Raw genomic sequence first — 115,343 nt, 5'->3', positions numbered from 1 at the left:
AATATGATTTTCGGTACAGTTATTAACCCAGAGCTCCAAGATGAAATTGTAGTTACTGTTATCGCAACTGGTTTTGAAGATAAACCTTCTTCACAAGGTCGTAAAGCTACAAGTACTGGTTTTGGTTCAAGTGTAAATAGTAGTTCTAATCATCAATCTGGTGCTAGTGCTAAAGAAGATTCATTCAATGCACACACTTCTCATTCACAATCAAGTGAAAGTGTAAGTGAAAGAAGCCACACTACTAAAGATGATGATATTCCTAGCTTTATTAGAAATAGAGAAGAAAGACGTTCTAGAAGAACTAGACGCTAATCGTCAGTATATATAATCACTGTATTTTAAATAGCCTGAGACATTTTATAGTCTCAGGCATTTTTTTCGTGTTGGAGTATCTAACTAACCTGAAAACCTAGTTAAATCAATGTTTAACTAAATTTTTCTATTTTGAAGGATAAGACAACACTTTATATAAATTTTTGCTGCTAATTCTCAAAACAATATTCATATATCGATAGAACTATTAATATAAATAATTAATGTATTTATTATCTCATGTGCATCATTTAGGTAACCATTGCAAGTTAGTAATTGATACAAGTTTAAATAAATTTAAGTATGATATATAATTGTTTTATAATTGGTTACTTAATACTTAGATTATTTGTAGAACATTTCGATTTGAAATTAAGTGTACAGTGGAATGTATATATATAGGGGTGGTGAAATATTTTGAAAGAGAGATTTATTAAGAAAACTCATTATTTAGACTATCAATTTGATGAGCATACTGATATTAAGTTAGGTTTCACTACTCGAGAAAATGGTTTAAGTCCTTATCCTAATCATAGTTTTAATATGGCGAGATATATCAGCGACAGTGCACATCATATTACACATCATCAAGATATCTTAGCGAATCTTATTGGTTATCCAAGAGATGAATGGGTTTTTCCTATACAAACACATGATAATCGCATCGTTGAAGTTACAAGTGAACATAAAGGAACAAATATTGATAAACTAACTGATGATTTACATGGCATAGATGGAATGTATACTTTCGATTCTCACATTCTCCTTACTATGTGTTATGCGGATTGTGTACCGGTATATTTTTATAGTGAATCACATGGCTATATTGGATTAGCACATGCAGGTTGGCGAGGAACATATGGTCAAATAGTAAAAGAAATGCTAAAAAAAGTGGATTTTGATTATGAAGACTTAAAGATTGTAATCGGTCCAGCAACTTCAAATTCTTATGAAATCAATGATGATATAAAAAATAAATTTGAGGAATTAACCATTGATTCAACTTTATATATTGAGAGCAGAGGCAAAAATAAACATGGTATTGATTTAAAAAAGGCTAACGCACTTCTTCTAGAAGAAGCTGGAGTTCCATCAAAAAACATATACATTACCGAATATTCAACTTCAGAAAACTTAGATTTATTCTTTTCATATCGTGTTGAAAAAGGACAGACGGGACGTATGTTAGCATTTATTGGACGGAAGTAAAGTGTATAAAGTAGGTGAATAATTTATGGATGTTAAAGAGAATCTTGCTAAGATTGAAACGGAAATTGATGCAAGCGTTAAAAAAAGTGCCCATTCAGCACAACCTCACGTGATTGCAGTAACAAAATATGTTACAATAGAGCGAGCTAGAGAAGCGTATAAAGCAGGAATAAGACATTTCGGTGAAAATCGATTAGATGGATTCAAAAAGAAGAAAGAATCTCTACCAAGCGATATTAAATTACATTTCATTGGTTCTTTACAATCAAGGAAAGTTAAAGATATTATAAATGAAGTCGATTATTTTCATGCTTTAGATCGTTTGAGTCTAGCTAAGGAGATTAACAAAAGAGCAAATCATGTTATAAAATGTTTCTTACAAGTAAATGTTTCTGGAGAAGAATCTAAACATGGCATAGCTCTTGAAGAAGTAAATCAATTTATAAATCAAATCAAAGAATACGAAAATATCCAAATTATTGGATTAATGACGATGGCACCATTGACTGATGATCTATCGTACATAAAAAATTTATTTAAAGAGTTAAGACATAAAAGAAATGAAATACAACAATTCAATTTAGCACATGCGCCTTGTACAGAATTATCTATGGGAATGAGTAATGATTATCAAATGGCAGTCGAAGAAGGTGCAACCTTTGTCAGAATTGGGACTAAACTTGTAGGAGAATAGGAGTGAGCCCCCCTTGGCTTTAAAGGATTTATTTAATAATTTTTTTGTAGTTGAAGAAGAAGAGGAAGTTGAAGGACCTGAAGAGCGAGAATCTTCTAGATCACGTGAACGTGTTCAAGAGCGCGAAGATTACAATCGTAATGAGAATCAAGCGACACCACAAACTTTTAACAATAAGCAACAAGCGATTAAATCTGTACCTCAAAAGAACACTTTGAGATCGAATACAACTTCTGAAGAAAGGAATTATCGTATGAATAATAATTCAAAAAATAATTCTAGAAACGTTGTAACAATGAATCAAGCATCACAATCATATACTGCTCAGGAAAGTTCAAAAATGTGTCTGTTTGAACCACGTGTCTTTTCAGATACTCAAGATATTGCCGACGAATTAAAAAATAGACGTGCAACTTTAGTAAATTTACAACGCATTGATCAAGTATCAGCAAAGCGTATTATTGATTTTTTAAGTGGTACGGTATACGCAATTGGTGGAGATATTCAGCGCGTGGGTACTGATATTTTCTTATGCACACCTGATAATGTTGAAGTAGCCGGCAGTATAACTGATCACATCGAGAATATGGAGCAACATTACGAATAAGGAGTTCAGCTATGGATATTGGTTTGCTAAGTACAATTTTCCGATTTATTATATTTTTAGTTCAAATATATTATTTTGGAATGATTATATATTTCTTTACTTCTTGGGTTCCGAGTATAAGAGAGTCTAAGTTTGGAGAATTTTTAGGAAAGTTATATGAACCTTTCTTAGAACCTTTCCGTAAAATTATTCCTCCTATTGGCTTTATAGACATTTCTTCTATCGCGGCAATCTTCGTTCTAGTTTTATTCCAAAGTGGTTTAGTAAAAATATTTAATTTAATTCTTGCATATTTATCTTAAAATATGACACGCACTAACTTTATATTATTCAACATAACGAGGCAAAGTAGCTAGACTTTGACCTCGTTTTATCATATAACTTATTGTTGACAGTGTTATAGTCGTAGTGTTTTTAAAAATTTTTCAACATAAAAGGAGTAGATAACCATCGATATATATCAGCATTTTAGAAAGGAAGAACAAGATGCTATCGATCAATTCATCGATAAATGTAAGCAGGCTGATGCTAATTATGCTCCGGTTCTAACCCATTTCTTGGACCCGCGAGGCCAATATATACTTGAGGTCATTACGCGTAGTTATCAAGATTTACATGTCACATTTTTTGGTGGACCACATGCAGAAAGGAAACGTGCAATCATCGCACCATTATATTTTAAGCCACAGCCTGAGGACTTTGAACTGACTTTATTTGAACTTCAATATCCTAAGAAATTTGTAACAATACAACATCAACACGTTCTTGGAACACTCATGTCACTGGGAATACAAAGAGATCAACTCGGTGATATTATAGTTGGAGAAGATATACAGTTTGTTTTGACAAAACAATTAGAATCATATATTATATCTGAACTAACGCGTATTAAGGGAGCCACAGTTAAACTTAATTCTATTCCTACTGAAGATATGATACAATCAGAAGAGAATTGGAAAGTTCATAGTACAACTGTGAGCGCTTTGAGATTAGATGTAGTTTTGAAAGAGATAATTCATAAATCTCGAAATATTGCACAACAATTAATTATAAAAAAAAGAGTCAAAGTTAACCATACTGTAATAGATTCTACAGATTTTCAATTAGAGCAGAATGATTTATTGTCAATTCAAGGTTATGGTAGAGCTCAAATTGTTGAAATAGGTGGAAAAACGAAAAAGAACAAGTTACACATTCATTATCAAACACTATTTAAATAGCTATTAATCAAGGAGGATTATCATGCCTTTTACACCAAGTGAGATTAAGAATAAAGAATTTACACGAGTAAAAAATGGTTTAGAACCTACAGAAGTTGCAAATTACTTAGAGCAACTAAGTAATGAAATCGAACGTTTAAAAGAAGATAAAAAGCAACTTGAAAAAGTCATTGAAGATAGAGATTCCAATATTAAATCATATAAAGATGTTCACCAATCAGTAAGTGATGCACTTATTCAAGCACAAAAAGTAGGAGAAGAGACAAAACAAGCAGCAACTAAAGAAGCTGAAGCCGTTTTATCAAAAGCACAAGTACAAGCTGACAGTATTGTGAATGATGCAATTGAAAAAGCACGTCGTCTAGCTTTCCAAACTGAAGACATGAAACGACAATCTAAAGTTTTCCGCTCTCGTTTCCGTATGCTTGTTGAAGCACAACTTGACTTACTCAAAAGTGAAGATTGGGATTACTTACTCAATTATGATTTAGACGCCGAGCAAGTGACATTAGAAGATATTCATCATCTTAATGATAATGATTTGACACCTGAAGAACGTGCAATGAAACAAAAGCAAAATCAAGAATTATCGGCTAATCAACCTTCTACATCAAGTTCAGAATCTGTGAGTCAATCAAATACAAATAGCGAATCATCACAATCAACATCAAATAATTAAAAACGAATCACAAATTAACCATTTGATGTAAAAATAACTAAGAAATTTCATTGTTTATCAAAAATGCATTTTCTAAATAACAATTTATTGATATGATATAAAGACAGACGCGTAAGAAACAGTGAACATAGTACAGCGAGCTAGGAATGGTGTGAGCCTAGCATATTGTTTGTTTCTTATATCACTGGCTTTTCAATTTTATAAATATTCTTAAGAGAACTCTAAGTTGAGTTAAGTAGGGTGGTACCGCGGATTAACCGTCCCTTTTAATTGAACTTAGAGTTCTTTTTTATCATTACAAGGAGTGAATATAATGAATTACAAAGATACCCTATTAATGCCGAAAACTGATTTTCCTATGAGAGGTGGCTTACCAAATAAAGAACCTCAAATTCAAGAAATGTGGGATAATGATGACCAATATCGCAAAGCGTTAGAAAAAAATAAAAATAATCCATCATTCATTTTGCATGACGGACCACCATATGCTAATGGTAATTTACATATGGGACATGCATTAAATAAAATCATAAAGGATTTTATTGTTCGTTATAAAACAATGCAAGGTTTTTATGCACCGTATGTGCCGGGTTGGGATACTCATGGTTTACCAATTGAACAGGCTTTAACTAAAAAAGGCGTTGATCGCAAAAAAATGTCAGTTGCAGAATTTAGAGAGAAATGTAAAGAATTTGCATTAAAACAAATCGACATTCAAAAGAAAGATTTTAAGCGCCTTGGTGTACGTGGTGATTTTAATAATCCTTACATTACATTAACACCTGAATATGAAGCCGCACAAATAAGATTATTTGGAGAAATGGCAGATAAAGGTTTGATTTATAAAGGAAAAAAACCTGTGTATTGGTCACCTTCAAGTGAATCATCACTTGCAGAAGCTGAGATAGAATATCATGACAAACGTTCTGCATCAATTTACGTTGCTTTTGACGTAAAAGACAGTAAAGGTAAAGTTGATTCTGATGCACAATTTATTATTTGGACAACTACACCATGGACAATTCCATCAAATGTCGCAATTACAGTTCATCCAGAGCTAAAATATGGTCAGTATAATGTTGATGGACATAAATACATTGTTGCCCAAGCATTATCAGAAGAAGTCGCAGAAGCATTAGGTTGGGATAAAGATTCTATACAATTAGAGAAAGAATTCACAGGTAAAGAATTGGAATTTGTAGAGGCACAACATCCATTCCTAGATCGTGTATCGTTAGTAATTAACGGTGAACATGTTACGACAGACGCTGGTACGGGATGTGTCCATACAGCTCCCGGTCACGGGGAAGATGACTATATTGTAGGTCAAAAATATGATTTACCAGTAATTAGTCCTTTAAATGATAAAGGTGTATTCACTGAAGAAGGTGGACCATTTGAAGGAATGTTCTACGACAAAGCAAACAAAGCCGTGACTGATCTTTTAAAAGAAAAAGACGCACTACTTAAACTTGACTTTATTACACATAGTTATCCTCATGATTGGCGTACGAAAAAACCTGTTATCTTTAGAGCTACACCACAATGGTTTGCTTCCATTAATAAAGTAAGACAGGATATTCTTGATGCAATTGAAGACACGAACTTTAAAGTAGACTGGGGTAAAACACGAATTTACAATATGATTCGTGATCGTGGCGAATGGGTAATTTCTCGTCAACGTGTATGGGGTGTTCCTTTACCGGTATTTTATGCTGAAAATGGCGATATCATTATGACTAAAGAAACAGTAAATCACGTTGCAGATTTATTTGAAAAACACGGCTCAAATATTTGGTTTGAAAAAGAAGCTAAAGAATTACTTCCTGAAGGATTTAGTCATCCTGGAAGCCCTAACGGCGAATTTACTAAAGAAACTGATATTATGGATGTTTGGTTTGATTCTGGTTCATCACATCGTGGTGTATTAGAAACGAGACCTGAACTTTCATTCCCAGCAGACCTTTATTTTGAGGGTAGTGATCAGTACCGCGGTTGGTTTAACTCTTCAACTACAACTGCTGTAGCTACACGTGGTCAAGCACCATATAAATTCTTGTTATCACATGGCTTCGTCATGGACGGTGAAGGTAAGAAGATGAGTAAGTCATTAGGTAACGTTATAGTTCCTGATCAAGTTGTTAAACAAAAAGGCGCTGATATTGCACGTTTATGGGTAAGCAGTACTGATTACCTCTCTGATGTGCGTATTTCCGATGAAATTCTTAAACAAACGTCTGATGTATATCGTAAAATTCGAAACACTTTAAGATTTATGTTAGGTAATATTAACGATTTCAATCCTGAAACGGATAGTATTGCTGAAACAAATCTACTTGAAGTAGATCGCTATTTGCTAAATCGTTTACGTGAATTCACAGCGAGTACGATTAATAACTATGAGAATTTTGATTATTTGAATATTTATCAAGAAGTTCAAAACTTTATCAATGTTGAACTAAGTAACTTCTATTTAGATTACGGTAAAGATATACTTTATATTGAGAAAAAAGATTCTCATAAACGCCGTAGCATGCAAACCGTTTTATATCAAATACTTGTTGACATGACTAAATTACTAGCACCCATTTTAGTGCACACAGCTGAAGAAGTTTGGTCTCATACACCTCATGTAAAAGAAGAAAGTGTACACCTTTCAGATATGCCTAAAGTTGTTGATGTAGACGAAGAATTGTTAGAAAAATGGAATACATTTATGAATTTACGTGATGATGTTAATCGTGCATTAGAACAAGCACGTAATGAAAAAGTAATTGGTAAGTCATTAGAAGCTAAAGTGGTTATTGGAAGCAATGAATCATTTAATACGGCGGAATTTTTACAACAATTTAATGACTTACAACAATTATTCATCGTTTCACAAGTTGAAGTTAAAGATAAAGTGAATGATGGTGTATCATATCAATATGGAGATATCCATATTAAACATGCTGAAGGTGAAAAATGTGAAAGATGCTGGAACTATACAGAAGAATTAGGTTCAGTAGGTGAACTTGAACATTTATGCCCACGATGTCAAGAAGTAGTAAAAACTTTGGTATAATAAAAAGTTTTTACAAGTGAGCGTATATTTCAAGAAAATAAATTTTAAATGATTGTTTAAATACTATAAGAAAGCCCAAAATGAAATTCATTTTGGGCTTATTTTATAGTTATTATTGTGAAGTTATAAGATTTCAAATAAAGAAATTTCACTAGCTTTTTAAAGGTAAGTTGATAAAGCAGACTTCTCTATTTAATGTTTAATTTTTAATGAACTTGAACAAGTTTCGTAAATACATATTCATTACATTTTTTGTCATAGAATATTTTTCTCATTATAAGCACAGTGATTGTATTGAATCTTCAGGCATAAAATGATAACAATATTAATAAGGTATAAATCAATCATTTGAGTTCAATTTAATTTTTAGTCATAATATATAAAATACAAAGTGTTGGATAGTGTAGTAATTGTTCACATTACTGATTGAACTCATTAGGCTTTAATAATAAAAGCATCAATATAATAATTTTATCTAAATGTATTAAATTTTTGTATAGATACAATTCATAATCAAACGTCTTGGACAAAAATATTTAATTATTAATAAAACACAGGCATATGTTTTTTAATAAACATTGTTGCTAAATTTAGATAGCATTTAGATTGTCAATTCTCTTTATTATGTGAGTGATAAACAAAGAGAAAGATTAAGAGAAGAAACAGGTACATATTTTTTATTACTGCGCTTAAAAGATAAACATACACTTTCAACAAAGTAATCATTTAATTATTTAAAAGAAAAGTAATCATTGAAAGGAAAATAAGATGTTTCATAACAAAAATGCAAATTTTGTAAATGGTGTAACTATCAATATTAAAGATAAAGAAACTATTAAAACATTTTATGAGAATGTTTTAGGATTTAATCTTATCAATGAATCTAAAACTGCTGTACAATTTGAAGTTGGCGATTCAAATCAATTTATTACTTTTATTGAAATACAGAATGGACGAGAACCGTTAATGTCTGAAGCAGGTCTTTTCCATATTGGTATATTGTTGCCTACATTGACTACATTAGCTGATTTACTCGTACATTTAAGTGATTTTGAAGTACCAGTGAACGGTGGACAACAAAGTGTTGCAACATGTTTATTTATTGAGGATCCAGAGGGCAATGCCATAAAGTTTTATGTCGATCGTGAGACAGAATCATGGATTGATGAGAAAGAAGGCAGAATTAGAATGGATATTGCGCCAATTAATGTACCTCGATTATTGCAAAATGTCTCTCATACTCAATGGCAAGGCATACCAGATGAAACTAAATTAGGTTCATTGCATATTAAGTCCATTCGAATTTCTGATGTTAAATCATATTATTTACATTATTTTGGATTAGAAGAATCAGCATATATGGACGATTATTCTCTATTTTTATCTTCAAACGATTATTATAATCATTTGGCTGTTAATCAGTGGTTATCTGCGACAAAACGAGTAGATAATGAACATACCTATGGTTTAGCTATGATAGATTTTCACTATCCAAAAACGACACATAAAAATCTTAAAGGACCTGATGGTATTTATTTTAGATTTAATAGAATAAAAGAAGTGTGATGATATGAAAAAAGCAATCATAGTAATGGTTGTTGTTAGTGTTATCTTGACAATAGCAGCAGTTATTGACGAGTTTATTATTCAAGATATGAAGCGTGTGCAAAGTCGTTTTACGTCACATCATCCTATGAAAATCAATACATATAAAAAGGGTCAGTGTACATATTATGTCTTTGAACGTGTTAAAAATGATGGAAATAAGATAAACAATACTTGGAGCGACGCCAAGAATTGGGATAAAAAAGCAATTGATGATGGATACATTGTTGACCGTAACCCTAAAAAAGGATCAATATTACAATCTTCTAAAGGGAAATACGGTCATGTTGCATATATAGAAACAATAAATGAAGATGGTTCTATACAAGTTTCAGAAATGAACTATACACAACCTTATGAAATCACAAAACGAACAATTCATACCTACGACATTAAAAATTATTATTATATTCATCCTCAAAAGATAAAAACATAATAGACAAGATAGCTTTTTCAAAATTACGTTCTAGGATATAATGTTAAGTGTTGCTTTAGATGACATTAAAAAGAATGGAGGCACTTCTTTGAAAAAGAAATACTATATTAGCATCTCTTTACTTATGACATTCATTGTACTAGTTTTCGATCAAGTTTCTAAATGGCTTATTACAATCTCAATGAAGGTTGGAGATTCATATGAAATTATCCCTAACTTTTTAAATATTACATCCCATAGAAACAACGGTGCAGCATGGGGGATTTTGAGTGGTAAAATGCTATTTTTCTATATTATTACTATCATTATTTTAATCGTTTTAGTTATTTTTTATATTAAAGAAGCACAATTTAATTTATTTATGCAGGTTGCAATAAGCCTATTATTCGCTGGAGCCTTAGGAAATTTTATTGACCGCGTATTACATGGTGAAGTTGTGGATTTTATTGATACGAATATATTCGGTTACGATTTTCCTATCTTTAATATTGCGGATTCAAGCTTAACAATTGGAGTTATATTCGTAATCATCACACTGATTAAAGATGCAATCATAAATAAGAAGGAGGTCTAGTTATGGGAAATTATAATTTTAATATTATTGAACAATCACAAGTTGGACAACGTATAGATAAACTTGTTTCAGATTTAAATAAAGATTGGTCACGTAGTCAACTTCAAGATTGGATTAAAGAAGGTTTAGTCAAGGTAAATGGTAAAGTAATTAAATCGAACTATAAGGTCAAGTTAAATGACAAAATTGTTGTAACCGAGAAAGAAGTCGTAGAGGCAGATATCAAACCTGAAAACTTAAATTTAGATATTTATTATGAAGACGAAGATGTTGCTATTGTATATAAGCCAAAAGGTATGGTTGTACATCCATCTCCAGGCCATTATAGTGGGACATTAGTAAATGGATTAATGTATCAAATTAAAGATTTATCAGGAATTAATGGCGAAATACGTCCTGGCATAGTTCATAGAATAGATAAAGATACGTCTGGTTTATTAATGGTTGCTAAAAATGATGTTGCCCATCGTCATTTAGTTGAACAACTTATGTCTAAAACTGTTAAACGAAAATACACGGCGTTAGTTCATGGTAATATACCTCATGATTATGGCACAATTGACGCGCCAATTGGTCGAAATAAAAACGATAGACAAGCTATGGCTGTGGTTGATGACGGTAAAGAAGCTGTGACACACTTTAATGTATTAGAGCATTTTAAAGATTATACATTGATAGAATGTCAATTAGAAACAGGGCGTACACATCAAATTCGTGTACATATGAAATATATTGGTTATCCTCTTGTAGGGGATCCGAAGTATGGACCAAAAAAAACGTTAGATATCGGTGGACAAGCTTTACATGCTGGTATCATTGGTTTCGAACATCCTGTAACACATAAATACATTGAGAAGCATGCAACATTACCTAACGATTTTGAAAAATTACTAGATGATATAAGACGTAGAGATGCTTAAACGAATGTGACATCGTTTTTTATTATAAATACTAACTTTGCCATTGACTTATACTATTAAAAGATTTAAAATTATAACAGTTTAAATATAAAAACGTCATCTTTAATTGAGGGTCCAGAGAGGCTCCGAAGATATGAATAATTAGGATAATAATATTTTGATGATTAAGTTACTAATACTTTTGCTGTGTTTATAACTTAAGAATGTGAATATGATAGGGAATATTGCTTATTCTCTTTAACTTTTTGTCTCATATCTTTATTAAAGATATGAGTTTTTTTATATTAAAAGAGGTGAAACAATGTCTGAACGAATTATTTTAGATGATGCAGCGATACAACGTACAATTACACGAATTGCTCATGAAATTCTAGAATATAACAAGGGAACCAAAGATTTAGTTCTATTAGGCATTAAAACTAGGGGTGCTTTTTTAGCACATCGTATACAAGATAAAATAAATTCAATTGAACAACAATTAGTACCCACAGGTACTATCGATATTACACATTTTCGAGATGACGTTGATAAGGTAGTGCAACAAGCTGATCAACGCGCTTTTGATATTAATGTAGATATTAATAACAAAGTGGTTGTTATCATTGATGATGTTTTGTATACCGGACGTACAGTAAGAGCCTCATTAGATGCGATTTTATTACATACAAGACCTATTAAAATAGGGCTTGCAGCACTTGTGGATCGTGGTCATCGTGAACTCCCTATACGCGCAGATTTTGTAGGAAAAAATATACCTACTGCACGAGATGAATCTGTTTCAGTTTATTTAGAAGAAATTGACGACAGAAATGCAGTCGTCATTGAATAATTATCCTTTTAAAACAGTACGAGAGACTGAAAAAGGTGAAGTAATTCATATGGATAGATGAACATATGACTATAAAAAGATTATGTAAACTATAAATATCCAATGGAAGCTTCATTGATAAATGTGATGATAAAAGCTTAACTTAACATTACACTTAGATATATTTCATTTTAGTCTCTTTACACTCTACTGATTGTGAAGAGACTTTTTTTATGAAAGGAAATGAATCAACATGGAAAATGAGCAAATGTTTGAGCGTACCGTTCAGCCAGTTCTTGATGTAAAAGATAAACCAAAACCAGCACAATGGGCATTTCTAAGCCTTCAACATTTATTTGCAATGTTTGGATCAACTGTACTTGTACCATTTTTAACACATCTGCCTATATCAGCAGCTTTGTTGGCATCAGGTATTGGTACACTTTTATACATATTAATCACAAAAGCAAAAATTCCTGCCTACCTAGGATCAAGTTTTGCCTTTATTACACCTATCATCACAGGGTTAAGTACACATAGTCTTGGAGATATGCTGGTTGCATTATTTATGAGTGGATTAATGTACGTGATTATAGGTATTTTCATTAAATTGAGTGGAACACATTGGTTAATGCACTTGTTACCACCAGTAGTTGTCGGACCAGTAATAATGGTTATTGGGTTAAGTTTAGCTCCTACAGCAGTAAACATGGCTATGTTTGAAAATTCTGCTGAGATGAAAGGGTATAACTTAAGTTACTTAATTGTTGCTTTGATTACATTAGCAGTAACCATCATCGTCCAAGGATTCTTCAAAGGGTTTTTATCACTTATACCTGTACTTATAGGTATTATAGTGGGATATATTGTATCTATTTTCATGGGCATAGTTAAATTTGCTCCAATAGCACAAGCGAAATGGATAGATTTTCCTCATATTTATCTACCATTTAAAGATTACACACCATCTTTTCATTTAGGACTCATTCTCGTGATGATACCCGTGGTGTTTGTGACGGTAAGTGAACATATTGGTCATCAAATGGTAATTAACAAAATAGTAGGACGAAATTTCTTTGAAAATCCAGGTTTAGATAAATCAATCATTGGTGATGGTGTTTCAACTATGTTTGCAAGTATGATAGGAGGGCCTCCTAGTACAACTTATGGTGAAAATATAGGTGTACTAGCGATTACCAAAATATACAGTATTTACGTAATTGGTGGTGCGGCAGTTATAGCTATTATTCTTGCATTTATTGGTAAGTTCACTGCTTTAATATCTTCAATACCTACGCCAGTGATGGGTGGTGTCTCAATTTTATTATTCGGTATTATAGCAGCTAGTGGTTTAAGAATGCTTGTTGAAAGTCAAGTAGATTTCTCAAGCAATCGCAACTTAGTTATAGCATCAGTTGTGCTTGTTGTCGGGATTGGTAATCTTCTTATCAATTTAAAAGGCATAGGTATCAATTTACAAATTGAAGGAATGGCATTATCAGCACTTTCAGGAATAATATTAAATTTAATTTTGCCAAAAGAGAAAAACCAAATAAATTAAGCTTTATTTCTATAGGAGGCGCTTTATGGAACACTTATTATCAATGGAGCATTTATCTAATTCAGAAATTTATGATTTAATTACTATTGCTTGCCAATTCAAATCTGGTGAGCGACCATTACCTCAATTTAACGGTCAATACGTATCAAACTTATTCTTCGAAAATTCAACGCGAACAAAGTGTAGCTTTGAGATGGCAGAACAAAAATTAGGATTAAAACTTATTAATTTTGAAACAAGTACATCATCTGTAAAAAAGGGTGAGTCACTTTATGACACATGTAAAACACTTGAAAGCATAGGTGTTGATTTACTTGTCATACGTCACTCCCAAAATTCTTATTACGAAGAACTGAATCAATTAAATATTCCAATTGCTAATGCAGGTGATGGAAGTGGACAACATCCTACTCAGAGTTTATTAGACATAATGACAATATATGAAGAATATGGTTCGTTTGAAGGATTGAATATTCTAATATGTGGTGACATTAAAAATTCTCGTGTCGCAAGAAGTAATTATCATAGTTTAACATCATTAGGTGCCAACGTAATGTTCTCAAGTCCAAAAGAATGGGTAGATAATACATTAGAGGCGCCTTATGTTGAAATTGATGAAGTCATTGATAAAGTAGATATTGTTATGTTGCTTAGAGTTCAACATGAAAGACATGGAATTTCAGGTGAAGCTAACTTTGCTGCTGAGGAATATCATCAACAATTTGGTTTAACACAGGCTAGATATGATAAATTAAAAGAGGAAGCCATTGTAATGCATCCAGCTCCTGTAAATAGAGGTGTTGAAATTAAAAGTGAGCTAGTTGAAGCACCTAAGTCTCGAATATTTAAGCAGATGGAAAATGGAATGTATTTAAGAATGGCAGTAATAAGTGCGCTTTTACAATAGAAAGGGGTTAATTCTACATGAAATTAATTAAAAACGGAAAAATCTTAAAAAACGGTATCCTAAAAGACACAGAAATATTAATCGATGGTAAACGTATTAAACAAATTAGTAGTAAGATAAATGCTTCATCTTCAAATATTGAAGTTATTGATGCAAAAGGAAATTTAATTGCTCCAGGTTTTGTAGATGTTCATGTGCACCTACGTGAACCAGGTGGTGAACATAAAGAAACAATTGAAAGTGGTACAAAAGCCGCTGCAAGAGGTGGTTTTACTACAGTATGTCCTATGCCTAATACAAGACCTGTACCAGATACAGTTGAACATGTTAGAGAATTAAGACAACGAATTTCTGAAACAGCACAAGTTAGGGTGTTGCCTTATGCTGCTATTACTAAGAGACAAGCAGGTACTGAACTTGTTGATTTTGAAAAATTAGCACTAGAAGGTGTGTTTGCATTTACAGATGATGGTGTGGGTGTTCAAACAGCAAGTATGATGTATGCTGCTATGAAGCAAGCTGCAAAAGTTAAAAAACCGATTGTCGCACACTGCGAAGATAATAGCTTAATCTATGGTGGTGCAATGCATAAAGGTAAACGTAGTGAAGAATTAGGCATACCTGGTATTCCAAATATTGCTGAATCTGTACAAATTGCTAGAGATGTACTATTAGCTGAAGCAACTGGTTGTCACTATCATGTGTGCCATGTTTCAACTAAGGAAAGTGTTCGAGTAATCAGAGACGCTAAAAAAGCTGGTATCCATGTAACAGCAGAAGTTACACCACATCATTTATTATTAACTGAAAATGATGTTCCTGGTGATGATTCAAACTACAAAATGAATCCACCATTAAGAAGTAATGAAGATAGAGAAGCACTTTTAGAAGGCTTATTAGATGGAACAATTGATTGTATTGCAACGGATCATGCACCTCACGCTAAAGAAGAAAAAGAACAACCTATGACAAAAGCACCTTTCGGTATCGTAGGTAGTGAAACAGCATTCCCATTACTTTATACACACTTTGTAAGACGAGGTAATTGGTCACTGCAACAATTAGTTGATTATTTCACTATTAAACCAGCTACTATTTTCAACTTAAATTATGGAAAATTACACAAAGATAGTTACGCTGATTTAACAATTATTGATCTAAATACTGAAAAAGAAATCAAAAGTGAAGATTTCTTATCTAAAGCTGATAACACTCCATTTATTGGTGAAAAAGTTTATGGAAATCCAACACTAACAATGCTTAAAGGTGAAGTAGTATTCGAGGAGGAAAAGTAGATGCTTGAAAAACGTTATCTTGTACTGGAAGATGGCTCTTATTACGAAGGATATCGCTTAGGATCAGATGACTTATCTATAGGCGAAATTGTATTCAACACTGCTATGACGGGGTACCAAGAAACAATCTCTGACCCGTCTTACACAGGTCAAATCATAACTTTTACGTACCCACTAATTGGAAACTATGGTATCAATCGCGATGATTTTGAATCATTAACACCTAAATTAAATGGGGTAGTAGTAAAGGAAGCAAGTACACACCCTAGTAACTTTAGACACCAAAAAACATTACACGAAACACTTGCTCAATATCATATTCCTGGTATATCGGGTGTAGATACTAGAAGTATTACTCGTAAAATTAGAAATCATGGTGTTTTGAGAGCTGGATTTACAGATAATAAAGATAACATTCAGGAACTTGTTGAACAGTTGAAAACTGCTGAGTTACCTAGAGATGAAGTTCAAACGGTTTCTACAAAAACACCATATGTATCAACAGGTTCCGATTTAAGTGTCGTTTTACTCGACTTTGGTAAAAAGCAAAATATCGTTCGTGAATTAAATTTACGTGGTTGCAACGTCACAGTTGTACCATATGATACGTCAGCTGAAGAGATTTTAAGCATGTCTCCAGATGGTGTCATGCTATCAAACGGCCCTGGTGATCCAGACGAAGTTGACGTTGCTTTAGATATGATCAGAGGCATATTAGGAAAGATACCATTCTTTGGTATCTGCCTTGGTCATCAACTTTTTGCATTATCGCAAGGCGCAACTTCATTCAAAATGAAATTTGGACATCGTGGTGCGAACCATCCCGTTAAAGATTTAAGAACAGGTAAAATAGATATCACGAGCCAAAATCACGGCTATTCTATTGACCGTGACTCGCTTAAAAATACTGACCTTGAAGTTACACACATTGCTTTAAACGATGGTACTGTTGAAGGACTAAGACATAAAGAACTTCCAGCGTTTTCAGTCCAATATCATCCTGAAGCAAGACCAGGTCCAAGTGATTCTAATTACTTATTTGATGAGTTCATAACAATGATGAAGGATTTCAAAGAAAAGGAGCGTCAAATCAATGCCTAAAAGAGATGATATTCAGACAATTTTAGTAGTCGGTTCAGGACCAATTATTATTGGACAAGCTGCAGAATTTGACTATGCAGGAACACAAGCTTGTCTAGCATTAAAAGAAGAAGGCTACAGAGTTATTTTAGTTAATTCTAATCCTGCAACAATAATGACAGATAAAGAAATTGCCGATAAGGTGTACATAGAACCATTAACGCACGATTTTATTGCTCGTATTATTAGAAAAGAACAACCAGATGCATTATTACCTACTTTAGGTGGTCAAACTGGGTTGAACATGGCGATTCAACTTCATGATAGTGGCGTGTTAGAAGCTAATAATGTAAAGTTGTTGGGGACAGAGCTAGAGTCTATTCAACAAGCAGAAGATCGTGAAATGTTTAGAACATTAATGAATGATTTAAATGTACCTGTACCAGAAAGCGATATCGTTAATACAGTAGAACAAGCATTTGAATTTAAAGAACAAGTTGGATATCCGTTAATTGTACGTCCTGCATTTACGATGGGGGGTACTGGCGGTGGTATTTGCCATAATGATGCTGAATTAAAAGAAGTTGTTAGTAATGGTTTGCATTATAGCCCTGCTACACAATGTTTAATAGAAAAATCAATTGCAGGTTATAAAGAAATTGAATATGAAGTTATGCGTGATAAAAATGATAACGCCATCGTAGTATGTAATATGGAGAACATAGATCCTGTAGGCATTCATACTGGAGATTCAATCGTTGTTGCACCGAGTCAAACACTATCAGATGTAGAATATCAAATGCTACGAGACGTATCCTTAAAGGTAATTCGTGCTTTAGGTATTGAAGGTGGATGTAATGTGCAACTCGCACTTGACCCGCATTCATTGAATTATTACATCATTGAGGTCAACCCACGTGTGTCTCGTTCATCAGCTTTAGCTTCCAAAGCAACGGGTTATCCTATTGCAAAATTAGCCGCTAAGATTGCCGTAGGTTTAACACTAGATGAAATGCTTAACCCTATTACAGGAACCTCATATGCTGCATTTGAACCCACTTTAGACTATGTTATTTCTAAAATTCCACGTTTCCCATTCGATAAATTCGAAAAAGGTGAACGTGAACTTGGAACTCAAATGAAAGCGACAGGCGAAGTCATGGCAATCGGTCGTACATATGAAGAATCTTTACTGAAAGCCATTCGCTCACTTGAATATGGTGTTCATCATTTAGGTTTACCAAATGGAGAAAGTTATGAATTAGATTACATTAAAGAGCGTATCGGACATCAAGATGATGAAAGATTGTTCTTTATCGGAGAAGCTATTCGTAGAGGAACATCTCTTGAAGAACTTCATAATATGACAAAAATTGACTATTTCTTCCTAAATAAGTTCCAAAACATTATTGACATTGAGCATGAACTTAAAAATCATCAAGGCGATTTAGAGTATTTAAAATACGCTAAAGATTATGGCTTTAGTGACAAAGTGATTGCTCATCGATGGGATATGGAAGAAAAAGATATATATGAACTACGTATGAGTCAAAATATTAAACCAGTTTATAAAATGGTTGATACATGTGCAGCTGAATTTGAATCCACAACGCCGTACTATTATGGTACGTATGAAGATGAAAATGAATCTATAGTAACTGATAAAGAGAAAATTCTAGTACTAGGTTCAGGACCAATTAGAATTGGCCAAGGTGTTGAATTCGATTATGCAACTGTACATGCAGTATGGGCGATTCAAAATGCTGGTTACGAAGCTATTATTGTGAATAATAATCCGGAGACTGTATCTACTGACTTTTCAATTTCTGACAAATTATATTTTGAACCACTTACAGAAGAAGATGTCATGAATATCATTAACTTAGAACAACCTAAAGGTGTTGTAGTACAATTTGGTGGTCAAACAGCAATAAACTTAGCCGATAAATTAGCACAGCATGGTGTTAAAATTCTTGGAACATCATTAGAAGATTTAAATCGAGCTGAGGATAGAAAAGAATTTGAAGCGCTATTACGTGAAATATCTGTACCTCAGCCACAAGGGAAAACTGCTACATCACCTAAAGAAGCTCTTAAAAATGCAAGAGAAATAGGTTATCCGGTTGTAGTTCGTCCTTCATACGTGCTTGGTGGCCGTGCAATGGAGATTGTTGATAATGATCAAGAGCTTGAAAATTATATGACTCAAGCTGTTAAAGCAAGTCCAGAACATCCTGTATTGGTAGACCGCTATTTAACAGGAAAAGAGATAGAAGTGGATGCTATTTCAGATGGGGAGACTGTCGTAATTCCAGGAATTATGGAACATATAGAGCGTGCAGGTGTTCACAGTGGAGATTCTATTGCAGTTTATCCGCCACAAACACTGACTCAAGACGAAATTAATACACTTGAAGACTACACAATTAAATTGGCAAAAGGTTTAAATATTAAAGGTCTTATTAACATTCAATTTGTCATAGCTCACGACGGTGTCTATGTGTTAGAAGTTAATCCGCGCTCAAGCCGTACGGTACCATTCTTAAGTAAAATTACTGATATTCAAATGGCTCAATTAGCGATGCGTGCAATTATGAGTGAAACGCTTGCTGAAATGGGGTACAAGCAAGGTATCCAACCTTATTCTGAAGGCGTATATGTTAAAGCACCCGTATTTAGTTTTAATAAATTAAAAAATGTAGATATTACGCTTGGACCAGAGATGAAGTCTACAGGTGAAGTTATGGGTAAAGACCTTACACTTGAAAAAGCGCTATACAAAGGTCTCACTGGTAGCGGATTTGAAGTGAAAGATCATGGTACAGTATTGATGACTGTAAGTGATAAAGATAAAGATGAAATAGTCAAGATTGCACATCGATTAAATGAAATAGGCTACAAAATATTGGCGACTCGTGGAACAGCACAAAAGTTAAAAGATCATAATATTCCAGTTGAGGTCGTAGGTAAAATCGGTGGCGAGGATGATCTACTGACACGAATTCAAAATGGAGAAGTGCAAATTGTCATTAATACTATGACAAAAGGAAAAGAAATCGAACGAGATGGTTTCCAAATTCGACGTACAACAGTTGAAAATGGTGTGCCTTGTTTAACATCATTAGATACTGCCAGTGCTTTAACAAATGTCATTGAAAGCATGACGTTTACTATGAGAAATGTATAATCTTAATGATAGAAGTTAAAAGGAGAAGATGAGTGTGAGAAATCTACCCATTATAGCATTAGATTTTAAATCAGCAGACGAGGTTCATACATTTTTAAATAAGTTTAATGAACCGTTATGCGTCAAAATTGGGATGGAGTTATTTTATCAAACAGGGCCAGCTTTAATTAAATCCATTAAAAAAAGAGGTCATGATATCTTTTTAGATTTAAAATTACATGACATACCTAATACTGTGAGCAAAGCAATGGAAGGCTTAGCACGTTTAGACATTGATTTAGTCAATGTTCATGCTGCCGGTGGTATTAAAATGATGGAAGAAGCTAAAAAAGGGTTAAGAAAACATAATGCTGATATTAAAATCATTGCAGTTACTCAATTAACTTCAACTACTGAAAGACAATTACATGAAGAACAAAATATTCAAACCTCTATAGAGGAGGCAGTTCTAAATTATGCGCGTCTTACTAAAAAAGCTGGATTAGACGGTGTCGTATGTTCTCCTCTTGAGGCTAAGATGATTTCTAAAGAACTAGGTTCTGACTTTTTAAAAGTGACACCAGGTATTCGCCCGAAAGGCGCAGCTCGTAATGATCAACAACGAATTACAACACCTGAGGAAGCTAAAACTTTGGGGTCAACACATATCGTAGTAGGTCGACCTATCACTCAAAGTGAGCATCCAATTGACAGTTATCATAAAATAAAAGAAAGTTGGTTAAGTTAAATGGCTAAAAATATTGCTAAAGCATTATTAGACATAGAGGCAGTTTCATTATCTCCAAATGATTTATTTACTTGGAGCTCAGGAATTAAATCGCCTATTTATTGTGATAATCGAATAACTTTAGGGTACCCTGAAGTGCGTAATGCGATTAGAGATGGGTTAATTCAATTAATTAAAGAACATTTTTCTAACGTTGAAATTATCTCGGGTACGGCCACTGCTGGTATCCCTCATGCAGCTTACATTTCAGAAAAAATGGAATTACCTATGAATTACGTTAGATCAAAAAGTAAAAGCCATGGTAAACAAAACCAAATAGAAGGTGCAAAAAGCGAGAATAAAAATGTCGTTGTAGTCGAGGATTTAATTTCTACTGGAGGTTCTTCGATTACAGCTGTCGAAGCATTGGAAGAAGCGGGAGCTAATGTGCTTGGAGTCGTTGCTATATTCACATATGGTCTTGCAAAAGCAGACGAGACATTTAATAAGGCTCATATTCCGTTTTATACTTTAAGTGATTATAATGAGCTTATAGAAGTTGCGAAAGATGAAGGGAAAATCTCTTTAAATGACATCCAAACATTAGTTGATTGGCGAGATAACTTATCGTAATATATGAATGGTGAGAGGGCGTCTAATGGAACAAAACAATGATAATAATCATCTTTATACTTTAATAAAACATTGTAATGAGTTTCTTTATAGACGAGATGATTATAGAATTCCATCTTATTCTCAATCAGACCATTCTAGTAAAGAAAATATTTCAAAAACAATGAATGATGAAGTATTTAAACATTCAATTGAAATTTTTAAACGTGCCAAGAAAAATTTAAATCATTAACTATAAATCGATATTGTAAAAACACTCCAAAAGTGATGAATCAATTAACTTTTGGAGTGTTTTTTATGAATTAACTGCGAAATCATAGTAAATTTTTTATTAAAAAGTCAGAATGAATTGAATTGTGGAAATAAGCTGAGAAGAAAAATCACTAGAGTATTCTAATTCATCGTACAATTGTACTTTACCTTCAATGCATATTTGAAATAATGATATTCAAATCAAGAAATTCTACACGCATCATTTACGATAAAACAAAGGTTATAATAATTTCCCAAAATTAACGTATAAACATCTTAGTCATTAGCCATCCTATTAATAGAACTAATGCAAATATTAATAATGGCACACCATAATGTATGAGCATAACAACGCCTCCAATCTTAATCGAACTATCAATCAAATTAAGAATCAAACTATATTAAAGTTCTAATTTTTTAGATCCTATATAACTACATTCTACAATGAAAGGATATACATGTTAAAATAATAAGTAAGATTGATTTTTAAATAACAAGAATACGATATAAAAGAGGGAGTAGCATATGGACATACCAAAAATTACGACGTTTTTAATGTTTAATGATGAAGCTGAAGAAGCAATTCAATTATACACAAGTTTATTTGAAGATAGTGAAATTATTACAATGGTGAAGTATGGCGAAGAAGGACCGGGCACGCCTGGCTCAGTGCAACACTCCATCTTTACGTTAAATGGCCAAGTATTTATGGCGATAGATGCAAATAGTGGGGAAGAGTTGCCTATGAATCCAGCAATGTCACTATATGTCACTGTTAAGGATACTATGGAGATGGAACGTTTATTTAATGGTTTGAAAAGTGAGGGTGCCATTTTAATGCCTAAAACAGAGATGCCACCATTTAGAGAGTTTGCATGGGTTCAAGATAAATTTGGCGTGAGTTTTCAACTTGCTTTACCAGAAAACAAATAGATTAAAAAGGACAGCAGAATGTTGAATGATATGTGCATTCAATTCTACTGTCTTTTTTTATGTTATGATTCTTTCATTTGTTGAATATGATCATAATCAGGTGTTGCAAATAGGGTCTTTTGGTTGTCATATGTCACGAATCCAGGTTTTGCCCCAGAAGGTTTATGAACGTGTCTAATTTCTGTATAATCTACAGGAATTTGAGCTGAACTACCAGCTTTAGAGAAATACCCAGCTAGCATTGCCGCTTCTTTAATCGTTGTTTCGCTTGGACTCTCATTGAGTATGACAACATGAGATCCTGGAATATCTTTTGTATGGAACCATAAATGATTTTTATGTGCCTTTTTATTGGTAAGATAATCATTTTGTTTATTATTTTTACCTACTAAAATCGTATCCCCATCAGTAGAATGATACGTTTGAAGTTGAATTTTAGACTGCTTTTTCTTTTTACTTTGTTTTCTTTGCTTCATGAATCCCTGTTCAGCAAGTTCATCGCGAATATCATCGATATCATCTACGGTAATGTGCTTTAACTGTTGCTCAATATTATCAAAGTAATCAATATTCTCTTTAGTCAGTTTAATCTGATGAGTCAATTCGTGCTCTCGTGTTTTCATACGGTTATATTGTTTATAATAGTATTGAGCGTTAGTTGATGGCGATTTTGTAGGGTTAAGTGGAATCTTTACTTCTTCACCAGTATAGTAATTCAACGCTATAACAGAATCGTCACCTTGTTGAATACGATATATATTAGCTGTGATCAACTCTCCATATAATTGCTGAGTTTCTTTGTTTTTAGCACTTTCATACTCATCGATAAGTTTACTCAATTTATTTTGTTGTTTTTGCAGTTGCTGTTGTACAAATCTGACTAAATCATTTGCACGTTGTTTTACTCTTTCTCTCTCACCACGTGCATCATAAAAGCGATCCAATAGTTCATGAAGTGAATGATACTCAACTATATCATCATAGAATTGATTAAGTTTCATGAAATAGAAATCCTCTTTACCTGTTTCATGATTTTTATGAAAGACAGGAGTAGATGCCGATTTGGTTTCGGCCATGACTTCATCAAAAGCATCAGGTAATGTTTCTTGAGTCATAAATTGACGACGATTCACAATTTCATTAGCGATTAGTGGACTAAAGCCCTCACATATATTAAGTAATTGCTTGGCAATCTTTCCAGCATTAAAGTCAATATATTTTAATACCTCTTGCCCTGTTAATTCATAAGGATTGATTTTATTTTGATTTGGTGGTGCTTCATATTTGAAGCCAGGCATAACGGTTCTGTACTGATTTGTGTTAGGAGTTAGATGTTTAAACCCTTCGATGATTTTACGTTGATCATCGACAAGGATAAGGTTACTATGTTTACCCATTATTTCCAATATAATAGTTCTATATATTGTATCACCAATTTCATCTTTACTTTCGATATCAATCTCTATACGTCTATCGTTACCAACCTGTCGAATTGCTTTTATGAAGCCTCCCTCAAGGTGTTTACGGAAAACTCTTGCAAACATTGGTGGTGTAAATGGATTGTCGTATTTCTTAGTAGTTAATTGTAAACGAGAGAAACTAGGATGAATCGATAGAAGTAGTTGATGATTTTTACGATTTTGTCTAATTACAATAATTATTGTGTCATTTTCTGGTTGATTTATTTTATGAATTCGGCCTGAGACTAAACCCTGTAATGATTCAATCATTTTTTTAGTAAATAAGCCATCATATGCCATAATTATCTGCCACCTTATACTTTTTCATTCATCATATTGTAACATGCGTAAAGTGAGAGGTCATGATTAAAGACTGTAAATTATTTTAAAGTTGAATATTCTTAATTTTTAAAGCAATTTATAAAGGTGAAATGAAGTGCATAAAAATTTTAAAAATATGACGAAATAAGATGAATTTGACTCTATAACAAAGTACGGCTATACATATATCGTAGCAATATGATATTATATTTAAATAATAGAAGAATAGCTTAGAGAGGTCGTAAGGCATGGATAAGGAAAAAGGACTGTTAATTGTTCTTTCAGGCCCTTCAGGTGTTGGAAAGGGAACTGTTAGAAAAAAGATATTTGAAGACCCAACTACTTCATATAAGTATTCTATATCAATGACAACACGTCATATGCGTGAAGGTGAAATTGATGGTGTAGATTACTTCTTCAAAACAAAGGAAGAATTTGAGGCGTTAATTAAAGACGACCAGTTTATTGAGTATGCACAATATGTAGGTAATTACTATGGTACACCTGTACAATATGTAAAGGATACTATGGAAGAAGGTCATGACGTCTTTTTAGAAATCGAAGTTGAAGGTGCTAAGCAAGTAAGAAAGAAATTTCCAGATGCTTTGTTCATATTTTTAGCGCCTCCAAGTTTAGATGACTTGAGAGAACGTCTTGTTGGTAGAGGAACTGAATCAGATGAAAAGATTCAAAGCCGTGTGAACGAGGCGCGAAAAGAAGTAGAAATGATGAATTTATACGACTACGTTGTAGTTAACGACGAGGTTGAACTCGCTAAGAATCGAATTCAGTCAATTGTTGAAGCTGAGCATTTAAAAAGAGAGCGAATCGAAGCTAAATATAGAAAAATGTTACTGGAGGTCAAAAAATAATGTTAAATCCACCGTTAAACCAACTTACTGCAAAGGTGAATTCAAAATATCTTATTGCCACTACGGCGGCTAAAAGAGCACGTGAATTAGATGAAAGACGCGAAACAGCGCTTTTAGATCAGTACCAATCAGCTAAACCTGTTGGAAAAGCTTTAGAAGAAATTGCTGATGGTAAAATAGAACCTGTTGTACCGAAAGAATATTTAGGATAAAGTTTTATTTATATTGGTAGAGCCTGGGACATAAAAATTGTCCTAGGTTTTTTAATTACTAGTAACATACAAAATAGTTGAATAGCGCTTAAAACAAGCTTGAAATCTGACTAAAATTCTTTGTCCAACTTGAAAGTTACATTTAGTAATAGTCACTTTTTTAATTTAATGATTAATTTGTGTATAATAATTATAAATATGTCGTCAATGAATCTGAAACATAAATGACTAGTTTTAGCCATTAAATCTCTTCGCAGTAGATTGACTACCCTGAAAATATACTTAAAATAAAACGTGTCAGGGTCTGAGTTTCTGTTATGAAAATTTTGTTAGATTCTCTATTTAAGGTCATATTGCGACAGGGTGGGATAATGAATTTATTATGAATTCTATTCCGCTCTCTTTTTACGAAGGATGCGCTTTTGCATAGCCAAAGTTGCCTTTAAATTTGATAATTAATAGATAACACATAACTAAATTATTCCGTTCCATTTCTAATTTAGGCGTATCGATAAAGTATTAAAGGAGAATATAAATAATGAAACATATTTTATTAGCTGTTACAGGCGGTATCGCAGCATATAAAGCAATTGATTTAACAAGTAAATTAATACAATCCGGCTATGATGTAAGAGTTATGCTATCTGATCATGCTCAAGAGTTTGTTACTCCACTAGCTTTTCAAGCAATCAGTAGAAATCCTGTTTACACAAATACATTTAAAGAAGAAAATCCTGAAGAGATTCAACATGTATCATTAGGAGACTGGGCAGATGCGATTATAGTCGCGCCAGCAACTGCTAATACTATCGCAAAATTAAGTGTTGGAATTGCTGATGATTTAATTACTTCTACATTACTTGCTACAACAACACCAAAATTCGTTGCACCCGCAATGAATGTAAATATGTATAACAATCCGCGTACTAAGCATAATATGAAAGTGCTAAGTCAAGACGGATATTATTTTATTGAACCTGGTAGTGGCTATTTAGCATGCGGTTATGTAGCAAAAGGACGAATGGAAGAACCCATGCAAATCCTATCTGTTATTAATAAATTTTTTACTCAACAGGAGAATGTTGTAAAAAGCTCTTTTTCCGGAAAGCACGCATTAGTTACCGCTGGGCCTACAGTTGAAGTTATTGATCCAGTTCGATACGTATCAAATCGTTCATCAGGAAAAATGGGATATGCTATAGCTGAAGCATTACGAGATAAGGGGGCAATCGTAACTTTAATTAGTGGTCCTACCCACTTATCTCTACCGGAAGGGATTAATGTTGTTAAAGTTGAGAGTGCAGAGGATATGTTTCAAGCTGTAACCGAACGCTTTGCGAAACAAGATATAGTGATTAAAGCAGCGGCGGTGTCTGACTATACACCAATGGACATACTTGAACATAAATTAAAAAAACAAGAAGGAGGATTATCTGTTCAATTTAAGCGTACTAAGGATATTTTAAAATACTTAGGAGAAAATAAAACGCACCAATATCTTGTTGGTTTTGCTGCTGAAACACAAAATATTGAACAGTATGCTCTAGACAAACTCAAAAGAAAAAATGCAGATGTTATCATTTCGAACAATGTAGGTGATACATCAATAGGCTTTAGTTCAGATGACAATGAATTAACTATGCATTTTAAAAATAATGAAAAAGTAAATATTAAGAAAGGGAAAAAATCAGCTTTAGCACATCAAATTATAGAAATTTTAGAAACTAGGTGGCAGTAATGATTGCAAAAGTAATTGTTGATATTCCGTCGAAAAGTGTCGATTTTAAATTTGATTATATTGTTCCTGAAAATTTAGAACGTGTGATTCAAATTGGCGTTCGCGTTGTGGTACCTTTTGGTCCTAGAACTATACAAGGATACGTCATGAATATTCAACAAGAACCAGATAGAAATATGGATATATCGAAACTAAAAGAAATAAAAGAAGTGCGTGATATTAAACCTGAATTAACATCCGAACTGATTCAATTAAGCGAATGGATGAGCCATTATCATGTGATGAAACGTATTTCTGTTTTAGAAGCGATGTTGCCAAGTGCTATTAAAGCAAAGTATAAGAAAGCTTTTTCAATCATTGATACAAAAAATATATCTTCAAAAACCAGAGCGCTATTTAACAATGACGGTTATTACTTATATAAAGAAGCTCAGCAAAACAATGATTTAGAAGAAATGTTGACTTTGTTAAATCAAGGATTGATTGAAGAGATCACGATACTTTCTCAAAACACAAAAAAGAAAACTCAAAAAGCTGTTGGCGTAGTTAATACGTTGAATGGTGATGAAGTACTTGCAAAACTCGAGAAATATACAAAACAATATGATTTGTATGCATTTTTATTAGAAGAGTCTCATCGAACAGTGTTTTTAAAAGAAATCAATGATATGGGTTTCTCTCACTCGAGTTTAGATTCTTTAATCAAAAAAGGTTATATTGAAAAATATACCGCCGAGGTTTTTAGAGATCCTTATGCAAATCGTATATTTGAACAAGAACAAAAGAGGATATTAACTAAAGAACAGCAAGATGCATTTGAAGCTATTAAACATTATATTCATGATGAAAAAGAAAGAACATTTTTATTACACGGAGTCACAGGTTCAGGTAAAACCGAAGTCTATCTTCAAACAATAGAGGAAGTTCTTAATAAAGGTAAAGAAGCCATGATGTTAGTGCCGGAAATCGCCTTAACACCTCAGATGGTGCTAAGATTTAAACGTCGATTTGGAGATGATGTAGCGGTATTACATTCCGGACTTTCAAAAGGTGAACGTTATGATGAGTGGCAAAAAATTAGAGACGGTCGAGCTCGAGTGAGTGTAGGTGCTCGTTCAAGTATTTTCGCACCGTTTAAAAATTTAGGCATCATTATTATTGATGAAGAACATGAATCTACATATAAACAAGAAGATTATCCCAGATATCATGCGCGTGATATTGCACAATGGAGAAGTCAATTTCATCATTGTCCTGTCGTTTTAGGTAGCGCAACACCTAGCCTTGAATCATATGCTAGAGCAGAAAAAAATGTTTATGAATTGTTGTCATTGCCACATAGAGTCAATCAACAAGCGTTACCGCATATTGATATTATAGATATGAGAGAAGAATTGAGTGAAGGTAACCGTTCCATGTTTTCTATAGCACTAAGACAAGCGATACAAGAACGGTTGGATAAAAAAGAACAAATAGTACTATTCTTAAATAGAAGGGGATATGCTTCATTTATGTTATGCAGAGATTGTGGATACGTTCCCCAATGCCCCCATTGTGATATTTCGTTAACATATCATAAAACAACCGATCAATTAAAATGTCATTACTGTGGTTATCAAGAAAATCCACCTTCTCGATGTCCAAATTGTGAAAGTGATCATATCAGACAAGTCGGAACTGGAACGCAACGTGTAGAAGAATTATTACAACAAGAATTCCCTCAAGCTCGTATTATAAGGATGGATGTTGATACAACTTCAAGAAAAGGTGCACATGAGAAATTGTTAAATGACTTTGAAGCAGGAAAAGGAGATATCTTATTAGGTACGCAAATGATTGCTAAAGGTTTGGATTATCCTAACATTACTCTAGTTGGTGTGCTCAATGCTGACACTATGTTAAATTTACCTGACTTTCGTGCCAGTGAACGAACATACCAACTTTTAACTCAGGTATCTGGACGCGCAGGTCGTCATGAAAAAGAAGGCCAAGTTATCATACAAACGTACAATCCTGATCATTATTCAATAAAGGATGTGAAATTAAACGATTATCTCTCTTTTTATCAAAAAGAAATGAATTATCGAAAATTAGGAAAATATCCACCTTACTATTTCTTGATTAACTTTACCATTTCACATACAGATATAAAAAAGGTCATGGTGGCTTCTAAGCATATTCATCAAATTTTAGTACAGCACTTAAGTGAAAAAGCATTCGTGCTAGGTCCTTCACCAGCAGCACTAGCAAGAATTAACAATGAATATCGTTTTCAAATACTAGTAAAATATAAGAGTGAGCCTCAATTACATCAAGCGTTACAATATTTAGATGATTATTATCATGATCAATATGTAAAGGATAAACTATCATTAAAAATTGATATTAATCCACAAATGATGATGTGAATGAAGTGTCAAACATCAAAAAGCCTCAAAATCCATCACTTTAGATGTTTTTTGAGGCTGTTCTTATAAATCAAACTAAGTGCGCCATATGGATATTCAATTGATTTACATTCTGACATTCCCGTTAGCATCGGCAGGTTTGAATAATGTTAAAACTGCACTAATAATTGCTAACACATGCGGGATAGCAGTCCAACAAAATAGAATATGCAATAATCCTTGAATTGGTTTGCCAGCATAAAATTTATGGATGCCAAAACTACCAAGAAAGACTGCTAATAAAATATAAATGACTTTATTAACTTCCATTTATATCAACTCCTTTAGCATAATGCTTTATATATCTTACATTTCTTATTTTATAATTTAATCAAAATTAAGCAATTGTTTTACTTTATAACTTTGATATTTCATTCTAAAGTATGAGGTGAACGAAGAGGAGATAAAGATATAAGCTTACTTTGAAAGGTCGCAATTTCATACTAAGTAAGTTATAATGATATGATGAATTTTAATGAGGAGCCTAAGTGATGACTGTAAAGAAATTAGTAAAATCAACACATCCTATTTTGAATAAAACGATTCAACCTGTAAGCACGTATGATCAAAAACTAAAAGTGTTATTGGAAGATTTGGAAGATACATTATATCATGAGGAAGCCGCTGCAATTAGTGCACCTCAAATTGGAGTAGATCAAAGTGTTGCACTCATCGATATGGAACAAGAAGGGTTATTACAACTTATTAATCCTGTCGTTAAAAGTCAATCTCAAGAGACTGTTTCTGACTTAGAAGGCTCAATCAGTTTACCTCATATATATGGAGAAGTTAAACGTAGCAAAATGATCACTGTACAAAGCTATGATATCAATGGAAATGCAGTTGAATTAACTGCATATGATGATATTGCACGCATGATTTTACATATGATTGATCATCTTAATGGAATTCAATTTACCAAAAGAGCACATCATATATTAAATGAAACTGAAGTGGAGGCGTATTTTGACAATGAGTAAAATCATTTTTATGGGAACACCTGATTTTTCAACGAAAGTTTTAGAGATGTTAATTGCTGAGCATGAAGTTATCGCTGTAGTGACACAACCTGATAGACCAGTGGGACGTAAGAAAGTGATGACACCACCACCAGTAAAAAGAGTAGCTACAAAACATCAAATACCGGTATACCAGCCTGAAAAACTTAAAGATTCTCAAGAATTAGACGTGTTACTTTCTTTAGAATCAGATTTAATAGTAACGGCTGCGTTCGGTCAACTATTACCAGAGTCCTTACTCAATGCACCTAAATTAGGAGCTATTAACGTCCATGCATCATTGCTACCTAAGTATAGAGGAGGAGCACCTATACATCAGGCTATCATTGATGGCGAGGAAGAAACTGGAATCACGATTATGTATATGGTTAAAAAACTTGATGCAGGTAATATCATCTCGCAACAATCAATTCGTATTGAAGAAGAAGATAATGTTGGTACAATGCATGATAAATTAAGCTTTTTAGGTGCCGAATTATTAAAGAAGACACTTCCTAGTATCATTGATAATACCAATGACAGCATCCCCCAAGATGATGCACTTGCAACATTTGCATCTAATATTCGTCGTGAAGACGAGAGAATTGATTGGAATATGAGTGCACAAGCAATTCATAACCATATTAGAGGACTGTCTCCTTGGCCAGTAGCTTATACAACTATGAACGAAAAGAATCTCAAATTATTTAGCGCTTTCATTGTGAAAGGGAAAAAAGGTAATCCAGGAACAATTATTGAAGCTACTAAGCATGAACTCATCATAGCTACTGGTTCTGATGATGCGATCGCACTTACTGAGATTCAACCTGCAGGAAAAAAACGCATGAAAGTTACTGATTATTTAAGTGGTGTACAAGAGTCGTTAGTTGGGAAAGTTCTATTATGATGAAATCAGTGCGAACATATGCATTAGAAACAATCAACGACGTCTTAAATAAAGGTGCTTATAGTAATTTAAAAATTAATGAGGTTCTATCTACAAATAACATTAATACAGTAGATAAAAATTTGTTCACAGAATTAGTATATGGAACACTAAAAAGAAAATACACGTTAGATTATCTACTTAAGCCTTTTATCAAAACTAAAATCAAATCATGGGTACGACAATTACTGTGGATGAGTTTATATCAATATTTATATTTAGATAAAATACCTAACCATGCTATTATTCATGAAGCGGTAGATATAGCAAAGAAACGCGGTGGCTATCACACAGGGAATATAGTCAATGGTATATTACGAACAGTAATGCGCACTGAATTACCAAGCTTTGAAGATATAGATGATACTAAAAAAAGAATTGCAATTCAATACAGTCTTCCCAAATGGATTGTTGATCATTGGGTGACGCATTTTGGAATAGAAAAAACTGAAAACATTGCACAATCTTTTTTAGAGCCTGTAGCTACAACCGTGCGTGCCAATATATCTCGTGGTTCTATTGATTCAATTATCTCTAAGTTAGAACAGGAAGGTTACCATGTTAAAAAAGACGATATGTTACCATTTTGTCTTCATATATCAGGCTTGCCTGTGGTTAATTCAAACGCTTTTAAAGAAGGTTATATCTCTATTCAAGATAAAAGTTCAATGATGGTAGCTTATGTAATGAACCTAGGGCGTGATGACAAAGTTTTAGATGCGTGTAGCGCACCTGGTGGTAAAGCTTGTCATATGGCAGAAATTCTGTCACCAGAAGGTCACGTCGATGCAACAGATATTCATGAACATAAAATAAATCTTATTAAACAAAATATTAAAAAATTGAAATTGAATAATATCAAGGCTTTTCAACATGATGCCACAGAAGTATACGATAAAATGTATGATAAGATTCTTGTTGATGCACCGTGTAGTGGTTTAGGTGTTCTTAGACACAAACCTGAAATTAAATATAGTCAATCACAAAATAGTATTAAGTCTTTAGTAGAATTACAATTACAAATTTTAGAAAATGTTAAAGATAATATTAAACCTGGTGGTACAATAGTGTATTCAACATGTACAATAGAACAAATGGAAAACGAAAATGTCATCTATACTTTTTTAAAGAGACATAAAGATTTTGAATTTGAACCAATCCAAAATCCAGTAACTGGTGAACAAGTTAAAACGTTACAGATACTTCCACAAGATTTTAATTCTGATGGATTCTTTATTAGCAAGATAAAAAGAAAGGAAAGTTAGAAATGATAACTGCAGAAAAAAAGAAGAAAAACAAATTCTTGCCTAATTTCGAAAAACAATCAATCTACTCCTTAAGGTATGACGAGATGCAACAATGGCTTATTGATCATGGACAACAAAAATTTAGAGCAAAACAAATTTTTGAATGGTTATACCAAAAGCGTGTAAATACTATTGATGAAATGACTAACCTGTCTAAAGAGTTACGTCAAATTCTTAAAGATCATTTTGCAATGACGACATTGACCACTGTTGTTAAACAAGAAAGCAAAGATGGAACAATCAAGTTTTTATTTGAATTACAAGATGGTTATACTATTGAAACTGTTTTAATGAGACATGAATATGGAAATTCTGTCTGTGTTACAACACAAGTAGGATGTAGAATTGGTTGTACGTTTTGTGCTTCTACTTTGGGCGGATTAAAGCGTAATTTAGAAGCAGGAGAGATTGTCTCCCAAGTATTAACTGTACAAAAGGCACTAGACGAAACGAATGAGCGTGTATCACAAATTGTCATTATGGGCATAGGTGAACCTTTCGAGAATTACGATGAAATGATGGATTTCTTAAGAATTGTTAATGATGATAACAGTTTAAATATTGGTGCACGTCATATTACTGTATCTACATCAGGAATTATTCCAAGAATTTATGATTTTGCCGAAGAAGATATACAAATAAATTTTGCTGTGAGTCTTCATGGCGCTAAAGACGAAATAAGATCAAGATTAATGCCTATCAATCGTGCTTATAATGTTGATAAGTTAATGGAAGCTATTCGTTATTATCAAGAAAAGACAAATCGCCGTGTTACTTTTGAATATGGATTATTTGGTGGTGTTAATGACCAACTTGAACATGCGAGGGATTTGGCACATTTAATTAAGGATCTCAATTGCCACGTTAATTTAATACCAGTTAACCATGTCCCTGAAAGAAATTATGTAAAGACACCAAAAGATGATATTTTTAAATTCGAGAAGGAATTAAAGAGATTAGGAATTAATGCTACAATTAGACGTGAGCAAGGGTCAGATATTGATGCTGCATGTGGACAATTAAGAGCGAAGGAACGACAAGTAGAAACGAGGTAAAGACATATGTTAAACGCACAATTTTTCACTGATACTGGGCAACATCGTGAGAAAAACGAGGACGCTGGCGGTATATTTTACAATCAAACACAGCAACAAATGCTAGTATTATGCGATGGCATGGGTGGACATCAAGCTGGAGAAATAGCTAGTCAGTTTGTCACTTATGAACTTCAAAAGCGTTTTGAAGAAGAAAATCTAATTGAAATAAATCGTGCTGAATCGTGGTTGCGTTCGAACATTAAAGAAATCAATTTTCAGCTGTACAACTATGCTCAAGAAAATGAAGAGTACAGAGGTATGGGTACTACGCTCGTTTGTGCCATCATTTATGATAAACAAGTTGTTGTAGCAAATGTAGGAGATTCGCGCGCTTATGTAATTAATCAGAGACAGATGGATCAAATTACGAGCGACCATTCATTTGTTAATCACTTAGTAATGACGGGGCAAATTACTAAAGATGAAGCATTTCATCATCCACAACGTAATATTATTACTAAAGTCATGGGAACAGATAAACGTGTTTCTCCAGATTTGTTTATCAAGAGAACTCATTTTTATGATTATCTTCTTTTGAACTCTGACGGACTTACTGATTATGTCAGAGATTATGAAATCCAAGAATTACTAAGTTCAAATAGTTCATTAGACGTACATGGTAATGAGTTATTGGACTTAGCGCTTGCTCATGATTCAAAAGATAATGTCAGCTTTATCCTTTTAAAGTTAGAAGGTGATAAAGTATGATAGGTAAAGTCATAAATGAACGCTATACTATAACCGATAAACTCGGTGGTGGTGGGATGAGTATTGTCTACTTAGCTGAAGATTCAATACTTAACAGAAAAGTTGCTATTAAAGCGATTTCGATTCCTCCAAGTGAAAAAGAAGAGACATTTAAACGTTTTGAAAGAGAAGTACATAATTCTTCTCAACTTTCTCATGAGAATATAGTCAGTATGATTGATGTAGATGAGGAAGATGATTGTTTTTATATTGTTATGGAATACATAGAAGGTCCTACTTTAGCGGAATATATACACAGTCATGGTCCACTTAGTGTAGAAACTGCTATTCAGTTTACAGAACAAATTTTGAGTGGAATCAAACATGCGCATGACATGAGAATTGTTCATCGAGATATTAAACCACAGAATATATTAATTGATAAGAATAAAAAATTACAAATTTTTGATTTTGGTATTGCTAAAGCATTGAGTGAAACGTCGCTGACTCAAACGAATCATGTTCTAGGAACCGTTCAATATTTATCACCTGAACAGGCTAAAGGCGAAGCTACTGATGAAAGTACTGACATATATTCAATTGGTATTGTATTATATGAGATGTTAGTTGGAGAGCCACCATTCAATGGAGAGACTGCAGTGAGTATTGCTATAAAGCATATTCAAGATAGCATCCCAAATATTACAACGGATAAAAGAGATGATGTACCTCAATCATTGAGTAATGTCGTTTTACGTGCAACAGAGAAAGATAAATATCATCGCTATCATACTGTTCAAGAAATGTGTGACGATTTAACAAGTGCGTTACATGAGAATTGTTTGAATGAAGAAAAATACGAACTAGATAAAACTAAAACTGTACCACTCACTAAAGATGATTTGAATCATAAAATCTATGATGAACAAAATCAAAATGACCTTAATAAAACCATGCAAATACCTATTGTTAATGATTCAATAAAACAACAAGAATTTCAATCGTCTGAACCACGTTATTATCAAAAAAGCGACAAAAAACGTTCTAAAATGAAAATTGCAATTTTATCAATCATTTTTGTAATATTATTAATTGGTTTATTTTCTTTTGTAGCTATGGCTGTTTTTGGAAATAAATATGAAGAAATGCCTGATCTTAAAGGGAAAACTGAAAAACAAGCTGAAAAGGTATTAGATAGTCATCACCTAAAAGTAGGTGACATATCAAGAAATTATAGTGATAAATATCCTGAAAACCAAATTATTAAAACAAATCCAGATAGTGGAGAACGCGTCGAACAAGGGGATAGAGTTGATATCGTTCTATCCAAAGGACCAGAGAAGGTTAAGATGCCAAATGTTTTAGGTATGTCGAAAAATGATGCGCTAAAAAAATTAAAGGCTATCGGATTTAAAGATATTCACGTTGAGCAAGCTTATAGTCAAACATATGAAAAAGGATTAATTTCTGAACAAAGTGTTGTAGCTAATAGTGAAGTTTCCGTTAATAATCATCATATTACAATTTATGAATCATTAGGTGTTCGACAAGTATATGTCAACAATTATGAAAATAAGTCATATGAGTCAGCAAAAAAAGAACTTGAAGATAAAGGATTTAAAGTTCAAGTGACAAAAGAAAACAACGATGATGTCGAAAAAGGTAATGTCATTTCTCAATCTCCAAAGGATAAAACTGTTGATGAAGGTTCTATTATACTATTAGTAGTTTCTAAAGGAGAAAAGTCTGATGAAGATGATGAGGAGGACAAGGATACAACGACTAAAAATGAGACTGTTAAAGTACCGTATACCGGTAAAAAAAATAAAAGTCAAAAAGTAGAAGTATTTATTCGTGATATTGATAACAAAGGTGATTCAGCAGTTCAAACGTTTAATATTAAAAGTGATAAGACAATTAATATTCCTTTAAAAATTAAAAAAGGAAGTGACGCTGGCTACACCATAAGAGTTGATAATAAAATTGTAGCTGATAAAGATGTGAGCTATGATGGCTAAATGAGTAACAACTAATGGGAAGTAGATAATAAATTTGTAGTGTAACTTTTCAATGATGATTATAATAGAGATAATTTTGAATGATTATCTAATTAAAATGAAAAATCCTTAAAAAAGATGAAGAGTCTGTACATATGAATACATATGTTGCAGGCTCGTTTTATTAATGTGAGACAATTTGTCTTTAAAAATTTATTGAAAACAATATACTAGTAAGTAAATAATGAGCTTGGATTGAGTTGTTATATTATAAGTACTAGTATTTTGATATAATATGAATAATAAAACATAAATGAGAGGTGTCTTTTTGAAGACTGGTCGAATCGTTAAACTAATCAGTGGTGTGTATCAAGTAGATGTAGAAGGTGAGAGATTTGATACCAAACCACGTGGTTTATTCAGAAAAAAGAAGTTTTCACCTGTGGTGGGCGATATCGTAGATTTTGAAGTTCAAAATACGAAAGAGGGCTATATTCATCATGTACATGACCGAAATAATGAACTAAAACGACCACCAGTAAGTAATATTGACGAGTTAGTGATAGTAATGAGTGCAGTCGAGCCTGAATTTTCAACACAATTATTAGATCGCTATTTAGTGATTGCTCATTCTTATCATCTCAAACCTAGAATTTTAATCACTAAACATGATATAGCTTCTGAACAAGAAATTCTAAAAATCAAAGATACAATAAAAATATATCAAAAAATAGGATATGCTACGCAGTTTATTGGAAAAGATAGTAATTATACTGCTACTGTTGATGAATGGTCTGACGGTTTAATAGTATTAAGTGGCCAATCTGGAGTGGGGAAATCTACTTTTTTAAATAGTTATCAGCCTCAGTTGAAATTAGAAACAAATGATATTTCTAAGTCATTAAATAGGGGTAAACACACTACAAGACACGTCGAATTATACGATAGAAAAGGTGGTTACATCGCTGATACACCGGGGTTTAGCGCGTTAGATTTTAATCATATTGAAAAAGAGCAACTAAAAGATTTTTTTATAGATATTCATGAAGCAGGAGAGCAATGTAAGTTTCGTAATTGTAATCATATAAAAGAACCACAGTGTCATGTTAAGACACTCGTTGAAAAAGGAGAAATTCCACAATTTAGATATGATCATTATCAGCAATTATATAATGAAATTTCCAATAGAAAGGTTCGATACTAAATGGTTAAAATTTTACCATCACTTTTATCTATAGATTTTTTAAATTTAAAAGAAGAACTTCAATTGTTAGAAGCAGCCAAGGTAGACGGATTACACTTTGATGTGATGGACGGTAAATTTGTCCCTAATATTTCAATTGGTATTCCAATATTGGATGCTGTTAGACAACAATCTCATTTGCCAATAGATGTTCATTTAATGATTGAACAACCTGAAAATTATATTAATTTTTTTGCTGAACATGGTGCTGATATGATTTCAGTCCATGTTGAGGCGACAACACATATACATAGGGCAATTGAACAAATTAAACAATTAGGGAAAAAAGCAGGTGTCGTCATCAATCCCGGAACATCTGTAGAAACAATTTTACCTATATTGAGTATTGTTGATTATGTTTTAGTAATGACTGTAAATCCTGGTTTTGGCGGACAAACATTCATAGAACAATGCGTGACTAAGATTGAGCAATTAAATCAACTCAAACATGAAAATCATTTAACTTTTGATATTGAGGTAGATGGAGGAATTAACGATCAAACGAGTAAACGATGTGTAGAACAGGGTGCTACAATGTTAGTCACTGGTTCATACTTCTTTAAACAAGAGGATTATGCAAAAGTAACATCTTTATTAAAGGAATGATAATGTGAAGATTAATTTATTATGTTCTCAGCGTTTGTTACCTAATCATATTTTCGAAAAAGAAAAAGATTCTAATTGGGCAGGTATTGATAGAGGTGCGCTTATACTCGTAAAACAAGGTATTCAACCTATATTTTCTGTAGGTGATTTTGACTCAGTGAATGACGAAGAACGTTTGATGTTGATGCAAAATCTTCATATCGAACCGGTTGAAGCTGAAAAAGATGATACTGATTTAGCTTTAGGAGTAGCTCAAGCAGTTGAAAGAGGATACACAGAAATTACAATTTATGGTGCAACAGGCGGTCGGTTAGATCACTTTATGGGTGTGCTTCAAATTTTACAAAAACCTCAATACTTACATCAGTCTATAAAAATAAAAGTCATTGATCAACAAAATCATATTCAATTATTAGGTGAAGGTAAGTATGTAATCAACAGAGATAGTAATTATCCATATATATCGTTTATCCCTCTCAACGATAAAGCTATATTAACTTTACAGGGGTTCAAATATAATTTAAATCAAGAACACTTAAATTTAGGCTCTACACTCACAATTTCAAATGAGGTAATGGATAATGAAGCAATCATTCGAGTTGAACAAGGATCAATTTTAAAAATACGTAGTCGTGACTAAAAAAAGACCTTAAAGGGCTCACCTTTAAGGTCTTAAAATTTATCCTCCACATAAGGATATTTTTATTATGTGCATTATATTTATTAAACTCTAGTAACTTTACCAGATTTTAAAGCACGTGCAGAAACCCAAACTTTCTTAGGTTTGCCGTCTACAAGGATTCTAACTTTTTGAAGGTTAGCGTTCCATCTGCGTTTATTCGCATTTAAAGCGTGTGAACGATGATTACCAGTCGAAGCTTTACGACCTGTTACGAAACATTGTTTACCCATGAAAGTACCTCCTTTAATAAATATAAATACACACTACTACTTATATACTTTAATAAGATAACACATAATGAGATTGTCGGCAATAAAGACTTTTATAAATTATAAAAATTACAATAAAATGCAATTTATTATGCTATAATTGTGTGATGTGGAGTTATATAGTATGATACTGTAAAGAAACAGTTAAATTAATTAGATAAATTTACAAACAAAGTAAACCTAATTTTTAAAAATACAAATTTTATTAATTTAAAGCATCAACAATGATTTGATTTTTAAAGTATTTAAGGAATTAATAAAATAACCTAGGCACAACGCTTTAAAAATAAAATTCTGAAATTTTCAGGAGGAACAGATATGACATTAGAAATTTCAAATGACTACGGTAAAATTGATATTTCAAATGATGTAATTGCATCAGTAGTTGGTGGTAAAGCCGTTGAAAGTTATGGAATTGTTGGTATGGCATCAAGACAACAAGTTAGAGATGGTATCGCTGAAATCCTTGGACACGATAACTATGCTAAAGGCATTAAAGTTAGAGAAGACAACGGAATTATTGATGTAGATATGTATATCATCGTGAGCTATGGTGTGAAAATTTCTGAAGTAGCAAGCAATCTTCAATCAACTGTTAAATATACTTTAGAAAAAACACTAAATGTGAAAGTAAATTCAATAAATATTTTCGTACAAGGTGTACGTGTAAATGAGACAGTGAAAAAGGTTTAGGAGGACAACGTGAAATGATTAGCAAAATAAATGGTAAATTATTTGCCGATATGATTATACAAGGGGCACAAAATTTATCAAATAATGCAGACTTAGTGGATTCATTAAACGTCTATCCTGTTCCAGATGGAGATACAGGGACAAATATGAATTTAACTATTACTTCTGGTCGTGAGGAAGTCGAAAATAATTTATCTCAAAATATTGGAGAGTTAGGTAAAACATTTTCAAAAGGATTACTTATGGGAGCTCGTGGTAATTCAGGTGTTATTCTTTCTCAATTATTCAGAGGTTTTTGTAAGAATATTGAAGGAGAAAAAGAAATAAGCGTGCAACAGTTTGCTGAGAGTTTTCAAGCTGGAGTTGAAACAGCTTATAAGGCAGTTATGAAACCGGTAGAGGGGACGATTTTAACAGTAGCCAAAGATGCAGCAAAAGCCGCAATGGATTACGTGGATCAAGCTGAAGATTGCGTTGATTTAATGGTACACGTGATTGAAGCTGCAAGCGAGTCTTTAGATAATACGCCTAATTTATTAGCAGTACTTAAAGAAGTAGGCGTTGTTGATAGTGGTGGTAAAGGTTTATTATGCGTTTATGAAGGCTTCTTAAAGGGTCTCAAAGGCGAAAAAGTAGAAGCACAAGCACCTAAACTTGATACTGAATCATTTGTTAATGACGATCATGATTTTCATGGGGTTATTAATACAGAGGACATTGTTTACGGTTATTGTACGGAAATGATGGTTCGATTTGGTAAAAATAAAAAAGCATTTGACGAGCAAGAATTTCGTAATGATATGAGTGAATTCGGTGATTCGTTATTAGTAATTAATGATGATGAAATTGTTAAAGTGCACGTACATACAGAACATCCGGGTGATGTATTTAATTATGGTCAAAAATATGGTGAGTTAATTAAACTTAAAGTAGAAAACATGCGTGAACAACATCGTGAAGTTATTCGTAAGGAACAAGATGGAATTCAAAATAAAGCAACTAATGAATCCAAAACAGTTGAAACAGCCATTGTTACAATTTCTGTAGGCGATGGTATTGCTGAATTATTTAAATCTATGGGAGCAACGCACATTATTAGTGGTGGGCAAACAATGAACCCTTCTACTGAAGATATAGTTAAGGTTATTGAACAATCAAAATGTAAACGTGCAATTATCTTACCAAACAATAAAAATATTATGATGGCCAGTGAACAAGCGGCTAGTATAGTAGAAGCTGAAACTGTAGTGATTCCTACTAAATCGATTCCACAGGGAATATCAGCCTTATTCCAATATGATCAAGAATCTAGTTTAGAAGATAATAAAAGCCACATGAATGATGCATTGGAAACTGTTCAATCTGGTTCAATTACTTTTGCAGTTAGAGATACTAAAATAGACGGTATTGAAATCAAGAAAGATGAATTCATGGGTCTAGCTGAAGATAAAATTGTGACAAGTGACGTTAATCAATTTCATGCAGTTAAAGGTCTACTCAGCAAACTTCTTAATGAAGATAGCGAAATTTTAACAATGATTTCAGGCGAAGATGCCGATAATTCAATTACAAACCAAATCATTGATTGGATTGAATCGGAGTACCCTGATGTAGAAGTAGAACAACACGAAGGTGGACAGCCTATTTATCAGTATTTCTTCGCAGTAGAATAAATAAAATACTATTTACCTTTTGATAATAAATAGTCGAAATAACGGTTAGTGATTTTAAATCACTAATCGTTATTTTTATATATAATGAGAATTTTAATAGTGAAGTGTTGATATAATTAACCCGTGAAACGCAAATTAATCAATTGAACATGGTAAAATAGATGTTGAGATTAAAGATAATGAAAAATAATAGGTGATTCATCATGTCAAAAGTTCATCTTATTGAGAGCCCGTATGCATTAGATAAAATTAAAGGTATAGGTCCAAAACGTTTAGCGTTGTTAGAAGAATTAAATATTAAATCAGTTGAAGATTTAGTATTATACTTACCGACACGTTATGAAGATAATACTGTTATTGATTTAAATCAAGCAGACGATCAAGCAACTGTAACAGTGCAAGGTGAGGTTTATTCAAGTCCAACTGTTGCTTTTTTTGGTCGTAATAAATCGAAATTAACTGTCCATCTTATGATAAATCATATCGCTGTTAAATGCGTATTTTTTAATCAACCATATTTAAAAAAGAAACTTGAACTAAATAGTATTGTCACTATAAAAGGGAAATGGAATCGTAATAAACAAGAGATTAATGGTAATCGTATTTTTTTTAATGATCAAAAAAATCAAGAGGATGCCCATTTAGAACCAGTATATCGAGTTAAAGAAGGAATAAAACAAAAGCAGTTACGAGATAACATTAGACAGGCACTTAGTGATGTTACAATTCATGAATGGTTGACTGATGACCTCAGAGAAAAGTATAAATTAGAAACTTTAGCATATACAATTCAAACATTACATCATCCTATTGATAAACAAAACTTGCTAAGAGCTAGACGAACTTATGCATTTACAGAGCTATTTATGTTTGAGCTACGTATGCAATGGTTAAATCGCTTAGAAAAGACATCAGATGAGGCTATTGAAATTAATTACGATATAAATAAAGTAAAACAATTTATTGATAGTTTGCCATTTGAGTTAACTGATGCTCAAAAAGTTAGTGTCAATGAAATATTTCGTGATTTAAAGGCGCCTATTCGTATGCATCGGTTGTTACAAGGTGATGTTGGATCCGGCAAAACTGTGGTAGCAGCAATTTGTATGTACGCCTTAAAAACTGCAGGATATCAATCTGCATTAATGGTTCCAACGGAGATTTTAGCTGAACAGCACGCTGAAAGTTTGATGCAACTATTTGGTAATACAATGAACGTAGCTTTATTAACTGGTTCTGTTAAAGGGAAAAAAAGACGACTTCTTCTAGAACAATTAGAAAATGGAACTATCGATTGTTTGATTGGTACACACGCCTTGATACAAGATGATGTTGTCTTCAATAATGTTGGATTAGTCATTACAGATGAACAGCACCGATTTGGTGTTAACCAACGACAAATTCTAAGAGAAAAAGGTGCGATGACCAATGTGTTGTTTATGACAGCGACACCAATCCCTAGAACACTCGCTATTTCTGTTTTCGGTGAAATGGATGTATCTTCAATTAAACAATTACCAAAAGGCAGAAAACCTATAAAAACAAGTTGGACAAAACATGAGCAATATGATCAAGTACTTGCACAAATGTCGAATGAATTAAAAAAGGGTAGACAAGCCTATGTGATCTGTCCATTAATTGAAAGCTCTGAGCATTTAGAAGATGTACAAAATGTTGTGGAACTTTATGAATCCTTACAAAGTGATTACGGTAATGAAAAAGTTGGATTATTACATGGGAAAATGACTGCTGAAGATAAAGATCAAGTCATGCAAAAATTCAGTGAACATGAAATAGATATTTTAGTTTCTACTACTGTAGTTGAGGTGGGTGTAAATGTACCTAATGCAACGTTTATGATGATTTATGATGCAGATCGATTTGGTTTATCTACATTACATCAATTACGTGGGCGTGTTGGTCGTAGTGAACATCAAAGTTATTGTGTATTAATTGCATCTCCCAAGACTGAAACAGGTATTGAACGTATGACCATTATGACTCAAACTACTGATGGATTCGAATTAAGTGAAAGAGATTTAGAAATGAGAGGTCCAGGAGATTTCTTTGGAGTAAAACAAAGCGGTCTTCCAGACTTTCTTGTAGCAAATGTAGTAGAAGATTATCGTATGCTTGAAGTTGCTAGAGATGAAGCAGCAGAACTTATACAATCTGGCCAATTTTTCGAACAACAATATAGTCATTTAAGAGAGTTTATTAAACAAAACTTACGCCACATTCGTTTTGATTAGAAAAAAATATTATACTATTCAAAGATATATTTTGATTTTATAAAAAGATACGATCAGCTGAATATAGATTGATACAGTTTATTGTTGAGTAATAGATAAAGAAAGTGTTATGATATTTAAGGAATATTTAAGACTTGGTACTAAAATGAGGGGTGAGCGTGTGAAATTAAAGAAAAACGATAGACGAGTAGCCATTAAAGAGGCTATCGAATTAAACCCCTTCATCACTGATTATGAATTGTGTGAGCAGTTTGATGTAAGTATTCAAACCATACGTTTAGATCGCACACATTTAAATATTCCTGAGTTACGTAAAAGAATTAAATTAGTCGCTGAACAGAATTATGGACGAATCAAATCAATAGAAGCCAATGAAATTATAGGTGATTTGATTCAAGTGAATCCTGATGTTAGCGCGCAATCTCTAATTGAAATTACAATTGATTCTGTTTTTGCAAAAAGTGAGATTGCTAGAGGGCATGTCTTATTTGCACAAGCTAACTCATTATGTGTAGCTCTTATACATAAACCAATAGTATTGACACATGAAAGTCAAGTTGAATTTAAAGAAAAAGTAAAATTAAATGACACAGTTCGAGCAGATGCCCGTGTCATAGATATAACAGATAAACATTATATTATTGAAGTGAATTCTTATGTTTCAGATATGTTAGTTTTTAAAGGGAAATTCAAAATGTACTATACAAGTGAGGATGAATGAAATGGTTAAAATTGCAGTAGATATGATGGGTGGAGATGATGCGCCTGGTATTGTATTAGATGCAGTTAAAAAAGCTGTCGAAGACTTTAAAGATTTGGAAATTATTCTTTTTGGTGACGAATCACAATACAATTTAAGTCATGAGCGTATAGAGTTTCGACATTGTACCGAAAAGATTGAAATGGAAGATGAACCAGTACGTGCAATTAAACGTAAAAAAGATAGCTCCATGGTTAAGATGGCTGAGGCGGTAAAATCAGGTGAAGCTGATGGTTGTGTATCAGCGGGAAATACAGGTGCTTTAATGTCAGCTGGGTTATTTATTGTTGGACGTATTAAAGGCGTAGCAAGACCTGCGTTAGTTGTAACATTGCCCACTACTGATGGCAAAGGGTTTGTGTTCTTAGATGTTGGTGCCAATGCTGACGCTAAAGCAGAACATTTAATACAATATGCGCAATTAGGAAATATTTACGCTCAAAAAATTCGCGGTATTCAAAATCCTTCAGTGTCACTTCTTAATATTGGCACTGAAGCAGCTAAAGGAAATTCTTTAACTAAAAAAGCATATGATTTATTTGAGAAAAATCAATCATTTAACTTTACAGGTAATATTGAAGCAAAAACACTTATGGATGGAAATGTTGATGTCGTAGTAACAGATGGTTATACAGGTAACATGGTCCTTAAAAATCTTGAAGGCACTGCAAAGTCTATAGGTAAAATGTTGAAAGAAACAATAATGAGTAGCTTCAAAAATAAATTAGCTGGTGCAGTATTGAAAAAAGATTTAGACACATTTGCTAAGAAAATGGACTACTCAGAATACGGTGGATCAGTATTATTAGGTCTAGATGGTACGGTTGTAAAAGCTCACGGTAGTTCAAACGCTAAAGCATTTTATTCTGCAATTAGACAAGCAAAAATTGCTGGTGAAGAGAATATCGTTCAAATTATGAAAGATACAGTAGGTGAGTAAAATGGGTAAAATAGCAGTTGTATTCCCTGGTCAAGGTGCACAAAAAGTAGGGATGGCTAGTGATTTATATAACGAAGAAGAACGCTCGACTCGAGTATTAAATTTAGCTCAAGAGACAGTAGACTTTGATTTGTTAGAAACGATGTTTAATGATAATGATGGGAAATTAGGAGAAACAGAAAATACACAACCTGCACTATTAACACATAGTATTGCGTTACTAGAATCTTTAAATCATTTAAAAGTAGATTATACTATGGGACATAGCTTAGGAGAATATTCAAGTTTAGTTGCTAGTGGTGTATTAGCTTTTGAAGATGCAGTTAGAATTGTACGTAAACGTGGCCAACTTATGGCTCAAGCGTTTCCTAACGGAGTTGGAGGTATGGCAGCAGTATTAGGTTTGGACTATGATGATGTTGATAAGATATGTCAAACGTTATCTACAAATGAACAGTTAATTGAACCTGCTAATATTAACTCACCAGGTCAAATCGTGGTGTCTGGACATAAACCTTTAATTGATGAATTAGTAGAAAAGGGCAAAGAACTTGGAGCTAAACGCGTTCTTCCGTTAGCTGTTTCCGGTCCGTTTCACTCTTCAATGATGAAAGTTATTGAAGAGGATTTTGCTAATTTCATTAATCAATTTGAGTGGCATAATGCTAATTATCCAATTGTTCAGAATGTTAATGCAAAGGGAGAAACCGATGCCGAAGTAATTAAACGCAATATGGTTAAACAATTATATTCACCTGTTCAATTTATTCAATCAACGGAGTGGTTGATTAATCAAGGTGTCGATCACTTTATTGAAATTGGACCTGGAAAAGTATTATCTGGGCTCATCAAAAAAATTAATCGAGATGTAAAAATCACTTCAATTCAAACACTTGAAGATGTGAAAGGATGGAATAATAATCATGAATAAAAGTGCTTTAGTTACAGGTGCTTCTCGTGGTATAGGTAGAAGCATTGCATTGCAATTAGCGGAAGAAGGATATAATGTAGCTGTCAATTATGCTGGAAGTAAAGATAAAGCAGAAGCAGTTGTTGAAGAAATTAAAGCTAAAGGTGTAGAAAGTTTTGCAATACAAGCCAATGTTGCAAAAGGCGATGAAGTTAAAGAAATGATTAAAGAAGTGGTAAGTCAATTTGGTTCTGTAGACGTATTAGTTAACAATGCAGGAATAACTAAAGACAACTTACTTATGCGCATGAAAGAACAAGAGTGGGATGACGTGATTGATACGAACTTAAAAGGCGTGTTTAACTGTATTCAAAAAGTAACGCCACAAATGTTACGTCAACGTAGTGGGGCAATCATTAATTTAACTAGTATTGTTGGTGCAATGGGTAATCCTGGACAAGCAAACTATGTTGCAACAAAAGCAGGTGTTATTGGATTAACTAAAACAGCAGCACGAGAACTAGCATCACGAGGTATTACAGTGAACGCTGTAGCACCTGGCTTCATCGTTTCAGATATGACAAATGCTTTAAGTGATGATTTGAAGGATCAAATGTTAGAGCAAATTCCTTTAAAACGTTTTGGAGAAGATACAGATATAGCTAATACTGTTGCCTTCCTAGCTTCTGATAAAGCTAAATATATTACAGGCCAAACAATTCATGTTAACGGCGGAATGTATATGTAATGTTAGAAAAGAAGCAAACGAACACATGAGCTGAGGCTCATGCATAAGAAACACTAAATACTTATGTATTAAGTGAAAAGAGGAACACATGAGCTGAGGCTCATGTATAAGAAACACTAAATACACATGTATTAAGTGTTTCTAAAATTCTACTTGTATTTTAGAAAGTAAAATGGGAAAATAAAATAGTCTATCAAAAGACTCTTTAAAAGGAGGTGAAGCGACGTGGAAAACTTCGATAAAGTAAAAGACATCATCGTTGATCGTTTAGGCGTAGATGCTGACAAGGTAACTGAAGACGCATCATTCAAAGATGATTTAGGCGCTGACTCACTTGATATCGCTGAATTAGTAATGGAATTAGAAGACGAATTTGGTACTGAAATTCCTGATGAAGAAGCAGAAAAAATCAACACTGTTGGTGATGCTGTTAAATACATCAATAGCCTTGAAAAATAAAATGATTAATATCTGAGTCGTCTTCTCGTCGGCTCAGATTTTTTCTTTAGTTTTAGTCTGTTTTCACGTAAAATTAAATTAAGCTTTTAAACTTTATAGTTAGGAGGTTAGGTTGTGGCTAACCAGAAAAAGAAAGAAATGGTACATGATTTTCAACAAAAATTTACTGATAAAATGAAGTCGTTAGGATTACATTTTAAAAATATTGATTTATATCAACAAGCTTTCTCTCATTCAAGTTTTATTAATGACTTTAATATGAATCGTTTAGAACATAACGAACGTTTAGAATTTTTAGGTGATGCGGTATTAGAATTGACGGTTTCACGCTATCTTTTTGACAGACATCCTCATTTACCAGAAGGTAATTTGACAAAGATGCGCGCAACAATTGTTTGTGAACCTTCACTTGTGATATTTGCGAATAAAATTAAATTAAACGAACTGATTTTATTAGGTAAAGGTGAAGAGAAGACAGGAGGCAGAACAAGACCTTCCCTTATTTCAGATGCTTTTGAAGCTTTTGTAGGTGCACTATATTTAGATCAAGGTTTAGACACAGTATGGACATTTGCTGAAAAAGTTATCTTTCCGTATGTAGAAGATGACGAGCTCGTTGGTGTCGTAGACTTTAAAACACAATTTCAAGAATATGTGCATAGCCAAAATAAAGGAGATGTGACATACCAATTAATTAAAGAAGAGGGTCCCGCACATCATAGACTATTTACATCGGAAGTGATTTTAGAAAATAAAGCAGTTGCAGAGGGTAAAGGAAAGACAAAGAAGGAATCCGAACAAAAGGCAGCAGAACAAGCGTATAAACTAATGAAAAATAAAAAATCATTATAATTATAAAAATATGATAATCTATGATTGATCATCATATAAAGCTTCAATCTATATTGATAATTTTGAATAATTGTTAATATAGCCCCAAGCTTATCAACTCAACACGACTGTGATAAGGAGAATACAATGGTTTATTTAAAATCAATTGATGCCATAGGATTTAAATCTTTTGCCGACCATACCAATGTTCAATTTGATAAAGGTGTGACAGCTATTGTTGGTCCTAATGGAAGTGGTAAAAGTAATATTACTGATGCAATTAAATGGGTACTAGGTGAACAATCTGCCAAATCACTACGTGGTGCTAAAATGGAAGATATCATTTTTTCAGGTGCTGAACATAGAAAAGCTCAAAATTTTGCTGAAGTAAAACTTAAATTAGATAATCATTCACAAAAATTACAAATTGATTCTGAGGAATTAGTTGTCACACGCCGTCTCTATCGAAGTGGTGAGAGTGAATATTATTTAAATAATGATCGTGCACGGTTAAAGGATATTATAGATTTATTTCTCGATTCAGGACTTGGAAAGGAAGCATTTAGTATTATTTCTCAAGGACGAGTAGATGAAATATTGAATGCAAAACCAATCAATCGTCGACAAATTATTGAAGAATCTGCTGGAGTACTTAAATATAAAAAGCGTAAAGCTGAATCGATTCAAAAACTTGACCATACTGAAGATAATCTTAATCGGGTCGAAGATATCTTATATGATTTAGAGGGACGAGTGGAACCGTTAAAAGAAGAGGCGGCCATTGCTAAAGAATATAAGCAATTATCTAAAGAAATGGAGCAAAGTGATGTCATCGTTACAGTATCTGACATTGATCATTATACCGAAGATAATCAACGATTAGATGAGCGTTTAAATCACCTAAAGAGTCAACAGGCTGAGAAAGAAGGTCAACAAGCTCAAATCAATCAGTTACTACAACGATATAAAGGTAAACGCCAACAAAACGATTATGACATTGAAAAGTTAAATTATGAATTAGTTAAAGCAACTGAGAATTATGAGCAATTATCAGGTAAGCTAAATGTATTAGAAGAACGAAAGAAAAACCAATCAGAAACAAATGCAAGATATGAGGAAGAATTAGATAATTTAGAATCACAAATTGATTCTATTAAAAATGAAAAAGCTCAAAATGAAAAATTATTAGCCGATTTGAAAAATAAGCAAAAGCAATTAAACAAGGAAGTTCAAGAATTAGAGTCACTTTTTTATATATCTGATGAACAACACGACGAAAAACTGGAAGAAATTAAAAATAGTTATTATACATTGATGTCAGAACAATCAGATGTTAATAATGATATAAGATTTTTAGAACATACAATCAATGAAAATGAAGCAAAAAAATCACGATTAGATTCGCGTTTAGTAGAGGCTTTCAATCAACTTAAAGACATTCAACAAAATATTACTCAAACAAACAAGGCATATCAAAGTTCTAAGAAATCTATGCAAAAAGTAGAACAAAATATTCAACAATTAGAACGACAGTTGACAGATTCTAAAAGACTTCTTTCTGAATATGAAAATAAACTATATCAAGCCTATCGTTATAATGAAAAGTTAAAATCAAGAATTGATAGTTTAGCTACTCAAGAGGAAGATTACACGTACTTCTTTAATGGTGTAAAGCACATTTTGAAAGCAAAAGATAAAGAACTAAGAGGGATTCATGGTGCGGTTGCAGAAGTAATTAACGTTCCTTCAGAAATGACGCAAGCAATTGAAACAGCCTTAGGTGCATCGTTACAGCACGTTATTGTTGATAATGAAAAAGACGGTCGTCAAGCAATCCAGTACTTGAAGCAAAGAGGTCTAGGTCGTGCTACTTTTTTACCATTAAACGTGATTCAACCAAGACATGTAGCTGCTGAGATTAAAGATGTAGCTCGTAGTTCACAAGGATTTATTAATATTGCATCTGATGCTATAAATGTATCTGCTAAATATCAAAACATCATTGAAAATTTATTAGGTAATACCATCATTGTAGAAAATTTAAAACATGCAAATGAACTTGCACGTGCCATTCGATATCGGACAAGAATAGTAACTTTAGAAGGTGATGTTGTAAATCCTGGTGGTTCCATGACAGGAGGAGGAGCACGTAAAACAAAAAGTATATTGTCACAAAAAGATGAATTATCAACAATGCGAAATCAACTTGAAGATTATCAACGACAAACAGCAGAATTTGAACGTCAGTTTAAAGAACAAAAAACACAAGCTGAACAATTAAGTGAACAATATTTTAGTGCAAGTCAGCAGTACAACAATTTAAAAGAACAAGTACATCATCACGAATTAGAACTAGATAGACTAAAAACACAAGAAGCACATCTTAAAAATGAACATGAAGAGTTCGAATTTGAAAAAAATGATGGATATCAAAGTGATAAAAGTAAAGAAACTTTAAAAGAAAAGCAAAATCATTTAACTGAGATACAACAACAATTGAAGCAACTAGAAAATGATATTGAAAGATATACACAATTATCAAAAGAGGGAAAAGCTTCGACACATCAAACACAACAGCAACTACATCAAAAACAATCTGATTTAGCTGTTGTTAAAGAGAGAATTAAATCGCAAAAGCAAGTACACGAACGTTTAGATAAACAACTTAGCGATTCAGAACGTCAAAAACTTGAAGTAAATGAAAAAATCAAATTGTTTAATTCAGATGAAATGATGGGTGAAGATGCTTTTGAAAAGTTGAAAGAGCAAATTCAGCAACAAGAAAATGTAAGACAAAATTTAAATCAACAACTTAGTGAGATTAAACAGCAACGTAAAGATTTTAATGAGAAAATCGAAATGAATGAAGGTCAGCTTCAAAAATGTCATCAAGATATACTTTCTATAGAAAATCATTATCAAGATATTAAAGCAAAACAATCAAAGCTAGATGTATTAATCAATCATGCAATAGATCATTTAAATGACACATATCAACTCACAGTAGAACGTGCAAGAATGGAATATGATTCTGATGAAACTATTGACAATTTGCGTAAAAAAGTAAAATTAACGAAGATGTCGATCGATGAATTAGGTCCTGTAAATTTAAATGCAATAGAACAATTTGAAGAGTTGAATGAGCGATACACATTTTTAAATGAGCAACGAACAGATTTAAGAGAAGCAAAAGAAACCTTAGAACAAATCATTCATGAAATGGATAAAGAAGTAGAAGGACGTTTTAAAACAACATTTCATGCAGTTCAAGATCATTTTACGACAGTGTTTAAGCAATTATTTGGTGGTGGACAAGCAGAACTTCGTTTAACTGAAGATGACTATTTGTCTGCTGGCGTTGATATCATCGTGCAACCGCCAGGAAAGAAATTACAACATCTTTCATTATTAAGCGGTGGTGAACGTGCTTTAAGTGCTATAGCGCTATTGTTCGCCATTCTCAAAGTTCGATCAGCACCTTTTGTTATACTAGATGAAGTAGAAGCGGCATTAGATGAAGCTAATGTGATACGATATGCTCAATATTTAAATGAATTATCTACGGAAACACAATTCATTGTAATTACACACCGGAAGGGAACGATGGAGTTTTCTGATCGTTTATATGGTGTAACAATGCAAGAGTCTGGTGTTTCTAAGTTAGTTAGCGTCAACCTAAATACAATAGATGAGGTTATGAAGGAGGAACAAGCATGAGTTTTTTTAAACGTCTGAAAGATAAATTTTCTAGTAAAAATGAAGATGATATTCAAAAAGACCTGGATGAATCTGTAGATTCAAATGTTAACAGTGATTCAGATTCAATGGATCCGAATGATTCTGATGAACAAGTTAAACCCAAAAAGAAACCTAAAAAATTAAGTGAAGCTGATTTTGACGAAGATGGCTTGATATCGATTGAAGATTTTGAAGAAATAGAAGCTCAAAAAATTGGAGCAAAATTCAAGGCCGGTTTGGAAAAATCACGTCAAAACTTCCAAGAACAGTTAAATAATTTAATTGCTCGATATAGAAAAGTTGACGAAGATTTCTTCGAAGCTCTGGAAGAAATGCTTATTACTGCGGACGTTGGTTTTAATACTGTTATGAAATTAACTGATGAGCTACGTACAGAAGCACAAAGACGTAATATACAAGAAACAGAAGACTTAAGAGAGGTTATAGTTGAGAAGATTGTAGAAATCTATCATCAAGAGGACGATCATTCTGAAGCAATGAATATTGAAGATGGACGTTTAAATGTCATACTGATGGTTGGTGTGAATGGTGTCGGCAAAACAACAACAATTGGTAAATTAGCTTATCGTTATCAACAAGAAGGTAAAAAAGTAATGTTAGCTGCTGGTGATACTTTTAGAGCTGGAGCAATTCAACAATTAAACGTCTGGGGAGAACGTGTTGGCGTTGAAGTTGTGAGTCAAAACGAAGGTTCTGACCCTGCAGCAGTAGTATATGATGCGATTAATGCAGCAAAAAATAAAGACGTAGATATTTTAATTTGTGACACTGCAGGACGCTTGCAAAATAAATCTAATTTAATGCAAGAGTTAGATAAAATGAAACGTGTGATTAATCGAGCAATACCTGATGCCCCCCATGAAGCTTTATTATGCTTAGATGCAACAACTGGTCAAAATGCACTTTCACAAGCACGTTCATTTAAGGAAGTTACAAATGTCTCAGGTATAGTTTTAACTAAATTAGACGGTACTGCTAAAGGGGGTATTGTATTAGCAATTCGAAGTGAGTTACACATTCCAGTTAAATATGTTGGTTTAGGTGAAAAAATGGATGACTTACAACCGTTTAATCCTGAAAGCTATGTATATGGATTATTTGCTGATATGATAGAACAAAATGAAGATATTCCTGAAGAAATCTCTAGAAATTCATCCGTTGAATCTGAAGAAGGTAACTAAAATGGGACAAAATGATTTAGTTAAAACATTGCGTATGAATTATCTATTTGATTTTTATCAAAGTTTGCTTACAAATAAACAGAAAAATTATCTCGAATTATTTTATTTACAAGATTATTCTTTAAGTGAAATTGCTGATACATTTGAAGTGAGTAGACAAGCAGTTTATGATAATATAAGAAGAACTGGCGATTTAGTAGAAGATTATGAATCGAAATTACGACTATACCAAAGATTCGAGAAACGTCGTGAATTATATAACTTAATGAAACAATCACTTAATCAACCTGAGTTGCTTAAACAATATATCACTCAATTAGAAGAATTAGAGTAGTGATCATTATAATAAAGGAGGGCAAACGTTATGGCATTTGAAGGATTATCCGATCGCTTACAAGCCACGATGCAAAAAATGCGTGGTAAAGGGAAAGTAACAGAAGCAGACATTAAAACGATGATGCGTGAAGTGAGATTAGCGTTATTGGAAGCCGATGTTAACTTCAAAGTTGTTAAGGAATTTGTTAAGACTGTTTCAGAACGTGCGCTAGGTTCTGATGTCATGCAATCTTTAACACCTGGCCAACAGGTTATTAAAATCGTACAAGAAGAACTTACTAGCTTAATGGGTGGAGAAAATACATCCATTAAGATGGCAAACAAACCACCAACTGTTGTTATGATGGTAGGCTTACAAGGTGCAGGTAAAACGACGACAGCAGGTAAGTTGGCATTATTAATGCGTAAAAAATATAACAAGAAACCTTTACTTGTGGCAGGAGATATTTATCGTCCAGCTGCTATTGATCAATTACAAACAGTAGGTAAACAAATTGATATCCCTGTGTATAGTGAAGGTGATCAAGTATCACCACAACAAATTGTTGAAAATGCTTTAAAACATGCTAAAGAAGAACATCTAGATTTCGTTATCATTGATACAGCTGGTCGTTTGCATATTGATGAAACACTTATGAATGAGCTTCAAGAAGTTAAAGAAATTTCTAAACCAGATGAAATTATGCTTGTTGTTGATGCAATGACAGGTCAAGATGCTGTGAATGTGGCACAATCATTTGATGAACAATTAGATGTTTCAGGTGTAACATTGACTAAATTAGATGGTGATACACGTGGTGGTGCAGCACTTTCAATCCGTTCCGTTACCCAAAAACCTATTAAATTTGTAGGTATGAGTGAGAAATTGGATGGTTTAGAATTATTCCACCCTGAACGAATGGCTTCGCGTATTTTAGGTATGGGTGATGTTTTAAGTCTCATTGAAAAAGCGCAACAAGATGTAGATCAAGAAAAGGCTAAAGATCTAGAGAAGAAGATGCGAGAGTCATCATTTACATTAGATGATTTCTTAGAACAGTTAGATCAAGTTAAGAATTTAGGTCCTTTAGATGATATAATGAAAATGATTCCTGGTATGAATAAAATGAAAGGTTTAGATAAGCTTAATATGAGTGATAAACAAATTGATCATATTAAAGCGATTATACAATCTATGACACCTAAAGAGCGTTCAAACCCTGAAACATTAAATGTATCGCGTAAAAAACGTATTGCAAAAGGATCCGGCCGATCTTTACAAGAAGTTAATCGACTAATGAAACAATTTAATGATATGAAGAAAATGATGAAACAATTTACTGGTGGCGGTAAAGGTAAAAAAGCTAAACGAAACCAAATGCAAAATATGTTAAAGGGTATGAACTTACCGTTTTAATTTATGAAATCAAGCATCGAAACTTGAGAGTGTCTTCGATGCTTGATTTTTTTGAACCTTAATAAGGATTGTTAACAAAATTAACAGAAACGCTTGATCTAAAGCTCATGCATAACCAAAAGTACGATTTACTTCGTAAATCTACTTTTGGTAAAGAAAAAAGTCTTTACAAAAATTTGTGTAACTGTTATTATTTATTCTTGTAGAAAATAAAATAATAAACACATAAAGGAGAGTAATTTAAATGGCAGTTAAAATTCGTTTAACTCGTTTAGGTTCTAAAAGAAACCCATTCTATCGTATCGTAGTTGCAGATGCACGTTCACCGCGTGATGGTCGTATCATTGAGCAATTAGGTACTTACAATCCAGCACACGTTAATGCACCAGAAGTTAAAATCGACGAAGAATTAGCTTTAAAATGGTTACACGACGGTGCTAAACCAACTGATACAGTTCACAATATCTTATCTAGAGAAGGTATTTTGAAAAAATTTGATGAACAAAAGAATGCTAAATAATTAGCTCATGTTTTTGTGGGACGCCAATATGGCGTCCTTTTTTAATCATATTTATTTGTTACATACATACGTGTTAATATATATTTGATTCAGTTTAATAAACTTTATTTAGAAGGAGGGTCATATATGGAAGTAGAGGTTGGACAAATAGTCAATACCCATGGTATTAAAGGGGAAGTAAAGGTGAAATCCAACTCTGATTTTACTGAAACACGATTTCAACCTGGTGAACAATTACTTGTAAAACATAATAATACTGAAATTGTTTATACGGTCGATTCTTATCGTATACATAAAGGGTTTCACATGTTAAGGTTTGAAGGAATCAACAACATAAATGATATTGAACATTTGAAAGGTGATTATATTTATCAAGAACGTGATCACCAAGATATAGAATTAGGAGAGCATGAATATTATTATTCGGATATAATTGGTTGTACAGTTTTTAAAGATGATGATACGCCAATTGGCCGGGTGATTAATATTTTTGAAACAGGTGCTAATGACGTTTGGATTGTGAAAGGTGAAAAAGAGTATCTCATTCCTTATATTGAAGATGTTGTGAAGGATATTGATATAGAAAATAAAACGATTAAAATTACACCGATGGAAGGATTGTTAGATTAATGAAGATAGATTATTTAACGCTATTTCCTGAAATGTTTGAAGGTGTTTTAAACCACTCAATACTAAAACGTGCGCAAGATAAGGGAATCATCAATGTTAATACTATCAATTTCCGAGATTATTCTATTAATAAGCATAATCAAGTTGATGATTACCCATTTGGTGGTGGCCAAGGTATGGTATTAAAGCCTGAACCTGTTTTTAATGCTATGGAAGACATAAATCGTAATGAACATACTCGAGTGATACTTATGTGTCCACAAGGCCGTCCCTTTACTCAAGAGATTGCACAAGAATTAAGTGAAGCAAAACATATTGTCTTTATTTGCGGACACTATGAAGGATATGATGAGCGCATACGTAAGCATCTTGTAACTGACGAAATATCAATGGGTGATTATGTCCTAACTGGTGGAGAGTTACCAGCAATGACGATGACGGATGCAATAGTGAGGCTTATTCCAGGCGTCTTAGGTAATCAAGCATCACATCAAGATGATTCATTTTCAGATGGATTGTTAGAATTTCCTCAATATACACGTCCTCGTGAATATAAAAATATGAGCGTACCTGAAGTATTATTATCTGGCAATCATGCGCACATTGATCAGTGGAGACATGAGCAAAAGCTCATTCGTACTTATGAAAAGCGACCAGATTTATTAGAACAATATCCATTAACTGAAAAAGATAGAGAAATTTTAGAAACCTATAAAAAGAAATTGAAAAATGATTAACGTTATGCTATTATAATTCAAGTGTGAAAAAACACTAATAATCACTATGATCCGCTGCTATACTTTTGTCTAGGCAAGAACATAGGTTGAAGGAGAGAATTTATAATGAGTAATCATAAGTTAATCGAAGCAGTAACTAAATCACAATTACGTACTGATTTACCTACTTTCCGTTCAGGAGACACTTTACGTGTACACGTAAGAATCGTTGAAGGTTCTCGCGAACGTATCCAAGTTTTCGAAGGTGTTGTAATTAAACGCCGTGGTGGAGGAATTTCAGAAACTTTCACAGTTCGTAAAATTTCTTCTGGTGTAGGTGTGGAAAGAACTTTCCCATTACACACGCCTAAAATCGAAAAAATTGAAGTTAAACGTCGTGGTAAAGTACGTCGTGCTAAATTATATTACCTACGTAGTTTACGTGGTAAAGCTGCTAGAATTCAAGAAATTCGCTAATCAGTATATTCGACAATTTATAAAAGGCAAGTCTATAAGCACTATAGTTGCCAATTTCAACATATTGCTTAAGATGTGCCACAATGAAAAAGCTTTCAAACTTCTGTTTTATCAGAGTTTGAAAGCTTTTTTATTTTATTAAAACTATTTAGTTATGAAAATCATTAATAATTAATTTATTTTCTTTTTACGTAATGAGTGAAAAGAATGCTCAAAATGATTCCAATACAACTGACAGTGATTAATAAATAAAAATAAGGAGGGGTATAACTTAATTTTATCTTTGTTTGTCCCTCTTTTACAGGAATAGTAGTCATAATACCGTTTCCTTGTTGAACCTTTAGAGGCTTTCCATTTGCCATTGCATGCATTCCTTTAGCATATACCATTGGCAAGACGAGATAACCGTGTTCCTTTTTCTTTTTAATAATTGTGAAACCATTTCTTTCTTTTTTTACTTTAACTGGCTGGAGCTGTTGAGAAGCTTTTTTTAATGTTTGATAGTTTTCACCATAAATTCCTTTTACTTTAAAACGATAAACTCCTTTTGACATCTTGATGTTAAGTTGATTTGAAGCTTTAGCACGCATCGTCACTGGCGAAACAAAACGACGATATTTGTATGATAAACGGTTTCTTTCTTGTGAATATTCATTAACTCCTACTTTATGTTCTTTGTCAGGAGATAGTAATTCAACATCCATTTCAATATACATATCTTTATAATTTTTAACTATATTGCGTGGTAAATTGAGAGTGACGCCACCATTATTCTGTTTAACTTTTAAATGTTTACTATCAATCCAATTCGCATGATTTAAGTTTTGTTTTGCATTAGAAAGTAAATTAGTATTAGGTTTAAAATCAGTATTGGCTTGGGATTTATGATTCATTACGACACCTTTAAGCATAGCTTGCTCTCTATCAAGGGGAGATTTTAGTGTTTTTGGATCATAAATTTTATTAGTAACGTGTGCACTAGGATAATTTATTGTATTAACAGAATGAATCCATTGATCTTTTTTATCAGTTATAAGTTCTTTCTTTTTAAAACCATAAGGCATATTTAAATCATCAGGATGTCGTAATCGATCTTGAACATCCCAAAGAGACATTAAGTTTGCACGATTATTTAAATATCGATAAGTACTATTTTTATCTACAGGCATATTAATTTGTAACGTCTTGTCATAGTATTTCAATATATCTCCATCGAAAATACTAGAATACAATGATGTTCCGTTGTAGTGATATATCATAGGTGAGTTTAATGCATAGTATGAAAAATAATCTAATCTTTTCAATGGATTTGTAGAGCTTTGATGCATATACTTAATTTTTTTATTTAGGACAGGACTTCTATAGCTTGAATCATTAATTGTTTTGATAGTCGTTTGATAAGGTTCGATAGTAATTTTTCTAGAATCATTAGTCATTAAGACTTGTTGAGCTAAAAATAAGACAACGAGTAATACCATCATTGAAGTACGGGTTAACAACGATTTATATTTAATAAATATAAACAACACTATGATTAAAATCAATGCAACAAACATCCACTTTACTGATCTTTCAGACAGTGTGATAAATACGAAACCGTATATGAATACTGGTATAGCAACAAAGGTATATTCTTTAATTGATATTTCACTTAAATGTTGTATAAACAATGCAATTAATACACTTGTTGATAATGCTAAGAAGTAAACCCAACGTCTTTGGGGCAATGAAAAGCCGTTAAATGCACTATCAAACCATTGAAAAAAAGAACCGATGAGTAAGATCCAAGTTGCAATTGCGAACAATTTATAATAATAGTGTTGATATAATTTAAAACAAAATAATGCAATGATAGCAATAAAAGAAATTGTAATGTAAAAGCCATTAGCAAAAATATTATAATTGGTTTCAAATAAATTTGTGAAAAAAGTAATTTTGAAATTAGGATTTTGCGCTCGGTCATTATCTAAAAAAGAAGATACACCAGTATATAGTCCGTAAATACTTACTAATACACTTAACAAAGTGGCACATACGAGTATGTAAAATTTCTGCCAACGATTCACGATATCTGTCTCATGAGGAATAGCGACTCGATAAATAAAATAGAAACCAATGACAATTGCTTCATAGTAACTAAAATAAAAGTTTGAGAATAACGTATAAGCAATCGCGAAAATAAACCATCCTATTTTACGTTCTTTAAAGAATCTTTCTATAGCCCAAATTGACATAGGTAACATAATTAAAAGATTTCCGTAAAATGACCAAGTAAAATTATAATATGTAACAACAGTAGACATACCATATAATATAGTTGCTATAAACATTGGTGCAGGTTTAAGTCGCAAATAATTAAATAAATAAAATGAAAAAATAAATGTGATTACAGTGCGCACATATGCCATGATTAATTGGTTTATTGGCCAAAAGCTGATGTCATGAGGATTCACATTGATAGTTTGTTCCAATATCCATATCATGGAGAAGTTAATCCACATCAATGGAGAGAGTGAATAATAATATGCCAGTGATTTTACATAGTCGCCTCCCAACCCAAATGAAGCATCATAAAACCCTTTTAATGATGTAAAGTGTTCATAAAGATACATTTGAAAAGGCATCATTTGTCTGAAGCCATCTCCACTACCACTAAATACAATACCTTTAGTTATAAATTGATAGAGAAAAGGGCCATATAGAATAAATGACAATATGCAACTAAGTAAAACGATTAGTGTAAAACGTTTCATAGGTTTATTCCATATATTTTTAATCATGGCGAGTCCTCATCTTTCTTTTCCTTATATTCTTTAATCTAATGAATACAATACTCAACACTATACTAAATATTGAGATAGAAAACATCGTTTTTAGAAAAGGTGGTCGATATTGAATCACAATTGTTTTATCATTTTTGTTAACTGGGACACCTGTCATCATATAATTTACCTTTTTGATATTGACTTGTCGGTCATCCACGTATGCACGCATACCTTTACGATACGGAATATTAATAACTGCAAGTCCCTTAGAATGATAATCTAAGTTAACTTTTACCCCGTTTTTTATATCTTTATAACACATATTAAAGTTAGCATGATGGTGTGCTTGTTTTAGCGTATCATAATTTTCACCGTTTAATTCTAACAGTTCCAAATTGAACTTACCATTTGGTGATAATTGAATCGTAATGTCACCATTTTTGTCTGGTGAACATCGATAAAGCACCTTGCTTATTCCCGTGCGATATATAGAATCGTTGTATAGACGATGATTATGATATTGATTGATGCTCACTGTGTAATTACTGTCAGGTTCACCTCGTTCAATATTCATAGTGAGATAAAAATCTTTGTATTTGTCTCTTATATTTTTAGGTAAATGTAATTTGATTATTCCGCTCTCTTTATTAACGGTTAGTTCATTGTTTGAATATCGTGTTATATTTTGTGTTGACACACGTGTTTGGTCTAATAAATTTTTAACTTTTGAGTGGTATGATTCACCTTTGGATGTCACAATAGCACCATTAATCATTGCATGCTCCCTATCTATAGGCTTTTTTAAACTTTTACGATTATAAATGTTTTGTGTTACTTTTACACTTGGTAGTAGAAGTTGATTTTTATAAACAATATATTGTCCGCGTGACTTAACTTTTTTAAAATAAGATGGAATAAAATTTTGATAGTCTTTCATCATTAAATATTTTACTGAAAACAGACTCTCGATATTTTGGCGAGCATTCGTAGACTGGTATCGACTGACAGATTCTTCAGCTAAATTAATTTTTAACGCATCGTAATAGAAATCGAGAATATTGTGATGAAATATACTAGAGTAAATACTAAGTCCTTTAAAATTTTGATACATAGGGGTATTATCTTGTTCATCGACACGCCAATTTATTCGTTGATCGTCATTCTTAGTTTGATTCATTTCTTTTACTAAAGATCTTTGCATAGCCGAGCTATATAAACTTGAATTAATGTATCGCTTGTTCGCACGATTAATATGATCTTGAAAGAAAATTTGATTTTTTATGAATACGAAAGTAATCATAAGGCTGAGAGCAGCGATCGAAATACTATAAATGTAAGTAAGATAAAAACGTACTTTTTTCTCTTTTATTAATAAAATTAATAGCCCAATCACTGACACAACTGGAACTAAAGAGATCCAAGGTAAAAAAGTATGGTAGCTAATTGAACTTATGTAGATGACACTTTGAGCTATCAGATTAGTATAAATATAGGTCTTTGGACGAATTGTTTTAAAATACTTTACAAATAACCCAATTAAAATTGAACTATTAAAGGCTAAGATAAAATGCCATCGTTTTTGAGGTGCTGAAAACCCATTAAATAGTTGGTCAACAAATGGGAGAAATGCAAAAATAATTGTTGCCAATAATAACAATGCAAATAATTTATAATAAAAATGTTTGTATAATTTGATTGTCAAAAGAGCTTGAATAGATAAAAATAACACAACAATCAAGTAATTATCGAAAAATATATTAGTGTCTTTACTTAAATGTTCAATCCAATTTACTTGTCCTGTAAATGATTGTCGACGATTATTAAGAAAACTTTGAACACCATGAAAGAACACAAACATACTATTTCCTAAAGCGAGTAGCGCACTACATATAATTGTAAGAGAAGCTTGCCAACGAGTTAAACTATCTTTAGGATGTCTGTAAATAATTCTAATCAAGGTATAACCTATACCAATAATGAGGAAATAATATGCAAAATAAAAGTTATTAATTAGAATTAGACTTACAGTTAGTATAAATAAACCTACTTTAAAATCCCTTAATAAACGTTCAATCCCTAATAATAAGAGTGGTAACCAAATGAAAGTATCACTAAAGAATGGCCAGTAAATTGTAAATCTAAAGTACAAAGGTGACATAACAAAAATAAATGAAATCAATAAACTGATTATTTTATTTTTAGAAATATAATAACTAAATAAATAAGTGCAAAACAGAGCAATAGTTGCCTTAATAATTGAAACAATTAGCGCATTGTACATCCAAAGAAGAATTTGATTAGTGTTCAATGAAAAGAATATTTCACATAATTTGATGATAGGGACATTTAAAATAAATATTAAATTTGTTGAAAAATAATAACTTAAGTCAGTGAAAAAATCTCCACCAAGACCCAAATGTGTTGAATAAAATAAGTTTCCTTGAGTCCATTGATGATAAAGATACATTTGAATAGGAATCATCTGTTCCATACCATCATTTGGGCCAGTTGAAAGAATACCATCATGATGGAAACGAAAAATAATATAACTATGACCAATTAATGATAATGTAATTAATAATATAATGAAACATGCTTTTCTTCTCATTTATTTCTCCTAAAACGCATCATATTGAGCTGAAAATTTTATAGTTTAGTCAAATTGTAGGTTATTGTGGCAATGAATGAAAGTATTAGTGGCATTATTTAAATCTATTTACATTAAATTTAATGTAATTTAATAAAGTTAATTGATTTTAATAGTTTTGAATAAGTTTACAAATGGTCATCGTAGATTTGTTATGAATTGAAGAATGGTTTTTATCCCAAATGATGCACATGTTAAACTTAAAGTGGTTGGGTTAGCTATTATAAAGTATAATTATGAAGTTATAGATAAAAGTTTAAGAAAATAATAAGAATAGGATGATGACTCATGGCGATACAATGGTATCCAGGTCATATGGCTAAAGCCAAAAGACAAGTTAGTGAACAACTGAAAAAGGTAGATGTAGTTTTTGAACTCGTCGATGCACGTATTCCATACAGTTCGAGAAACCCTATGATTGATGATGTCATTAAACAAAAACCTCGAGTAGTAATTTTAAATAAAAAAGATATGACGAATTTAAAAGAATTAGAAAAGTGGGAAACTTATTTTAAAGATGAAGGTTTTTATCCGGTGGCTGTAGATGCAAAACATGGCAAGAATCTTAAAAATGTTGAAGTTGAAGCTATAAAAGCAACTCAAGAAAAATTTGATCGTGAAAAAGCTAAAGGTTTAAAACCTAGAGCGATAAGAGCTATGATTCTAGGCATTCCTAATGTTGGAAAATCAACACTAATAAATAAGTTAGCAAAACGTAGTATCGCCGAAACTGGAAATAAACCAGGAGTAACAAAACAGCAACAATGGATTAAAGTTGGGAAGTCTCTTCAATTACTTGATACACCAGGTATTTTATGGCCTAAATTCGAAGATGAAGAGGTCGGTAAAAAATTAAGTTTAACTGGTGCAATTAAGGATAGTATTGTGCATTTAGATGAGGTAGCTATTTATGGTTTGAATTTTATGATTAAGCATGATGTTTCCGCTTTAAAGAAACATTATAATATTGATACACATGAAGACGCTGAGATACTCGATTGGCTTGATGCGATTGGAAGAAGAAGAGGATTGTTACAAAAAGGAAATGAAGTAGATTATGAATCTGTCATTGAGTTGATTATCAATGATATGAGAAATGCCAAAATTGGAACTTATTGTTTTGATATTTTAAAAGAAATGAAGAGTGAATGATAGTATGTCTCTAACAATTAAAGAAATTAAAGAAAAACTATCTCAAATTGAAACGTTGGAAGAGTTACATAAACATGAAGCAAATAATGATTCACGTAAAGGTGTTATAAATGCGATTAAGTCTAGGGAAAAAAATATTCTTAAGCAACAAGCATTAGAAGAGCACTATTTATCCATGAATCAATACGAAAACAATATTATGTCATCTAATAGGGATGCATTAATTTGTGGAATTGATGAGGTAGGGCGTGGGCCCTTGGCTGGACCAGTTGTGGCTTGTGCAGTCATCTTAGAGAAGAATCATCATTATATTGGTTTAGATGACTCTAAAAAAGTATCTCCCAAAAATAGAGCACGACTTAATCAAAATTTAAAAGAAAATGTCTATCAATATGCATATGGCATAGCGTCCTCAGTTGAAATAGATGAATTGAACATTTATCGGGCAACTCAATTAGCAATGCTACGTGCTATAAATCACTTAGATGTTACACCTACGCATTTATTAATAGACGCAATGACACTAGATATTGATATCCCACAAACTTCAATTATTAAAGGTGATGCTAAAAGTGTATCTATCGCAGCAGCAAGTATCATGGCTAAAGAATATCGTGATCAATATATGAGACAACTATCTAAACAGTTTCCAGACTATGGTTTTGATAAAAATGCTGGCTATGGAACTAAGCAACATTTAGAGGCTATTGATCGAGTGGGCTTTATCAATGAACATCGTCAATCATTTGAACCGATTAAATCAATGATGAAATAATTTGAATTTTGCTTAAATTGCAATAAATACTGTCAATCAGTTTACAATAGCGCTTACATTTTTTATAATTAAAGGGCAACTTAACCTAAGAAACAGGAGGATGGAAGATGAATATCCACGAGTATCAAGGGAAAGAAATATTTCGTTCAATGGGCGTTGCAGTTCCAGAGGGACGAGTAGCATTTACTGCTGAAGAAGCAGTGGAAAAAGCGAAAGAATTAAATTCAGACGTATATGTGGTTAAAGCGCAAATTCACGCTGGGGGTAGAGGTAAAGCAGGCGGCGTGAAAATTGCTAAATCATTATCTGAAGTCGAAACATACGCAAATGAACTGCTAGGTAAACAATTGGTCACACATCAAACTGGGCCAGAGGGCAAAGAGGTTAAACGTTTATATATTGAAGAAGGATGCGATATCCAAAAAGAATATTATGTTGGTTTTGTTATTGATCGTGCTACTGATAAAGTGACTTTGATGGCATCAGAAGAAGGTGGAACTGAAATTGAAGAGGTTGCAGCTCAAACACCTGAAAAGATTTTCAAAGAAACAATTGATCCAGTAGTAGGATTATCACCTTACCAAGCGCGACGTATCGCTTTTAATATTAACATTCCAAAAGAATCAGTTGGAAAAGCAACTAAATTTTTACTCGCACTATATAATGTCTTTATCGAAAAAGATTGTTCTATTGTTGAAATTAACCCACTTGTTACAACTGGAGACGGTCAAGTATTGGCTTTAGATGCTAAATTAAATTTTGATGATAATGCATTATTTAGACATAAAGATATTTTAGAATTACGAGATTTAGAAGAAGAAGATCCTAAGGAAATAGAAGCTTCTAAATATGATTTATCATACATCGCTTTAGATGGAGATATTGGTTGTATGGTTAATGGCGCAGGTTTAGCCATGGCAACAATGGATACAATTAATCATTTTGGTGGAAATCCAGCCAACTTCTTAGATGTAGGTGGCGGTGCTACAAAAGAAAAGGTAACTGAAGCATTTAAAATTATTTTAGGTGATGACAATGTTAAAGGTATCTTTGTAAATATTTTTGGTGGAATTATGAAATGTGATGTTATTGCCGAAGGTATTGTAGCAGCGGTTAAAGAAGTTGAACTAACATTACCATTAGTTGTTCGTTTAGAAGGAACTAATGTAGAACGTGGTAAAGCAATATTAAACGAATCAGGTTTAGCTATTGAGCCAGCGGCAACTATGGCTGAAGGTGCTCAAAAAATTGTTAAACTTGTTAAAGAAGCATAAGGAAAGGATGGGAGCACTAAGATGAGTGTATTTATTGATAAAAATACGAAAGTAATGGTACAAGGTATCACAGGGTCTACTGCCCTTTTCCATACAAAACAAATGCTTGATTATGGGACACAAATTGTCGCAGGGGTAACGCCTGGTAAAGGTGGACAAGTTGTAGAAGGTGTTCCAGTATATAACACTGTTGAAGAAGCTAAAAATGAAACAGGAGCTAATGTATCTGTTGTATACGTACCAGCACCATTCGCTGCTGATTCAATTATTGAAGCAGCTGATGCCGATTTAGACATGGTTATTTGTATTACTGAACATATACCTGTTGTTGATATGGTTAAAGTAAAAAGATATTTACAAGGTCGTAAAACACGTTTAGTCGGACCAAACTGTCCTGGTGTGATAACTGCCGATGAGTGTAAAATTGGTATTATGCCGGGATATATCCATAAAAAAGGTCATGTCGGTGTCGTGTCTCGTTCTGGTACATTAACGTATGAGGCAGTGCATCAATTAACTGAAGAAGGTATCGGTCAAACAACTGCTGTAGGTATCGGCGGTGATCCAGTAAATGGGACTAACTTTATTGATGTTTTAAAGGCATTCAATGAAGATTCTGAAACTAAAGCCGTAGTAATGATTGGAGAAATTGGTGGTACTGCAGAAGAAGAAGCGGCACAATGGATTAAAGAAAATATGAACAAACCTGTAGTAGGTTTTATCGGCGGTCAGACAGCGCCTCCAGGTAAACGTATGGGTCATGCTGGAGCTATTATTTCAGGAGGTAAGGGTACAGCATCTGAAAAGATTAAAACATTAAACGATTGTGGTGTTGAAACTGCAGATACACCTTCTGAAATAGGAACAACCCTTATTGATGCAGCTAAAAAAGCAGGCATTTATGAAGAGTTATTAACTATTAAAAAATAATATATATTAGTATTGATTTCAACGAACCTTGAACATTAAACCTTGTTCAGGTTCGTTGTTTTTTGTATAAAGAACACCATACATTATGCGTATGATTCACAAAAGTTTTACCTTTATCTAAAAAAAGCATCTCTACATGCTAGAATATACATCGGTCAGCCAACCAAAATATTCAACACGAAGAGATGCTTTTTAATGTCATCCGACACAAACAGTTTAGCACATACATAATGAAATTGTAAGTAGCACATTGTTTTTGAGCCCAGATATAGTAGGCTAGTGATATATGGAAAAGAAATAAGGGATAGGAAACTCCTTGTGTCAATGATGTGAGTGGAAAATTGTAAAATAATTGAAGCAAAGATATATACATATGTTGGTAAGTATTCCATCCCATATAGGTGTATCATCATTTGTTGAATACTTAAATAGAAGAATAGTTTAATTTTTGATAGATATTTCAATTGAAAATATAAATATGGGAACAGAAAATTCTAGTGCAGAGAATTTGGTGAGGAACCAGGTAGGTTGATTTAAATAAAAATCAAAATAACGGATTAAGTATCAGTATGGTTTTATTTTAAAAATTAGTTATCTTTTTTGATACATTGATATATATAATAGTAGAAACATGAAATTCGACAATTTTACATTATACTATGACACGTTAAACCCTTATCATTAAATTACTCCTTACAAATACATGATATTTAAAAATTAAATGTCTTTAAACAGTAAACTAAAAAATTTGGATTTGAAGGTATAATATAAACAAAGGAGTAATGATAATTGATACAACATACGATGTTAAAACTATATTGGGCAAATTTCACTACAGCACAACTTCATCATCTTACACGTAAATATCCCGGCTTTCTATCAGAAAACGTATTTCATCAACATGACATGATAAAAAGGTGGCTTACAGAGCGTAATTCTGAAAGACTATGGAACAAATATGAACGTTTCAAAAAATTAAAGCTGATGGACATTATTAAAGAAATGAAAAAAGCAAATGTTAGTTTTACGACATACTTCGATGATAACTACCCTTCTCTTTGCAGAGAAATGTATGATTATCCTTATGTGATATTCTACAAAGGAAATCCACAGTTCTTTAATCATTCTCACTCTTTAGCTGTTATTGGCTCACGTAATGCCTCACAATATACAAGTCAATCTTTAAACTATCTTTTTCCATCATTTAGACAATTAAATATGGCGATTGTTTCTGGATTAGCGCGTGGCGCAGATAGTGTAGCACATCAAACCGCACTTAAATACTTTTTACCAACTATTGGCGTACTTGGATTTGGACATTGTTATCATTATCCTAAAGCAACCTTAAATTTAAGAACTAAAGTTGAAAGAAATGGGTTAGTGATAAGTGAATATCCACCATTTTCTCCCATAAATAAGTATAAATTTCCTGAAAGAAACAGACTTATAAGTGGTCTGTCTAGAGGGGTTCTTATAACTGAGGCTGAAGAAAGAAGTGGTAGTCAAATTACTATTGATTGTGCTTTAGAGCAAAATAGAAATGTTTATGTTCTACCTGGTTCAATGTTCAACAAAATGACTAAAGGCAATTTACGAAGGATAAATGAAGGTGCTCAAGTTGTTATAGATGAAAGTAGTATCTTAATTGATTATCTATTTATGTAAATGATAGATTTATTTTCTGAATTAATTATTTATATCCTTTAATTTAGTTAAAGTTTAATGAATCAAAAATAATAACAATTCTTACAAAATTGGAAATTAAAAATTAAAACGTTGACAAATACAAAAATAACCGTTTATCATTTATCTTTAGTAATTAAATTTGCAAGGGGGAATAAACTTTGGCAGATAATTTAGTCATTGTTGAATCGCCTGCAAAAGCTAAAACCATTGAAAAATATTTAGGCAAAAGATATAAAGTTATTGCTTCAATGGGACATGTTCGTGACTTACCAAGAAGTCAAATGGGTGTCGACACTGAAGATAACTATGAACCAAAATATATTACAATTCGTGGCAAAGGTCCTGTAGTTAAAGATTTAAAAAAACATGCGAAAAAAGCCAAAAAGATATTTTTAGCTAGTGACCCTGACCGTGAAGGTGAAGCGATTGCTTGGCATTTATCAAAAATTTTAGAATTAGAAGATAGCAAAGAAAATAGAGTAGTATTTAATGAAATTACAAAAGATGCTGTTAAAGATAGTTTTAAGCATCCTCGTGGTATTGAAATGGATTTAGTTGACGCGCAACAAGCACGTCGTATATTAGATAGACTCGTTGGTTATAATATTTCTCCAGTATTATGGAAGAAAGTTAAAAAAGGGCTGTCTGCTGGAAGAGTTCAGTCAGTTGCTTTACGTTTAGTCATTGACCGTGAAAATGAAATTCGTAATTTTAAACCTGAAGAGTATTGGTCTATTGAAGGTGAATTTAGATACAAGAAATCTAAGTTTACAGCTAAATTTCTACACTATAAAAATAAACCTTATAAGCTAAATAACAAAGACGATGTTCAAAAGATTACTGAAGCATTAAATGGTGATCAATTTGAAATCACCAATGTGAATCGTAAAGAAAAAACGCGTTATCCTGCTCATCCATTTACTACATCAACCTTACAACAAGAAGCTGCACGTAAATTAAATTTTAAAGCACGTAAGACAATGATGCTAGCGCAACAATTATATGAAGGTATTGACTTAAAGCGTCAAGGTACAGTAGGTTTAATCACGTATATGCGTACTGATTCTACTCGTATCTCAACTTCTGCAAAATCAGAAGCGCAGCAATATATTACTGATAAATATGGTGAACAGTACGTGTCTCAGCGTAAATCATCGGGTAAACAAGGTGATCAAGATGCTCACGAAGCTATTAGACCTACTAGTACAATGCGAACGCCTGATGATATGAAAGCTTTTCTTACTAGAGATCAACACCGTCTATACAAATTAATTTGGGAGAGATTTGTAGCAAGTCAGATGGCTCCAGCTATTTTGGATACGGTAGCTTTAGATGTAACTCAAAACGACATTAAATTTAGAGCTAATGGTCAAACTATTAAATTTAAAGGTTTTATGACACTATATGTAGAGGCAAAAGATGATAAAGAGAATGATAAAGAAAATAAGCTTCCTCAACTTGATAAAGGAGATAAGGTGACTGCGACAAAGATTGAACCGGCACAACACTTTACACAACCTCCTCCTCGTTATACCGAGGCACGTTTAGTTAAAACACTCGAGGAACTTAAAATTGGAAGACCTTCAACATATGCTCCTACTATTGATACGATTCAAAAGCGGAACTACGTCAAGTTAGAAAGTAAACGCTTCATTCCAACTGAATTAGGAGAAATTGTTTATGAGCAAGTTAAAGAATACTTCCCAGAAATTATTGATGTAGAATTCACTGTAAACATGGAAACATTACTTGATAAAATTGCTGAAGGTGACATGAATTGGCGTAAAGTAATAGGAGATTTCTACAACAGTTTTAAACAAGATGTTGAGCGCGCCGAATCTGAAATGGAAAAGATTGAGATTAAAGACGAGCCAGCAGGTGAAGATTGTGAAGTCTGTGGTTCTCCAATGGTAATTAAAATGGGAAGATATGGTAAGTTTATGGCATGTTCAAACTTTCCAGACTGTCGTAACACAAAAGCAATTGTCAAAACGATTGGTGTCACGTGTCCAAAATGTAATGAAGGAGATGTCGTAGAACGTAAATCAAAGAAAAATAGAATTTTCTATGGTTGTTCTAGATATCCGGAATGTGATTTTATTTCTTGGGATAAGCCTGTTGGAAGAGATTGTCCTAAGTGTCATCATTACCTTGTGAATAAGAAAAAAGGTAAAAGTAGTCAAGTTGTGTGCTCCAACTGTGATTATGAAGAAGAAGTTCAAAAATAGATGAGTAATTTTAGGAGGGGCAAAATGACTCAAAAAGTAAATGTTGTAGGAGCTGGTTTAGCTGGCTCTGAAGCTGCATATCAATTAGCTCAACGTGGAATTAAAGTGAATTTAATTGAGATGCGTCCAGTTAAACAGACTCCAGCGCACCATACAGATAAATTTGCTGAATTGGTTTGTTCAAATTCATTGAGAGGTAATGCACTTACAAATGCTGTCGGTGTACTTAAAGAGGAAATGAGACATTTAGACTCGTTAATTATCACATCAGCAGATAAAGCACGTGTGCCAGCTGGTGGTGCTTTAGCAGTGGACAGACATGATTTTGCTGGCTATATTACAGATACCTTAAGAAACCACCCAAACATCACTGTGTTAAATGAAGAAGTTAATCATATACCAGAAGGTTATACGATTATTGCAACTGGTCCTCTAACTACTGAGCATTTAGCTCAAGAAATTGTTGATATTACTGGTAAAGATCAATTGTATTTTTACGATGCTGCCGCACCAATAATAGAAAAAGATTCAATTAATATGGATAAAGTATATTTAAAATCACGTTATGACAAAGGTGAAGCAGCGTATCTTAATTGCCCTATGACTGAAGAAGAATTTAATCGTTTTTATGATGCAGTATTAGAAGCTGAAGTTGCACCAGTCAATGAATTTGAAAAAGAAAAATATTTTGAAGGTTGTATGCCTTTTGAAGTCATGGCTGAAAGAGGACGAAAAACTTTGTTATTTGGTCCGATGAAACCTGTTGGACTTGAAGATCCTAAGACTGGGAAACGCCCTTATGCAGTTGTTCAATTAAGACAAGATGATGCAGCTGGAACATTATATAATATTGTTGGCTTTCAAACACATTTAAAATGGGGTGCGCAAAAAGAAGTCATTCGTTTAATACCAGGATTAGAAAATGTTGATATTGTAAGATATGGTGTGATGCACCGAAATACCTTTATTAATTCACCTGATGTTTTAAACGAAAAATATGAATTAAAAGGACATGATAATTTATATTTTGCTGGACAAATGACTGGCGTTGAAGGTTATGTTGAAAGTGCTGCTAGTGGATTAGTTGCAGGTATTAATCTTGCGCATAAAATTTTAGGTAAAGGGGAAGTTATTTTCCCTAGGGAGACAATGATAGGTAGTATGGCTTACTACATATCGCATGCAAAAAATGAGAAGAACTTTCAACCTATGAATGCCAATTTTGGTCTTTTACCATCTCTTGAAAAACGTATTAAAGATAAAAAAGAAAGATATGAAACACAAGCCAAAAGAGCGTTAGAGTATTTAGATAATTACAAACAAACGCTGTAATTTACAAATAGGTTAACTAGGTAGTTGATAACTACCTGGTTTTTTTGTGATGAATATTGTTTAAAACTAACGTAAATTAAGTAAAACAAGTGAGTTAGAGAAAATTATGACTAATTTATATAAAGTATGGAATTAATTCTCTAAAGATTTTGAATTGATTATCAAATTACTGTATGCGTTTTTACACATATGCTACAATGCAATATGATGGAGGGGATTGATTTTGGATAAAATCCAAGAAACATTTTTATACATGTTAAAGGTTGAAAGAAACTTTTCAGCGTATACGTTAAAATCTTATCATGATGACTTAGTTCAATTTAACAACTTTTTAGAAAGAGAACATTTACAACTTGAGACTTTTGAATATAAAGATGCTAGAAACTATTTGGCTTTTTTATATTCTAATCAACTAAAAAGAACTACGGTATCAAGAAAGATATCAACGTTACGTACCTTCTATGAATTTTGGATGACTCAAAATAATTCAATTATTAATCCCTTTGTTCAACTAGTGCATCCTAAAAAAGAGAAGTATTTACCTCAATTCTTTTATGAAGAAGAAATGGAAGCACTTTTTCAAACTGTAGAGCATGATAATAAAAAGGGCATACGGGACAAAGTTATTATTGAATTGTTATATGCAACAGGAATACGTGTGTCTGAATTAATAAATATTAAATTAAAAGATATAGATATGAACTTACCTGGTGTAAAAGTCTTAGGTAAAGGAAATAAGGAAAGGTTTATACCTTTTGGAGAGTTCTGTAGACAGAGTATAGAAAGATACTTAGAAGAATTTCAACCTAAACAATTAGCTAATCATGATTATTTAATTGTAAATATGAAAGGTGATCCTATCACCGAAAGAGGAGTAAGGTATGTACTTAATGATGTCGTTAAAAGAACCGCTGGGGTCAATGACATACATCCTCATAAATTAAGACATACTTTTGCTACACATTTATTAAATCAAGGTGCTGATTTAAGGACTGTACAGTCTTTACTTGGTCACGTCAATTTATCGACCACTGGACGTTATACACATGTTTCGAATCAACAATTGAGAAAGGTGTATTTAAACGCACATCCTCGAGCAAAAAAAGGAGAGTAATTTATGGATAATTCTTTACACGCTACAACAATTTACGCTGTACGCCATAATGGTGAAGCAGCTATGGCTGGTGATGGTCAAGTCACATTAGGCCAACAAGTTATTATGAAACAAACTGCGAGAAAAGTGAGACGTTTATACGAAGGAAAAGTATTGGCTGGTTTTGCTGGTAGTGTTGCTGATGCCTTCACACTTTTCGAAAAATTTGAAACAAAACTTCAGCAATTTAGTGGTAATTTAGAGCGCGCAGCTGTTGAACTAGCACAAGAATGGCGTGGAGATAAACAATTACGACAACTAGAGGCGATGCTTATCGTAATGGATAAAGATGCCATACTTATTGTTAGTGGTACAGGTGAAGTTATTGCACCTGATGATGATTTAATTGCCATTGGGTCAGGTGGTAACTACGCACTTAGCGCAGGTCGAGCTTTAAAAAGACATGCAACACAACTTTCTGCTAGTGAAATGGCATACGAAAGTTTAAAAGTTGCAGCTGATATTTGTGTGTTTACAAATGACAATATAATTGTAGAAACGCTTTAAAAACAGCATTGCTCAAATTAAGGAAATGAATCTCATAAAACAAAGTAGCAATATGGAGGAATGTTAAATATGGATACAAATGGAATTAAATTAACCCCAAAAGACATCGTATCTAAATTGAATGAGTATATTGTAGGACAAAATGATGCAAAACGTAAGGTGGCTATTGCATTAAGAAATCGTTATCGTAGAAGTCTTTTAAAAGAAGAAGAGAAACAAGAGATTGCGCCTAAAAATATTTTAATGATTGGTCCAACGGGAGTTGGTAAAACTGAAATAGCTCGACGCATGGCAAAAATTGTTGGAGCACCGTTTATTAAAGTCGAGGCAACTAAATTTACAGAAGTCGGTTACGTTGGTAGAGATGTTGAAAGCATGGTTAGAGATTTAGTTGATGTTGCTGTACGTTTAGTAAAAGACGAGAAAAAGTCATTAGTTAAAGATGAGGCAACTAAGAAAGCAAACGACAAATTAGTTAAATTACTTGTTCCGAGTTTAAAAAAGAAGGCAGCACAAGGTAACAATCCTTTGGAAAATTTATTCGGTGGAGCAATTCCAAACTTCGGTCAAAATCAAGATGAAGAGGAAGAACCGCCAACTGAGGAAATTAAAACGAAACGTTCTGAAATAAAAAAACAACTTGAACAGGGCAAACTTGAAAATGAAAAAGTAAGAATAAAAGTAGAACAAGATCCTGCATCAATGGGAATGTTAGGGACTAATCAAAATCAACAAATTCAAGATATGATGAATCAATTGATGCCCAAGAAAAAAGTCGAAAGAGAAGTTTCGGTTGAGACAGCTAGAAAAATCTTAGCTGATGATTTTGCTGACGAATTAATCGACCAAGAAACTGCGAATCAACAAGCATTAGAGCTTGCAGAACAAATGGGTATCATATTTATTGATGAAATAGACAAGGTTGCTACTAACAATCAAAATAGTGGTCAAGATGTGTCAAGACAAGGCGTACAACGAGATATTCTTCCTATACTTGAAGGTAGCATGATTCAGACAAAATATGGTACTGTAAATACTGAACATATGCTATTTATAGGTGCTGGTGCATTCCACGTATCAAAACCTAGTGATTTAATTCCTGAATTACAAGGTCGATTTCCAATTAGAGTAGAATTAGAAAGCCTTTCAGTAGAAGATTTCGTGAGAATTCTGACAGAACCAAAATTATCGCTTGTCAAACAATATGAAGCATTGCTTCAAACTGAAGAAGTTACAGTTAACTTCTCAGAAGATGCCATTCAAAGATTAGCTGAAATTGCATATCAAGTTAATCAAGATACTGATAATATTGGTGCTCGTAGATTACACACTATTCTAGAAAAAATGCTTGAAGATTTATCATTTGAAGCACCAAGCATGCCGAATGCTGTTGTGGATATTACCCCACAATATGTAGATGACAAATTAAAATCAATCTCAACAAATAAAGATTTAAGTGCATTTATTTTATAAATATATATAGAAGGAGAAAAAATATGAGCTTATTATCTAAAACAAGAGAATTAAACACTTTATTACAAAAACATAAAGGCATTGCAGTAGATTTTAAAGATGTTGCTCAAACAATTAGTAATGTTACAGTTACTAATGTATTTATTGTGTCGAGAAGAGGTAAAATCTTAGGATCTTGTTTGAATGAATTATTAAAAAGTGAACGTATTAAAGATATGTTAGAAGATCGACATATACCGCGCGAATATACTGAAGAGTTGATGAATGTTAAACAAACAGAATCAAATATCGATATTGATAATGAATTAACTGTATTTCCACCAGAGAATAGAGAGGTATTTTTAAATAGTAGAACAACTATTTTTCCAATTTTAGGTGGTGGCGAAAGACTTGGTACGCTAGTCTTAGGTCGAGTTCAAGACGACTTCAATGAAAATGACTTAGTATTAGGAGAATATGCAGCCACTGTAATAGGAATGGAAATATTACGAGAAAAACATAATGAAGTCGAAAAAGAAGCTAGAGATAAAGCTGCTATAACAATGGCAATCAACTCACTTTCATACTCAGAAAAAGAAGCAATCGAACATATATTTGAAGAACTTGGTGGTACAGAAGGTTTACTTATAGCTTCAAAAGTAGCTGACAGAGTGGGCATTACACGATCAGTCATAGTGAATGCTTTACGCAAACTTGAAAGTGCGGGTGTCATAGAATCACGTTCTCTTGGAATGAAAGGGACATTTATTAAAGTGAAAAAAGATAAATTCCTTGATGAGCTTGAAAAAAATAAGTAAAAGTTGAATATGAAATGTTTTTTTGAAATATTAGTAAATTAAGATTAATCTGTGAATAATGAATGGACTGATTTTTACTTTTTCAGAAACCTATTATTTTATATGTTAATTATCGACTATAAAATGTTTAGAGAAATTAAGAATGTTATTAAATAATCTCCATCTTTATTGTTATTCAAACAGAAATTCAATAATACAAATCATGTTATTGCTTTTATGTATTAAATATGATATATTAATTGACGGCTATAAAGCCAATACGCACATAATCAATTTAAATATAAAGGGTGCAAATTAAATATTTGTCTTTATATCAGTTGATTATGGAGGTAAATAACCACTAGGAGGAATTTAAAATGGCAGTAATTTCTATGAAACAATTACTTGAAGCCGGTGTTCACTTCGGTCACCAAACACGCCGTTGGAACCCAAAAATGAAAAAATATATCTTCACTGAAAGAAATGGTATTTATATCATTGATTTACAAAAAACAGTGAAAAAAGTTGAAGAAGCATACAACTTTGTTAAACAAATCTCTGAAGAAGGCGGAAAAGTCTTATTCGTAGGTACAAAAAAACAAGCGCAAGAATCAGTTAAAGCTGAGGCAGAGCGTGCTGGTCAATTCTACGTTAACCAAAGATGGTTAGGTGGGATTTTAACTAACTACAAAACAATCTCAAAACGAATTAAACGTATTTCTGAAATTGAAAAAATGGAAGAAGACGGATTATTTGAAGTATTACCTAAAAAAGAAGTTGTTGAACTTAAAAAAGAATACGACCGTTTAATTAAGTTCTTAGGCGGTATTCGCGATATGAAATCAATGCCTCAAGCATTATTCGTTGTTGATCCTCGTAAAGAGCGCAACGCTATTGCTGAAGCTCGCAAACTAAATATTCCTATCGTAGGTATTGTTGACACTAACTGTGATCCTGATGAAATTGATTACGTTATCCCAGCAAACGATGATGCTATTCGTGCCGTTAAATTATTAACTGGTAAAATGGCAGACGCTATCTTAGAAGGTCAACAAGGTGTATCTAATGAAGAAGTAGCTGCAGAACAAAACATCAATTTAGATGACAAAGAAGAATCTGAACAAGCAGAAACAACTGAAGAAAACACTTCTGTTGAATCAAACTAAGAGATAGTTTAAATGGGTGATAAGATACTAATGCTTATCACCTTTTTTTAAAAATAAAATTAAATCATAATACTGTAATGGAAATATAACCTAAAATAATGCTAAAATCTAGGTATATCAATAATTACTATTTATATTGGAGGAATAATGAATGGCAATTTCAGCAAAACTTGTTAAAGAATTACGTGAAAAAACTGGCGCAGGAATGATGGATTGTAAAAAAGCGCTAACTGAAACTGATGGTGACATCGATAAAGCGATTGACTACCTACGTGAAAAAGGTATTGCAAAAGCAGCTAAAAAAGCTGACCGTATCGCAGCAGAAGGTCTTGTACACGTTGAAGTAAAAGGTAATGAAGCTGCAATCGTTGAAATTAATTCAGAAACAGACTTCGTAGCACGTAACGAAGGTTTCCAAGAATTAGTTAAAGAAATTGCTAACCATATTTTAGATAGCAAGGTAGAAACAGTAGACGCTTTGATGGAATCTAAATTATCTAGCGGTAAAACTGTTGATGAAAGAATGAAAGAAGCTATCTCAACAATTGGTGAAAAATTAAGCATCCGTCGTTTCTCTATCAGAACAAAAACTGATAATGATGCATTTGGTGCATATTTACACATGGGTGGACGTATTGGTGTGTTAACAGTAGTTGAAGGTACTACTGATGAAGAAGCTGCTAAAGACGTAGCAATGCACATTGCGGCAATCAACCCTAAATATGTTTCTTCTGAACAAGTAAGCGAAGAAGAAATCAATCATGAAAGAGAAGTATTAAAACAACAAGCATTAAACGAAGGTAAACCAGAAAAAATCGTTGAAAAAATGGTTGAAGGTCGTTTACGTAAATATTTACAAGAAATTTGTGCTGTAGATCAAAACTTCGTTAAAAATCCAGACGAAACTGTTGAAGCTTTCTTAAAAGCTAAAGGTGGTAAACTTACTGATTTCGTTCGTTATGAAGTTGGAGAAGGTATGGAAAAACGTGAAGAAAACTTTGCTGAAGAAGTTAAAGGACAAATGAAATAATCTGTCATAAAGTTTAACAAGGAAGAAGACACCTCACACGTTTCCTTTTTATAAGCCTATTGTTAAGATAGCTAAAAGGAGACATTCGTGTCTTCTTTACTTATATATTTACATATTTTTACGATAGAGAGGATAAGAAAATGGCACAAACTTCTAAATATAAACGTGTAGTATTAAAATTGAGTGGTGAAGCTTTAGCAGGTGATAAAGGATTCGGCATAAATCCTATCATTATCAAAAGCGTTGCACAGCAAGTTGCTGAAGTTGCCAAAATGGATTGTGAAATTGCTGTCATTGTCGGCGGTGGAAATATTTGGAGAGGCAAAACTGGTAGCGACCTAGGCATGGATCGTGGTACGGCTGATTACATGGGGATGCTTGCTACTGTAATGAATGCTTTAGCATTACAAGACAGTTTAGAACAATTAGATTGTGATACACGTGTTTTAACTTCTATTGAAATGAAACAAGTTGCTGAACCATATATTCGTCGACGTGCAATTAGACATTTGGAGAAAAAACGTGTTGTTATATTTGCCGCTGGAATTGGTAATCCTTACTTCTCAACTGACACAACTGCTGCTTTACGTGCGGCTGAAGTAGAAGCAGATGTAATTTTAATGGGTAAAAATAATGTAGATGGTGTTTATTCAGCTGATCCAAAAGTTGATGCAAATGCAATTAAATATGAACATTTGACACATATTCAAATGCTTCAAGAAGGTTTACAAGTGATGGATTCAACAGCTTCATCGTTCTGCATGGATAATAACATTCCATTAAATGTTTTCTCTATTATGGAAGAAGGTAATATTAAGCGTGCTGTAATGGGTGAAAAAATCGGAACATTAATTACAAAATAATTTTGAGGTGTAAAAAATGAGTGACATAATCAAAGATACAAAGTCTAGAATGCAAAAATCAATTGATAACTTATCTCGTGAACTTGCTAACATTAGTGCTGGTAGAGCAAACTCCAATTTACTTAATGGTGTTACAGTTGACTACTATGGTGCACCTACACCAGTGCAACAATTAGCAAGTATCAATGTGCCTGAAGCACGTCTATTAGTTATTTCACCATATGATAAGACATCAGTTGCTGATATTGAAAAAGCAATTATCGCGGCTAATCTTGGGGTTAATCCAACGAGTGATGGTGAGGTTATTCGTATCTCTGTACCAGCTTTAACTGAAGAAAGACGAAAAGAATTAGTTAAAGAAGTTAAAAAAATTGGTGAAGATGCTAAAGTCTCAATTAGAAATATTCGTCGTGATATTAATGATCAGCTTAAAAAAGACGAAAAAAATGGTGACATTACTGAAGACGACTTAAGAAGTCAAACTGATGATGTACAAAAAGCTACAGATAATTCGATTAAAGATATAGATCAATTGGTTGCCGACAAAGAAAAAGATATTATGTCAGTATAGGTATTTTATTATCGCAAACACATTCATATTAGTATATTATCTAAAATGAAACATCTGTCAGACATTGAATATCTTCATAGTCTAAACTGTACCAACTAAGACTTTGGTACAGTTTTTTTATTTGCTTATTCAATGGAATAAATGAGTATGATAAAATGATAGATGATTGTTTAATTAACTAATATTATAAACAGAGACGATCAGGCTCGGAGGAAAGACCATGTTTAAAAAGCTGAAAAATAAAAACAAAACTGAGACAAACCATAATAATGATTTAGACATACATAATATACCTGAACATGTGGCTATTATCATGGATGGAAATGGACGTTGGGCAAAAAAACGTAAAATGCCTAGAATTAAAGGACATTATGAAGGTATGCAAACAATCAAAAAAATTACTCGCGAAGCGAGTGATTTAGGTATTAAGTACTTAACACTATACGCATTTTCAACAGAGAATTGGTCTAGACCTGAAAGTGAAGTTAATTATATTATGAATCTTCCTGTGAATTTCCTTAAAACATTTCTACCAGAATTAATTGAAAAGAATGTTAAAATTGAAACAATAGGGTTTTATGAAGGCTTACCACAATCGACAATTAATGCTATTGATTTTGCTAAAGCTAAAACTCAGAACAATACTGGGTTAACGCTTGTGTTTGCTATAAATTATGGTGGACGAGCTGAGATTATTCAGAGTATGAAAACAATATATAACGAATTACAATTAAACGGACAAGGATCTGATGTGATTGATGAGGCGTTAATAAAACGTCATTTAATGACGCATAGTTATCCAGATCCAGACTTATTAATACGCACTTCAGGAGAACAAAGGATAAGCAATTTCTTAATATGGCAAGCTTCATATAGTGAATTTATTTTTAATGAAAAGCTATGGCCAGATTTTGATGAAATAGAGTTAAGAGAGTGTTTGAAAATATATCAATCACGCCAAAGACGTTTTGGAGGATTAAGTGAGGAGTAAAAAATGAAAGTAAGAACATTAACCGCGATTATAGCTTTATTAATATTCTTGCCTATCTTGCTCAAGGGTGGCTTAATATTAATGCTTTTCGCATTTTTATTAGCTTTGATAGCCTTAAAAGAATTACTTAATATGAATATGATTAAATTTTTATCTATACCTGGTCTGATTAGTGCTTTAGCCCTAATTATTATCATGTTACCTCAAGATGCAGGTGAATGGGTTCAAGTTATCCAACTTAAAGGTTTAATTGCTATGAGTTTCATAGTTTTAAGTTATACAGTGCTATCTAAAAACAGATTTAGTTTTATGGATGCTGCATTTTGTTTGATGTCTGTAGCTTATGTAGGAATTGGTTTCATGTATTTTTATGAGACACGTTCTGAGGGCTTGAGATATATTTTATTTGCATTTTTAATCGTTTGGCTAACAGATACGGGTGCTTATATTTTTGGTCGCCTTATGGGTAAACATAAGTTATGGCCAGTTATTAGCCCTAATAAAACAATTGAAGGTTTCTTTGGTGGTATTTTATGTAGCATTTTAGTACCATTAGTGATGCAAATGTTTGTAGATTTACATATGAATATTTGGCTTTTATTATTAGTCACAATTGTGTTAAGTATGTTTGGTCAATTAGGTGATTTAGTAGAATCTGGGTTTAAACGTCATTTTGGTGTTAAAGATTCGGGACGTATACTACCAGGGCATGGCGGTATATTAGATAGATTTGATAGCTTCATGTTTGTATTACCGCTATTAAATATTTTACTGATACAAACTTAAATTTATGAATTGTAAAATGGAATAGATGTTATAATGAAGGAGTTATTGAGATGTTGATGAGTGGTGAATATCTCTTAACTCCTTTTCAGCACTTATTGATAAATTGTTAAGATACAATAACACAAAATAATATGATATTAAGTATTAACATATTATAATATTTAATATTATCTTCGATTTAATTACTTAGATGATTTTTTAATTAAACATAAATTCATTAGAGGTGTAGAACATGAGCATTTTAATTACGATTATTTCATTTATCATCGTATTTGGTGTCCTCGTAACTGTTCACGAATATGGACACATGTTTTTTGCTAAGCGAGCAGGAATTATGTGTCCTGAATTTGCGATTGGTATGGGCCCTAAAATTTTTAGTTTTCGTAAAGATGAAACATTATATACAATTCGTCTATTACCGGTGGGTGGTTATGTAAGAATGGCTGGTGATGGTCTTGAAGAACCACCAGTTCAACCAGGTATGAACGTAAAAATAAAGTTAAATAACCAAGATGAAATCACACATATAATTCTAGATGATCAACATAAATTTCAACAAATTGAAGCTATAGAAGTTAAGAAATGTGATTTTAAAGATGACCTATATATTGAAGGTATTACTTCTTATGATGACGAAAGGCATCACTTCACTATAGCGAAAAAGGCATTTTTTGTCGAAAATGGAAGCCTTGTCCAAATTGCTCCAAGAGATAGACAGTTTGCACATAAGAAACCATTGCCTAAGTTTTTAACATTGTTTGCAGGTCCATTATTTAATTTTATTTTAGCTTTAGTACTATTTATTGGATTAGCATACTACCAAGGTACGCCAACCAATGTCATAGGAGAAGTTGTGAAGAAGTCTCCGGCTGATGAAGCTGGATTGCACAAAGGTGATAAAATAGTTCAGGTAGGTAATCATAAAATTAAAAATTTTGATGATATCAAACATGTTCTTGACCAAAATAGAACGGCTGAAACAACTGTAAAAATTAAAAGGGATGGCCAAACCAAGTCTGTAGATCTCCAACCTAAAAAAGTAGAAAGAAAGATAACTAAAACTAAAACTCAAACAACTTATCAAATTGGTTTTGCTCCTACTACAGAACACAGCGTTTTTAAACCAATAAGCTACGGTATTTATAACTTTTTCGACAAAGGTAAGCTTATTTTTACAGCTGTTGTTGGTATGTTAGCCAGTATATTTACAGGAGAATTTTCATTTGATATGTTAAATGGCCCTGTTGGTATTTATCACAGTGTTGATTCTGTTGTTAAATCTGGAATTATTAATTTAGTAGGATACACCGCTTTATTAAGTGTTAACTTAGGAATAATGAATTTGTTACCTATTCCAGCGCTTGATGGTGGTCGCATATTATTTGTACTATATGAGGCTATTTTTAGAAAACCAGTGAATAAAAAAGCGGAAACAGGAATTATTGCTGTAGGCGCACTTTTTGTGGTTATTATTATGATTTTAGTCACTTGGAATGATATACAACGGTATTTCTTATAAATAGGGAGGAAAAAGAGAATGAAACAATCTAAAGTATTTATACCAACGATGAGAGAAGTCCCTGCAGAGGCGGAAGCATTAAGCCATCGTTTATTATTAAAAGCAGGGTTAATTAAACAGAGTACAAGTGGTATATATAGTTACTTACCACTAGCTACACGTGTCCTAAATAATATATCTAAAATCATACGTGAAGAAATGGAAAGTATAGATGCTGTAGAAATTCTTATGCCAGCTTTACAACAAGCAAAATTATGGGAAGAATCAGGTCGTTGGAGTGCATATGGTCCAGAACTAATGCGTTTAAAAGACAGAAACGGACGTGAATTTGCATTAGGACCGACTCATGAGGAAGTAGTCACTTCTTTAGTTAGAGATGAATTAAAATCATATAAACAGTTACCCCTTACTTTATTTCAAATTCAATCCAAATATAGAGATGAGAAAAGGCCACGCTTTGGATTATTAAGAGGACGCGAATTTCTTATGAAAGATGCATATTCTTTCCATTCAGATGAAGCTTCATTAGATGCAACTTATCAAGATATGTATCAAGCATATAGTCGCATATTCAAACGTGTAGGCATCAATGCAAGACCGGTTGTGGCAGATTCAGGTGCAATAGGGGGAAGTCATACACACGAGTTTATGGCATTGAGTGAAATTGGGGAAGATACAATAGTTTATAGTAATGAGAGTGACTACGCAGCTAATATTGAAAAGGCCGAAGTTGTTTATCATCCTTCTCATAAGCATTCTGAACTTGCAGAATTGACTAAAGTTGAGACGCCAAATGTTAAAACAGCTCAAGAAGTTGCAGGCTATTTAGAGAGACCATTAGATGAAATTGTAAAAACGATGATTTTTAAAATAGATGGCGAATTTATTATGTTACTAGTTCGTGGACATCATGAATTAAATGAAGTGAAATTAAAAGCATATTTCGGCACGGAACATGTTGAAATGGCTACACAGGATGAAATTGTTAATCTTGTAGGTGCCAATCCGGGGTCTATTGGTCCTATTTTTGAAAAAGATATTAAAATTTATGCCGATAATTACTTACAAGATTTAAATAACTTTGTTGTAGGAGCTAATGAAGATCATTATCACTATATAAATGTCAATATTGGTAGAGACTTTGACGTAACAGAATACGGTGACTTTAGATTCATTACACAAGGTGAGATGTTAAGTGATGGCTCGGGAGTAGCACAATTTGCTGAAGGCATTGAAGTAGGACAAGTTTTCAAATTAGGAACAAAATATTCTGAATCAATGAATGCAACTTTTCTAGATAATCAGGGAAAAGCACAACCACTCATTATGGGGTGTTATGGTATTGGAGTATCAAGAACATTAAGTGCAATTGTTGAACAAAACAATGACGAGAATGGAATTATTTGGCCAAAATCAGTAACGCCTTTCGATATCCATCTAATCACTATCAATCCTAAAAAGGAAGATCAACGTACTTTAGGTGATCAACTTTATCAAAAATTAATGGATTCATACGATGTTTTATATGATGACCGAAAAGAACGTGCTGGTGTTAAATTTAATGATTCAGACCTAATAGGGTTACCGGTACGAGTTGTTGTTGGTAAAAGAGCTGAAGAAGGTATTGTTGAGGTAAAACAACGCTTTAACGGTTTAAGCGAAGAAGTGCAAATTGATGAATTAGAGACTTACTTACAAGATTTATTTAAGAATATTAAGTAAGTTGTAATATAATTGTTGATAGTTAAATTGATATTAATAAAGAGCAGGAAAGATGATGAAACATAATCTTAAATCTAACCTGCTCTTCTTTATTGTATTACTTACTATTTGTTTTTCATGAAAATACGTCCAATCAGTAGTATAATATGAAACGAATTTATTAAGTAACTTTATGAACAGTTGTAATATATCCAATGATGTTTAATAGTTTTAAATTTAGTATTAATTAAGGTGGTTATTATTTTGGCAATGACAAATCGAGAAAAGTTTAAAGTGCTTGCCGATCAAATAAAAATATCAAATCAACTAGAACAAGATATTCTTGAACAAGGTGAACTCACGCGTATAGATGTTTCAAATAAAAACAGAACATGGACTTTCCAAATATCACTCCCACATTTTTTATCTCATGAAGATTATCTTCTTTTTACACATGCAATTGAAGAAGAATTTAAAGAAATAGCTACAGTAGCAATTGATTTTTCAATTAAAGATACCAACAATCAAGATGAGTTTGCTTTAAAATATTTCGGACATTGTATTGATCAAACACGATTGTCGCCAAAAGTGAAAGGTCAATTGAAACAAAAAAAACTCATTATGAGTGGAAATGTTTTAAAAGTCTTAGTTTCAAATGACATTGAGAGAAATCATTTTGATAAGGCATGTAATGGTAGTTTGATTAAAGCATTTAGACAGTGTGGCTTTGAAATTGATAAAGTCGTTTTTGAAACAGATACAACAAATCACGATGATGACCTTGCATCTTTAGAAGCACATATTCAACAAGAAGATGAACAAAGTGCAAGAGAAGCAACTGAAAAATTAGAAAAAATGAAAGCAGAAAAAGCGAAACAACAAGATAATAATGAAAGTACAGTGGAAAAATGTCAGATTGGAAAACCAATTCAGATTGAAAATATAAAACCAATTGAATCAATTATTGAAGAAGAATTCAAAGTAGCTATTGAGGGTGTTATATTTGATATTAACCTAAAAGAACTTAAGAGTGGACGTCATATAGTTGAGCTTAAAGTTACTGATTACACAGATTCACTTGTATTAAAAATGTTTACAAGAAAAAATAAAGATGACTTGGAGCACTTTAAGGCACTTAGTGTTGGTAAATGGGTTAGAGCTCAAGGTCGTATTGAAGAAGATACTTTTGTTAGAGATCTTGTCATGATGATGTCAGATATTGAAGAAATTAAAAAGACACCTAAACAAGATAAAGCAGAAAATAAGCGTGTAGAGTTTCATTTACATACGTCTATGAGTCAAATGGATGGTATTCCTAATATTAGTGCATATGTTGAACAAGCTGCTAAATGGGGACACCAAGCCTTAGCAGTAACAGATCACAATGTAGTACAAGCCTTTCCCGATGCACACAATGCTGCGGAAAAGTACGGTATTAAGATGATTTATGGTATGGAAGGTATGCTAGTAGACGATGGTGTTCCTATAGCTTATAAACCAACAGACCGTAATTTAAAAGATGCAACATATGTGGTGTTTGACGTAGAGACAACAGGTCTTTCTAATCAATATGATAAAATTATTGAATTAGCTGCAGTAAAAGTGCATAACGGTGAAATTATAGATAAGTTTGAACGTTTTAGTAATCCACACGAAAGATTATCTGAAACCATTATCAATCTTACACATATCACGGATGATATGTTAACTGATGCTCCTGAAATTGAAGAAGTGTTAACTGAATTTAAAGAGTGGGTTGGAGATGCGATATTTGTAGCTCATAATGCTTCATTTGATATGGGATTTATTGACACAGGGTATGAAAGGTTAGGCTTTGGACCTTCTACAAACGGTGTCATTGATACACTTGAGCTATCACGTACAATTAATACCGAATATGGGAAACATGGTTTAAATTTCCTTGCCAAAAAATATGGTGTCGAATTAACGCAACACCATAGAGCGATTTATGATACAGAAGCAACAGCTTATATTTTTATAAAAATGGTTCAACAAATGAAAGAACTAGGTGTGAACAACCATCTAGAAATTAATAAAAAATTAACTAATGAAGATGCATATAAAAGAGCTCGTCCATCCCACGTTACACTCATTGTTCAAAATCAAGAAGGTCTTAAAAATTTATTTAAAATAGTCAGTGCTTCATTAGTTAAGTATTATTACCGTACGCCAAGAATTCCACGTTCTCTTTTAAATGAGTATCGAGAAGGACTCTTAATTGGCACAGCGTGTGATGAGGGTGAATTATTCACAGCAGTAATGCAGAAGGATCAGTCGGAAGTAGAAAAAATAGCAAAGTTCTATGATTTTATAGAAGTTCAACCGCCGGCACTTTATCAAGATTTAATGGATAGAGAATTAATACGAGATAATGAAACGTTAACACAAATTTACAAGCGATTAATAGAGGCTGGTAAAAGCGCTAATATCCCAGTGATTGCTACTGGTAATGCACATTATCTATATGAGCATGATGCTATAGCCAGAAAAATTTTAATTGCATCCCAACCAGGGAATCCATTAAATCGTTCAACATTACCAGAAGCTCACTTTAGAACCACTGATGAAATGTTAGATGATTTTCACTTCTTAGGTGAAGAAAAAGCATATGAAATCGTTGTAACAAATACAAATGAGCTCGCTAATAAAATTGAAAAAGTGGTACCTATAAAAGATAAACTATTTACGCCAAGAATGGATGGGGCTAATGAAGAAATTCGTGAGTTGAGTTATTCTAATGCGAAAAAACTATATGGTGAAGATCTACCACAAATTGTTATAGACCGCCTTGAAAAAGAATTAGATAGTATTATTGGTAATGGCTTTTCTGTTATTTATCTCATATCTCAACGTTTGGTGAAAAAATCGCTAGATGATGGTTATTTAGTTGGATCGCGTGGTTCGGTAGGTTCTAGTTTCGTAGCAACAATGACCGAAATTACAGAAGTTAATCCGCTTCCACCACATTACATTTGTTTACATTGTAAGACAAGTGAGTTCTTTGATGATGGTTCGGTTGGATCTGGATTCGATTTACCAGATAAAAAATGTCCCACTTGTGGTAATGAATTAATTAAAGAAGGGCAAGATATCCCCTTTGAGACATTCCTTGGATTTAAAGGAGATAAAGTTCCAGATATTGACTTGAACTTTAGTGGTGAATACCAACCTAACGCGCATAATTACACAAAAGTATTGTTTGGTGAAGATAAAGTATTTCGTGCTGGAACAATAGGTACTGTTGCTGAAAAAACAGCTTTTGGTTTCGTTAAAGGTTACTTAAATGATCAAGGTATTCACAAACGTGGTGCTGAAATTGATCGGTTGGTTAAAGGTTGTACAGGGGTTAAACGTACGACTGGTCAACATCCTGGGGGAATTATTGTTGTACCGGATTACATGGATATTTATGATTTTACTCCGATTCAATTTCCAGCAGACGACCAAAGTGCAGCGTGGATGACAACCCATTTCGACTTCCATTCAATACACGATAATGTCTTAAAATTAGATATATTAGGACATGATGATCCAACGATGATTCGTATGTTACAAGACTTATCAGGAATTGACCCGAAAACTATACCAGTAGATGATAAAGAAACAATGCAAATATTTAGTGGCCCTGAGAGTTTAGGTGTTACAGAAGACGAAATATTATGTAAGACAGGTACATTTGGTGTGCCAGAATTTGGTACTGGATTTGTACGTCAAATGCTTGAAGATACTAAGCCAACGACATTCTCAGAATTAGTTCAAATTTCAGGTTTATCTCACGGAACGGACGTTTGGTTAGGTAATGCTCAAGAGTTAATTCGTCAAGGGATATGTGATTTATCTAGTGTGATAGGCTGTCGTGATGATATCATGGTATATCTAATGTATGCTGGACTTGAACCGTCAATGGCTTTTAAAACGATGGAATTTGTACGTAAAGGTCGCGGTTTAACAGATGAAATGGTTGAAGCGATGAAGGAGAATAACGTACCAGATTGGTATTTAGATTCTTGTCGTAAAATTAAATATATGTTCCCTAAAGCTCATGCTGCAGCTTATGTACTAATGGCTGTAAGAATTGCATACTTTAAAGTACATCATCCACTATATTATTATGCAGCATATTTTACTATAAGAGCTTCCGATTTTGATCTTATAACGATGATTAAAGATAAAACGAGTATTCGTAATACAGTTAAAGATATGTATTCACGATATATGGATTTAGGAAAAAAAGAGAAAGATGTATTAACTGTATTAGAAATAATGAATGAAATGGCGCATCGAGGTTTTCGATTGCAACCGATTAGTTTAGAAAAAAGTCAGGCTTTTGATTTCATTATTGAAGGGGATACATTGATTCCTCCATTCATTTCAGTGCCAGGACTTGGAGAAAACGTTGCGCAAAGAATTGTTGAAGCGAGAGAAGAGGGACCATTTTTATCAAAAGAAGATTTAAATAAAAAAGCCGGCTTATCTCAAAAGGTTATTGACTATTTAGACGAATTAGGCTCATTGCCAGATTTACCTGACAAGGCACAATTGTCGATATTTGATATGTAAGCATTTCTTATTAATAAATTGATATCATATACGTTCAATCATCTTTATTAGTAAACCTATATCAGTTTGTTTACTTATTAGACTTGTGATATACTAAATATGCGTAAAAAATGATTAACTCAGGCAGAAGAGTGGGCATAAACCCGCTCTTTTCTATTTGCCAAAAAAGGAGGCCTGTATGAGTAAAATTACTGAACAAGTTGAACCATTGATTCAACCAGTTTTAAATGATTTGGACTTTGAATTAGTAGACATTGAGTATGTTAAAGAAGGTAAAGACCATTTTTTAAGGATTTCTATTGATAAAGAAGGTGGCGTAGATCTTAATGATTGCACTTTAGCTTCAGAAAAAATTAGTGAAGTTATGGATGAAAATGATCCAATACCTGAAATGTATTATCTTGATGTTGCATCGCCAGGGGCAGAAAGACCAATAAAAAAAGAAAAAGATTTTTATAATGCTATCAATCAGCCCATTTTTGTATCTCTTTATGCACCAATTGAAGGAGATAAAGAATGGTTAGGTATTTTAAAATCTGTAAATGATGAATCAATTAATATGGAAGTTAAAGAAAAGGCAAAAACAAAAGAAATTGAAATTCCAAGGAATAAAATCGCAAAAGCACGTCACGCTGTAATGATTTAACGTGATGAGGAGGAAAAAAACGTGTCAAGTAATGAATTATTATTAGCTACTGAATATTTAGAAAAGGAAAAGAAAATTCCTAGAGAAGTTTTAATTGATGCAATTGAAGCAGCTTTAATTACTGCGTACAAGAAAAACTATGATAGTGCTAGAAATGTAAGAGTTGAATTAAATATGGACGAAGGTTCATTTAGAGTGATTGCACGTAAAGAAGTCGTTGAAGAAGTGTTTGATGATAGAGATGAAGTTGATTTAAGTACTGCTTTAGTCAAAAATCCTGCCTATGAAGTAGGAGATATTTATGAACAAGATGTTACACCGAAGGACTTCGGACGTGTAGGAGCTCAAGCAGCTAAGCAAGCTGTGATGCAACGACTTAGAGACGCAGAAAGAGAAATTCTATATGATGAATTTATCGATAAAGAAGAAGATATTCTAACAGGTGTGATTGACCGTGTAGACCATCGCTATGTATATGTGAATTTAGGAAGAATTGAAGCTGTGCTGTCAGAAGCTGAAAGAAGTCCTAATGAGAAATATATTCCTAATGAACGTATCAAGGTATATGTAAATAAAGTTGAACAGACTACAAAAGGTCCACAAATTTATGTATCAAGAAGTCATCCTGGATTATTAAAACGTTTATTCGAACAAGAAGTTCCAGAAATTTATGATGGTACTGTTATTGTTAAATCAGTAGCGCGTGAAGCTGGAGATCGTTCTAAAATTAGCGTGTATTCTGATAATCCTGATATAGATGCTGTTGGAGCATGTGTAGGTTCTAAAGGAGCACGAGTAGAAGCGGTTGTTGAAGAACTTGGTGGCGAAAAAATAGATATCGTCCAATGGGATGAAGATCCGAAAGTATTTGTTCGTAATGCTTTAAGTCCATCACAAGTTTTAGAAGTAATTGTTGATGAAGAGAATCAATCAACTGTAGTGGTAGTTCCTGATTACCAATTATCCTTAGCTATAGGTAAACGAGGACAAAACGCACGTTTAGCTGCTAAATTAACAAGTTGGAAGATAGATATTAAATCAGAATCTGATGCCCGAGAAGCTGGAATTTATCCTGTTATTGAAACAGAAGAAGTTGCAGATGAAATTGTTAATTCAGGTGACGAAGATGTTGAGTTTGATAATGTTAACTTAGAAGAGACAAACTTAACTAGTACAGAATTAACTGCTGAAACTGATGAAGAAAAAACAGCTAAAACAGAAGAAGATAATGACACAGAATCATAGGTTGGAGTGATAAATTAATGAGAAAGAAAAAAATTCCAATGAGAAAATGTATTATATCTAATGAAATGCGTCCCAAAAAAGATATGATTCGAGTGGTTATTAACAAAGAAGGCGAAATCTTTGCAGATGCGACAGGAAAAAAACAAGGGCGCGGTGCATATGTGTCTAAAGATGTAGCTTTAGTTGAAAAGGCTCAACAAAGAGAAGTTTTAGAAAAATATTTTAACGCTACTAAAGATACACTTGATCCTGTTTATAAAGAAATAATAAGACTGATTTATAGAGAAGAGATTCCAAAATAATGACTAAAATGAAAATTTTTAATTTACTTGGTTTAGCTATGAGAGCTGGTAAAATCAAAAGCGGTGAATCGGTCATATTAAACGAGCTTAAAAAGAAGCAAATAAAACTTGTTATATTAGCTAGCGATGCATCTAGTAATACTCTAAAACAGATGAATAATAAATGTAATAGTTACCAAGTGCCATTAAGAGTGTTTGGTACTAGAAATGAATTAGGGTTAGCAATAGGTAAAAGCGATAGAGTTAATATTGGTATAACAGATAATGGTTTTGCAAAAAAATTGTTATCAATGATAGATGAATATGGTAAGGAGTGATTATATGAGTAAAAAAAGAATTTACGAATATGCGAAAGAATTAAATCTAAAGAGTAAAGAGATTATAGATGAGTTAAAAAGTATGAATGTTGAAGTGTCAAACCATATGCAAGCTTTAGAAGAAGAACAAATTAAAGCATTAGATAAAAAATTTAAAGCCTCTCAAGTGAAAGACACTAATAAACAAAATACTCAAAATAATCACCAAAAATCTAATAATAAACAAAATTCTAACAATAAAGAAAAACAGCAAAATAAGAATAATAGTAAACCAACGAAGAAAAAAGAACAAAACAACAAAGGAAAACAGCAAAATAAAAACAATAAAACTAATAAGAATCAAAAAAATAATAAAAATAAAAAGAATAATAAAAATAATAAACCTCAAAATGAGGTAGCAGAAACAAAAGAAATGCCCTCTAAAATCACTTATCAAGAAGGCATAACTGTCGGTGAGTTAGCTGAAAAGCTAAATGTAGAATCAGCTGGTATTATTAAAAAATTGTTCTTATTAGGTATTATGGCTAATATTAACCAATCATTGGATGAAGAAACATTAGAATTAATTGCAGACGACTATGGCGTTGAAATAGAGAAAGAAGTAGTCGTTGATGAAGAAGATTTATCAATTTATTTTGATGATGAGACGGATGATTCTGATGCAATTGAACGTCCAGCAGTTGTTACAATCATGGGTCACGTGGACCATGGTAAAACGACTTTATTAGATTCTATTCGTAATACTAAAGTTACCGAAGGAGAAGCTGGCGGAATCACTCAACATATTGGTGCTTATCAAATTGAAAATTCAGGTAAAAAAATTACGTTCTTAGATACTCCTGGACATGCTGCATTTACGACTATGCGTGCACGTGGTGCTCAAGTTACTGATATTACAATTTTAGTTGTGGCTGCTGATGATGGTGTGATGCCTCAAACAATTGAAGCTATAAATCACGCTAAAGAAGCAGAAGTACCAACGATTGTTGCAGTAAACAAAATTGATAAACCAACTGCTAACCCTGATCGTGTTATGCAAGAACTCACTGAGTATGGATTAATTCCAGAAGACTGGGGCGGTGACACAATCTTTGTACCACTATCTGCATTGAGTGGAGACGGTATTGATGATTTATTAGAAATGATTGGCTTAGTAGCGGAGGTACAAGAACTTAAAGCTAATCCTAATAAACAAGCTGTAGGTACTGTGATTGAGGCTGAATTAGATAAATCACGAGGTCCAGCTGCATCTTTACTTGTTCAAAATGGTACTTTAAACGTTGGAGATGCAATTGTTGTAGGTAATACTTATGGACGTATACGTGCAATGGTTAATGATTTAGGAAAAAGAATCAAATCTGCCGGTCCTTCAACGCCTGTAGAAATTACTGGTATTAACGATGTTCCACTTGCAGGTGATCGTTTTGTTGTATTTGGTGATGAAAAACAAGCACGTCGAATTGGTGAAGCACGTCATGAGGCAAGTGTCATACAGCAACGTCAAGAAAGTAAAAATGTTTCATTAGACAATTTATTTGAGCAAATGAAACAAGGTGAAATGAAAGATTTAAATGTCATCATTAAAGGTGATGTACAAGGTTCGGTTGAAGCATTGGCTGCATCACTAATGAAAATAGATGTTGAAGGTGTGAATGTACGAATTATTCATACAGCTGTTGGTGCTATCAATGAATCAGATGTTACTTTAGCTAATGCATCAAATGGTATTATTATTGGTTTTAATGTACGCCCAGATGCTGGTGCGAAACGCGCGGCTGAAGCTGAAAATGTAGATATGCGATTACACAGAGTTATTTATAACGTTATTGAAGAGATAGAATCAGCTATGAAAGGTTTACTTGACCCAGAATTTGAAGAGCAAGTCATCGGACAAGCTGAAGTGCGTCAAACATTTAAAGTTTCTAAAGTTGGTACAATTGCTGGTAGTTATGTGACTGAAGGTAAAATCACTCGTAACGCGGGTGTACGCGTAATTAGAGATGGTATCGTGTTATTTGAAGGTGAACTTGATACATTAAAACGTTTCAAAGATGATGCTAAAGAGGTAGCTCAAGGCTATGAATGTGGTATTACAATTGAAAAATATAATGATCTCAAAGAAGGAGACATTATTGAAGCGTTTGAAATGGTAGAAATTCAAAGATAATTTTGAAACTTATGGAGAGGCTATATGCTAAGTTAACTACTTTAAGATATTTCATAAATCTAATATCTTAAAGTAGAGTATGACATACTTTGCTTAACCAACAATCAAAGTGAAGATATAAATTTTGATTTGGAAAAGCATAATGTTGTGCTATCAATACTTTAGTTATGGTCTCTCATTTAATATTATTTTATTGATTCATTGTTGATAATTTAATAAAATGAACATCAAAAGTTAATCATTAACTCTGATATTTCACAGTTATTTGTGAGTAAAGTAAAAATGAAGAGAGGTGAGATGATGAATAATATAAGAGCAGAACGTGTAGGAGAACAAATGAAACAAGAAATCATGGATATTGTTAATAATAAAGTTAAAGATCCTAGAGTTGGTTTTTTAACAATTACTGATGTTGAATTAACAAATGACCTTTCACAAGCAAAAGTATATTTAACAGTGTTAGGGAATGATAAAGAAGTTGATAATACATTTAAAGCTTTGCATAAAGCAACTGGATTTATAAAATCTGAACTTGGTTCTCGAATGCGCCTAAGAATTATACCTGAGTTAACATTCGAATATGATGAATCTATCGAATACGGTAATAAAATAGAACGCATGATTCAAGATTTACACAAAAATGATAAATAATATATTTTATAGTAGGCACAGTCATTCATAAAGCATATTTTTGATATTGCCTACTATTTTTATGTAAAACGCTAATTAAAGAATTAAAATATCGTGTTATAATAATAAAAGTTATTAAAAGTTAAAGGTGTGACAACATGTATAATGGCATACTACCGGTATTTAAGGAACGAGGTTTAACAAGTCATGACGTCGTTTTTAAATTACGTAAAATTTTAAAAATGAAAAAAATTGGTCATACAGGAACATTAGACCCTGAAGTAAATGGTGTGTTACCAATTTGTTTAGGTGATGCGACAAAAGTCAGTGATTATATCATGGAAATGGGAAAAACTTATCACGCTACGGTAACGTTAGGAATGAGTACGACTACTGAAGACCAAACCGGAGATATTTTAGAAACTAGAGCTGTTGATAAGAATGATATCAATGAAGATACGATTGACCAAGTGTTGCAGCAATTTGAGGGGCATATTCAACAAATTCCGCCTATGTATTCTTCTGTTAAAGTAAATGGAAGAAAATTATATGAATATGCGAGAAATAATGAAACTGTCGAACGCCCTAAACGGCAAGTATTTATTAAAGATATACATAGAATATCTGAAGTTACTTTTCAGGAGCAGACATGTCATTTTGAAGTTGAAGTAACATGTGGTAAAGGAACTTATATTAGAACTTTAGCTACAGATATTGGACTTAAACTTGGTTTTCCAGCTCATATGTCACGTCTAACTAGAATAGCTTCAGGCGGTTTTCAATTAGAAAGTAGTTTAACTATTGATCAAATTAAAGAATTACATGAGCATGATTCATTACATAACGAATTGTTTCCTATAGAATATGGCTTGAAAGGTTTGAAATCATTCCAAGTGAAAGATTCAAATTTTAAAAAGAAAATCTGTAATGGTCAAAAATTTCATAAAAAAGTGTTAAGTCAAGATGTTAAAGAACCTTTTATATTTGTCGATAATAGTACTCAAAAAGTTTTAGCAATATATATAGTTCATCCAGACAAACCTTATGAAATAAAACCTAAAAAAGTTTTTAATTAAAGGAGAAATAATATTATGAAAGTGATAGAAGTTACTCATCCCATACAAAGTAATCAATTCATAACTGAAAATGTTGCTATGGCTTTTGGTTTCTTCGATGGTATGCATAGAGGTCACGATAAGGTGTTTCAAGTGCTTGATGAAAAGGCAAAAGAGCATCAACTTAAAAAAGCTGTTATGACGTTTGATCCACACCCCTCAGTCGTATTAAACCCTGAGCGTAAACGTACAACCTACCTTACACCACTTTCAGATAAGTTAGAAATGATAGCAGAACACGGTATAGACTATTGTATCGTTATCAATTTTTCATCAAAGTTTGCTAGTGTGACATCTGACGATTTCATAAAAAAATACATTATTAATAACCATGTTAAAGAAGTGATTGCAGGGTTTGATTTTACTTTTGGTAAATTTGGAAAAGGAAATATGACGGTACTTCAGGAATCTAAAGCTTTTAATACGACTATTGTAGGAAAACAAGAGATGGATTCTGAAAAAATTTCTACAACTGCAATACGCCAAGCGCTTACAGATGGTCATTTACAGAAAGCAAATGACGAATTGGGGTATATATATAGAATTAAAGGAACTGTAGTACAAGGTGAAAAACGTGGAAGAACAATTGGTTTTCCAACAGCTAATGTGCAACCCAGTGATGATTATGTACTACCAAAAAAAGGTGTTTACGCGGTGAGTATGGAAATTGGTCCTGAGAGTAAATTACATCGTGGTGTAGCTAACGTTGGAGTTAAACCTACATTTCACGATCCAGCTAGGGCTGAGTTAGTTATTGAAGTGAATATATTTGATTTTAATGAAAATATTTACGGTGAACGTGTGACTGTGTATTGGCATCACTTTTTAAGACCAGAAGTTAAATTTGATGGTATCGATCCACTAGTTAAACAAATGAATGAAGATAAAGCGAAGGCTAAACATTTATTATCTATTGATTTCGATGATGATATATCATATAATATATAAAGTTGACAGAGATACAAGATTATTCTTATTCTCTAGATATACCTTTTTCTTAGTAGGTCGATTCTCCGACGCCTCACTCAGATTAAGGAGTTAAATATAATTAAGGAGGAAATTGATAATGGCAATTTCACAACAACGTAAAGATGAATTAATTAAAGAATATCGTGTGCACGAAACTGATACTGGTTCACCAGAAGTTCAAATCGCTGTATTAACTGCAGAAATTACTGCATTAAATGAGCATTTACGTGAACACAAGAAAGACCACCATTCACGTCGTGGTTTATTGAAAATGGTAGGTCGTCGTCGTCACTTACTAAACTACTTACGTAGTAAAGATATTCAACGTTACCGTGAATTAATTAAATCATTAGGTATTCGTCGTTAATCTTAATATAGAACTAGGAAAGCACCATGGATGGTACTTTCCTTTTTTTATTATGATACATAATAAAAAATATAAAATCAGTTAAATAAATGATATGATATAAATATTAGAATTAAGAGAGGAGATTCATAATGTCTCAAGAGAAGAAAGTTTTTAAAACTGAATGGGCTGGGCGTTCTTTAACTATTGAGACAGGACAATTAGCAAAGCAAGCTAATGGTGCTGTTTTAGTGCGTTATGGAGATACAGTTGTCCTATCAACTGCAACTGCTTCTAAAGAACCTAGAGATGGCGATTTTTTCCCATTAACTGTAAATTACGAAGAAAAAATGTATGCTGCTGGTAAAATACCAGGAGGATTCAAAAAAAGAGAAGGTCGCCCTGGTGATGAAGCAACGTTAACAGCTCGTCTCATTGATAGACCTATTCGTCCACTGTTTCCAAAGGGATATAGACATGACGTACAAATCATGAATATTGTCTTAAGTGCTGATCCAGATTGCTCACCAGAAATGGCAGCAATGATTGGTTCTTCGATGGCGTTAAGTGTTTCAGATATTCCATTCCAAGGTCCCATCGCAGGTGTAAATGTAGGTTATATCGATGGCAAATATGTCATTAATCCTTCCGTCGCTGATAAAGAAATTTCTAGATTAGATTTAGAAGTTGCTGGTCATAAAGATGCGGTAAACATGGTTGAAGCAGGCGCAAGTGAAATTACTGAGAGTGAGATGCTTGAGGCTATTTTCTTCGGACACGAGGAAATCAAACGACTTGTTGCATTCCAACAAGAAATCATCGACCACATTCAACCGATCAAACAAGAATTTGTACCGGTGGAAAGAGACGAAGATTTAGTTGAAAAAGTAAAACGTCTAACTGAAGATAAAGGACTTAAAGAGACGGTTTTAACTTTCGATAAGCAACAACGAGATGAAAACTTAGATGTTCTGAAAGAAGAAGTTGTTGGTCATTTTCTAGATGAAGAAGATCCAGAAAATGAAACGCTTGTTAAAGAAGTTTATGCAATTCTAAATGACTTAATTAAAGAAGAAGTAAGACGTCTAATTGCTGATGAAAAAATACGACCTGATGGACGTAAAGTAGATGAAATAAGACCTCTTGAATCAGAAGTTGGTTTGTTGCCAAGAGCTCATGGGTCAGGTTTATTTACTCGTGGTCAGACACAAGCACTTTCAGTTTTAACTTTAGGCGCACTTGGAGATTATCAATTAATTGATGGTTTAGGACCTGAGGTAGAGAAACGATTTATGCATCATTATAACTTTCCTAATTTCTCTGTAGGAGAAACTGGCCCTGTACGTGCACCTGGTAGACGTGAGATTGGCCATGGTGCGCTTGGTGAAAGAGCATTACGATACATTATACCTGATACTCAAGATTTCCCTTACACAATTCGTATTGTAAGTGAAGTACTAGAGTCTAACGGTTCATCATCTCAAGCATCAATTTGTGGTTCAACATTAGCATTAATGGATGCCGGTGTACCAATTAAAGCGCCAGTCGCAGGGATTGCAATGGGATTAGTAACGCGTGACGATAGCTATACAATTTTAACTGATATTCAAGGTATGGAAGATGCATTAGGTGATATGGACTTCAAAGTAGCAGGTACTAAAGACGGTATTACTGCGATTCAAATGGATATTAAAATTGATGGTTTAACTCGAGAAGTTATCGAAGAAGCACTAGAACAAGCGCGTCAAGGACGATTAGCTATTATGGATCATATGCTTCACACGATTGAACAACCACGCGAAGAATTAAGTGCTTATGCACCAAAAGTGGTAACTATGAGTATTAACCCAGATAAAATTCGAGATGTGATTGGACCAGGTGGTAAGAAAATCAATGAAATCATCGACGAAACTGGAGTTAAATTAGATATTGAGCAAGATGGTACAATCTTTATAGGTGCTGTAGATCAAGCGATGATTAATCGTGCAAAAGAAATTATCGAAGATATTACACGCGAAGCAGAAGTTGGACAAATATATCATGCTAAAGTAAAACGTATTGAAAAGTATGGTGCTTTCGTTGAATTGTTCCCTGGCAAAGACGCATTATTACACATTTCTCAAATTTCACAAGAAAGAATTAATAAAGTAGAAGATGTTCTTAAAATTGGAGATACAATTGAAGTGAAAATTACTGAAATCGATAAACAAGGTCGCGTTAATGCGTCACATAAAGTATTAGAACAATCTAAAAATTAAAATGTATCAATATATGAACCTAATGTATGTGTTCTGTAAAAAACTGCCAACAAAGCTAAATGCTTTGCGAGCAGTTTTTTTATTATTAATATGACTATTCAGTGGGATAAATGTATTTTGTTAGTGATGTTATAGGGTGACTTAAAAACTTACATTCAATTAAAATCATTTAATAAGTAAAAGTAATATTTAGTATGTAAATGCGACAATTGTTTTATTAAATATGATAAAAACATTAATTTTAAAAAATATACTCTCAATAATCAAATGGTATAACAGTGCAATAATAGTGTACATCAAGGTCGTTTTAACTTATAATAAATAGTGAGTTTGTATATGGACGGGTCACTATTTATAGGAGGTAACATTTTGAGTTTAATAAAGAAAAAAAATAAAGATATTCGTATTATTCCACTCGGTGGAGTAGGCGAAATCGCTAAAAATATGTACATCGTTGAAGTAGACGATGAAATGTTTATGTTGGATGCAGGATTAATGTTCCCAGAAGATGAAATGCTTGGGGTAGATATTGTTATTCCTGACATTCAATATGTCATTGAAAACAAAGAAAGATTAAAAGGAATATTTCTTACACACGGTCATGAACATGCTATAGGCGCAGTAAGCTATGTGTTAGAACAAATAGATGCACCAGTTTATGGTTCTAAATTGACAATTGCACTTGTTAAAGAAGCAATGAAGGCCAGAAATATTAAAAAGAAAGTACGTTACTATACTGTAAACCATGATTCAATTATGAGATTTAAAAATGTTAACGTTAGTTTCTTTAATACAACACATAGCATTCCCGATAGCTTAGGCGTATGTATTCATACTTCTTATGGTTCTATAGTTTATACTGGAGAGTTTAAGTTTGATCAAAGTTTGCATGGACATTATGCTCCAGATTTGAAACGCATGGCAGAAATTGGTGATGAGGGTGTGTTCGCATTAATCAGTGATTCAACAGAAGCTGAAAAGCCAGGATATAACACGCCTGAAAATATTATTGAACATCACATGTATGATGCTTTTGCCAAGGTTAAAGGCAGACTTATTGTATCATGCTATGCTTCAAACTTCGTTCGTATTCAACAAGTGCTTAACATTGCAAGTCAACTTAATCGTAAAGTGTCATTTTTAGGTCGTTCACTTGAAAGTTCGTTTAACATAGCACGTAAAATGGGATACTTTGATATACCAAAAGATTTATTAATACCTATTAATGAAGTGGAAAATTATCCTAAAAATGAAGTGATTATTATTGCTACAGGTATGCAAGGTGAACCAGTAGAAGCATTAAGTCAAATGGCTCGCAAGAAGCATAAAATTATGAACATAGAAGAAGGGGATTCAATATTCCTAGCAATTACTGCTTCAGCTAATATGGAAGTTATTATTGCAGATACATTAAATGAGTTAGTGCGTGCTGGAGCACATATAATTCCAAACAACAAGAAAATTCATGCGTCAAGTCATGGTTGTATGGAAGAATTGAAAATGATGTTAAATATCATGAAACCTGAATATTTTGTACCTGTTCAAGGTGAATTTAAAATGCAGATTGCACATGCCAAATTAGCAGCAGAAACAGGTGTAGCACCTGAGAAAATTTTCTTAGTTGAAAAAGGCGACGTGATTAGTTATAACGGTAAAGATATGATTTTAAATGAAAAAGTTCAATCAGGTAATATACTTATTGATGGGATTGGCGTTGGTGACGTAGGTAATATCGTATTAAGAGATCGACATCTATTAGCCGAAGACGGTATTTTTATTGCAGTTGTGACATTAGACCCTAAAAATCGACGTATTGCTGCAGGACCTGAAATTCAATCAAGAGGCTTCGTCTATGTTAGAGAAAGTGAAGAACTTTTGAAAGAGGCTGAAGAAAAAGTACGTAAAATTGTAGAGGAAGGTCTTCAAGAAAAACGAATAGAATGGTCAGAAATCAAGCAAAATATGAGAGATCAAATCAGTAAGTTACTATTTGAGAGTACAAAACGCCGTCCAATGATTATTCCAGTCATATCGGAGATCTAATCTTAATAGAATAATATTTAAAGAGGTTGGGACAATTTAGTAAAGCAAAATCATGTTTAATGACTTTGTTCAACAATTAGTTTTTCTTTTAAATATTTATCAGTTTCTAATATCTTAGAGTTTGGTAAATATGAGAGTGAATCTAAATAATCTAAGTTGTTCTTGCCTCTTTCATCTTATTAAAAATACATATAAATTATATATTCAAATGGGATGAATACTCTAAATATAGTAATGATGAGAGATTAAAAAAGAAGGTGTAGGTATTGCCACAAGCAAAAAAAAGAACATCGACGAAGAGAAAGGGTAATAAAAAAACGAATAAAAAAAAGCAAAATGAAACGCCTTTAAGATATATATTCTCAATAATTGTAGTAATTCTTATTATACTAGGTGCTTTTCAATTAGGAATCATTGGTAGAATGATTGATAGCTTTTTTAATTATCTTTTTGGTATGAGTCGATACTTAACTTATATTTTAGTACTTATTGCAACAATCTTTATAACATACTCTAAGCAAATACCTAGAACTCGACGTAGTATCGGTGCAATAGTTTTACAATTAGCTTTGTTATTTATAACGCAATTGTATTTTCATTTTTCACATAATATTACTTCACAAAGAGAGCCTGTACTGTCCTTTGTTTATAAAGCTTATGAACAAACACATTTTCCAAATTTTGGGGGCGGCTTAATAGGTTTTTATTTACTTAAACTATTTATACCTCTCATATCTATTGTAGGTGTAATAATAATAACTATTTTGCTACTAGCTTCGAGTTTCATTTTATTACTTAATTTAAGACATAGAGATGTTACAAAAAGTTTATTCGACAACCTCAAGTCATCAAGTAATCATGCATCTGAGTCAATAAAGCAAAAAAGAGAACAAAATAAGATTAAAAAAGAAGAAAAAGCTCAATTAAAAGAGGAAAAAATTGAACGGAAAAAACAAAAAAAATCACGTCAAAATAATAATGTCATTAAAGATGTTAGTGATTTTCCAGAGATTTCCCAGTCAGACGATATTCCAATATATGGTCATAATGAGCAAGAAGATAAAAGACAAAATACTACTAACCAACGTCAAAAACGTGTTTTGGATAATGAACAATTTCAACAATCATTACCAAGTACCAAAAATCAATCAATAAATAATAATCAGTTATCTACAACTGCTGAAAACAATCATCAACAAAGTCAGGCTGAAGGCTCAATATCTGAAGCTGGTGAAGAAGCCAATATTGAGTATACGGTGCCACCTTTATCTTTATTAAAACAGCCTACCAAACAAAAAACTACTTCAAAAGCTGAAGTCCAACGTAAAGGTCAGGTTTTAGAATCTACACTAAAAAACTTTGGTGTTAATGCTAAAGTAACACAAATTAAAATCGGTCCCGCAGTGACACAATATGAAATTCAACCAGCACAAGGTGTTAAAGTAAGTAAAATAGTCAATCTCCATAATGACATTGCATTAGCTTTGGCTGCGAAAGATGTACGAATAGAAGCACCTATTCCAGGTCGCTCTGCGGTAGGAATTGAGGTTCCTAATGATAAAATCTCACTTGTCACTCTAAAAGAAGTTTTAGAAGATAAGTTCCCATCTAAGTATAAATTAGAAGTCGGCATTGGTAGAGATATTTCTGGTGATCCAATATCAATTCAATTAAATGAAATGCCTCACTTACTCGTTGCTGGTTCAACAGGAAGCGGTAAATCAGTTTGTATTAACGGTATTATAACGAGTATATTGCTCAATACAAAACCGCACGAAGTTAAACTTATGTTAATCGATCCTAAAATGGTAGAGTTAAATGTTTACAATGGTATTCCTCATTTACTTATACCGGTTGTAACAAATCCACATAAAGCGTCTCAAGCTTTAGAAAAAATTGTTTCAGAAATGGAACGTCGTTATGATTTGTTTCAACATTCATCGACACGAAATATTGAAGGATATAACCAATATATACGCAAACAGAATGAGGAACTTGATGAAAAACAATCTGAGTTACCATATATCGTCGTAATAGTGGATGAATTGGCTGATTTAATGATGGTTGCAGGTAAAGAAGTAGAAAATGCTATCCAACGTATTACTCAAATGGCTAGAGCTGCGGGTATACACTTAATTGTAGCTACTCAAAGACCTTCAGTTGATGTTATTACTGGTATTATTAAAAATAACATTCCATCAAGAATTGCGTTCGCTGTAAGTTCTCAAACTGACTCTAGAACAATAATTGGTGCTGGTGGAGCTGAAAAGCTACTTGGTAAAGGTGATATGCTATATGTTGGTAACGGAGAATCTACTACTACCCGAATTCAAGGTGCTTTTTTAAGCGATCAAGAAGTGCAAGATGTTGTTAATTATGTTGTAGAGCAACAGAAAGCAAATTATGTTAAAGAAATGGAACCGGATGCACCTGTAGATAAATCAGAAATGAAGAGTGAGGACGCTTTATATGATGAAGCTTATTTATTTGTAATAGAAAAGCAAAAAGCTAGTACTTCTTTATTACAACGACAATTTAGAATCGGTTATAATCGAGCTTCAAGGCTCATGGATGATTTGGAACGTAACCAAGTTATTGGTCCACAAAAAGGAAGTAAACCTAGACAAATTTTAGTTGATTTAGAAAATGACGAGGTGTAAAAATGTCGGAAATGAGTGCAATCTATAGAGTAAAACAATACATTTTAAAATTAATTAAAGATGGTGAACTTACTAATGGAAGTAAATTACCTAGTAATTTGTCAATTGCGAGAGCATTAAATGTTAAAACAGATGATGTTTACGATGGTATAGATGAGTTGATTACTGAACAAGTAGTAACGGATAATTTTGAAGAGGGGACTAGCGTAAAAATCAAGCCCCCTTTCTATTACCCGTTAAATAAAATTATTAGTATAGGGACTATGATTAAAGAAGCAGGTTATGAAGCAGGAACAGAATATCTGAATCTTGACGAGCAACCTGCAACTATTTTAGATGCTGAACATTTAGGTATAGAAACAAAAGAACCTATAACAATTATTGAGAGACTAAGGACTGCTAATCATAAGCCGGTCGTATATTGTTTAGACAAAATAGCAAAAACTTATCTAACTTGCACAGATTATCAACAGAGTAGTGGTTCAATGTTAGAAGCTATTAAAGCATCTACAAATCATGTAATCATGCATGCAGAAATGGATTTAGAAGCAATTAGTTACGAACCTCATATCTCAGAAGTGCTTAATGCTTCACCTCACGAAGGGCTTATGTTACTTAAAGTAGTACATTATGACGAAAAGCATCAACCAATTTTGTATTCTTTAAATTATATTAAGAGTAGTTTAGTTAAATTCACTATTACTAAAAGTGAATAAATTGTCATATTAGACCAGGAGGTTAGATTTTGGAGAGATTCAATCAAGATAATACAAAAGTTCGAGTCAATGTTTTGCCTACCGATAAATTTAAAACAACGACAATTACCTTTAAATATATGGCACCATTAAACTATAAAACAATTACTTCACGTTCAATTTTAAGTAAAGTATTAGTTCGTGCAACACAACAATGGCCCACCGATAAAACTTTAAATAAACAGTTATCAGAATTGTATGGCGCCTATGTTAATAGTTTTGTTTCAAAGTTTAAAGATAGGCATGTTATTACAATCTCATTAGAAGTAGTTAATGAAAAATTCTTAAAAGATAAAACCCCTTTATTTGAAAAGGGATTAGATACGTTAAAAGAAATAATTTGGAATCCATTAATCAAAGATAGATGCTTTGATCATACATATGTAGCTCAAGAAAAGTCTTTACTTAGCAAAAAACTTGAAGCAATGGAAGATAATAAAGCACAGTATTCATTTCTTCAGTTAATGAATTATATGTTTAAACAGGAGCCTTATCGATTTATAGCTACAGGTCAATTAGAACAAATTCCACAAGTGACTTCTGAAAGTCTATACGATACATATCTATCCATGATACAAAATGATGATTGTGCCATTTATGTTGTAGGAAATATTAACAAAGAGGAAGTAACACAACTTATTCTAGATAAGTTTGCAATTAAGCCTTTCTATTTAGAAAATAGAGAAACTACTGAAATCGCACCTTCTTTTGATCAACCGCAATATATAATTGAAAAAGACGATGTTGACCAAGCTAAATTGAATTTGGGATATCGCTTTCCATCTTATTATGGGAAAAGTAATTACTATGCATTTATAATATTAAATATGATGTTTGGAGGAGATCCTTCCTCAGTACTATTTAACGAAGTCAGAGAAAAGCAAAGTTTGGCATACTCTATACATTCACAAATTGATGGTAAAAACGGATTTTTATTTGTTTTAAGTGGAGTTTCTGCTGAGAAATATGAGCAAGCAAAAGAAACTGTTATCAAAGAGTTTGATAAGATAAAAAATGGAGATTTCGATTCTAATAAAATTGAATTAGCTAAAAAAATCATTATTTCTCATAGACACGAAGCATCAGATAGACCCAAAAGTATAATTGAAATACTGCATAATCAATTATTATTAAACCACCAGCAAACAGATCAAGATTTTATAAATGCAGTGAATCGAGTGACGAAGACAGATGTTATTAAATTGGCAAATGAAGCTGTTCTAGATACAATTTATGTACTAACGAAAGGAGACCAACACTGATGAAAACACATCAATATGAACTTATAGATGAGAAAGTTTTCGAACATGAGTTTGATAATGGGTTGAAATTATTTGTCATACCAAAGCCTGGTTTTCAAAAAACGTATGTGACCTACACAACACAGTTTGGTTCATTGGACAATCATTTTAAGCCCATAGGTAGTCAGCAATTTGTAGAAGTTCCTGACGGTGTGGCACACTTTTTAGAACATAAATTGTTTGAAAAAGAAGATGAAGATTTATTTACTGCATTTGCCGAAGAGAATGCGCAAGCTAATGCTTTTACAAGCTTTGATCGTACGAGTTATTTATTTAGCGCAACAAGTAATATTGAAAGTAACATTAAACGTCTCCTCAATATGGTAGAAACACCTTATTTTACTGAAGAAACAGTTAATAAAGAAAAAGGGATTATAGCTGAGGAAATTAAAATGTACCAGGAACAACCAGGATATAAATTAATGTTTAATACTTTAAGGGCTATGTATTCCAAACACCCGATACGGGTGGATATTGCTGGTAGTGTTGAAAGCATTTATGAAATAACTAAAGATGATTTATACTTATGTTATGAAACATTTTATCATCCCTCTAATATGGTGTTGTTTGTGGTAGGCGATGTTAGTCCTCAATCGATAATTAAACTTGTGGAAAAGCATGAAAATCAAAGAGATAAAACTTATCAACCACGTATTGAACGTGCGCAAATTGATGAGCCTAGAGAGGTAAATCAACGGTTTGTTTCCGAGAAAATGAAATTACAGTCACCACGATTGATGTTAGGTTTTAAAAATGAACCATTAGATGAAAGTGCAACGAAATTTGTTCAAAGAGATTTGGAAATGACTTTTTTCTACGAATTAGTTTTTGGTGAGGAAACTGAGTTTTATCAACAACTTTTAAATAAAGATTTAATAGATGAAACATTCGGTTATCAATTTGTATTGGAACCAAGTTACAGTTTTTCAATTATTACTAGTGCAACACAACAGCCTGATCTATTTAAACAACTAATAATGGATGAATTAAGAAAATATAAAGGAAACCTTAAAGATCAAGAAGCATTTGATTTGTTGAAAAAGCAATTTATTGGAGAATTCATATCAAGTTTAAATTCTCCAGAATATATAGCTAATCAATATGCAAAACTCTATTTCGAGGGAGTGAGTGTATTTGATATGCTAGATATCGTAGAAAATATTACGTTAGAGAGTGTAAATGAAACTTCCGAATTATTCTTGAACTTTGACCAACTTGTTGATAGTCGTCTGGAGATGGAAAATAGATGAAAGCGCTAGTCATAGGTGGTTCTGGAACAATAGGGCGTGCCATTGTAAAACGACTGCTATTTGAAGGTTATGAAGTCTTCTTACATTATCATTCAGCTCAATATTCTGATTTAAGTAATCAATTTAAAAATAGCAAAATTACATTTATTCAATGTGATTTAACCAAAGATATAAAACTCGAAGATTACTTTGGACACATTGACGAGCTAGATTGTCTGATTTATACCAGTGGGACAGCATTATATGGCATGTTACAAGATATGAGTGATTGTGACATCGATAATAGTTATGCATTAAATGTAAGACAATTTATACGTTTGACTCGCTACTTTATTGATATTTTAAGGCAGAGTAACAATGGACGTATCATTGTTATTTCATCAATTTGGGGAGAAACTGGAGCTAGTTTAGAGACAATCTATTCAGCAATGAAAAGTGCTCAAATTGGTTTTGTTAAAGCATTAAGTCAAGAATTAGCTTTAACTTCAGTAACTGTAAATGCTATTACACCAGGCATGGTAAAAGGAAAAATGAGCGATGTATGGTCTAAAGATGAGTTATCGAATATAGTAGCAGAGTTACCTCAGCAAAGAATGATTGATCCGTCTGAAGTGGCACATGCTTGTGCATACTTGTGTAGTACTATGTCAAAAAGTATAACGGGAACAGTCCACAAAGTGAATGGCGGATGGTATATTTAAATGTTTTGTCAGTAAAAGATAAGTTTTCTTGTTTCAATTGTTATAGGAGCAACATATAAGTAATAATAAAAGAAGTATCTTTTTATTATTGGTGTTATAATATGATAAACAAAGTTTTCGTGGGCTTCGTTGTTAACAAGGGGTGGTCAAGAGATGACTTTTGCAAAAAGGAAAGAGTGGTACTTAGAATATGAGATAACTGTAAATCGTGCTGGCTTACTCGGTGATATTTCAAGTTTGCTTGGAATGCTCGGTATTAGTATTGTTACAATTAATGGTGTTGATCAGGGAAAAAGGGGATTGTTAATCAAAACAGATCAACTAGAAAAGGTCGAAAGGTTCGAACAAATTGTAAAAGAAATTAATGAAATAGAAATTACAAAGTTAAGAGTTCCTGAATTACGAGATAGACTCGCTGTACGACACGGTAGATATATTGAACAGGATGCTGATGATAAAAAGACTTTTAAATTTGAACGAGAAGATTTAGGATTACTAGTTGATTTTTTAGCTGAGTTATTTAAAGAAGAGGGACATAAATTAATCGGAATACGTGGAATGCCTAGAGTTGGTAAAACTGAATCTATTGTAGCTGGAAGTGTTTGTGCACATAAAAGATGGTTATTCATTAGCTCAACTTTAATTAAACAAACAGTAAGGCGTTCACTATTTAGAGGTGAATATGATTCTAATCACGTATATATCATTGATGGTGCGGTAACAGCACGTGAATTGAACCCTGAACACCAAGAATTGGTGAGAGAGGTTATGACGTTACCCTCAATAAAAGTTGTTGAACATCCAGATTTATTTGTAGAGTCGTGCCATTATAATATGGAAGATTTTGACTATATTATTGAATTGAGAGAAAATGAAAATCAAGAGATTCGATATGAAGAAATGAAGAAACATACGGTTCAAAGTAAGAATAATTTAGATTTTGGAGATCCATTTGGTGGAGGGTTTGGTTTCTTTGAATAATGTCTAGGAGGACTTTGAGTGAAAACGATTGGTGAAGTGTTGAAAAGTAGACGTGAAAGATTGGGTATGACACTAAGTGAATTAGAACAAAGAACTCAGTTAAAGCGTCAAACGTTAATACATATAGAAAATAATGATTTTAATGAACTAGCCAAGAGTGATTATACTGAAGGTTTTATTAGAAAATACGCTAAAGTTGTAAATATCGAACCAAATCAGCTTATTGAAGCACATCAAGATGAGATTCCTGAAACACAATATCAAATTGATGATGTGATACAAACATTTTCTAATGGGTATGAACCCCCTTACCGACGTCAATCTAAAGAAGCGTTTCAATTGCTGATGTGGATGGGTTTCATTATTTTAATATCTTTAATCGTTTGGATACTCGCAATATTAATTATATAAATATATGTTTTAGAAATGAGGATTTAATATGAATATACCGAATCAAATAACGGTATTTAGAGTTATTTTAATACCATTTTTTATTTTATTTGCTTTAGTTGATTTTGGTTTTGGGCAAATTTCAATTTTAGGTGGAAATCATATCAGAATTGAAATATTAATTAGTGCTATCATATTTGTGGTTGCATCAATAAGTGATTTTGCTGATGGTTATCTTGCCCGTAAATGGCAATTAGTTACTAATATGGGGAAATTCTTAGATCCACTTGCAGACAAATTATTGGTTGCGAGTGCATTAATTGTTATGGTGCAACTTGGTTTTACTAATTCTGTCGTTGCTATCATTATTATTGCTCGAGAATTTGCCGTTACAGGATTACGATTACTACAAATTGAACAAGGCTTTGTAAGTGCTGCAGGGCAACTCGGAAAAATAAAAACTGCAGTGACAATGGTTGCAATTATATGGATTTTATTCGGCGATCCTTTCGTGCACTATGTACATTTCCCAATTGGAGTGTGGTTATTATACATTGGAGTATTCTTTACTATTCTTTCAGGTATTGAATATTTTTATAAAGGAAGAGATGTATTTAAACATTCTAAATAAATGTGTAATTAAAAAATTGAGCTTGTATATTTATTTCATCTATAAAGTACCATATCAATTTGTTATATAATCATACTCTCTAAAATAAATACATTTTGATTTAGTTATCTTTGTCAAAGGTTTGTTTCCTATTTTATATGGGATGCAAACCTTTTATTTATTTAGTTGCTTTAGTGTGACAAAGAAGATAAAACAATTACTAGAATTGATTTAATATTTCACTTTTCAGATGTAATATTGATATACATCTGGTAAATCTTTTATAAAAATGCAATTTCAGCATGTTATAAAAAAATGTGATGTTATGTTTAAGTTATATTAGATGACAGTTCTGTGATACATAATTAAACTGTTTCTATAAAGATTCTTATTTTAGATTTATATTACAAAAAAATATATAATGGACTTATTGAAAAGACAATATAAATATCAGGGAGTATATCATTGATGAATATTTCAATAGTAGCTGTTGGCTCTGAATTATTACTAGGTCAAATAGCTAATACAAATGGACAATATCTTTCAAAACTTTTTAATAGTATTGGTAAAAGTGTAGTAGAACACACAGTTATTGGTGATAACCCTCAAAGGTTAGAATATGTAATAAAGCAATGTCTATCTAGATTTGATACTATTGTTTTAACAGGTGGATTAGGGCCAACAAAAGATGATTTAACTAAACATACTGTAGCTAAAGTATTAGGAAAAAATCTAGTGACGGATGAAGCATCGTTAAACTTTATCAAAAACTATTTTAAAGAACAAGGTCAAGATATGACCTCTAATAATAAGCAACAAGCATTAGTGATTGAAGATGCCATAGTTTTACCAAATAAACATGGTATGGCTCCTGGTATGCTTGTAGAATTAGGTAAACAAAAAATAATTCTACTACCAGGTCCACCGAAAGAAATGCAACCTATGGCAAAGAATGAATTATTACCTTATCTTATGGATAAAGATGAAGTTATTTTTTCTGAATTACTTAGATTTGCTGGTATAGGAGAGTCGAAATTAGAAACACTATTAATTGATCTTATAGATGAGCAAACTAATCCGACAATCGCACCTCTTGCAGGTACGCATGAAGTATATGTTAGATTAACAGCCAATGCCGAAAGTAAGGAACGATGTCAACTGCTTATTAAGCCTATTCGAGATGAAATTTTAAATAGGATTGGTACTTATTATTTTGGTTCAGACGAAGTTAGCATTGAAGAATCGGTTATAAATAGTGCAAAACAGAATTTTGCTATTTATGACGGTGTAACTAATGGAGCTTTGTTTACTCGATTAAAAAATGCTGACAGTAAAAATCTAGTTAAAGGTATGCTACCACATTCTAACCAATTTATTGATATAACTTGTGAGTTTAATACCGTTTTATTCAATGCTGCTCAATATGTCAGGGATTTGTACCAAACAGATTTGGGTATTGTACTTTTAAATAAAGATAATATTGTATATTTAGGAATTTATGATGGAAATAATTTCGATATCGAAACATTTAAGATGTCTCAAAGTCGTAATTTATTGAGAAGCAGAAGTCAAAATTATGCGATGATTAGATTATTAAATTGGTTTAATAAATAGTAAATTTTAAATTTTTGCTAAAAATATAAGTACGTTTGTTCGTTTTTGTATTAGCTAAAACACAATAAATGCGAACAAATATTCGCAAAAGACTTGTGTTTTGCTTAAAATACTTGTATAGTAAGTATAAGATATTATACAGATAACTTTCTGTAGTAGGAGGTCTCGTTTTGGATAATGAACGTCAAAAAGCTTTAGATACAGTCATTAAAAATATGGAAAAATCTTTTGGTAAAGGTGCCGTTATGAAGTTAGGCGATAATAAAGGTCGCAGAGTATCAAGTACTTCAAGTGGTTCTGTCACAGTTGATAATGCATTAGGGGTTGGAGGTTATCCTAAAGGAAGAATTATCGAAATATATGGACCTGAAAGTTCAGGTAAGACGACAGTAGCTTTACATGCTATCGCTGAAGTACAAAAAAACGGTGGTGTAGCAGCATTTATCGATGCCGAACACGCTCTCGATCCAGTATATGCACAAGCATTAGGTGTAGATATTGACAATTTATACTTATCTCAACCAGATCATGGTGAGCAAGGTCTTGAAATCGCCGAAGCTTTTGTTCGTAGTGGTGCTGTGGACATTGTTGTTGTCGATTCAGTAGCAGCCTTAACACCTAAAGCTGAAATTGAAGGTGAAATGGGAGATACTCATGTTGGTTTACAAGCAAGATTAATGTCTCAAGCATTAAGAAAGTTATCAGGGGCTATTTCTAAATCTAATACTACAGCTATATTTATTAACCAAATTCGTGAAAAGGTTGGCGTGATGTTCGGGAATCCTGAAACAACGCCCGGTGGTAGAGCCCTAAAATTCTATAGTTCTGTACGTTTAGAGGTAAGAAGAGCAGAGCAGTTAAAACAAGGTCAAGACATTGTAGGTAACAGAACCAAAATAAAAGTTGTGAAAAATAAAGTTGCACCTCCATTTAGAGTTGCAGAAGTAGATATTATGTATGGTCAAGGTATCTCTAAGGAAGGAGAGCTCATTGATTTAGGTGTAGAGAATGATATCGTTGATAAATCAGGTGCCTGGTATTCTTATAATGGAGATAGAATGGGGCAAGGTAAAGAAAACGTCAAAAATTATCTTAAGGAAAATCCACAAATCAAAGAAGAAATTGACCGTAAGTTACGTGAAAAGTTAGGTATTTTCGATGGTGATGTGGATGAAAATGAAAATGAAGACGATTCACCAAAAACTTTATTTGATGAATAGTTTTTTAGTTGATTAAGTAAAAGGATGGCTCAATTAGCCATCTTTTTTTGTAGTTTTTGATTTGTTCTTTAAGAAAAGCAATTTAAAGTGAGTGTAGTGCAATTTCATATCTTGACACATATCTGTCGATAAACGTACAATTAGTATGTATGATTCTTATATAATTTCATATAATCATATTGATTTTGATATACAAAGCAAACCCTAGATAAAGGAGGTGTTTATGTGAATTTATTAAGCCTCCTACTCATTTTGCTGGGGATTATTCTAGGCGTTGTTGTAGGGTATATTGTTGCCCGAAATTTATTACACCAAAAACAAGTTCAAGCAAGACAAACTGCCGATGATATTGTTAGCTATGCTAATAAAGAAGCAGACAATATTAAAAAAGAAAAATTACTTGAGGCAAAAGAAGAGAACCAAATTTTAAAAGAACAAGCTGAGAATGAACTGCGTGAAAGACGTGGTGAACTTCAAAGACAAGAAACCCGACTTCTTCAAAAAGAAGAAAATTTGGATCGGAAATCTGATCTTTTAGATAAAAAAGATGAGATTTTGGAACAAAAAGAATCAAAACTTGAAGAAAGACAACAACAAGTAGATGCAAAAGAGAGTAGTGTTCAAACATTAATAATGAAGCATGAACAAGAATTAGAACGCATCTCCGGTCTCACTCAAGAAGAAGCTGTGAAAGAACAGCTTCAAAGAGTTGAAGAAGAACTGTCACAAGATATTGCAATACTTGTTAAAGAAAAAGAAAAAGAAGCGAAAGAAAAAGTTGATAAGACAGCTAAAGAATTACTTGCTACAACTGTACAAAGATTAGCAGCAGAACATACAACTGAATCAACTGTTTCAGTCGTAAATCTGCCTAATGATGAAATGAAAGGTCGTATCATAGGTAGAGAAGGTAGAAATATACGTACGTTAGAAACACTTACTGGCATTGATTTAATCATTGATGACACACCAGAAGCAGTTATTTTATCAGGCTTTGATCCAATTAGACGTGAAATTGCTAGAACTGCACTAGTTAATTTAGTTTCTGATGGACGTATTCATCCTGGACGTATTGAAGATATGGTCGAAAAAGCTAGAAAGGAAGTAGACGATATCATAAGAGATGCTGGAGAACAAGCTACTTTTGAAATAAATGTACACAATATGCATCCTGATTTAGTGAAAATTTTGGGTCGATTAAATTATCGAACTAGTTATGGTCAGAATGTACTTAAACATTCAATTGAAGTTGCCCACCTCTCAGGTATGCTTGCAGCAGAACTAGGAGAGGATGTTACTCTAGCTAAACGTGCAGGATTACTACATGATGTTGGTAAAGCTATTGATCATGAAGTTGAAGGTAGTCACGTAGAAATAGGTGTTGAATTAGCCAAGAAATATAATGAAAATAACATAATTATTAATGCTATTCACTCACATCATGGTGATGTTGAACCAACCTCTATCATTTCTATTTTAGTTGCAGCAGCAGATGCATTATCAGCTGCGCGACCAGGTGCACGTAAAGAGACACTTGAAAATTATATTAGAAGACTTGAGAGACTCGAAACGTTATCTGAAAGTTATGATGGGGTAGAAAAAGCATTTGCTATACAAGCTGGTAGAGAGATTCGTGTAGTCGTCTCACCTGAAGAAATTGATGATTTAAAATCATATAGATTGGCAAGAGATATTAAGAACCAAATTGAAGAAGAGTTACAATATCCTGGACATATCAAAGTGACAGTTGTTCGAGAGACTAGAGCAATAGAATATGCTAAATAATTCCATAAGCCACTGACCGTATCTACGGCCAGTGGCTTATTAAATATAATATAAAAAACCGAGCGTATAAACGCTCGGATATAATGATTTATTTTAATTGTAAATCAACTTCATTAATTTCTTTTAAAATTTCAGCTGTATCATAGCAATTTGTAGCGATGTTTGCATATTTTTCTGCTAAACGATAAGCATTAATGTATAAAATTAAACTTTCTTTAGCGATATCTTCAGCTTCATCAGATTTGGCTGGATTTGAAGTTACAACTAATTCAGCAAATTTTTCA

99 protein-coding genes and 3 pseudogenes (2 of these 102 running past the window's edge) are annotated in these 115,343 nt (G+C 32.7%); 96 read left to right on the top strand and 6 right to left on the bottom strand.

Going from position 1 to position 115,343, the window contains the following annotated elements; all coding sequences use genetic code 11:
• The 22 genes from ftsZ to HMPREF2663_RS06615 form a co-directional block, all read left to right on the top strand.
• Positions 1–315, top strand: partial view of a cell division protein FtsZ gene (gene ftsZ, locus HMPREF2663_RS06720; protein WP_002457406.1) — the 3' portion only. 870 nt of this gene lie to the left of the window's left edge; 315 of the gene's 1,185 nt are visible here — the last part of the coding sequence; the start codon falls outside the window, past its left edge; it ends in the stop codon at positions 313–315.
• 417 nt (positions 316–732) lie between these two features.
• Complete coding sequence (gene pgeF, locus HMPREF2663_RS06715; RefSeq protein WP_002446231.1) at positions 733–1,524, top strand: peptidoglycan editing factor PgeF; 792 nt, start codon at positions 733–735, stop codon at positions 1,522–1,524.
• 25 nt (positions 1,525–1,549) lie between these two features.
• Positions 1,550–2,218: a YggS family pyridoxal phosphate-dependent enzyme gene (locus HMPREF2663_RS06710; RefSeq protein ID WP_002457405.1), complete on the top strand. Its 669-nt coding sequence runs from the start codon at positions 1,550–1,552 to the stop codon at positions 2,216–2,218.
• Positions 2,219–2,231: 13 nt separating this feature from the next.
• Positions 2,232–2,825, top strand: coding sequence for a cell division protein SepF (locus HMPREF2663_RS06705; RefSeq protein WP_002446233.1), 594 nt, complete (start codon positions 2,232–2,234; stop codon positions 2,823–2,825).
• An 11-nt stretch (positions 2,826–2,836) separates the two neighbouring features.
• Positions 2,837–3,127 carry a YggT family protein gene (locus HMPREF2663_RS06700; protein ID WP_001830086.1) on the top strand — a complete coding sequence of 97 codons (291 nt, stop codon included), beginning with the start codon at positions 2,837–2,839 and terminating at the stop codon, positions 3,125–3,127.
• 141 nt (positions 3,128–3,268) lie between these two features.
• Entirely contained in the window at positions 3,269–4,045 is a 777-nt protein-coding gene (locus tag HMPREF2663_RS06695) for a YlmH family RNA-binding protein (RefSeq protein WP_044555208.1), read from the top strand.
• A gap of 22 nt (positions 4,046–4,067) precedes the next feature.
• Positions 4,068–4,724 carry a DivIVA domain-containing protein gene (locus HMPREF2663_RS06690; protein ID WP_002475942.1) on the top strand — a complete coding sequence of 219 codons (657 nt, stop codon included), beginning with the start codon at positions 4,068–4,070 and terminating at the stop codon, positions 4,722–4,724.
• A 313-nt stretch (positions 4,725–5,037) separates the two neighbouring features.
• Positions 5,038–7,788, top strand: coding sequence for an isoleucine--tRNA ligase (gene ileS / locus HMPREF2663_RS06685; RefSeq protein ID WP_070846077.1), 2,751 nt, complete (start codon positions 5,038–5,040; stop codon positions 7,786–7,788).
• 768 nt (positions 7,789–8,556) lie between these two features.
• A complete protein-coding gene (locus HMPREF2663_RS06680; protein WP_002446237.1) occupies positions 8,557–9,354 on the top strand; it encodes a VOC family protein in 798 nt (265 codons plus the stop codon).
• 4 nt (positions 9,355–9,358) lie between these two features.
• Positions 9,359–9,829 (top strand): CHAP domain-containing protein, encoded by a 471-nt coding sequence (locus HMPREF2663_RS06675; RefSeq protein WP_070846075.1) that lies wholly within the window; start codon positions 9,359–9,361, stop codon positions 9,827–9,829.
• Positions 9,830–9,917: 88 nt separating this feature from the next.
• Entirely contained in the window at positions 9,918–10,403 is a 486-nt protein-coding gene (gene lspA / locus HMPREF2663_RS06670) for a signal peptidase II (protein WP_002457401.1), read from the top strand.
• Positions 10,404–10,405: 2 nt separating this feature from the next.
• A complete protein-coding gene (locus HMPREF2663_RS06665) occupies positions 10,406–11,323 on the top strand; it encodes an RluA family pseudouridine synthase (RefSeq protein ID WP_002446240.1) in 918 nt (305 codons plus the stop codon).
• A gap of 301 nt (positions 11,324–11,624) precedes the next feature.
• Positions 11,625–12,152, top strand: coding sequence for a bifunctional pyr operon transcriptional regulator/uracil phosphoribosyltransferase PyrR (pyrR, locus tag HMPREF2663_RS06660; protein WP_002446241.1), 528 nt, complete (start codon positions 11,625–11,627; stop codon positions 12,150–12,152).
• Between the two features lie 232 nt (positions 12,153–12,384).
• Positions 12,385–13,692, top strand: coding sequence for a uracil-xanthine permease family protein (locus tag HMPREF2663_RS06655; RefSeq protein ID WP_002446242.1), 1,308 nt, complete (start codon positions 12,385–12,387; stop codon positions 13,690–13,692).
• 25 nt (positions 13,693–13,717) lie between these two features.
• Entirely contained in the window at positions 13,718–14,599 is an 882-nt protein-coding gene (locus HMPREF2663_RS06650; protein ID WP_002475924.1) for an aspartate carbamoyltransferase catalytic subunit, read from the top strand.
• Positions 14,600–14,616: 17 nt separating this feature from the next.
• A complete protein-coding gene (locus HMPREF2663_RS06645; RefSeq protein WP_002446243.1) occupies positions 14,617–15,894 on the top strand; it encodes a dihydroorotase in 1,278 nt (425 codons plus the stop codon).
• Entirely contained in the window at positions 15,895–16,995 is a 1,101-nt protein-coding gene (locus HMPREF2663_RS06640; protein ID WP_002446244.1) for a carbamoyl phosphate synthase small subunit, read from the top strand.
• Positions 16,988–20,161, top strand: coding sequence for a carbamoyl-phosphate synthase large subunit (gene carB, locus HMPREF2663_RS06635; RefSeq protein ID WP_070846073.1), 3,174 nt, complete (start codon positions 16,988–16,990; stop codon positions 20,159–20,161). Before HMPREF2663_RS06640 ends, carB begins: the two co-directional genes overlap by 8 nt.
• A gap of 34 nt (positions 20,162–20,195) precedes the next feature.
• Entirely contained in the window at positions 20,196–20,888 is a 693-nt protein-coding gene (pyrF, locus tag HMPREF2663_RS06630) for an orotidine-5'-phosphate decarboxylase (protein ID WP_002457397.1), read from the top strand.
• Positions 20,889–21,500 (top strand): orotate phosphoribosyltransferase, encoded by a 612-nt coding sequence (gene pyrE / locus HMPREF2663_RS06625; protein ID WP_002475939.1) that lies wholly within the window; start codon positions 20,889–20,891, stop codon positions 21,498–21,500.
• Positions 21,501–21,525: 25 nt separating this feature from the next.
• Positions 21,526–21,732 (top strand): hypothetical protein, encoded by a 207-nt coding sequence (locus HMPREF2663_RS06620; protein WP_002475937.1) that lies wholly within the window; start codon positions 21,526–21,528, stop codon positions 21,730–21,732.
• A 545-nt stretch (positions 21,733–22,277) separates the two neighbouring features.
• Positions 22,278–22,685, top strand: a complete 408-nt coding sequence (locus HMPREF2663_RS06615; protein WP_002446249.1) for a VOC family protein — start codon at positions 22,278–22,280, stop codon at positions 22,683–22,685.
• A 62-nt stretch (positions 22,686–22,747) separates the two neighbouring features.
• Here the strand turns inward: HMPREF2663_RS06615 and HMPREF2663_RS06610 are convergent, their stop codons facing one another.
• Positions 22,748–24,445: an Rqc2 family fibronectin-binding protein gene (locus tag HMPREF2663_RS06610; RefSeq protein ID WP_002457392.1), complete on the bottom strand. Its 1,698-nt coding sequence runs from the start codon at positions 24,443–24,445 to the stop codon at positions 22,748–22,750.
• Positions 24,446–24,714: 269 nt separating this feature from the next.
• Here HMPREF2663_RS06610 and gmk point away from each other — a divergent pair, with 269 nt between their 5' ends.
• The 4 genes from gmk to priA all read left to right on the top strand — a co-directional run bounded on the left by gmk (position 24,715) and on the right by priA (position 29,696).
• A complete protein-coding gene (gene gmk, locus HMPREF2663_RS06605) occupies positions 24,715–25,338 on the top strand; it encodes a guanylate kinase (protein WP_002446251.1) in 624 nt (207 codons plus the stop codon).
• Entirely contained in the window at positions 25,338–25,550 is a 213-nt protein-coding gene (gene rpoZ / locus HMPREF2663_RS06600) for a DNA-directed RNA polymerase subunit omega (RefSeq protein ID WP_002446252.1), read from the top strand. Before gmk ends, rpoZ begins: the two co-directional genes overlap by 1 nt.
• Positions 25,551–26,088: 538 nt before the next feature.
• Positions 26,089–27,288: a bifunctional phosphopantothenoylcysteine decarboxylase/phosphopantothenate--cysteine ligase CoaBC gene (coaBC, locus tag HMPREF2663_RS06595; protein WP_002446253.1), complete on the top strand. Its 1,200-nt coding sequence runs from the start codon at positions 26,089–26,091 to the stop codon at positions 27,286–27,288.
• Positions 27,288–29,696, top strand: a complete 2,409-nt coding sequence (gene priA / locus HMPREF2663_RS06590; RefSeq protein WP_070846071.1) for a primosomal protein N' — start codon at positions 27,288–27,290, stop codon at positions 29,694–29,696. The genes coaBC and priA overlap by 1 nt, the downstream gene beginning before the upstream one ends.
• A gap of 105 nt (positions 29,697–29,801) precedes the next feature.
• On the opposite strand, the gene HMPREF2663_RS06585 is transcribed toward priA, so the two are convergent.
• The gene (locus tag HMPREF2663_RS06585; RefSeq protein WP_001830141.1) at positions 29,802–30,005 is read right to left on the bottom strand and encodes a TM2 domain-containing protein; all 204 of its coding nucleotides are present in this window, start codon (positions 30,003–30,005) and stop codon (positions 29,802–29,804) included.
• Positions 30,006–30,226: 221 nt separating this feature from the next.
• On the opposite strand from HMPREF2663_RS06585, the gene HMPREF2663_RS06580 reads away from it, so the two are divergent.
• The 9 genes from HMPREF2663_RS06580 (at position 30,227) to HMPREF2663_RS06540 (ending at position 39,256) form a co-directional block, all read left to right on the top strand.
• Entirely contained in the window at positions 30,227–30,715 is a 489-nt protein-coding gene (locus tag HMPREF2663_RS06580; RefSeq protein ID WP_001830064.1) for a peptide deformylase, read from the top strand.
• The gene (gene fmt, locus HMPREF2663_RS06575; protein WP_002446256.1) at positions 30,708–31,640 is read left to right on the top strand and encodes a methionyl-tRNA formyltransferase; all 933 of its coding nucleotides are present in this window, start codon (positions 30,708–30,710) and stop codon (positions 31,638–31,640) included. The genes HMPREF2663_RS06580 and fmt overlap by 8 nt, the downstream gene beginning before the upstream one ends.
• Positions 31,637–32,944: a 16S rRNA (cytosine(967)-C(5))-methyltransferase RsmB gene (rsmB, locus tag HMPREF2663_RS06570; RefSeq protein ID WP_002446257.1), complete on the top strand. Its 1,308-nt coding sequence runs from the start codon at positions 31,637–31,639 to the stop codon at positions 32,942–32,944. The genes fmt and rsmB overlap by 4 nt, the downstream gene beginning before the upstream one ends.
• Positions 32,945–32,946: 2 nt before the next feature.
• Complete coding sequence (gene rlmN, locus HMPREF2663_RS06565) at positions 32,947–34,041, top strand: dual-specificity RNA methyltransferase RlmN (RefSeq protein WP_002446258.1); 1,095 nt, start codon at positions 32,947–32,949, stop codon at positions 34,039–34,041.
• A gap of 6 nt (positions 34,042–34,047) precedes the next feature.
• Positions 34,048–34,791: a Stp1/IreP family PP2C-type Ser/Thr phosphatase gene (locus HMPREF2663_RS06560; RefSeq protein ID WP_002446259.1), complete on the top strand. Its 744-nt coding sequence runs from the start codon at positions 34,048–34,050 to the stop codon at positions 34,789–34,791.
• The gene (pknB, locus tag HMPREF2663_RS06555; protein ID WP_070846069.1) at positions 34,788–36,788 is read left to right on the top strand and encodes a Stk1 family PASTA domain-containing Ser/Thr kinase; all 2,001 of its coding nucleotides are present in this window, start codon (positions 34,788–34,790) and stop codon (positions 36,786–36,788) included. Before HMPREF2663_RS06560 ends, pknB begins: the two co-directional genes overlap by 4 nt.
• Positions 36,789–37,095: 307 nt before the next feature.
• Complete coding sequence (rsgA, locus tag HMPREF2663_RS06550) at positions 37,096–37,971, top strand: ribosome small subunit-dependent GTPase A (RefSeq protein WP_002457385.1); 876 nt, start codon at positions 37,096–37,098, stop codon at positions 37,969–37,971.
• The gene (rpe, locus tag HMPREF2663_RS06545; protein ID WP_070846067.1) at positions 37,972–38,616 is read left to right on the top strand and encodes a ribulose-phosphate 3-epimerase; all 645 of its coding nucleotides are present in this window, start codon (positions 37,972–37,974) and stop codon (positions 38,614–38,616) included.
• A 4-nt stretch (positions 38,617–38,620) separates the two neighbouring features.
• On the top strand, positions 38,621–39,256 hold the full coding sequence (locus tag HMPREF2663_RS06540) for a thiamine diphosphokinase (RefSeq protein WP_002446263.1): 636 nt from the start codon (positions 38,621–38,623) through the stop codon (positions 39,254–39,256).
• A gap of 83 nt (positions 39,257–39,339) precedes the next feature.
• Here HMPREF2663_RS06540 and rpmB read toward each other — a convergent pair whose 3' ends face one another.
• On the bottom strand, positions 39,340–39,528 hold the full coding sequence (gene rpmB, locus HMPREF2663_RS06535; protein ID WP_001830107.1) for a 50S ribosomal protein L28: 189 nt from the start codon (positions 39,526–39,528) through the stop codon (positions 39,340–39,342).
• 357 nt (positions 39,529–39,885) lie between these two features.
• Between rpmB and HMPREF2663_RS06530 the strand changes: the two genes are divergently transcribed.
• The 17 genes from HMPREF2663_RS06530 (at position 39,886) to rplS (ending at position 57,848) form a co-directional block, all read left to right on the top strand.
• Positions 39,886–40,260 carry an Asp23/Gls24 family envelope stress response protein gene (locus tag HMPREF2663_RS06530; RefSeq protein WP_001830156.1) on the top strand — a complete coding sequence of 125 codons (375 nt, stop codon included), beginning with the start codon at positions 39,886–39,888 and terminating at the stop codon, positions 40,258–40,260.
• Between the two features lie 14 nt (positions 40,261–40,274).
• Positions 40,275–41,933, top strand: coding sequence for a fatty acid kinase catalytic subunit FakA (fakA, locus tag HMPREF2663_RS06525; protein WP_070846065.1), 1,659 nt, complete (start codon positions 40,275–40,277; stop codon positions 41,931–41,933).
• Positions 41,934–42,136: 203 nt separating this feature from the next.
• Positions 42,137–44,185 (top strand): ATP-dependent DNA helicase RecG, encoded by a 2,049-nt coding sequence (gene recG / locus HMPREF2663_RS06520; protein ID WP_070846063.1) that lies wholly within the window; start codon positions 42,137–42,139, stop codon positions 44,183–44,185.
• 160 nt (positions 44,186–44,345) lie between these two features.
• The gene (fapR, locus tag HMPREF2663_RS06515; RefSeq protein ID WP_002491364.1) at positions 44,346–44,906 is read left to right on the top strand and encodes a transcription factor FapR; all 561 of its coding nucleotides are present in this window, start codon (positions 44,346–44,348) and stop codon (positions 44,904–44,906) included.
• A gap of 1 nt (position 44,907) precedes the next feature.
• A complete protein-coding gene (plsX, locus tag HMPREF2663_RS06510) occupies positions 44,908–45,885 on the top strand; it encodes a phosphate acyltransferase PlsX (protein ID WP_070846061.1) in 978 nt (325 codons plus the stop codon).
• A 1-nt stretch (position 45,886) separates the two neighbouring features.
• On the top strand, positions 45,887–46,816 hold the full coding sequence (gene fabD, locus HMPREF2663_RS06505; protein ID WP_002457381.1) for an ACP S-malonyltransferase: 930 nt from the start codon (positions 45,887–45,889) through the stop codon (positions 46,814–46,816).
• The gene (gene fabG, locus HMPREF2663_RS06500) at positions 46,809–47,543 is read left to right on the top strand and encodes a 3-oxoacyl-[acyl-carrier-protein] reductase (protein WP_001830161.1); all 735 of its coding nucleotides are present in this window, start codon (positions 46,809–46,811) and stop codon (positions 47,541–47,543) included. The genes fabD and fabG overlap by 8 nt, the downstream gene beginning before the upstream one ends.
• 225 nt (positions 47,544–47,768) lie before the next feature.
• Positions 47,769–48,002, top strand: coding sequence for an acyl carrier protein (locus tag HMPREF2663_RS06495; RefSeq protein ID WP_001830184.1), 234 nt, complete (start codon positions 47,769–47,771; stop codon positions 48,000–48,002).
• A gap of 114 nt (positions 48,003–48,116) precedes the next feature.
• A complete protein-coding gene (gene rnc, locus HMPREF2663_RS06490; RefSeq protein WP_002446271.1) occupies positions 48,117–48,854 on the top strand; it encodes a ribonuclease III in 738 nt (245 codons plus the stop codon).
• A gap of 126 nt (positions 48,855–48,980) precedes the next feature.
• Positions 48,981–52,550, top strand: a complete 3,570-nt coding sequence (gene smc / locus HMPREF2663_RS06485) for a chromosome segregation protein SMC (RefSeq protein ID WP_070846059.1) — start codon at positions 48,981–48,983, stop codon at positions 52,548–52,550.
• Positions 52,547–53,773, top strand: a complete 1,227-nt coding sequence (gene ftsY / locus HMPREF2663_RS06480) for a signal recognition particle-docking protein FtsY (protein WP_002475100.1) — start codon at positions 52,547–52,549, stop codon at positions 53,771–53,773. Before smc ends, ftsY begins: the two co-directional genes overlap by 4 nt.
• Position 53,774: 1 nt before the next feature.
• Positions 53,775–54,107, top strand: a complete 333-nt coding sequence (locus tag HMPREF2663_RS06475; RefSeq protein WP_002457379.1) for a putative DNA-binding protein — start codon at positions 53,775–53,777, stop codon at positions 54,105–54,107.
• A gap of 30 nt (positions 54,108–54,137) precedes the next feature.
• Positions 54,138–55,505, top strand: coding sequence for a signal recognition particle protein (gene ffh / locus HMPREF2663_RS06470; RefSeq protein ID WP_002446275.1), 1,368 nt, complete (start codon positions 54,138–54,140; stop codon positions 55,503–55,505).
• A 244-nt stretch (positions 55,506–55,749) separates the two neighbouring features.
• Positions 55,750–56,025 carry a 30S ribosomal protein S16 gene (rpsP, locus tag HMPREF2663_RS06465; protein ID WP_002439483.1) on the top strand — a complete coding sequence of 92 codons (276 nt, stop codon included), beginning with the start codon at positions 55,750–55,752 and terminating at the stop codon, positions 56,023–56,025.
• A gap of 126 nt (positions 56,026–56,151) precedes the next feature.
• Positions 56,152–56,655, top strand: a complete 504-nt coding sequence (gene rimM, locus HMPREF2663_RS06460; protein ID WP_002446276.1) for a ribosome maturation factor RimM — start codon at positions 56,152–56,154, stop codon at positions 56,653–56,655.
• On the top strand, positions 56,655–57,392 hold the full coding sequence (gene trmD / locus HMPREF2663_RS06455; protein ID WP_002446277.1) for a tRNA (guanosine(37)-N1)-methyltransferase TrmD: 738 nt from the start codon (positions 56,655–56,657) through the stop codon (positions 57,390–57,392). The genes rimM and trmD overlap by 1 nt, the downstream gene beginning before the upstream one ends.
• A 105-nt stretch (positions 57,393–57,497) precedes the next feature.
• Entirely contained in the window at positions 57,498–57,848 is a 351-nt protein-coding gene (gene rplS / locus HMPREF2663_RS06450) for a 50S ribosomal protein L19 (RefSeq protein ID WP_002436293.1), read from the top strand.
• Positions 57,849–58,024: 176 nt separating this feature from the next.
• On the opposite strand, the gene HMPREF2663_RS06445 is transcribed toward rplS, so the two are convergent.
• Positions 58,025–60,628 carry a YfhO family protein gene (locus HMPREF2663_RS06445; protein WP_002496450.1) on the bottom strand — a complete coding sequence of 868 codons (2,604 nt, stop codon included), beginning with the start codon at positions 60,626–60,628 and terminating at the stop codon, positions 58,025–58,027.
• Positions 60,621–63,221, bottom strand: coding sequence for a YfhO family protein (locus HMPREF2663_RS06440; protein WP_070846057.1), 2,601 nt, complete (start codon positions 63,219–63,221; stop codon positions 60,621–60,623). Before HMPREF2663_RS06440 ends, HMPREF2663_RS06445 begins: the two co-directional genes overlap by 8 nt.
• Positions 63,222–63,548: 327 nt before the next feature.
• Between HMPREF2663_RS06440 and ylqF the strand changes: the two genes are divergently transcribed.
• From ylqF to rny, 44 genes and pseudogenes are all read left to right on the top strand, one after another.
• The gene (gene ylqF, locus HMPREF2663_RS06435; protein WP_002489931.1) at positions 63,549–64,412 is read left to right on the top strand and encodes a ribosome biogenesis GTPase YlqF; all 864 of its coding nucleotides are present in this window, start codon (positions 63,549–63,551) and stop codon (positions 64,410–64,412) included.
• Between the two features lie 4 nt (positions 64,413–64,416).
• Positions 64,417–65,187: a ribonuclease HII gene (locus HMPREF2663_RS06430; protein WP_002489955.1), complete on the top strand. Its 771-nt coding sequence runs from the start codon at positions 64,417–64,419 to the stop codon at positions 65,185–65,187.
• 107 nt (positions 65,188–65,294) lie between these two features.
• A complete protein-coding gene (gene sucC / locus HMPREF2663_RS06425; protein ID WP_002439496.1) occupies positions 65,295–66,461 on the top strand; it encodes an ADP-forming succinate--CoA ligase subunit beta in 1,167 nt (388 codons plus the stop codon).
• A 21-nt stretch (positions 66,462–66,482) separates the two neighbouring features.
• A complete protein-coding gene (gene sucD / locus HMPREF2663_RS06420; RefSeq protein ID WP_002446283.1) occupies positions 66,483–67,391 on the top strand; it encodes a succinate--CoA ligase subunit alpha in 909 nt (302 codons plus the stop codon).
• A 195-nt stretch (positions 67,392–67,586) separates the two neighbouring features.
• Positions 67,587–67,698 (top strand): annotated as a pseudogene (locus HMPREF2663_RS13205) (IS200/IS605 family transposase); the annotation flags it as partial.
• A gap of 57 nt (positions 67,699–67,755) precedes the next feature.
• Positions 67,756–67,856 (top strand): annotated as a pseudogene (locus HMPREF2663_RS13200) (IS200/IS605 family transposase); the annotation flags it as partial.
• 324 nt (positions 67,857–68,180) lie between these two features.
• Positions 68,181–69,056: a DNA-processing protein DprA gene (gene dprA / locus HMPREF2663_RS06415; RefSeq protein ID WP_002489942.1), complete on the top strand. Its 876-nt coding sequence runs from the start codon at positions 68,181–68,183 to the stop codon at positions 69,054–69,056.
• Between the two features lie 179 nt (positions 69,057–69,235).
• Entirely contained in the window at positions 69,236–71,305 is a 2,070-nt protein-coding gene (topA, locus tag HMPREF2663_RS06410) for a type I DNA topoisomerase (protein WP_002446285.1), read from the top strand.
• 24 nt (positions 71,306–71,329) lie between these two features.
• Positions 71,330–72,637: an FADH(2)-oxidizing methylenetetrahydrofolate--tRNA-(uracil(54)-C(5))-methyltransferase TrmFO gene (gene trmFO / locus HMPREF2663_RS06405; RefSeq protein ID WP_002473845.1), complete on the top strand. Its 1,308-nt coding sequence runs from the start codon at positions 71,330–71,332 to the stop codon at positions 72,635–72,637.
• A 253-nt stretch (positions 72,638–72,890) separates the two neighbouring features.
• Positions 72,891–73,751, top strand: a complete 861-nt coding sequence (gene xerC / locus HMPREF2663_RS06400) for a tyrosine recombinase XerC (RefSeq protein WP_371091753.1) — start codon at positions 72,891–72,893, stop codon at positions 73,749–73,751.
• Positions 73,752–73,754: 3 nt separating this feature from the next.
• Entirely contained in the window at positions 73,755–74,297 is a 543-nt protein-coding gene (hslV, locus tag HMPREF2663_RS06395; protein ID WP_002446288.1) for an ATP-dependent protease subunit HslV, read from the top strand.
• Positions 74,298–74,366: 69 nt separating this feature from the next.
• A complete protein-coding gene (gene hslU / locus HMPREF2663_RS06390; RefSeq protein WP_001829474.1) occupies positions 74,367–75,770 on the top strand; it encodes an ATP-dependent protease ATPase subunit HslU in 1,404 nt (467 codons plus the stop codon).
• A 23-nt stretch (positions 75,771–75,793) separates the two neighbouring features.
• Positions 75,794–76,567 carry a GTP-sensing pleiotropic transcriptional regulator CodY gene (gene codY, locus HMPREF2663_RS06385; RefSeq protein ID WP_002446289.1) on the top strand — a complete coding sequence of 258 codons (774 nt, stop codon included), beginning with the start codon at positions 75,794–75,796 and terminating at the stop codon, positions 76,565–76,567.
• Between the two features lie 356 nt (positions 76,568–76,923).
• A complete protein-coding gene (gene rpsB / locus HMPREF2663_RS06380; protein ID WP_001832557.1) occupies positions 76,924–77,712 on the top strand; it encodes a 30S ribosomal protein S2 in 789 nt (262 codons plus the stop codon).
• Between the two features lie 151 nt (positions 77,713–77,863).
• Entirely contained in the window at positions 77,864–78,742 is an 879-nt protein-coding gene (gene tsf, locus HMPREF2663_RS06375) for a translation elongation factor Ts (RefSeq protein WP_002446291.1), read from the top strand.
• Positions 78,743–78,882: 140 nt separating this feature from the next.
• Complete coding sequence (gene pyrH / locus HMPREF2663_RS06370; RefSeq protein ID WP_002439511.1) at positions 78,883–79,605, top strand: UMP kinase; 723 nt, start codon at positions 78,883–78,885, stop codon at positions 79,603–79,605.
• A 16-nt stretch (positions 79,606–79,621) separates the two neighbouring features.
• Complete coding sequence (gene frr / locus HMPREF2663_RS06365; RefSeq protein ID WP_002446292.1) at positions 79,622–80,176, top strand: ribosome recycling factor; 555 nt, start codon at positions 79,622–79,624, stop codon at positions 80,174–80,176.
• Between the two features lie 220 nt (positions 80,177–80,396).
• Positions 80,397–81,167, top strand: coding sequence for an isoprenyl transferase (locus tag HMPREF2663_RS06360; RefSeq protein WP_070846055.1), 771 nt, complete (start codon positions 80,397–80,399; stop codon positions 81,165–81,167).
• 3 nt (positions 81,168–81,170) lie between these two features.
• Complete coding sequence (locus HMPREF2663_RS06355) at positions 81,171–81,953, top strand: phosphatidate cytidylyltransferase (RefSeq protein WP_001829499.1); 783 nt, start codon at positions 81,171–81,173, stop codon at positions 81,951–81,953.
• Positions 81,954–82,185: 232 nt separating this feature from the next.
• Positions 82,186–83,472: an RIP metalloprotease RseP gene (gene rseP / locus HMPREF2663_RS06350; RefSeq protein WP_002457364.1), complete on the top strand. Its 1,287-nt coding sequence runs from the start codon at positions 82,186–82,188 to the stop codon at positions 83,470–83,472.
• A gap of 18 nt (positions 83,473–83,490) precedes the next feature.
• On the top strand, positions 83,491–85,194 hold the full coding sequence (locus HMPREF2663_RS06345; RefSeq protein ID WP_070846053.1) for a proline--tRNA ligase: 1,704 nt from the start codon (positions 83,491–83,493) through the stop codon (positions 85,192–85,194).
• Positions 85,195–85,443: 249 nt separating this feature from the next.
• Positions 85,444–89,754 (top strand): PolC-type DNA polymerase III, encoded by a 4,311-nt coding sequence (locus tag HMPREF2663_RS06340; RefSeq protein WP_141762231.1) that lies wholly within the window; start codon positions 85,444–85,446, stop codon positions 89,752–89,754.
• 178 nt (positions 89,755–89,932) lie between these two features.
• Complete coding sequence (rimP, locus tag HMPREF2663_RS06335; protein ID WP_002489918.1) at positions 89,933–90,400, top strand: ribosome maturation factor RimP; 468 nt, start codon at positions 89,933–89,935, stop codon at positions 90,398–90,400.
• A 21-nt stretch (positions 90,401–90,421) separates the two neighbouring features.
• The gene (gene nusA, locus HMPREF2663_RS06330; protein WP_002476040.1) at positions 90,422–91,645 is read left to right on the top strand and encodes a transcription termination factor NusA; all 1,224 of its coding nucleotides are present in this window, start codon (positions 90,422–90,424) and stop codon (positions 91,643–91,645) included.
• 17 nt (positions 91,646–91,662) lie between these two features.
• The gene (gene rnpM, locus HMPREF2663_RS06325) at positions 91,663–91,947 is read left to right on the top strand and encodes an RNase P modulator RnpM (RefSeq protein WP_001829465.1); all 285 of its coding nucleotides are present in this window, start codon (positions 91,663–91,665) and stop codon (positions 91,945–91,947) included.
• Complete coding sequence (locus tag HMPREF2663_RS06320) at positions 91,947–92,264, top strand: YlxQ family RNA-binding protein (RefSeq protein WP_002489957.1); 318 nt, start codon at positions 91,947–91,949, stop codon at positions 92,262–92,264. The genes rnpM and HMPREF2663_RS06320 overlap by 1 nt, the downstream gene beginning before the upstream one ends.
• Before the next feature lie 4 nt (positions 92,265–92,268).
• On the top strand, positions 92,269–94,431 hold the full coding sequence (infB, locus tag HMPREF2663_RS06315) for a translation initiation factor IF-2 (RefSeq protein ID WP_002489946.1): 2,163 nt from the start codon (positions 92,269–92,271) through the stop codon (positions 94,429–94,431).
• 300 nt (positions 94,432–94,731) lie between these two features.
• Complete coding sequence (gene rbfA / locus HMPREF2663_RS06310) at positions 94,732–95,082, top strand: 30S ribosome-binding factor RbfA (protein ID WP_002457359.1); 351 nt, start codon at positions 94,732–94,734, stop codon at positions 95,080–95,082.
• A gap of 137 nt (positions 95,083–95,219) precedes the next feature.
• Positions 95,220–96,137 (top strand): tRNA pseudouridine(55) synthase TruB, encoded by a 918-nt coding sequence (gene truB / locus HMPREF2663_RS06305; protein WP_002446303.1) that lies wholly within the window; start codon positions 95,220–95,222, stop codon positions 96,135–96,137.
• A gap of 15 nt (positions 96,138–96,152) precedes the next feature.
• Positions 96,153–97,124: a bifunctional riboflavin kinase/FAD synthetase gene (locus HMPREF2663_RS06300; RefSeq protein ID WP_070846049.1), complete on the top strand. Its 972-nt coding sequence runs from the start codon at positions 96,153–96,155 to the stop codon at positions 97,122–97,124.
• 118 nt (positions 97,125–97,242) lie between these two features.
• Positions 97,243–97,512, top strand: coding sequence for a 30S ribosomal protein S15 (gene rpsO / locus HMPREF2663_RS06295; protein WP_002439528.1), 270 nt, complete (start codon positions 97,243–97,245; stop codon positions 97,510–97,512).
• Positions 97,513–97,643: 131 nt separating this feature from the next.
• Positions 97,644–99,749: a polyribonucleotide nucleotidyltransferase gene (pnp, locus tag HMPREF2663_RS06290; protein WP_070846047.1), complete on the top strand. Its 2,106-nt coding sequence runs from the start codon at positions 97,644–97,646 to the stop codon at positions 99,747–99,749.
• Between the two features lie 369 nt (positions 99,750–100,118).
• Positions 100,119–101,792, top strand: a complete 1,674-nt coding sequence (rnjB, locus tag HMPREF2663_RS06285) for a ribonuclease J2 (RefSeq protein ID WP_002457357.1) — start codon at positions 100,119–100,121, stop codon at positions 101,790–101,792.
• A 902-nt stretch (positions 101,793–102,694) separates the two neighbouring features.
• Positions 102,695–104,452 (top strand): annotated as a pseudogene (locus HMPREF2663_RS06280) (DNA translocase FtsK); the annotation flags it as partial.
• A gap of 2 nt (positions 104,453–104,454) precedes the next feature.
• Entirely contained in the window at positions 104,455–105,168 is a 714-nt protein-coding gene (locus tag HMPREF2663_RS06275; protein ID WP_070846045.1) for a GntR family transcriptional regulator, read from the top strand.
• A gap of 29 nt (positions 105,169–105,197) precedes the next feature.
• The gene (gene yfmF / locus HMPREF2663_RS06270; protein ID WP_070846043.1) at positions 105,198–106,469 is read left to right on the top strand and encodes an EF-P 5-aminopentanol modification-associated protein YfmF; all 1,272 of its coding nucleotides are present in this window, start codon (positions 105,198–105,200) and stop codon (positions 106,467–106,469) included.
• Positions 106,469–107,758: an EF-P 5-aminopentanol modification-associated protein YfmH gene (gene yfmH / locus HMPREF2663_RS06265; RefSeq protein ID WP_002446309.1), complete on the top strand. Its 1,290-nt coding sequence runs from the start codon at positions 106,469–106,471 to the stop codon at positions 107,756–107,758. The genes yfmF and yfmH overlap by 1 nt, the downstream gene beginning before the upstream one ends.
• Positions 107,755–108,459: an elongation factor P 5-aminopentanone reductase gene (ymfI, locus tag HMPREF2663_RS06260; RefSeq protein ID WP_002446310.1), complete on the top strand. Its 705-nt coding sequence runs from the start codon at positions 107,755–107,757 to the stop codon at positions 108,457–108,459. Before yfmH ends, ymfI begins: the two co-directional genes overlap by 4 nt.
• A 153-nt stretch (positions 108,460–108,612) precedes the next feature.
• Positions 108,613–109,440 carry a YmfK family protein gene (locus tag HMPREF2663_RS06255; protein WP_002489921.1) on the top strand — a complete coding sequence of 276 codons (828 nt, stop codon included), beginning with the start codon at positions 108,613–108,615 and terminating at the stop codon, positions 109,438–109,440.
• Between the two features lie 18 nt (positions 109,441–109,458).
• On the top strand, positions 109,459–109,851 hold the full coding sequence (locus HMPREF2663_RS06250; RefSeq protein ID WP_002489928.1) for a helix-turn-helix domain-containing protein: 393 nt from the start codon (positions 109,459–109,461) through the stop codon (positions 109,849–109,851).
• Between the two features lie 28 nt (positions 109,852–109,879).
• Positions 109,880–110,461 carry a CDP-diacylglycerol--glycerol-3-phosphate 3-phosphatidyltransferase gene (gene pgsA, locus HMPREF2663_RS06245; protein ID WP_070846041.1) on the top strand — a complete coding sequence of 194 codons (582 nt, stop codon included), beginning with the start codon at positions 109,880–109,882 and terminating at the stop codon, positions 110,459–110,461.
• A 447-nt stretch (positions 110,462–110,908) separates the two neighbouring features.
• Positions 110,909–112,054 carry a CinA family nicotinamide mononucleotide deamidase-related protein gene (locus tag HMPREF2663_RS06240; RefSeq protein ID WP_070846039.1) on the top strand — a complete coding sequence of 382 codons (1,146 nt, stop codon included), beginning with the start codon at positions 110,909–110,911 and terminating at the stop codon, positions 112,052–112,054.
• Positions 112,055–112,224: 170 nt separating this feature from the next.
• Complete coding sequence (gene recA / locus HMPREF2663_RS06235; protein WP_002439552.1) at positions 112,225–113,274, top strand: recombinase RecA; 1,050 nt, start codon at positions 112,225–112,227, stop codon at positions 113,272–113,274.
• A gap of 225 nt (positions 113,275–113,499) precedes the next feature.
• Positions 113,500–115,059, top strand: coding sequence for a ribonuclease Y (gene rny, locus HMPREF2663_RS06230; RefSeq protein ID WP_001829512.1), 1,560 nt, complete (start codon positions 113,500–113,502; stop codon positions 115,057–115,059).
• An 88-nt stretch (positions 115,060–115,147) separates the two neighbouring features.
• Here rny and HMPREF2663_RS06225 read toward each other — a convergent pair whose 3' ends face one another.
• Positions 115,148–115,343 carry the 3' portion of a hypothetical protein gene (locus HMPREF2663_RS06225; RefSeq protein WP_002446315.1) on the bottom strand. 20 nt of this gene lie beyond the right edge of the window, so the window shows 196 of its 216 coding nt (coding positions 21–216); its start codon lies beyond the right edge, outside the window; the stop codon is at positions 115,148–115,150.

This window comes from Staphylococcus sp. HMSC077D08 (assembly GCF_001837945.1).
Lineage (GTDB): Bacteria > Bacillota > Bacilli > Staphylococcales > Staphylococcaceae > Staphylococcus > Staphylococcus epidermidis.
Note: the sequence above shows the minus strand (reverse complement) of the source record. Positions and strands in the feature narration are given on the sequence as shown.

Excerpts from the sequence above, each read along its gene's own strand:
- HMPREF2663_RS06710 (WP_002457405.1), top strand. The coding sequence starts at position 1,550 with ATGGATGTTAAAGAGAATCTTGCTAAGATTGAAACGGAAATTGATGCA.
- HMPREF2663_RS06700 (WP_001830086.1), top strand. The coding sequence starts at position 2,837 with ATGGATATTGGTTTGCTAAGTACAATTTTCCGATTTATTATATTTTTA.
- HMPREF2663_RS06690 (WP_002475942.1), top strand. The coding sequence starts at position 4,068 with ATGCCTTTTACACCAAGTGAGATTAAGAATAAAGAATTTACACGAGTA.
- ileS (WP_070846077.1), top strand. The coding sequence starts at position 5,038 with ATGAATTACAAAGATACCCTATTAATGCCGAAAACTGATTTTCCTATG.
- HMPREF2663_RS06680 (WP_002446237.1), top strand. The coding sequence starts at position 8,557 with ATGTTTCATAACAAAAATGCAAATTTTGTAAATGGTGTAACTATCAAT.
- HMPREF2663_RS06675 (WP_070846075.1), top strand. The coding sequence starts at position 9,359 with ATGAAAAAAGCAATCATAGTAATGGTTGTTGTTAGTGTTATCTTGACA.
- HMPREF2663_RS06665 (WP_002446240.1), top strand. The coding sequence starts at position 10,406 with ATGGGAAATTATAATTTTAATATTATTGAACAATCACAAGTTGGACAA.
- pyrR (WP_002446241.1), top strand. The coding sequence starts at position 11,625 with ATGTCTGAACGAATTATTTTAGATGATGCAGCGATACAACGTACAATT.
- HMPREF2663_RS06655 (WP_002446242.1), top strand. The coding sequence starts at position 12,385 with ATGGAAAATGAGCAAATGTTTGAGCGTACCGTTCAGCCAGTTCTTGAT.
- HMPREF2663_RS06650 (WP_002475924.1), top strand. The coding sequence starts at position 13,718 with ATGGAACACTTATTATCAATGGAGCATTTATCTAATTCAGAAATTTAT.
- HMPREF2663_RS06645 (WP_002446243.1), top strand. The coding sequence starts at position 14,617 with ATGAAATTAATTAAAAACGGAAAAATCTTAAAAAACGGTATCCTAAAA.
- HMPREF2663_RS06640 (WP_002446244.1), top strand. The coding sequence starts at position 15,895 with ATGCTTGAAAAACGTTATCTTGTACTGGAAGATGGCTCTTATTACGAA.
- carB (WP_070846073.1), top strand. The coding sequence starts at position 16,988 with ATGCCTAAAAGAGATGATATTCAGACAATTTTAGTAGTCGGTTCAGGA.
- pyrE (WP_002475939.1), top strand. The coding sequence starts at position 20,889 with ATGGCTAAAAATATTGCTAAAGCATTATTAGACATAGAGGCAGTTTCA.
- HMPREF2663_RS06620 (WP_002475937.1), top strand. The coding sequence starts at position 21,526 with ATGGAACAAAACAATGATAATAATCATCTTTATACTTTAATAAAACAT.
- HMPREF2663_RS06615 (WP_002446249.1), top strand. The coding sequence starts at position 22,278 with ATGGACATACCAAAAATTACGACGTTTTTAATGTTTAATGATGAAGCT.
- HMPREF2663_RS06610 (WP_002457392.1), bottom strand. The coding sequence starts at position 24,445 with ATGGCATATGATGGCTTATTTACTAAAAAAATGATTGAATCATTACAG.
- gmk (WP_002446251.1), top strand. The coding sequence starts at position 24,715 with ATGGATAAGGAAAAAGGACTGTTAATTGTTCTTTCAGGCCCTTCAGGT.
- rpoZ (WP_002446252.1), top strand. The coding sequence starts at position 25,338 with ATGTTAAATCCACCGTTAAACCAACTTACTGCAAAGGTGAATTCAAAA.
- coaBC (WP_002446253.1), top strand. The coding sequence starts at position 26,089 with ATGAAACATATTTTATTAGCTGTTACAGGCGGTATCGCAGCATATAAA.
- priA (WP_070846071.1), top strand. The coding sequence starts at position 27,288 with ATGATTGCAAAAGTAATTGTTGATATTCCGTCGAAAAGTGTCGATTTT.
- HMPREF2663_RS06585 (WP_001830141.1), bottom strand. The coding sequence starts at position 30,005 with ATGGAAGTTAATAAAGTCATTTATATTTTATTAGCAGTCTTTCTTGGT.
- HMPREF2663_RS06580 (WP_001830064.1), top strand. The coding sequence starts at position 30,227 with ATGACTGTAAAGAAATTAGTAAAATCAACACATCCTATTTTGAATAAA.
- fmt (WP_002446256.1), top strand. The coding sequence starts at position 30,708 with ATGAGTAAAATCATTTTTATGGGAACACCTGATTTTTCAACGAAAGTT.
- rsmB (WP_002446257.1), top strand. The coding sequence starts at position 31,637 with ATGATGAAATCAGTGCGAACATATGCATTAGAAACAATCAACGACGTC.
- rlmN (WP_002446258.1), top strand. The coding sequence starts at position 32,947 with ATGATAACTGCAGAAAAAAAGAAGAAAAACAAATTCTTGCCTAATTTC.
- HMPREF2663_RS06560 (WP_002446259.1), top strand. The coding sequence starts at position 34,048 with ATGTTAAACGCACAATTTTTCACTGATACTGGGCAACATCGTGAGAAA.
- pknB (WP_070846069.1), top strand. The coding sequence starts at position 34,788 with ATGATAGGTAAAGTCATAAATGAACGCTATACTATAACCGATAAACTC.
- rpe (WP_070846067.1), top strand. The coding sequence starts at position 37,972 with ATGGTTAAAATTTTACCATCACTTTTATCTATAGATTTTTTAAATTTA.
- rpmB (WP_001830107.1), bottom strand. The coding sequence starts at position 39,528 with ATGGGTAAACAATGTTTCGTAACAGGTCGTAAAGCTTCGACTGGTAAT.
- HMPREF2663_RS06530 (WP_001830156.1), top strand. The coding sequence starts at position 39,886 with ATGACATTAGAAATTTCAAATGACTACGGTAAAATTGATATTTCAAAT.
- fakA (WP_070846065.1), top strand. The coding sequence starts at position 40,275 with ATGATTAGCAAAATAAATGGTAAATTATTTGCCGATATGATTATACAA.
- recG (WP_070846063.1), top strand. The coding sequence starts at position 42,137 with ATGTCAAAAGTTCATCTTATTGAGAGCCCGTATGCATTAGATAAAATT.
- plsX (WP_070846061.1), top strand. The coding sequence starts at position 44,908 with ATGGTTAAAATTGCAGTAGATATGATGGGTGGAGATGATGCGCCTGGT.
- fabD (WP_002457381.1), top strand. The coding sequence starts at position 45,887 with ATGGGTAAAATAGCAGTTGTATTCCCTGGTCAAGGTGCACAAAAAGTA.
- fabG (WP_001830161.1), top strand. The coding sequence starts at position 46,809 with ATGAATAAAAGTGCTTTAGTTACAGGTGCTTCTCGTGGTATAGGTAGA.
- smc (WP_070846059.1), top strand. The coding sequence starts at position 48,981 with ATGGTTTATTTAAAATCAATTGATGCCATAGGATTTAAATCTTTTGCC.
- ftsY (WP_002475100.1), top strand. The coding sequence starts at position 52,547 with ATGAGTTTTTTTAAACGTCTGAAAGATAAATTTTCTAGTAAAAATGAA.
- HMPREF2663_RS06475 (WP_002457379.1), top strand. The coding sequence starts at position 53,775 with ATGGGACAAAATGATTTAGTTAAAACATTGCGTATGAATTATCTATTT.
- ffh (WP_002446275.1), top strand. The coding sequence starts at position 54,138 with ATGGCATTTGAAGGATTATCCGATCGCTTACAAGCCACGATGCAAAAA.
- rpsP (WP_002439483.1), top strand. The coding sequence starts at position 55,750 with ATGGCAGTTAAAATTCGTTTAACTCGTTTAGGTTCTAAAAGAAACCCA.
- rimM (WP_002446276.1), top strand. The coding sequence starts at position 56,152 with ATGGAAGTAGAGGTTGGACAAATAGTCAATACCCATGGTATTAAAGGG.
- trmD (WP_002446277.1), top strand. The coding sequence starts at position 56,655 with ATGAAGATAGATTATTTAACGCTATTTCCTGAAATGTTTGAAGGTGTT.
- rplS (WP_002436293.1), top strand. The coding sequence starts at position 57,498 with ATGAGTAATCATAAGTTAATCGAAGCAGTAACTAAATCACAATTACGT.
- HMPREF2663_RS06445 (WP_002496450.1), bottom strand. The coding sequence starts at position 60,628 with ATGATTAAAAATATATGGAATAAACCTATGAAACGTTTTACACTAATC.
- HMPREF2663_RS06440 (WP_070846057.1), bottom strand. The coding sequence starts at position 63,221 with ATGAGAAGAAAAGCATGTTTCATTATATTATTAATTACATTATCATTA.
- ylqF (WP_002489931.1), top strand. The coding sequence starts at position 63,549 with ATGGCGATACAATGGTATCCAGGTCATATGGCTAAAGCCAAAAGACAA.
- HMPREF2663_RS06430 (WP_002489955.1), top strand. The coding sequence starts at position 64,417 with ATGTCTCTAACAATTAAAGAAATTAAAGAAAAACTATCTCAAATTGAA.
- sucC (WP_002439496.1), top strand. The coding sequence starts at position 65,295 with ATGAATATCCACGAGTATCAAGGGAAAGAAATATTTCGTTCAATGGGC.
- sucD (WP_002446283.1), top strand. The coding sequence starts at position 66,483 with ATGAGTGTATTTATTGATAAAAATACGAAAGTAATGGTACAAGGTATC.
- trmFO (WP_002473845.1), top strand. The coding sequence starts at position 71,330 with ATGACTCAAAAAGTAAATGTTGTAGGAGCTGGTTTAGCTGGCTCTGAA.
- xerC (WP_371091753.1), top strand. The coding sequence starts at position 72,891 with ATGTTAAAGGTTGAAAGAAACTTTTCAGCGTATACGTTAAAATCTTAT.
- hslV (WP_002446288.1), top strand. The coding sequence starts at position 73,755 with ATGGATAATTCTTTACACGCTACAACAATTTACGCTGTACGCCATAAT.
- hslU (WP_001829474.1), top strand. The coding sequence starts at position 74,367 with ATGGATACAAATGGAATTAAATTAACCCCAAAAGACATCGTATCTAAA.
- codY (WP_002446289.1), top strand. The coding sequence starts at position 75,794 with ATGAGCTTATTATCTAAAACAAGAGAATTAAACACTTTATTACAAAAA.
- rpsB (WP_001832557.1), top strand. The coding sequence starts at position 76,924 with ATGGCAGTAATTTCTATGAAACAATTACTTGAAGCCGGTGTTCACTTC.
- tsf (WP_002446291.1), top strand. The coding sequence starts at position 77,864 with ATGGCAATTTCAGCAAAACTTGTTAAAGAATTACGTGAAAAAACTGGC.
- pyrH (WP_002439511.1), top strand. The coding sequence starts at position 78,883 with ATGGCACAAACTTCTAAATATAAACGTGTAGTATTAAAATTGAGTGGT.
- frr (WP_002446292.1), top strand. The coding sequence starts at position 79,622 with ATGAGTGACATAATCAAAGATACAAAGTCTAGAATGCAAAAATCAATT.
- HMPREF2663_RS06360 (WP_070846055.1), top strand. The coding sequence starts at position 80,397 with ATGTTTAAAAAGCTGAAAAATAAAAACAAAACTGAGACAAACCATAAT.
- HMPREF2663_RS06355 (WP_001829499.1), top strand. The coding sequence starts at position 81,171 with ATGAAAGTAAGAACATTAACCGCGATTATAGCTTTATTAATATTCTTG.
- rseP (WP_002457364.1), top strand. The coding sequence starts at position 82,186 with ATGAGCATTTTAATTACGATTATTTCATTTATCATCGTATTTGGTGTC.
- HMPREF2663_RS06345 (WP_070846053.1), top strand. The coding sequence starts at position 83,491 with ATGAAACAATCTAAAGTATTTATACCAACGATGAGAGAAGTCCCTGCA.
- HMPREF2663_RS06340 (WP_141762231.1), top strand. The coding sequence starts at position 85,444 with ATGACAAATCGAGAAAAGTTTAAAGTGCTTGCCGATCAAATAAAAATA.
- rimP (WP_002489918.1), top strand. The coding sequence starts at position 89,933 with ATGAGTAAAATTACTGAACAAGTTGAACCATTGATTCAACCAGTTTTA.
- rnpM (WP_001829465.1), top strand. The coding sequence starts at position 91,663 with ATGAGAAAGAAAAAAATTCCAATGAGAAAATGTATTATATCTAATGAA.
- HMPREF2663_RS06320 (WP_002489957.1), top strand. The coding sequence starts at position 91,947 with ATGACTAAAATGAAAATTTTTAATTTACTTGGTTTAGCTATGAGAGCT.
- infB (WP_002489946.1), top strand. The coding sequence starts at position 92,269 with ATGAGTAAAAAAAGAATTTACGAATATGCGAAAGAATTAAATCTAAAG.
- rbfA (WP_002457359.1), top strand. The coding sequence starts at position 94,732 with ATGAATAATATAAGAGCAGAACGTGTAGGAGAACAAATGAAACAAGAA.
- truB (WP_002446303.1), top strand. The coding sequence starts at position 95,220 with ATGTATAATGGCATACTACCGGTATTTAAGGAACGAGGTTTAACAAGT.
- HMPREF2663_RS06300 (WP_070846049.1), top strand. The coding sequence starts at position 96,153 with ATGAAAGTGATAGAAGTTACTCATCCCATACAAAGTAATCAATTCATA.
- rpsO (WP_002439528.1), top strand. The coding sequence starts at position 97,243 with ATGGCAATTTCACAACAACGTAAAGATGAATTAATTAAAGAATATCGT.
- pnp (WP_070846047.1), top strand. The coding sequence starts at position 97,644 with ATGTCTCAAGAGAAGAAAGTTTTTAAAACTGAATGGGCTGGGCGTTCT.
- HMPREF2663_RS06275 (WP_070846045.1), top strand. The coding sequence starts at position 104,455 with ATGTCGGAAATGAGTGCAATCTATAGAGTAAAACAATACATTTTAAAA.
- yfmH (WP_002446309.1), top strand. The coding sequence starts at position 106,469 with ATGAAAACACATCAATATGAACTTATAGATGAGAAAGTTTTCGAACAT.
- ymfI (WP_002446310.1), top strand. The coding sequence starts at position 107,755 with ATGAAAGCGCTAGTCATAGGTGGTTCTGGAACAATAGGGCGTGCCATT.
- HMPREF2663_RS06255 (WP_002489921.1), top strand. The coding sequence starts at position 108,613 with ATGACTTTTGCAAAAAGGAAAGAGTGGTACTTAGAATATGAGATAACT.
- pgsA (WP_070846041.1), top strand. The coding sequence starts at position 109,880 with ATGAATATACCGAATCAAATAACGGTATTTAGAGTTATTTTAATACCA.
- HMPREF2663_RS06240 (WP_070846039.1), top strand. The coding sequence starts at position 110,909 with ATGAATATTTCAATAGTAGCTGTTGGCTCTGAATTATTACTAGGTCAA.